Annotated in this window: 127 protein-coding genes, 4 tRNA genes, 3 rRNA genes, 1 other RNA gene, 1 pseudogene and 1 other annotated feature (2 of these 137 only partly in view); of the genes and pseudogenes, 43 read left to right on the top strand and 93 right to left on the bottom strand. The window is 53.6% G+C overall.

Going from position 1 to position 110,117, the window contains the following annotated elements:
- Positions 1–1,490 carry the 3' portion of a membrane-bound lytic murein transglycosylase MltF gene (gene mltF, locus ELK40_RS17035; protein ID WP_127731976.1) on the top strand. It extends 61 nt beyond the left edge of the window, so only the last 1,490 of its 1,551 coding nucleotides appear in the window; the start codon falls outside the window, past its left edge; the stop codon is at positions 1,488–1,490.
- On the opposite strand, the gene tadA is transcribed toward mltF, so the two are convergent.
- The 4 genes from tadA to murQ are packed head-to-tail and all read right to left on the bottom strand — an operon-like array spanning position 1,378 to position 4,846.
- Complete coding sequence (tadA, locus tag ELK40_RS17040) at positions 1,378–1,884, bottom strand: tRNA adenosine(34) deaminase TadA (protein ID WP_206529368.1); 507 nt, start codon at positions 1,882–1,884, stop codon at positions 1,378–1,380. The two genes, mltF and tadA, sit on opposite strands and share 113 nt — an antisense overlap.
- Positions 1,885–1,940: 56 nt before the next feature.
- Positions 1,941–2,576, bottom strand: a complete 636-nt coding sequence (yfhb, locus tag ELK40_RS17045) for a phosphatidylglycerophosphatase C (RefSeq protein ID WP_039263757.1) — start codon at positions 2,574–2,576, stop codon at positions 1,941–1,943.
- A gap of 3 nt (positions 2,577–2,579) precedes the next feature.
- Positions 2,580–3,941, bottom strand: a complete 1,362-nt coding sequence (locus ELK40_RS17050) for a PTS transporter subunit EIIC (protein WP_127731980.1) — start codon at positions 3,939–3,941, stop codon at positions 2,580–2,582.
- An 11-nt stretch (positions 3,942–3,952) separates the two neighbouring features.
- A complete protein-coding gene (murQ, locus tag ELK40_RS17055) occupies positions 3,953–4,846 on the bottom strand; it encodes an N-acetylmuramic acid 6-phosphate etherase (RefSeq protein WP_127731982.1) in 894 nt (297 codons plus the stop codon).
- A 117-nt stretch (positions 4,847–4,963) separates the two neighbouring features.
- Between murQ and ELK40_RS17060 the strand changes: the two genes are divergently transcribed.
- Together ELK40_RS17060 and ELK40_RS17065 are read left to right on the top strand one after the other, a co-directional pair.
- On the top strand, positions 4,964–5,812 hold the full coding sequence (locus tag ELK40_RS17060; RefSeq protein WP_023333056.1) for a MurR/RpiR family transcriptional regulator: 849 nt from the start codon (positions 4,964–4,966) through the stop codon (positions 5,810–5,812).
- A gap of 46 nt (positions 5,813–5,858) precedes the next feature.
- On the top strand, positions 5,859–6,119 hold the full coding sequence (locus ELK40_RS17065; protein ID WP_008502177.1) for a YfhL family 4Fe-4S dicluster ferredoxin: 261 nt from the start codon (positions 5,859–5,861) through the stop codon (positions 6,117–6,119).
- Here the strand turns inward: ELK40_RS17065 and acpS are convergent.
- From acpS to rpoE, 11 genes are all read right to left on the bottom strand, one after another.
- Positions 6,116–6,496 carry a holo-ACP synthase gene (acpS, locus tag ELK40_RS17070; RefSeq protein ID WP_023294331.1) on the bottom strand — a complete coding sequence of 127 codons (381 nt, stop codon included), beginning with the start codon at positions 6,494–6,496 and terminating at the stop codon, positions 6,116–6,118. The two genes, ELK40_RS17065 and acpS, sit on opposite strands and share 4 nt — an antisense overlap.
- Positions 6,496–7,227, bottom strand: a complete 732-nt coding sequence (gene pdxJ, locus ELK40_RS17075) for a pyridoxine 5'-phosphate synthase (RefSeq protein ID WP_115876019.1) — start codon at positions 7,225–7,227, stop codon at positions 6,496–6,498. The genes acpS and pdxJ overlap by 1 nt, the downstream gene beginning before the upstream one ends.
- A gap of 33 nt (positions 7,228–7,260) precedes the next feature.
- Positions 7,261–7,968: a DNA repair protein RecO gene (recO, locus tag ELK40_RS17080; RefSeq protein ID WP_115876088.1), complete on the bottom strand. Its 708-nt coding sequence runs from the start codon at positions 7,966–7,968 to the stop codon at positions 7,261–7,263.
- Positions 7,969–7,986: 18 nt separating this feature from the next.
- On the bottom strand, positions 7,987–8,892 hold the full coding sequence (gene era, locus ELK40_RS17085) for a GTPase Era (RefSeq protein ID WP_087449597.1): 906 nt from the start codon (positions 8,890–8,892) through the stop codon (positions 7,987–7,989).
- Positions 8,889–9,569 carry a ribonuclease III gene (gene rnc, locus ELK40_RS17090; RefSeq protein ID WP_003860711.1) on the bottom strand — a complete coding sequence of 227 codons (681 nt, stop codon included), beginning with the start codon at positions 9,567–9,569 and terminating at the stop codon, positions 8,889–8,891. Before rnc ends, era begins: the two co-directional genes overlap by 4 nt.
- Positions 9,570–9,791: 222 nt before the next feature.
- On the bottom strand, positions 9,792–10,766 hold the full coding sequence (gene lepB, locus ELK40_RS17095; RefSeq protein WP_048978831.1) for a signal peptidase I: 975 nt from the start codon (positions 10,764–10,766) through the stop codon (positions 9,792–9,794).
- A 15-nt stretch (positions 10,767–10,781) separates the two neighbouring features.
- The gene (lepA, locus tag ELK40_RS17100) at positions 10,782–12,581 is read right to left on the bottom strand and encodes a translation elongation factor 4 (RefSeq protein WP_023308849.1); all 1,800 of its coding nucleotides are present in this window, start codon (positions 12,579–12,581) and stop codon (positions 10,782–10,784) included.
- Positions 12,582–12,766: 185 nt separating this feature from the next.
- Complete coding sequence (gene rseC / locus ELK40_RS17105; protein WP_115876022.1) at positions 12,767–13,243, bottom strand: SoxR-reducing system protein RseC; 477 nt, start codon at positions 13,241–13,243, stop codon at positions 12,767–12,769.
- Positions 13,240–14,193 (bottom strand): sigma-E factor regulatory protein RseB, encoded by a 954-nt coding sequence (rseB, locus tag ELK40_RS17110; RefSeq protein WP_023308851.1) that lies wholly within the window; start codon positions 14,191–14,193, stop codon positions 13,240–13,242. The genes rseC and rseB overlap by 4 nt, the downstream gene beginning before the upstream one ends.
- Positions 14,193–14,843, bottom strand: coding sequence for an anti-sigma-E factor RseA (gene rseA, locus ELK40_RS17115; RefSeq protein WP_008502186.1), 651 nt, complete (start codon positions 14,841–14,843; stop codon positions 14,193–14,195). The genes rseB and rseA overlap by 1 nt, the downstream gene beginning before the upstream one ends.
- A gap of 31 nt (positions 14,844–14,874) precedes the next feature.
- A complete protein-coding gene (gene rpoE / locus ELK40_RS17120) occupies positions 14,875–15,450 on the bottom strand; it encodes an RNA polymerase sigma factor RpoE (RefSeq protein WP_006176728.1) in 576 nt (191 codons plus the stop codon).
- Between the two features lie 424 nt (positions 15,451–15,874).
- On the opposite strand from rpoE, the gene nadB reads away from it, so the two are divergent.
- Positions 15,875–17,494 carry an L-aspartate oxidase gene (gene nadB, locus ELK40_RS17130; protein WP_127731984.1) on the top strand — a complete coding sequence of 540 codons (1,620 nt, stop codon included), beginning with the start codon at positions 15,875–15,877 and terminating at the stop codon, positions 17,492–17,494.
- On the opposite strand, the gene ELK40_RS17135 is transcribed toward nadB, so the two are convergent.
- Complete coding sequence (locus ELK40_RS17135; RefSeq protein WP_127731986.1) at positions 17,479–18,216, bottom strand: tRNA1(Val) (adenine(37)-N6)-methyltransferase; 738 nt, start codon at positions 18,214–18,216, stop codon at positions 17,479–17,481. The genes nadB and ELK40_RS17135 overlap by 16 nt on opposite strands.
- A gap of 132 nt (positions 18,217–18,348) precedes the next feature.
- Between ELK40_RS17135 and srmB the strand changes: the two genes are divergently transcribed.
- Positions 18,349–19,677, top strand: a complete 1,329-nt coding sequence (gene srmB / locus ELK40_RS17140) for an ATP-dependent RNA helicase SrmB (protein ID WP_023344704.1) — start codon at positions 18,349–18,351, stop codon at positions 19,675–19,677.
- 50 nt (positions 19,678–19,727) lie between these two features.
- Here the strand turns inward: srmB and grcA are convergent, their stop codons facing one another.
- The gene (gene grcA / locus ELK40_RS17145) at positions 19,728–20,111 is read right to left on the bottom strand and encodes an autonomous glycyl radical cofactor GrcA (protein WP_047652709.1); all 384 of its coding nucleotides are present in this window, start codon (positions 20,109–20,111) and stop codon (positions 19,728–19,730) included.
- 314 nt (positions 20,112–20,425) lie between these two features.
- Between grcA and ung the strand changes: the two genes are divergently transcribed.
- Entirely contained in the window at positions 20,426–21,115 is a 690-nt protein-coding gene (ung, locus tag ELK40_RS17150; protein WP_023333064.1) for a uracil-DNA glycosylase, read from the top strand.
- 40 nt (positions 21,116–21,155) lie between these two features.
- Here the strand turns inward: ung and ELK40_RS17155 are convergent, their stop codons facing one another.
- Positions 21,156–22,289: a tRNA/rRNA methyltransferase gene (locus ELK40_RS17155; RefSeq protein ID WP_127731988.1), complete on the bottom strand. Its 1,134-nt coding sequence runs from the start codon at positions 22,287–22,289 to the stop codon at positions 21,156–21,158.
- Positions 22,290–22,493: 204 nt separating this feature from the next.
- Here ELK40_RS17155 and trxC point away from each other — a divergent pair, with 204 nt between their 5' ends.
- The 5 genes from trxC to ELK40_RS17180 all read left to right on the top strand — a co-directional run bounded on the left by trxC (position 22,494) and on the right by ELK40_RS17180 (position 28,215).
- Positions 22,494–22,913, top strand: coding sequence for a thioredoxin TrxC (gene trxC / locus ELK40_RS17160; protein ID WP_111965120.1), 420 nt, complete (start codon positions 22,494–22,496; stop codon positions 22,911–22,913).
- A gap of 69 nt (positions 22,914–22,982) precedes the next feature.
- A complete protein-coding gene (gene tapT, locus ELK40_RS17165; protein ID WP_127731990.1) occupies positions 22,983–23,681 on the top strand; it encodes a tRNA-uridine aminocarboxypropyltransferase in 699 nt (232 codons plus the stop codon).
- A 35-nt stretch (positions 23,682–23,716) separates the two neighbouring features.
- Positions 23,717–26,380: a protein lysine acetyltransferase gene (gene pat, locus ELK40_RS17170; RefSeq protein WP_127731992.1), complete on the top strand. Its 2,664-nt coding sequence runs from the start codon at positions 23,717–23,719 to the stop codon at positions 26,378–26,380.
- Between the two features lie 110 nt (positions 26,381–26,490).
- A complete protein-coding gene (pssA, locus tag ELK40_RS17175; protein ID WP_127732823.1) occupies positions 26,491–27,846 on the top strand; it encodes a CDP-diacylglycerol--serine O-phosphatidyltransferase in 1,356 nt (451 codons plus the stop codon).
- A gap of 45 nt (positions 27,847–27,891) precedes the next feature.
- A complete protein-coding gene (locus tag ELK40_RS17180; RefSeq protein ID WP_032643716.1) occupies positions 27,892–28,215 on the top strand; it encodes a YfiM family lipoprotein in 324 nt (107 codons plus the stop codon).
- On the opposite strand, the gene ELK40_RS17185 is transcribed toward ELK40_RS17180, so the two are convergent.
- From ELK40_RS17185 to rluD, 8 genes are all read right to left on the bottom strand, one after another.
- A complete protein-coding gene (locus ELK40_RS17185) occupies positions 28,212–29,507 on the bottom strand; it encodes an MFS transporter (protein ID WP_127731993.1) in 1,296 nt (431 codons plus the stop codon). The genes ELK40_RS17180 and ELK40_RS17185 overlap by 4 nt on opposite strands.
- Positions 29,508–29,716: 209 nt before the next feature.
- A 5S ribosomal RNA gene (gene rrf / locus ELK40_RS17190) occupies positions 29,717–29,832 on the bottom strand.
- A gap of 72 nt (positions 29,833–29,904) precedes the next feature.
- Positions 29,905–32,810 (bottom strand): 23S ribosomal RNA (locus ELK40_RS17195).
- A gap of 182 nt (positions 32,811–32,992) precedes the next feature.
- Positions 32,993–33,068: transfer RNA gene (locus tag ELK40_RS17200), tRNA-Glu, on the bottom strand.
- A gap of 84 nt (positions 33,069–33,152) precedes the next feature.
- A 16S ribosomal RNA gene (locus ELK40_RS17205) occupies positions 33,153–34,692 on the bottom strand.
- The 16S, 23S and 5S rRNA genes sit together here with 1 tRNA gene alongside, the layout of an rRNA operon.
- A gap of 428 nt (positions 34,693–35,120) precedes the next feature.
- Entirely contained in the window at positions 35,121–37,694 is a 2,574-nt protein-coding gene (gene clpB / locus ELK40_RS17210; protein WP_045909253.1) for an ATP-dependent chaperone ClpB, read from the bottom strand.
- Between the two features lie 129 nt (positions 37,695–37,823).
- Positions 37,824–38,555: a purine nucleoside phosphorylase YfiH gene (gene yfiH, locus ELK40_RS17215; protein ID WP_127731995.1), complete on the bottom strand. Its 732-nt coding sequence runs from the start codon at positions 38,553–38,555 to the stop codon at positions 37,824–37,826.
- Positions 38,552–39,532: a 23S rRNA pseudouridine(1911/1915/1917) synthase RluD gene (gene rluD, locus ELK40_RS17220; RefSeq protein WP_008502468.1), complete on the bottom strand. Its 981-nt coding sequence runs from the start codon at positions 39,530–39,532 to the stop codon at positions 38,552–38,554. Before rluD ends, yfiH begins: the two co-directional genes overlap by 4 nt.
- A 131-nt stretch (positions 39,533–39,663) precedes the next feature.
- Here rluD and bamD point away from each other — a divergent pair, with 131 nt between their 5' ends.
- The 4 genes from bamD to pheA all read left to right on the top strand — a co-directional run bounded on the left by bamD (position 39,664) and on the right by pheA (position 42,438).
- The gene (gene bamD / locus ELK40_RS17225; protein ID WP_023308867.1) at positions 39,664–40,401 is read left to right on the top strand and encodes an outer membrane protein assembly factor BamD; all 738 of its coding nucleotides are present in this window, start codon (positions 39,664–39,666) and stop codon (positions 40,399–40,401) included.
- 268 nt (positions 40,402–40,669) lie between these two features.
- Positions 40,670–41,011 (top strand): ribosome-associated translation inhibitor RaiA, encoded by a 342-nt coding sequence (gene raiA, locus ELK40_RS17230; protein ID WP_003863162.1) that lies wholly within the window; start codon positions 40,670–40,672, stop codon positions 41,009–41,011.
- Positions 41,012–41,121: 110 nt separating this feature from the next.
- Positions 41,122–41,247: a sequence feature (Phe leader region), on the top strand.
- A complete protein-coding gene (pheL, locus tag ELK40_RS17235) occupies positions 41,123–41,170 on the top strand; it encodes a pheA operon leader peptide PheL (protein ID WP_100249759.1) in 48 nt (15 codons plus the stop codon). (Overlaps the previous feature by 48 nt.)
- A gap of 30 nt (positions 41,248–41,277) precedes the next feature.
- Positions 41,278–42,438, top strand: a complete 1,161-nt coding sequence (gene pheA, locus ELK40_RS17240) for a bifunctional chorismate mutase/prephenate dehydratase (RefSeq protein ID WP_127731997.1) — start codon at positions 41,278–41,280, stop codon at positions 42,436–42,438.
- Here the strand turns inward: pheA and ELK40_RS17245 are convergent.
- From ELK40_RS17245 to aroF, 3 genes are read right to left on the bottom strand one after another with little or no spacing between them, the layout of a single operon-like run.
- Complete coding sequence (locus tag ELK40_RS17245; protein ID WP_127731999.1) at positions 42,435–43,307, bottom strand: SMP-30/gluconolactonase/LRE family protein; 873 nt, start codon at positions 43,305–43,307, stop codon at positions 42,435–42,437. The genes pheA and ELK40_RS17245 overlap by 4 nt on opposite strands.
- A gap of 60 nt (positions 43,308–43,367) precedes the next feature.
- A complete protein-coding gene (tyrA, locus tag ELK40_RS17250) occupies positions 43,368–44,489 on the bottom strand; it encodes a bifunctional chorismate mutase/prephenate dehydrogenase (protein ID WP_115876092.1) in 1,122 nt (373 codons plus the stop codon).
- 10 nt (positions 44,490–44,499) lie between these two features.
- The gene (gene aroF, locus ELK40_RS17255; RefSeq protein ID WP_111964897.1) at positions 44,500–45,570 is read right to left on the bottom strand and encodes a 3-deoxy-7-phosphoheptulonate synthase AroF; all 1,071 of its coding nucleotides are present in this window, start codon (positions 45,568–45,570) and stop codon (positions 44,500–44,502) included.
- A 214-nt stretch (positions 45,571–45,784) separates the two neighbouring features.
- On the opposite strand from aroF, the gene ELK40_RS17260 reads away from it, so the two are divergent.
- The 4 genes from ELK40_RS17260 to ELK40_RS17275 all read left to right on the top strand — a co-directional run bounded on the left by ELK40_RS17260 (position 45,785) and on the right by ELK40_RS17275 (position 48,560).
- Positions 45,785–46,159 (top strand): DUF2799 domain-containing protein, encoded by a 375-nt coding sequence (locus ELK40_RS17260; protein ID WP_127732001.1) that lies wholly within the window; start codon positions 45,785–45,787, stop codon positions 46,157–46,159.
- Positions 46,160–46,297: 138 nt separating this feature from the next.
- Positions 46,298–46,849 (top strand): YfiR family protein, encoded by a 552-nt coding sequence (locus ELK40_RS17265; protein WP_244599391.1) that lies wholly within the window; start codon positions 46,298–46,300, stop codon positions 46,847–46,849.
- On the top strand, positions 46,842–48,062 hold the full coding sequence (gene dgcN / locus ELK40_RS17270; protein WP_127732005.1) for a diguanylate cyclase DgcN: 1,221 nt from the start codon (positions 46,842–46,844) through the stop codon (positions 48,060–48,062). The genes ELK40_RS17265 and dgcN overlap by 8 nt, the downstream gene beginning before the upstream one ends.
- Positions 48,063–48,074: 12 nt before the next feature.
- Positions 48,075–48,560 (top strand): OmpA family protein, encoded by a 486-nt coding sequence (locus ELK40_RS17275; RefSeq protein ID WP_115876096.1) that lies wholly within the window; start codon positions 48,075–48,077, stop codon positions 48,558–48,560.
- Positions 48,561–48,562: 2 nt separating this feature from the next.
- Here the strand turns inward: ELK40_RS17275 and ELK40_RS17280 are convergent, their stop codons facing one another.
- From ELK40_RS17280 to ffh, 7 genes are all read right to left on the bottom strand, one after another.
- Positions 48,563–49,933: a PepSY-associated TM helix domain-containing protein gene (locus tag ELK40_RS17280; protein ID WP_127732007.1), complete on the bottom strand. Its 1,371-nt coding sequence runs from the start codon at positions 49,931–49,933 to the stop codon at positions 48,563–48,565.
- A 39-nt stretch (positions 49,934–49,972) separates the two neighbouring features.
- On the bottom strand, positions 49,973–50,377 hold the full coding sequence (locus tag ELK40_RS17285; protein WP_111964891.1) for a DUF2946 domain-containing protein: 405 nt from the start codon (positions 50,375–50,377) through the stop codon (positions 49,973–49,975).
- 132 nt (positions 50,378–50,509) lie between these two features.
- Positions 50,510–50,857 (bottom strand): 50S ribosomal protein L19, encoded by a 348-nt coding sequence (rplS, locus tag ELK40_RS17290; protein ID WP_002914145.1) that lies wholly within the window; start codon positions 50,855–50,857, stop codon positions 50,510–50,512.
- 43 nt (positions 50,858–50,900) lie between these two features.
- A complete protein-coding gene (trmD, locus tag ELK40_RS17295) occupies positions 50,901–51,668 on the bottom strand; it encodes a tRNA (guanosine(37)-N1)-methyltransferase TrmD (RefSeq protein ID WP_014832949.1) in 768 nt (255 codons plus the stop codon).
- A gap of 31 nt (positions 51,669–51,699) precedes the next feature.
- A complete protein-coding gene (gene rimM / locus ELK40_RS17300; RefSeq protein ID WP_164850638.1) occupies positions 51,700–52,239 on the bottom strand; it encodes a ribosome maturation factor RimM in 540 nt (179 codons plus the stop codon).
- Positions 52,240–52,254: 15 nt separating this feature from the next.
- Positions 52,255–52,503, bottom strand: coding sequence for a 30S ribosomal protein S16 (gene rpsP / locus ELK40_RS17305; RefSeq protein ID WP_003863133.1), 249 nt, complete (start codon positions 52,501–52,503; stop codon positions 52,255–52,257).
- Positions 52,504–52,619: 116 nt separating this feature from the next.
- Complete coding sequence (ffh, locus tag ELK40_RS17310) at positions 52,620–53,981, bottom strand: signal recognition particle protein (RefSeq protein ID WP_014884878.1); 1,362 nt, start codon at positions 53,979–53,981, stop codon at positions 52,620–52,622.
- A gap of 166 nt (positions 53,982–54,147) precedes the next feature.
- On the opposite strand from ffh, the gene ELK40_RS17315 reads away from it, so the two are divergent.
- Both ELK40_RS17315 and ELK40_RS17320 read left to right on the top strand, forming a co-directional pair.
- On the top strand, positions 54,148–54,939 hold the full coding sequence (locus ELK40_RS17315; RefSeq protein ID WP_032623031.1) for an inner membrane protein YpjD: 792 nt from the start codon (positions 54,148–54,150) through the stop codon (positions 54,937–54,939).
- Positions 54,940–54,957: 18 nt separating this feature from the next.
- Complete coding sequence (locus ELK40_RS17320; protein WP_039263458.1) at positions 54,958–56,244, top strand: HlyC/CorC family transporter; 1,287 nt, start codon at positions 54,958–54,960, stop codon at positions 56,242–56,244.
- 52 nt (positions 56,245–56,296) lie between these two features.
- Here ELK40_RS17320 and grpE read toward each other — a convergent pair whose 3' ends face one another.
- Entirely contained in the window at positions 56,297–56,890 is a 594-nt protein-coding gene (gene grpE / locus ELK40_RS17325) for a nucleotide exchange factor GrpE (protein ID WP_136195203.1), read from the bottom strand.
- Positions 56,891–57,012: 122 nt separating this feature from the next.
- On the opposite strand from grpE, the gene nadK reads away from it, so the two are divergent.
- The 3 genes from nadK (at position 57,013) to bamE (ending at position 60,115) form a co-directional block, all read left to right on the top strand.
- Complete coding sequence (gene nadK, locus ELK40_RS17330; protein ID WP_008502500.1) at positions 57,013–57,891, top strand: NAD(+) kinase; 879 nt, start codon at positions 57,013–57,015, stop codon at positions 57,889–57,891.
- Between the two features lie 85 nt (positions 57,892–57,976).
- Positions 57,977–59,638 carry a DNA repair protein RecN gene (gene recN / locus ELK40_RS17335; RefSeq protein ID WP_023616819.1) on the top strand — a complete coding sequence of 554 codons (1,662 nt, stop codon included), beginning with the start codon at positions 57,977–57,979 and terminating at the stop codon, positions 59,636–59,638.
- 138 nt (positions 59,639–59,776) lie between these two features.
- Positions 59,777–60,115 (top strand): outer membrane protein assembly factor BamE, encoded by a 339-nt coding sequence (gene bamE / locus ELK40_RS17345; RefSeq protein ID WP_008502502.1) that lies wholly within the window; start codon positions 59,777–59,779, stop codon positions 60,113–60,115.
- Positions 60,116–60,213: 98 nt separating this feature from the next.
- On the opposite strand, the gene ELK40_RS17350 is transcribed toward bamE, so the two are convergent.
- Positions 60,214–60,501 carry an RnfH family protein gene (locus ELK40_RS17350; RefSeq protein WP_008502503.1) on the bottom strand — a complete coding sequence of 96 codons (288 nt, stop codon included), beginning with the start codon at positions 60,499–60,501 and terminating at the stop codon, positions 60,214–60,216.
- The gene (locus tag ELK40_RS17355; RefSeq protein WP_014832955.1) at positions 60,491–60,928 is read right to left on the bottom strand and encodes a type II toxin-antitoxin system RatA family toxin; all 438 of its coding nucleotides are present in this window, start codon (positions 60,926–60,928) and stop codon (positions 60,491–60,493) included. The genes ELK40_RS17350 and ELK40_RS17355 overlap by 11 nt, the downstream gene beginning before the upstream one ends.
- Positions 60,929–61,084: 156 nt before the next feature.
- On the opposite strand from ELK40_RS17355, the gene smpB reads away from it, so the two are divergent.
- The 4 genes from smpB (at position 61,085) to ELK40_RS17375 (ending at position 63,265) form a co-directional block, all read left to right on the top strand.
- Entirely contained in the window at positions 61,085–61,567 is a 483-nt protein-coding gene (gene smpB / locus ELK40_RS17360) for an SsrA-binding protein SmpB (protein ID WP_008502505.1), read from the top strand.
- 89 nt (positions 61,568–61,656) lie between these two features.
- Positions 61,657–62,020: a transfer-messenger RNA gene (ssrA, locus tag ELK40_RS17365) on the top strand.
- A gap of 271 nt (positions 62,021–62,291) precedes the next feature.
- Positions 62,292–62,558, top strand: a complete 267-nt coding sequence (locus tag ELK40_RS17370) for a DinI family protein (RefSeq protein ID WP_045354872.1) — start codon at positions 62,292–62,294, stop codon at positions 62,556–62,558.
- A gap of 341 nt (positions 62,559–62,899) precedes the next feature.
- The gene (locus tag ELK40_RS17375; RefSeq protein ID WP_127732009.1) at positions 62,900–63,265 is read left to right on the top strand and encodes a hypothetical protein; all 366 of its coding nucleotides are present in this window, start codon (positions 62,900–62,902) and stop codon (positions 63,263–63,265) included.
- Positions 63,266–63,369: 104 nt separating this feature from the next.
- Here ELK40_RS17375 and ELK40_RS17380 read toward each other — a convergent pair whose 3' ends face one another.
- The 46 genes from ELK40_RS17380 to ELK40_RS17605 form a co-directional block, all read right to left on the bottom strand.
- Complete coding sequence (locus ELK40_RS17380) at positions 63,370–63,798, bottom strand: tail fiber assembly protein (protein ID WP_127732011.1); 429 nt, start codon at positions 63,796–63,798, stop codon at positions 63,370–63,372.
- 3 nt (positions 63,799–63,801) lie between these two features.
- The gene (locus ELK40_RS22910) at positions 63,802–64,554 is read right to left on the bottom strand and encodes a phage tail protein (protein WP_244599392.1); all 753 of its coding nucleotides are present in this window, start codon (positions 64,552–64,554) and stop codon (positions 63,802–63,804) included.
- Positions 64,554–65,234 carry a DUF2612 domain-containing protein gene (locus tag ELK40_RS17390; RefSeq protein ID WP_127732013.1) on the bottom strand — a complete coding sequence of 227 codons (681 nt, stop codon included), beginning with the start codon at positions 65,232–65,234 and terminating at the stop codon, positions 64,554–64,556. The genes ELK40_RS22910 and ELK40_RS17390 overlap by 1 nt, the downstream gene beginning before the upstream one ends.
- Positions 65,231–66,430 (bottom strand): baseplate J/gp47 family protein, encoded by a 1,200-nt coding sequence (locus ELK40_RS17395; protein ID WP_127732015.1) that lies wholly within the window; start codon positions 66,428–66,430, stop codon positions 65,231–65,233. The genes ELK40_RS17390 and ELK40_RS17395 overlap by 4 nt, the downstream gene beginning before the upstream one ends.
- The gene (locus tag ELK40_RS17400) at positions 66,431–66,784 is read right to left on the bottom strand and encodes a hypothetical protein (RefSeq protein WP_023325694.1); all 354 of its coding nucleotides are present in this window, start codon (positions 66,782–66,784) and stop codon (positions 66,431–66,433) included. It lies immediately after the preceding gene.
- Complete coding sequence (locus ELK40_RS17405) at positions 66,784–67,536, bottom strand: Gp138 family membrane-puncturing spike protein (RefSeq protein ID WP_127732017.1); 753 nt, start codon at positions 67,534–67,536, stop codon at positions 66,784–66,786. Before ELK40_RS17405 ends, ELK40_RS17400 begins: the two co-directional genes overlap by 1 nt.
- Before the next feature lie 61 nt (positions 67,537–67,597).
- Positions 67,598–67,978 (bottom strand): hypothetical protein, encoded by a 381-nt coding sequence (locus ELK40_RS17410; protein ID WP_127732019.1) that lies wholly within the window; start codon positions 67,976–67,978, stop codon positions 67,598–67,600.
- A complete protein-coding gene (locus tag ELK40_RS17415) occupies positions 67,975–68,754 on the bottom strand; it encodes a hypothetical protein (protein WP_127732021.1) in 780 nt (259 codons plus the stop codon). The genes ELK40_RS17410 and ELK40_RS17415 overlap by 4 nt, the downstream gene beginning before the upstream one ends.
- 96 nt (positions 68,755–68,850) lie before the next feature.
- Entirely contained in the window at positions 68,851–69,204 is a 354-nt protein-coding gene (locus tag ELK40_RS17420) for a hypothetical protein (protein WP_048030026.1), read from the bottom strand.
- Positions 69,204–70,271: a hypothetical protein gene (locus tag ELK40_RS17425; protein WP_127732023.1), complete on the bottom strand. Its 1,068-nt coding sequence runs from the start codon at positions 70,269–70,271 to the stop codon at positions 69,204–69,206. The genes ELK40_RS17420 and ELK40_RS17425 overlap by 1 nt, the downstream gene beginning before the upstream one ends.
- Before the next feature lie 2 nt (positions 70,272–70,273).
- Positions 70,274–70,576 (bottom strand): hypothetical protein, encoded by a 303-nt coding sequence (locus tag ELK40_RS17430; RefSeq protein WP_127732025.1) that lies wholly within the window; start codon positions 70,574–70,576, stop codon positions 70,274–70,276.
- Positions 70,576–71,163, bottom strand: a complete 588-nt coding sequence (locus ELK40_RS17435; protein WP_047748152.1) for a phage baseplate protein — start codon at positions 71,161–71,163, stop codon at positions 70,576–70,578. The genes ELK40_RS17430 and ELK40_RS17435 overlap by 1 nt, the downstream gene beginning before the upstream one ends.
- On the bottom strand, positions 71,163–73,142 hold the full coding sequence (locus ELK40_RS17440) for a lytic transglycosylase (protein ID WP_127732027.1): 1,980 nt from the start codon (positions 73,140–73,142) through the stop codon (positions 71,163–71,165). Before ELK40_RS17440 ends, ELK40_RS17435 begins: the two co-directional genes overlap by 1 nt.
- Positions 73,132–73,308 carry a hypothetical protein gene (locus ELK40_RS22915; protein ID WP_024131618.1) on the bottom strand — a complete coding sequence of 59 codons (177 nt, stop codon included), beginning with the start codon at positions 73,306–73,308 and terminating at the stop codon, positions 73,132–73,134. The genes ELK40_RS17440 and ELK40_RS22915 overlap by 11 nt, the downstream gene beginning before the upstream one ends.
- Before the next feature lie 11 nt (positions 73,309–73,319).
- Positions 73,320–73,772 (bottom strand): phage tail assembly chaperone, encoded by a 453-nt coding sequence (locus ELK40_RS17450; RefSeq protein ID WP_096149941.1) that lies wholly within the window; start codon positions 73,770–73,772, stop codon positions 73,320–73,322.
- A gap of 3 nt (positions 73,773–73,775) precedes the next feature.
- Complete coding sequence (locus ELK40_RS17455) at positions 73,776–74,216, bottom strand: DUF3277 family protein (RefSeq protein WP_000257260.1); 441 nt, start codon at positions 74,214–74,216, stop codon at positions 73,776–73,778.
- 11 nt (positions 74,217–74,227) lie between these two features.
- Positions 74,228–75,373, bottom strand: a complete 1,146-nt coding sequence (locus ELK40_RS17460) for a DUF3383 family protein (protein ID WP_127732029.1) — start codon at positions 75,371–75,373, stop codon at positions 74,228–74,230.
- A 3-nt stretch (positions 75,374–75,376) separates the two neighbouring features.
- Entirely contained in the window at positions 75,377–75,922 is a 546-nt protein-coding gene (locus ELK40_RS17465) for a hypothetical protein (protein ID WP_023150228.1), read from the bottom strand.
- The gene (locus ELK40_RS17470; RefSeq protein WP_127732031.1) at positions 75,915–76,319 is read right to left on the bottom strand and encodes a head-tail adaptor; all 405 of its coding nucleotides are present in this window, start codon (positions 76,317–76,319) and stop codon (positions 75,915–75,917) included. The genes ELK40_RS17465 and ELK40_RS17470 overlap by 8 nt, the downstream gene beginning before the upstream one ends.
- Positions 76,319–76,825, bottom strand: coding sequence for a hypothetical protein (locus ELK40_RS17475; protein WP_023150226.1), 507 nt, complete (start codon positions 76,823–76,825; stop codon positions 76,319–76,321). Before ELK40_RS17475 ends, ELK40_RS17470 begins: the two co-directional genes overlap by 1 nt.
- Positions 76,822–77,232, bottom strand: a complete 411-nt coding sequence (locus ELK40_RS17480) for a DUF4054 domain-containing protein (protein ID WP_023150225.1) — start codon at positions 77,230–77,232, stop codon at positions 76,822–76,824. Before ELK40_RS17480 ends, ELK40_RS17475 begins: the two co-directional genes overlap by 4 nt.
- Positions 77,204–77,614 carry a hypothetical protein gene (locus tag ELK40_RS17485; protein WP_023150224.1) on the bottom strand — a complete coding sequence of 137 codons (411 nt, stop codon included), beginning with the start codon at positions 77,612–77,614 and terminating at the stop codon, positions 77,204–77,206. The genes ELK40_RS17480 and ELK40_RS17485 overlap by 29 nt, the downstream gene beginning before the upstream one ends.
- Before the next feature lie 44 nt (positions 77,615–77,658).
- Positions 77,659–78,606, bottom strand: a complete 948-nt coding sequence (locus ELK40_RS17490) for a DUF2184 domain-containing protein (RefSeq protein WP_127732033.1) — start codon at positions 78,604–78,606, stop codon at positions 77,659–77,661.
- Between the two features lie 11 nt (positions 78,607–78,617).
- Positions 78,618–79,121 carry a hypothetical protein gene (locus tag ELK40_RS17495; RefSeq protein ID WP_127732035.1) on the bottom strand — a complete coding sequence of 168 codons (504 nt, stop codon included), beginning with the start codon at positions 79,119–79,121 and terminating at the stop codon, positions 78,618–78,620.
- A gap of 11 nt (positions 79,122–79,132) precedes the next feature.
- On the bottom strand, positions 79,133–80,404 hold the full coding sequence (locus tag ELK40_RS17500; protein ID WP_127732037.1) for a DUF2213 domain-containing protein: 1,272 nt from the start codon (positions 80,402–80,404) through the stop codon (positions 79,133–79,135).
- 261 nt (positions 80,405–80,665) lie between these two features.
- Positions 80,666–81,199, bottom strand: coding sequence for a phage minor head protein (locus ELK40_RS17505; RefSeq protein ID WP_127732825.1), 534 nt, complete (start codon positions 81,197–81,199; stop codon positions 80,666–80,668).
- Between the two features lie 70 nt (positions 81,200–81,269).
- Complete coding sequence (locus tag ELK40_RS17510; RefSeq protein ID WP_127732039.1) at positions 81,270–82,739, bottom strand: DUF1073 domain-containing protein; 1,470 nt, start codon at positions 82,737–82,739, stop codon at positions 81,270–81,272.
- A 1-nt stretch (position 82,740) separates the two neighbouring features.
- Entirely contained in the window at positions 82,741–84,357 is a 1,617-nt protein-coding gene (locus ELK40_RS17515) for a TerL protein (protein WP_127732041.1), read from the bottom strand.
- Positions 84,358–84,555: 198 nt separating this feature from the next.
- Complete coding sequence (locus tag ELK40_RS17520; RefSeq protein WP_032625746.1) at positions 84,556–85,158, bottom strand: hypothetical protein; 603 nt, start codon at positions 85,156–85,158, stop codon at positions 84,556–84,558.
- Between the two features lie 244 nt (positions 85,159–85,402).
- A complete protein-coding gene (locus ELK40_RS17525; RefSeq protein ID WP_127732043.1) occupies positions 85,403–86,410 on the bottom strand; it encodes a tyrosine-type recombinase/integrase in 1,008 nt (335 codons plus the stop codon).
- Between the two features lie 81 nt (positions 86,411–86,491).
- Positions 86,492–86,722, bottom strand: a complete 231-nt coding sequence (locus ELK40_RS17530; RefSeq protein WP_063927875.1) for a hypothetical protein — start codon at positions 86,720–86,722, stop codon at positions 86,492–86,494.
- 77 nt (positions 86,723–86,799) lie between these two features.
- A complete protein-coding gene (locus tag ELK40_RS17535) occupies positions 86,800–87,345 on the bottom strand; it encodes a hypothetical protein (RefSeq protein WP_127732045.1) in 546 nt (181 codons plus the stop codon).
- Positions 87,342–87,782 carry a lysozyme gene (locus tag ELK40_RS17540; RefSeq protein ID WP_127732047.1) on the bottom strand — a complete coding sequence of 147 codons (441 nt, stop codon included), beginning with the start codon at positions 87,780–87,782 and terminating at the stop codon, positions 87,342–87,344. The genes ELK40_RS17535 and ELK40_RS17540 overlap by 4 nt, the downstream gene beginning before the upstream one ends.
- On the bottom strand, positions 87,782–88,057 hold the full coding sequence (locus ELK40_RS17545; RefSeq protein ID WP_127732049.1) for a phage holin family protein: 276 nt from the start codon (positions 88,055–88,057) through the stop codon (positions 87,782–87,784). The genes ELK40_RS17540 and ELK40_RS17545 overlap by 1 nt, the downstream gene beginning before the upstream one ends.
- Positions 88,054–88,452 carry a putative holin gene (locus tag ELK40_RS17550; protein WP_032666047.1) on the bottom strand — a complete coding sequence of 133 codons (399 nt, stop codon included), beginning with the start codon at positions 88,450–88,452 and terminating at the stop codon, positions 88,054–88,056. The genes ELK40_RS17545 and ELK40_RS17550 overlap by 4 nt, the downstream gene beginning before the upstream one ends.
- 331 nt (positions 88,453–88,783) lie before the next feature.
- Positions 88,784–88,858, bottom strand: a tRNA-Gly gene (locus ELK40_RS17555).
- 3 nt (positions 88,859–88,861) lie between these two features.
- Positions 88,862–88,937 (bottom strand) — tRNA-Thr (locus ELK40_RS17560).
- Positions 88,938–89,014: 77 nt separating this feature from the next.
- Positions 89,015–89,091: transfer RNA gene (locus ELK40_RS17565), tRNA-Ile, on the bottom strand.
- Positions 89,092–89,180: 89 nt separating this feature from the next.
- Positions 89,181–89,675 (bottom strand): hypothetical protein, encoded by a 495-nt coding sequence (locus ELK40_RS17570; RefSeq protein ID WP_127732051.1) that lies wholly within the window; start codon positions 89,673–89,675, stop codon positions 89,181–89,183.
- Positions 89,676–89,761: 86 nt separating this feature from the next.
- Positions 89,762–89,956 (bottom strand): hypothetical protein, encoded by a 195-nt coding sequence (locus ELK40_RS17575; protein WP_102790075.1) that lies wholly within the window; start codon positions 89,954–89,956, stop codon positions 89,762–89,764.
- Positions 89,957–90,129: 173 nt separating this feature from the next.
- A complete protein-coding gene (locus ELK40_RS17580) occupies positions 90,130–90,933 on the bottom strand; it encodes an antitermination protein (RefSeq protein ID WP_127732053.1) in 804 nt (267 codons plus the stop codon).
- Complete coding sequence (locus ELK40_RS17585) at positions 90,930–91,790, bottom strand: helix-turn-helix domain-containing protein (protein ID WP_127732055.1); 861 nt, start codon at positions 91,788–91,790, stop codon at positions 90,930–90,932. Before ELK40_RS17585 ends, ELK40_RS17580 begins: the two co-directional genes overlap by 4 nt.
- Positions 91,790–92,764: a toprim domain-containing protein gene (locus ELK40_RS17590; protein ID WP_127732057.1), complete on the bottom strand. Its 975-nt coding sequence runs from the start codon at positions 92,762–92,764 to the stop codon at positions 91,790–91,792. Before ELK40_RS17590 ends, ELK40_RS17585 begins: the two co-directional genes overlap by 1 nt.
- Positions 92,761–94,377, bottom strand: coding sequence for a DEAD/DEAH box helicase (locus ELK40_RS17595; RefSeq protein ID WP_127732059.1), 1,617 nt, complete (start codon positions 94,375–94,377; stop codon positions 92,761–92,763). Before ELK40_RS17595 ends, ELK40_RS17590 begins: the two co-directional genes overlap by 4 nt.
- 428 nt (positions 94,378–94,805) lie before the next feature.
- On the bottom strand, positions 94,806–95,108 hold the full coding sequence (locus ELK40_RS17600) for a hypothetical protein (protein WP_045354481.1): 303 nt from the start codon (positions 95,106–95,108) through the stop codon (positions 94,806–94,808).
- Entirely contained in the window at positions 95,080–95,304 is a 225-nt protein-coding gene (locus tag ELK40_RS17605; protein ID WP_127732061.1) for a helix-turn-helix transcriptional regulator, read from the bottom strand. The genes ELK40_RS17600 and ELK40_RS17605 overlap by 29 nt, the downstream gene beginning before the upstream one ends.
- A 98-nt stretch (positions 95,305–95,402) precedes the next feature.
- Between ELK40_RS17605 and ELK40_RS17610 the strand changes: the two genes are divergently transcribed.
- The 12 genes from ELK40_RS17610 to ELK40_RS17665 all read left to right on the top strand — a co-directional run bounded on the left by ELK40_RS17610 (position 95,403) and on the right by ELK40_RS17665 (position 100,163).
- Complete coding sequence (locus ELK40_RS17610) at positions 95,403–96,071, top strand: LexA family transcriptional regulator (protein WP_127732063.1); 669 nt, start codon at positions 95,403–95,405, stop codon at positions 96,069–96,071.
- A 171-nt stretch (positions 96,072–96,242) separates the two neighbouring features.
- The gene (locus ELK40_RS17615; RefSeq protein WP_063132040.1) at positions 96,243–96,458 is read left to right on the top strand and encodes a hypothetical protein; all 216 of its coding nucleotides are present in this window, start codon (positions 96,243–96,245) and stop codon (positions 96,456–96,458) included.
- Positions 96,455–96,673 (top strand): hypothetical protein, encoded by a 219-nt coding sequence (locus ELK40_RS17620; protein WP_127732065.1) that lies wholly within the window; start codon positions 96,455–96,457, stop codon positions 96,671–96,673. The genes ELK40_RS17615 and ELK40_RS17620 overlap by 4 nt, the downstream gene beginning before the upstream one ends.
- Before the next feature lie 60 nt (positions 96,674–96,733).
- Entirely contained in the window at positions 96,734–97,120 is a 387-nt protein-coding gene (locus tag ELK40_RS17625) for a S24 family peptidase (protein ID WP_127732067.1), read from the top strand.
- Between the two features lie 106 nt (positions 97,121–97,226).
- Positions 97,227–97,448 (top strand): hypothetical protein, encoded by a 222-nt coding sequence (locus tag ELK40_RS17630; protein WP_103142033.1) that lies wholly within the window; start codon positions 97,227–97,229, stop codon positions 97,446–97,448.
- Complete coding sequence (locus ELK40_RS17635; RefSeq protein WP_127732069.1) at positions 97,441–97,773, top strand: hypothetical protein; 333 nt, start codon at positions 97,441–97,443, stop codon at positions 97,771–97,773. The genes ELK40_RS17630 and ELK40_RS17635 overlap by 8 nt, the downstream gene beginning before the upstream one ends.
- Positions 97,774–97,798: 25 nt before the next feature.
- Positions 97,799–98,011, top strand: coding sequence for a hypothetical protein (locus ELK40_RS17640; protein WP_023150192.1), 213 nt, complete (start codon positions 97,799–97,801; stop codon positions 98,009–98,011).
- Positions 97,983–98,204 carry a hypothetical protein gene (locus ELK40_RS22920; RefSeq protein ID WP_126817214.1) on the top strand — a complete coding sequence of 74 codons (222 nt, stop codon included), beginning with the start codon at positions 97,983–97,985 and terminating at the stop codon, positions 98,202–98,204. The genes ELK40_RS17640 and ELK40_RS22920 overlap by 29 nt, the downstream gene beginning before the upstream one ends.
- A complete protein-coding gene (locus ELK40_RS22925; protein WP_127732071.1) occupies positions 98,201–98,425 on the top strand; it encodes a hypothetical protein in 225 nt (74 codons plus the stop codon). Before ELK40_RS22920 ends, ELK40_RS22925 begins: the two co-directional genes overlap by 4 nt.
- Positions 98,426–98,525: 100 nt before the next feature.
- A complete protein-coding gene (locus tag ELK40_RS17655; protein ID WP_127732072.1) occupies positions 98,526–98,837 on the top strand; it encodes a hypothetical protein in 312 nt (103 codons plus the stop codon).
- Positions 98,827–99,036 (top strand): hypothetical protein, encoded by a 210-nt coding sequence (locus ELK40_RS22930; protein ID WP_000050710.1) that lies wholly within the window; start codon positions 98,827–98,829, stop codon positions 99,034–99,036. The genes ELK40_RS17655 and ELK40_RS22930 overlap by 11 nt, the downstream gene beginning before the upstream one ends.
- Positions 98,991–100,163, top strand: coding sequence for a DUF3596 domain-containing protein (locus ELK40_RS17665; protein ID WP_127732074.1), 1,173 nt, complete (start codon positions 98,991–98,993; stop codon positions 100,161–100,163). The genes ELK40_RS22930 and ELK40_RS17665 overlap by 46 nt, the downstream gene beginning before the upstream one ends.
- 35 nt (positions 100,164–100,198) lie before the next feature.
- Here ELK40_RS17665 and ELK40_RS17670 read toward each other — a convergent pair whose 3' ends face one another.
- The 5 genes and pseudogenes from ELK40_RS17670 to ELK40_RS17690 all read right to left on the bottom strand — a co-directional run.
- Complete coding sequence (locus tag ELK40_RS17670; protein ID WP_033146324.1) at positions 100,199–100,666, bottom strand: hypothetical protein; 468 nt, start codon at positions 100,664–100,666, stop codon at positions 100,199–100,201.
- 1 nt (position 100,667) lies between these two features.
- Positions 100,668–101,207, bottom strand: a complete 540-nt coding sequence (locus ELK40_RS17675; RefSeq protein ID WP_033146325.1) for a Panacea domain-containing protein — start codon at positions 101,205–101,207, stop codon at positions 100,668–100,670.
- 619 nt (positions 101,208–101,826) lie between these two features.
- The gene (locus ELK40_RS17680) at positions 101,827–102,873 is read right to left on the bottom strand and encodes a methylated-DNA--[protein]-cysteine S-methyltransferase (RefSeq protein ID WP_127732827.1); all 1,047 of its coding nucleotides are present in this window, start codon (positions 102,871–102,873) and stop codon (positions 101,827–101,829) included.
- Positions 102,857–103,633: an isocitrate lyase/phosphoenolpyruvate mutase family protein gene (locus ELK40_RS17685; protein WP_127732076.1), complete on the bottom strand. Its 777-nt coding sequence runs from the start codon at positions 103,631–103,633 to the stop codon at positions 102,857–102,859. The genes ELK40_RS17680 and ELK40_RS17685 overlap by 17 nt, the downstream gene beginning before the upstream one ends.
- Positions 103,634–103,791: 158 nt before the next feature.
- Positions 103,792–103,989, bottom strand: a pseudogene (locus ELK40_RS17690) (nucleotidyltransferase domain-containing protein); the annotation flags it as partial.
- A gap of 386 nt (positions 103,990–104,375) precedes the next feature.
- Here ELK40_RS17690 and ELK40_RS17695 point away from each other — a divergent pair.
- Positions 104,376–104,732 carry a hypothetical protein gene (locus ELK40_RS17695; RefSeq protein ID WP_008502540.1) on the top strand — a complete coding sequence of 119 codons (357 nt, stop codon included), beginning with the start codon at positions 104,376–104,378 and terminating at the stop codon, positions 104,730–104,732.
- A 105-nt stretch (positions 104,733–104,837) separates the two neighbouring features.
- On the top strand, positions 104,838–105,398 hold the full coding sequence (locus ELK40_RS17700; protein WP_127732078.1) for a YceI family protein: 561 nt from the start codon (positions 104,838–104,840) through the stop codon (positions 105,396–105,398).
- On the opposite strand, the gene ELK40_RS17705 is transcribed toward ELK40_RS17700, so the two are convergent.
- Genes ELK40_RS17705 through ELK40_RS17715 form a run of 3 tightly spaced genes read right to left on the bottom strand, consistent with a single transcriptional unit; the run spans position 105,390 to position 107,243 of the window.
- Positions 105,390–106,181, bottom strand: coding sequence for a hypothetical protein (locus ELK40_RS17705; RefSeq protein WP_115876104.1), 792 nt, complete (start codon positions 106,179–106,181; stop codon positions 105,390–105,392). The two genes, ELK40_RS17700 and ELK40_RS17705, sit on opposite strands and share 9 nt — an antisense overlap.
- Positions 106,178–106,708, bottom strand: coding sequence for a sigma-70 family RNA polymerase sigma factor (locus ELK40_RS17710; protein ID WP_115876105.1), 531 nt, complete (start codon positions 106,706–106,708; stop codon positions 106,178–106,180). Before ELK40_RS17710 ends, ELK40_RS17705 begins: the two co-directional genes overlap by 4 nt.
- A gap of 7 nt (positions 106,709–106,715) precedes the next feature.
- Positions 106,716–107,243 carry a tetratricopeptide repeat protein gene (locus ELK40_RS17715; protein WP_023294382.1) on the bottom strand — a complete coding sequence of 176 codons (528 nt, stop codon included), beginning with the start codon at positions 107,241–107,243 and terminating at the stop codon, positions 106,716–106,718.
- Positions 107,244–108,003: 760 nt separating this feature from the next.
- On the opposite strand from ELK40_RS17715, the gene ELK40_RS17720 reads away from it, so the two are divergent.
- Positions 108,004–110,117 carry the beginning of a BapA/Bap/LapF family large adhesin gene (locus tag ELK40_RS17720; RefSeq protein WP_127732080.1) on the top strand. Its footprint extends 7,954 nt past the window's final position, so the window shows 2,114 of its 10,068 coding nt (coding positions 1–2,114); the start codon lies at positions 108,004–108,006; the stop codon falls past the right edge of the window.

Raw genomic sequence — 110,117 nt, forward strand, 5'->3', positions numbered from 1 at the left:
CCCTCTGGCCTTCTATCCCCTGGTTCGGCAAAGCCGAAAACCGTATCGCCGCCATTCAGGAGCGGGGGGAATTGCGCGTCAGTACCCTCAACTCCCCGCTCATTTACAGCGACATCAACGGCAAAATCATTGGTCTGGATTATGAGCTGGCACAACAGTTCGCCGATTATCTTGGCGTGAAGCTTAAAATCACCGTCCGCCAGAATATAAATCAGCTTTTTGACGACCTCGATAACGACGATGCCGACATGCTTGCCGCCGGGCTGGTGTATAACAGCGAGCGCAGCAAGAACTACCAGCCGGGCCCGACCTACTATTCCGTTTCGCAGCAGCTAGTTTACCGCGTCGGTAGCCTGCGCCCGCGCTCGCTGGCTTCGATTAACGATCGGCAGCTGACGATTGCGCCCGGCCACGTGGTGATTGACGACCTGCGTGAGCTCAAGGAGAAAAAATATCCCGACCTGAGCTGGACGGTGGATCCGAAACTCGGCACGACGGAGCTGCTTGAGCAGGTAAAAGACCAGAAAGTGCCCTACACCATTGCCGATTCGGTCGCAATCAGCCTGTTCCAGCGCGTGCACCCTGAAATCGCCGTGGCGCTGGACGTTACCGACGAGCAGCCCGTGACCTGGTTTAGCCAGCTTGATGACGATCAGACCTTCTCTGCCGCGATGCTTGATTTTTTCAACACCATCAATGAAGACGGTACCCTGGCGCGTCTGGAGGAGAAGTACCTCGGGCACGGCGATGACTTTGACTACGTTGACACCCGCAGCTTCCTGCGCGCGGTAGACAGCGTCCTGCCGGACCTGCAGCCGCTGTTCGAAAAATACGCCCAGGAAATTGACTGGAAACTGCTGGCGGCTATTTCGTATCAGGAATCCCACTGGGATACCCAAGCCACGTCCCCGACTGGCGTGCGTGGTTTGATGATGTTAACCAAAAATACCGCGCTGAGCCTGGGCGTGAGTGACCGTACCGATGCCGAACAAAGCATCAGCGGCGGCGCGCGTTATCTGCAGGATATGATGGCCAAAGTACCGGAAACGGTGCCGGAAGAGGAGCGGATCTGGTTCGCGCTGGCGGCCTACAATATGGGCTATGCGCATATGCTGGATGCGCGAGCATTGACGGCCAAAACGAAAGGCAACCCGGACAGCTGGTCAGACGTAAAGCAGCGCCTGCCGCTGCTGAGCCAGAAGCCATGGTATAACAAACTGACATACGGCTACGCGCGCGGGCATGAAGCCTACGCCTACGTGGAAAATATCCGTAAATATCAGATTAGCCTGGTCGGGTATCTGCTGGAGAAAGAGAAAGAGACGACGGAGGCCAAACGGCTGGCTCAAAGCTACCCTGTCGTGGCGCCGGACGAACTTAATCGCCCGACGGCTTCAATTCTGCCTTTTGCTGCTTTTTCTGCTGACGGCGCATTCGAAAGAAATCGCTTAATAGTCCCGAACACTCTGGTGCAAGCACCCCGCCGATAGTCTTCACCAGGTGGTTCATCCCCGGGTGACCCAGCACGTCCATCAGTGAGCCGGCCGCGCCGGTTTTTTCATCCCGCGCCCCGAAAACCAGAGTCCCGATCCGGCTGTGCACCATCGCCCCGGAACACATCACGCACGGCTCCAGCGTCACATACAGCGTGGTATCAAGCAGGCGATAGTTTTGCAGCACCAGACCGCCCTGACGAAGCGCCATGATTTCGGCGTGCGCGGTAGGATCGTGGCGGCCAATGGGACGGTTCCACCCTTCACCAATCACCTGGTTATTGTGGACCAGCACGGCGCCTACGGGCACTTCGCCCTCGTCCCAGGCACGCTGAGCGAGCGTTAGCGCGTGGCGCATCCAGTATTCATGATTGTATTCAGGGTTGGACAACGGTTGATACTCCAGTCGAAAAGCGGCGGCATTATACACACCCCTTATGGATAAGACTATTCGAGTTGCTGGAGTTCACCTGACGGCGTGACGCGCCAGCGATGCTGGCAAAAATAGAGCAGCGGGTTGTCCTGTTTACTGTCGCTGTAGCCGCTGTACAGGCGCAGCGGCGTACCGATGCGTTTCTCCAGCTGGACCACTTTTTCATGCCCCAGACAGCGCAGGGTTAGCACCCAGCCGCCGTAACCGCGGGCAATTTGCGTGGCGATAAGATTCACGCGCGGAAGCCAGGGGGTATCAAAGTAGACCTGCTCCACAAGCGTCTGCGGGGAGCCTGTAATCAGCCAGATGTCGGCATCGTTCGCATCGAGGTAGCTGGTCAGGCGCGCCTGTACAACAGGAAAGGCCGCAACGTGACCGCGAAACCAGTGCGCAAAATCCTTTTCGAGCTGTTTGAGCCGCGCTTCGCTGTGCCCAAAGGTACATCCCCACAGCAGCAGACTCATCGGCCATCGCGCCGCACGGCCTTTCACCAGCAGCGCGATACCGATAACCGGTAAGAGCGGTAGCACGAGCAACGCATTCAGAGGCTGACGCCGCAGCAGGTAACGCATAAACGTACCAAACATATCCTGCTGATGCAGCGTTCCATCCAGATCGAAAAAGACAACGCGACGCGCGTGATTTGCCAAACCTTACTCCTCTGGGTCGTTGAATCCTAATAGCCAGGTAAAAAGGAACCCGGCGATCACCGCTACTAAATAGCCTAACAGATAGAGCATCACTTTTCCGGTCACGATGGTTAATGCCAGCGGTAAACCGGAAAGCCCAAAGGTGATCACGGTGGCGACTTTCCAGTAGCTGATCAGCGCCCCGCCTACCGCTCCGCCCAGACAGGCCGCGAGGAAAGGTTTACCCAGCGGCAGCGTAACGCCGAAAATCAGCGGCTCGCCGATGCCGAGCAGTCCGACCGGGAGTGCGCCTTTAATCATTTTTTTCAGACGCGCGTTGCGGGTTTTCATCAGTACCGCAATTGCCGCACCGACCTGCCCCACGCCCGCCATCGACAGGATAGGCAGCAGCGCGTTATAGCCGTGCGCCTGCACCAGCTCGACGTGGATCGGTACCAGCCCCTGGTGCAGGCCGGTCAGCACCAGCGGCAGGAAGGTACCGGAAAGCACAGCGCCAACCAGCAGCCCGCCGCGGTCAATCGCCAGAGACGCACCGTGGGCGATGGCCTCAGAGATCCACCCGCCTAACGGCTGGAGGGCCACAATCGCTACGCTACCGGTAATCAGCGTAGTCAGCAGCGGGTTGAGAATAAGCTCAATCGAGCCGGGCAAAACCGTGCGCAGCCTTTTCTCGATCCAGCACATCAGGATGACCACCAACAGCACCGCAATCACCCCGCCGCGGCCCGGCTGAAGCGCCTCACCAAACAGCGTGATCTGCGCCAGCTGCGGGCTGGACAAGATGCCCGCCATCACGCCGCCCATTGCCAGCGATCCGCCAAACACCTTCGCGGTATTGACCCCGACCAGAATGTTCATAATGGCGAATACCGCGCTGCCGAAGATCCCGAGAATCCCCAGCAGGTTCGGATACTGCGTGGCGAAATCCCCCACAATATCCGGTCGCTTGAGGATATTGATGATCCCGGTGATCAGGCCCGAGGCAATAAACGCCGGGATTAGCGGAATAAAGACGTTTGCCAGCTGTCGCAGCGCATCGCTCATCGGGGCTTTATATTTGGCTTTCGCCTGCGCTTTGGTGCGCTCAGTATAGTCAATCGACACGCTCGCGCTAACGCCCATCAGCGCGCGCATGGCGTCAACAACCTGCGCCGCTTTCCCCGGCCCGACGATCAGCTGATGCTGCTGGCCCTGTTTCACGTAGCCGCTGACCCCGGACAGTTGCTTCAGACGCGACACGTCAAGCTGGTCGTCGTCATGCACCTCGACGCGCACGCGCGTCATGCAGTTTTCGAGACGCTGAATATTTTTTTCCCCACCAATCCCCTGCAGGATATCGCTGGCGAGCGCTGCTGTTTTGTCCATAGACGCCTCTGTTAGTTTTCTAATGCCGCCCGTAAGAAGCCGTTATGCGCATCAAGTTTTGCTCTCGCGGTCGCCGCATCCAGCCCGCTTAAGATCATCAGAATGGCAGGTTTAACATCATGATCGGTTTGTTTGAGTACCGCTTCGGCCTCTTCACGGCCTGCGCCCGTCGCCTCCATCACCATGCGGCAGGCTCTGTCCACCAGCTTGACGTTGGTGGCCCGCATATCCACCATCAGGTTCTGATACACCTTACCGAACTTCACCATCGCGCCGGTGGAGATCATATTGAGCACCAGCTTTTGCGCGGTCCCCGACTTGAGGCGCGTGGAGCCGGTGAGCGCTTCCGGCCCGACCACCGGAGAGATAGCGATAGCGGCCACCTGCGCAATCGGGGAGCCCGGATTACAGGAGATGGCCACCGTCGTGCAGCCGGTCTGGTTTGCGTATTCCAGGCCGCCAATGACGTACGGCGTGCGCCCGGATGCCGCCAGACCGACCACCAGATCCTTCTCCGTCAGATTCAGCGCCTTCAGGTCATCCTCGCCCAGCTGTTTGTTATCTTCCGCCCCTTCAACGGCTTTCAGCAGCGCGCCGGGTCCACCGGCAATTAACCCAACGACCAGACCATGCGGCACCCCAAAGGTGGGCGGACATTCTGACGCATCCAGGACCCCAAGACGCCCGCTGGTCCCCGCCCCCATGTAGATAATGCGTCCGCCGGCCTTGAGGGCTTCCGCCGCCGCATCGACCGCTTTCGCCACCTCGGGTAATGTCCCTTTCACTGCCTGCGCGACCAGCGTATCCTGTTGATTAAAGCGGTTAACCAGCTCCAGGGTGGAGAGCGCATCCAGATCCATGGTTTGCGGGTTACGCGTTTCAGAAACAAGTGAGCCAAGATTCATTTTTGTACCTCAAGAATTTTTAATTCATAATAATCACACTATAATGGAATATAAAATTCATTCAGGCGAGCAAAATTCGTATTTGCGCAGATAATCACATTTTCGCCAGGAGACCGTATGAACTGTTTAATTCGCATTCGCCAGCGCTACGCAGGCTTTGCCCAAAGCGACAAGAAGCTGGCGGATTTTCTGCTTTCTCAACCCGATCGCGCGCGCCACCTCAGCTCGCAGCAGCTGGCGAGTGAAGCCGGCGTGAGCCAGTCCAGCGTGGTGAAATTTGCCCAGAAGATTGGCTTTAAGGGCTTCCCCGCCCTCAAGCTGGCGATCAGTGAAGCGCTGGTCAGTAACCCTAACCCGCAGTCCATGCCGGTGCATAATCAGATCCGCGGCGATGACCCGATGCGGCTGGTTGGAGAAAAGCTGATCAAAGAGAACGTGGCGGCCATGCATGCGACGCTTGATGTGAATACCGAAGAGAAGCTGCTGGAGAGCGTGGCGATGCTGCGCGGCGCGCGGCGAATCATTCTGACCGGCATCGGCGCGTCCGGACTTGTGGCGCGTAACTTTGGCTGGAAGCTGACAAAAATTGGCCTTAACGCCATCGTCGAACAGGATATGCACGCCCTGCTGGCGACCGTACAGGCGATGGATCCTGACGATCTGCTGCTGGCCATCTCCTATTCCGGCGAGCGCCGCGAGATCAACATGGCCACCGATGAAGCGCTGCGCGTCGGCGGTAAAATTCTGGCGATCACCGGTTTTACGCCGAATGCCCTGCAGCAGCGGGCCACGCGCTGTTTATATACCATTGCCGAGGAGCAGGCCACGCGCAGCGCGGCTATCTCGTCCACCAGCGCACAAATGATGCTGACGGACCTGCTGTTTATGGCGCTGGTGCAGCAGGATCTGGAGCGCGCGCCGGAGCGCATTCGACACAGCGAAGAACTGGTAAAGAAACTGGTTTGACGCGTATAATGCCCGCCCAGTTTGTGTTGTTTCTGAGAATTTCCTGATGGCGCTGTTAATTACCAAAAAATGCATTAATTGCGATATGTGCGAGCCCGAATGCCCGAACCAGGCCATTTCGATGGGCGACAGCATTTATGAGATTAACAGCGACCGCTGCACCGAATGCATCGGCCACTATGAAACGCCGACCTGTCAGAAAGTGTGCCCGATCCCGAATACCATTCTGAAGGATCCGGCGCACGTCGAGAGCGAAGAGCAGCTGTGGGATAAGTTTGTCCTGATGCACCACGCGGACAAACTTTAACTTTCGATGATCACCGTAGCGCTGGCATAGTGGCGTTCATCCGCGATCGTCACGTGCATGTGATTCACGCCCAGCTTCTCTGCAAGCTTTTGCGCCTCGCCCCATAAACGCAGGCTTGGCTTACCCAGCTCATCGTTAAACACTTCAAACTGGTTGAACGCCAGACCGTTACGAATGCCGGTCCCGAAGGCTTTGGCCGCCGCCTCTTTTACCGCAAAGCGCTTTGCCAGAAAACGCACCGGCTGCTGATGCGCTTCCCAGATGGCCCATTCGTTATCGCTCAGCACGCGCCTTGCGAGGCGATCGCCGCTGCGGGCGATCACCGCTTCAATGCGGGCTATTTCAACGATATCGGTACCCAAGCCCAGAATGGCCATTACTGACGCGCTTCCTGCATCAGGCGTTTCATTTCTGAAACCGCCTCTTTCAGGCCGCTCATCACCGCGCGGCCAATGATCGCGTGACCGATGTTCAGCTCGTGCATTTCCGGAATGGCGGCAATGGCCTTCACGTTATGGTAGGTCAGGCCGTGACCGGCATTGACCTTCAGGCCCAGGCTCGCCGCGTAGGTGGCCGCTTTAGCAATACGCTCCAGCTCTTTCGCCTGCTCGGCATCGTTTTTGGCATCAGCATAGCAGCCCGTGTGGATTTCGATATACGGCGCGCCCACGTCGGCTGCCGCTTTAATCTGGGCGAAATCAGCGTCAATAAACAGAGAAACCAGGATACCGGCATCCGCCAGGCGCTTGCAGGCATCGCGCATTTTGTCGAGCTGGCCGGCCACATCCAGACCGCCTTCGGTGGTCACTTCCTGGCGTTTTTCCGGCACCAGGCAGCAGAAATGCGGCTGAGTCTCACAGGCAATCGCCAGCATCTCTTCGGTGACCGCCATCTCCAGATTCATACGGGTGTCCAGCGTCTGGCGCAGAATGCGCACGTCGCGGTCGGTGATGTGGCGGCGGTCTTCACGCAGATGAACGGTAATGCCGTCGGCGCCAGCCTGTTCAGCGATAAATGCCGCCTGAACCGGATCGGGATACGCCGTGCCGCGCGCATTACGCAGCGTGGCGATATGATCGATGTTGACGCCTAACAGTAATTCAGCCATGACAATCCTCGGTTTTCTTTTCGATTCTGTGGTCTAACGTTTCGGCACAAACTGCCTGAATAATTCGCGGCTCTTTAAGGGCTTGCCGCCAAGATACGGCTTGAGGGCAATCCGGGTAAAGCGTTTTGCTGCGCGCAGGGTATCCCGATCGGGAAACTCGCGCTCATACAGCGCCCGGAGCTGGCGCCCGGTAAAGGTGCTGTTGTCGATCACGACGCTGGCAATAAAGCCTTTTTCTTCGCGGTAGCGGTAGGTCATGGAGTCTTCCACTTCGTCACCGCTGCCCGCACAGTGCAGAAAATCGACCCCGTACCCAAGATGACCCAGCAGCGCCAGTTCAAAACGCCGCAGCGCAGGCTCGGGCGTGCCGGTTGCGCCAGCCAGCGCCTGGATACAGTGCAGATAATCAAAGAAAAGTTCAGAGAAGCGAGTCTCATGTTCAAGAACGCGAGAGATGAGTTCATTGACATACAGACCGCTGTAGAGCGTGATGCCGGAGAGAGGAAGCGCCAGGGAGACGGCTTCGGCGCTGCGCAGGGTTTTAACTTCCCCTCGCCCACCAAAGCGAACCAGCAGCGGCGTGAAAGGCTGTAGGGCGCCTTTCAGGTTAGAACGTTTGGAACGTGCGCCTTTGGCAACAAGGCGCACGCGGCCCGACTCTTCCGTGAAGACGTCCAGCATCAGGCTGGTTTCGCTCCAGGGACGACTATGCAGAACGAAGGCGCGCTGCCATCCTTCCATCATACTCGTCGTCTTGAGTTACTGGTCTTCGCCGTAACCGAGGCTGCGCAGAGCACGCTCATCATCGGCCCAGCCAGATTTCACTTTCACCCACAGTTCGAGGTGAACCGGCGCTTCGAACATCTCCATCATGTCCTTACGAGCTTCAATGCCGATGGTTTTGATCTTGGCGCCTTTATTGCCGATCACCATCTTCTTCTGCCCTTCGCGCTCAACGAGGATCAGGCCGTTGATGTCGTAGCCGCCACGCTCGTTGCTCTGGAAACGCTCGATCTCCACCGTCACAGAATACGGCAGTTCAGCGCCCAGGAAACGCATCAGCTTTTCACGAATGATTTCAGACGCCATAAAGCGCTGAGATCGATCGGTGATGTACTCTTCCGGGAAGTGATGAATCGCTTCCGGCAGATGCTTACGCACGATGCCCGCGATGGTGTCCACGTTCAGACCCGTCTCTGCAGACAGCGGAACGATGTCGAGGAAGTTCATCTGGCTACCCAGCCACTGCAGATGCGGCAGCAGATCGGCTTTTTCCTGCACGTTGTCCACTTTGTTGACCGCGAGGATGACCGGCGTTTTGCCGTCACGCAGCTTGTTCAGCACCATCTCGTCGTCCGGCGTCCAGCGGGTGCCTTCCACAACGAAGATCACCAGCTCCACGTCGCCAATCGAGCTGCTCGCCGCCTTGTTCATCAGACGGTTGATGGCACGCTTCTCTTCCATGTGCAGGCCCGGGGTATCGACGTAGATCGCCTGATACGCGCCTTCAGTATGGATACCGACGATGCGGTGACGCGTGGTCTGCGCCTTACGCGAGGTGATAGAAATCTTCTGCCCAAGCAGATTATTCAGAAGAGTGGATTTGCCAACGTTCGGACGTCCGACGATGGCAATAAATCCGCAATAGGTCTTTTCTTCGCTCATTCCAGCTCCAGCATTTTTAACGCCTGTTCGGCGGCAGCCTGTTCAGCCTTACGACGGCTTGAACCTGTGCCCACCACCGGTTCACTCAGGCCACTGACCTGGCAATGGATGGTAAATTCCTGATCGTGCGCTTCGCCACGAACCTGCACCACCAGATAAGACGGCAGCGGCAGATGACGTCCCTGCAAATACTCCTGCAGACGCGTTTTCGGATCTTTTTGTTTATCGCCCGGGCTGATTTCGTCCAGACGGGTCTGATACCAGTTAAGGATCAGCTTTTCTACGGTCTGGATATCGCTGTCCAGGAACACACCACCAATTAATGCTTCGACCGTATCGGCAAGAATAGATTCACGACGGAAGCCGCCGCTTTTCAGTTCACCCGGCCCAAGACGCAGACATTCGCCCAGTTCAAATTCGCGCGCGATTTCCGCAAGGGTATTACCCCGAACCAGTGTGGCGCGCATACGGCTCATATCCCCTTCATCCACACGCGGGAAACGATGATAAAGCGCATTCGCAATCACGAAACTTAAAATAGAGTCGCCTAAAAACTCGAGACGCTCATTATGTTTGCTGCTGGCACTGCGGTGGGTTAATGCCTGTTGCAACAACTCCTGATGATGAAAAGTGTAGCCCAGCTTCCGTTGAAGCCGATTAATTACGATGGGGTTCATGCGATACCAATAAATGAATGCGTCAAAAATGCAGCACACGAAACCGACCTGAGAAAACCAACGCGGTTTCGTGTGCCGTGGCACCCTTGCAGGGCCAACCTTAAACTTCGGGGGAATATTCTATACACAACGACAGGGGATGTCGTTAGTTCGAAGAGATTTATCGTGGAAATAATTCACGTAGCCGCTAATTAAAGCGGCTACGCGTTCATTTATTGAGAATTAATGGATTCCGCCGATACGATTCAGGCGTACACCGGTCGGCCATTCGCCTTCCTGCTTCTCAAAACTCATCCAGATGGCGGTAGCTTTACCGACCAGATTCGCTTCCGGCACAAAGCCCCAGTAACGGCTGTCCGCTGAGTTATCGCGGTTGTCACCCATCATGAAGTAATGCCCTGGCGGTACAATCCAGCTCGCGAGCTGCTGGCCCGGCTGACGATAGTACATACCCAGCTGATCCTGCGCGATCGGCACGGTGAGGATTCGGTGCGTCACATCGCCCAGCGTCTCTTTACGCTCAACCAGACGAATGCCGTCCTCTTTGGTTTCACCTTTCGGTACCTGGAAGAATCCGCTGGTCGCTTCGCCGCCGTTACGACGAGCAAAGGTCTGCACAAAATCACTTGGCTCAACGTTTGAGTAGGTGATTGGCAGCGCGTTTTCGCATGCGGTACCGGAGCTGCAGCCCGGCTGAACGGTGACTTCTTTCGCAACCGGATCGTAAGTCACTTTATCACCCGGAAGACCTACCGCGCGCTTGATGTAGTCGAGGCGCGGATCTTCCGGATATTTGAACACCACGATGTCGCCGCGTTTCGGATGACCGGTTTCGATCAGCGTTTTCTGGTAGATCGGATCTTTAATGCCGTAGGCAAACTTCTCTACCAGAATAAAATCACCGATCAGCAGCGTTGGCATCATTGAACCTGATGGGATCTGGAACGGCTCGTAAATAAACGAACGTACGACCAGCACAATCGCCAGCACCGGAAATACCGAGGCGCCCGTTTCCAGCCAGCCCGGTTTCGGGCCGACTTTCTTCAGGGTTTTCGCGTCAATCTCATCGCCAGTGGCTGCCTGTGCGGCAGCCTGACGTTCGCGACGTTTTGGGGCGAAGATAAACTTATCCAGACACCACAGCAGACCTGTCACCAGGGTAGCAATGACCAGGATCAGGGCAAACATGTTCGCCATGCCAACTCCTTAGGGTTATTTGCCGTCTTTACCAACATGAAGGATGGCAAGGAATGCTTCCTGCGGCAGCTCGACGTTACCGACCTGCTTCATACGCTTCTTACCTTCTTTCTGCTTCTGCAGCAGCTTTTTCTTACGGCTGACGTCACCGCCATAGCACTTCGCCAGTACGTTTTTACGCAGCTGTTTCACGGTGGAACGCGCGATAATATGGTTGCCAATGGCCGCCTGAATCGCGATATCGAACTGCTGACGCGGGATCAGATCTTTCATCTTCTCAACCAGCTCGCGGCCACGGTATGGCGCATTGTCGTTGTGGGTGATCAGCGCCAGCGCATCCACACGCTCTCCGTTGATCAGCACGTCCACACGCACCATGTTGGAGGCCTGGAAGCGTTTGAAGTTGTAATCCAGTGACGCATAGCCACGGGAGGTCGACTTCAGACGGTCGAAGAAGTCGAGTACCACTTCCGCCATCGGGATTTCGTAGGTCAGCGCCACCTGGTTACCGTGGTAAACCATGTTGGTCTGCACGCCGCGCTTCTCAATACACAGCGTAATGACGTTGCCCAGGAACTCCTGCGGCAGCAGCATGTGACATTCGGCAATCGGCTCACGCAGCTCGTGAATATTGTTCAACGGCGGCAGCTTGGATGGGCTGTCGACGTAGATCACTTCTTTCGAGGTGGTTTCAACTTCATATACTACCGTCGGCGCGGTGGTGATCAGGTCCAGATCGTATTCACGCTCCAGACGCTCCTGAATGATCTCCATGTGCAGCAGACCAAGGAAGCCGCAGCGGAAGCCGAAGCCCAGCGCCGTTGAGCTTTCTGGCTCATAGAACAGGGAGGCATCGTTCAGGCTCAGCTTGCCAAGGGCATCACGGAAGTTTTCGTAGTCGTCAGAGCTAACCGGGAACAGGCCCGCGTAAACCTGCGGCTTCACCTTTTTAAAGCCTGGCAGCGCTTTATCTGCCGGGTTACGCGCACCCGTCAGGGTATCACCCACCGGCGCGCCGAGGATGTCTTTGATGGCGCAGACCAGCCAGCCTACCTCGCCGCATGTCAGCTCGGTGCGGTCAACCTGTTTTGGCGTGAAGATACCCAGACGGTCGGCGTTATAGACCTGTCCGGTACTCATAACCTTGATTTTGTCGCCTTTGCGCATGGTGCCGTTTTTAATACGCACCAGGGAGACAACGCCCAGATAGTTATCGAACCAGGAGTCGATAATCAGCGCCTGCAGCGGGGCATCCGGATCGCCTTCCGGGGCCGGAATATCACGCACCAGACGTTCCAGCACGTCGGTGACGCCGACACCGGTTTTCGCGGAGCAGCGCACGGCATCGGTCGCGTCAATGCCGACAATATCTTCAATCTCTTCCGCTACGCGCTCAGGATCGGCGGCTGGCAGGTCGATCTTGTTCAGAACCGGCACAACTTCGAGATCCATTTCCATCGCGGTGTAGCAGTTTGCCAGGGTCTGGGCTTCAACGCCCTGCCCGGCATCCACCACCAGCAGCGCGCCTTCACAGGCCGCGAGCGAGCGTGAAACTTCATAGGAGAAGTCAACGTGGCCTGGGGTGTCGATAAAGTTCAGTTGATAGGTTTCACCATCAGCCGCTTTGTAATCAAGCGTAACGCTCTGCGCTTTAATGGTGATACCGCGTTCGCGTTCCAGGTCCATGGAGTCCAGAACCTGGGCTTCCATTTCACGATCAGACAGGCCACCGCAAATCTGGATAATACGGTCAGACAGCGTCGACTTACCGTGGTCAATGTGAGCAATGATCGAAAAGTTACGTATGTTCTTCATATAGTTAAATAATTATGCCTTACGAATTCCTGGAGGCCGCTGTTCTTAGCCTGACGTTTTTCAGTGCGAAAACGCAGCATTCTACACTACATCCTCGCTACCTGGAAATGCACTTAGAGACTGGTATAGCGTGAAGAAAGGACGTTTTCTGTTTTAGGGTGTAAAAAAAGATAAAGCCCGATGGATCACCGGGCCTCAGAAGAGAGCGTTTCAACACGAAGCTGGTCTGGCGCCAGCCCAACGCTGAGAATGACAGGCTGCCACTCCTCGCGCGCGGCAAGCGTTGGGGAGAGACCTTTGGCAAGCCAGAATCCCCCCACGCCACCCAATGCGGCACCGCACATAGCGGCCATATCGGTACCAAACAGCATCTGAAACAGACCACCCATGATAAACAGGCCGACCAGCGGAGAGAGATACACCAGCATAGCGGAGCTGAGCAGGCTGCCTTCCGCGATGCCCAGTTCCACCTTCTGCCCGGCCATCAGCGGCTGTTCGCTTGGCACTGAAATCGTGTGCGATGTTTGTGGCCCGAGCTTGTTCAGCACGCGGCTGCCACAGCCAGCGCGGGATGCGCAGCTATTACATGAGGCTTTAACATCGCAGCTCACCAGCGCAATGCCGTTCTGCCATGAGACTACCGTCGCCCACTCTTTGATCATTGTGCAGCCCTGAATTTAATGCTGTCGGAAATACGCTTCGCCGTTTGCGGAGGGAGTTCTCCCACAATGGTGATCTCTGCATTATCGCGTACCGTTGTACTCACCGTACGGCGCCCGGTACGCAGCATTTGTTCAGCGCTGTTTGCCGTTGCGCGATTGATATTTACCGAGAAGCTAAACAAACCATCTGAATAGAGGCGCGATTCCACCGGCGTTTCAATCGTTGGCAGCTGACGACGGCTGCTGGACACTTCGCTAAACCCTTGTGGGATCCAGGCAGGTACCCAGTTGAAATTAACGGAATCCCCGGCAGGAACAGAAAGTAGCGGCGGCAGGCTGGCCTTAGCCAGATTCTGCATGCTGTTGCCAACCTGATTGTTCACGCTGAACGAAATAACGCGGAACTGTTCCAGCGTTTCACCGTCACGGTCAAGCAGGTCTACACGCATCGGGAGTTTAGTTTCAGCGTCGATCCAGACAATATAGCTGTAGCGCGTTCCATCCCGGGCGACAACGCGGATCACCTCGCAAAGTCTGTCCGCAATACGCGTACGCCCTACCGAAATAAAATCGTAGTAAGGGGCAAGCCGTTTGAAGTCGGTGTAAATGAGTGACGGCAGGGAATCAACGATATAGTCGCCATTCAGCGTGAAAGGCTCCAGGCCGGGCTCGAAATAGCTGATTTCGTTACCACGCTGGACAACTTCCCGACGCGGACCATCCATCTGTAAAAGCTGGGCGAGCGGCTGGTTATCAAGACGGGCATGGCGATAGCGTAACGACTCGACGCCCTGCTTGTTGATGCTGATAAATGCCAACTCGTAATTGAGTGACTGGCTGGCCAGATTCATTTGCTGCAACAACGCCCCGGATGATACATCAGCCGAGGCGTTGGCAGAGAAGAACAGGCTACCCGCCATCAGAGACATGGCGAACCAAAGTTGCTTCATTACTGCGATTGCGTTCCTAAAGTTTGGTTTCCGGGCACCTGCACAGCAGCTTGCTGTGTCTGCGCCTGCTCAAACTGAAGCTGTTCAGAGTGCAGACGACGCTGCAACTCATAATCCTGCAACATCGCATTAATGCGACGGCGCTGCTCCTGAACCTGCTGTTGCTGGCCGCCGCTGGCGGAAGCATCAGCCGGTACGCCCAGGCTTACCGGGCTGGCTTTGCCCATCATCGGCAGTGTGTTAAACACTGGCGCTTCTGGCTGCTGATTAGTTTCAGACTGAGTATTATAGTGCTGGACGCCAACAATAACTGCAAGCGATACGCATGCAGCCACACCCATTTGGGTAAGCTGGCTGGCCCACGGGCGCACCTTTTGCCAGAATGGCATTTTCTGCCACTGGTGAGGTGCGGGTTGAGCTTCAGGAATCAGCGGAGTGGTCTGATGAACAGGCTCATTCTCAATCGCCGCCATGACGCGGGCTGAGATATCGAAATGGAGAACCTCGCCGGTGTCACCGCGAAGGGTGTCACGGATGAGATGGTAACTCTCCCAGGTCTCTTGCATTTCGGGAGAATGAGACAGCTCGTTGAGCAGCTCACTATCTACCGTTTCACCATCCATTAAAGCGGAAAGTTTTTCTTTCTGCATGCCTAATACCTTTTCCAGTATCCCGCTATCGTCAACGCCTGATAAGCGGTTGAACTTTATTATCAATAGCTTCTCGCGCACGGAAAATTCGTGAACGTACCGTGCCGACCGGACAATCCATGATAGCGGCTATCTCTTCATAGCTCAGACCATCAAGCTCCCGTAACGTAATTGCCATGCGTAAATCTTCCGGGAGCGACTCGATCGTGCGAAAAACGATTTGTCTCAGTTCTTCTGACAACATTAAGTTCTCAGGGTTCGAAATTTCTTTCAATGCGCCGCCACTTTCGAAGTTTTCGGCGTCAATTGCGTCCACATCACTTGAAGGTGGACGACGACCCTGAGCGACCAGATAATTCTTTGCCGTATTGACCGCAATACGGTACAGCCAGGTATAAAAAGCACTATCTCCCCGGAAAGAATCCAGCGCGCGATAGGCCTTAATAAAAGACTCTTGCACCACATCAGGCACATCGCCTGACGGTACATAACGGGAAACCAGGCTCGCCACCTTATGCTGGTAGCGCACCACCAGTAGGTTAAAGGCTTTCTGATCTCCCTTCTGGACCCGTTCAACCAGGACCTGGTCCGTTAACTGCTCGCTCATCCGAGGTAATGTCTCCCCAAACCTAAATTCCACGCGTTATCGAAACGCCACTCTAAAAATACCGCACTTTGAGCAAGCACCGAATTAGAGTGTCTGATCTTCAATAAGTTCCGTAACGCCTTTGTTTTTGTTCATCGCGCCGCAGACTGTTCATTTTCTCTCATTATAAGTCTGTTCACGATACGCACCAGTTTCTGACAAGAAACATCTTTTTCCCGCCAGAAGAGTAACGCAACACAGGCTTTATTTCACCACAAAATCTGACGCTAACGATCTGCTTCGCAAAATAATTTCACTCATTTACCCTCCGTTTACCTCAACTTAAGCGTTTAGCCATTGCAACAGTCGCTAAAAAAATACGTGCGATATATCGCATTCGAGTGCTATTCTGACCCAACACTGTTTAGTAAATTAAACAACAATCATGAACACAACACCTGAACTCCATTGTGATGTACTGATCATCGGCAGCGGTGCTGCCGGTCTCTCTCTGGCGCTGCGCATGGCCGAGCATCAAAACGTTATCGTTCTGAGTAAAGGGCCGATAAGCGAGGGTTCCACGTTTTATGCCCAAGGTGGCATTGCCGCGGTGTTTGATGAGACAGACAGCATTGCATCCCACGTTGAAGACACGCTGATTGCCGGGGCCGGGATCGTGGATGCACACGCCGCAGAGTTTGTCGCCAGCAATGCCCGTCATTGCGTGCAGTGGCTCATCGACCAGGGCGTGTTATTCGATACGCAGGTTCAACCCAACGGTGAAGAGAGCTACCACCTGACGCGCGAAGGCGGCCATAGCCACCGCCGCATCCTGCACGCAGCAGATGCCACCGGAAAAGAAGTGGAAACCACGCTGGTTGGTAAAGCGCTGAACCATCCTAATATTCGGGTTCTTGAGCGGAGTAATGCCGTTGACCTGATTATCTCTGACAAGATTGGCCTGCCCGGCACGCGTCGCGTGGTGGGCGCCTGGGTCTGGAACCGTAATAAAGAGAAGGTGGAAACCTGTCAGGCAAAGGCTGTAGTACTGGCTACGGGCGGGGCCTCCAAAGTGTATCAGTACACCACGAACCCGGACATTGCCTCCGGAGACGGTATCGCTATGGCCTGGCGCGCCGGCTGCCGGGTGGCGAATCTTGAGTTCAATCAGTTTCACCCAACCGCCCTGTTCCACCCTCAGGCGCGCAACTTCCTGTTGACGGAAGCCCTGCGCGGCGAAGGCGCCTATCTGAAACGCCCTGACGGCACCCGCTTTATGCCGGACTTTGACGCCCGTGGCGAACTGGCTCCCCGCGATATCGTTGCTCGCGCCATCGATCATGAAATGAAGCGTCTTGGCGTGGACTGCATGTATCTTGATATCAGCCATAAGCCAGCAGCGTTTATTCGCCAGCATTTTCCGATGATTTATGAAAAGCTGCTCAATCTTGGCATTGATTTAACGCGCGATCCGGTGCCGATTGTGCCAGCCGCCCACTATACCTGCGGTGGCGTAATGGTTGACGATCATGGGCGTACCGATGTGGACGGTCTGTATGCTATCGGTGAGGTCAGCTATACCGGGCTTCACGGCGCGAACCGTATGGCTTCTAACTCGCTGCTTGAATGTCTGGTGTACGGCTGGTCGGCCGCAGAAGACATCACGAAGCGCATGCCCTACGCCCGTGAGACAGAGCGCCTGCCTGCCTGGGATGAAAGCCGCGTGGAAAATCCGGACGAGCTGGTCGTGATCCAGCATAACTGGCATGAGCTACGGCTGTTCATGTGGGATTACGTCGGGATTGTGCGCACCACGAAACGTCTTGAGCGCGCGCTGCGCCGCATCACCATGCTGCAGCAGGAAATTGATGAGTATTATGCCAATTTCCGCGTATCGAATAATCTGCTGGAGCTGCGCAATCTGGTGCAGGTTGCCGAGCTGATCGTTCGCTGCGCGATGATGCGTAAAGAGAGCCGCGGGTTGCACTATACGCTGGACTATCCGGATCAGCTTGCGGAGTCCGGCCCGTCGATCCTCGCCCCGCAGGTTTACATAAACAGATAAAACGCCTGGGTCAGGGCAGTGTAATCTTCGGAATAACGCTGGTCTGGCCCACGGATCACCATTCGATCGTTAAAGCATTCCCCCTCTTTCGGCGAGAGCGCCAGCAGCACGCGGTGTGGCAGTCGGCCTTCCGTATCCGAAATATCGGTACGCAGACGTAACGTCCAGCCAATCTCCTGCGCGATACCGATGAACGTGTTGCCGGTACTCTCAGGCAGGACCACGCAGAAAAAACCTTCTTCGGAGATAAGCTCGGCAGCACTGGTGAGCAGGGCCTTGTGATCGAGGGAACGGGTATAACGCGCCTGCTCACGCTCGGGGGTACCGCACTCAACGCCGGGCGCATAGTAAGGAGGGTTGCTGACGATCAGATCGTAACGCGCGGTTTGTTCAGGCGCCCAGGCGAGCACATCTGCGCATTCCACTTTCATGCGGGCAGCCCAGGGGGATTCGGCCATATTTTCATTCGCCTGCTCTGCCGCCTGCGCATCCAGCTCGACGGCATCGATGGTGACATGCTCTTCCGTGCGCTGCGCCAGCATTAACGCCACCAGCCCGCTGCCGGTACCGATATCAAGAATACGCTTAACACCTGCGACAGGCGCCCACGCTCCCAGTAAAATGCCGTCTGTACCGACCTTCATGGCACAGCGATCGTGAGCGACAAAAAATTGTTTGAACGTAAAACCATCGCGGCGCAGCTGCGCTTTGAGTTGAGACATGTCGGGGCAACCTTCTAAGTGAAACTGGAGTAGCATAGGGGAAAGCGAAGTGGCCGAAAAGCGATATCCATACAAACAGATGAAGATTACAGCCGTAACGTCTATAATCAGCGCCCCACACAGAGGTAGAACATGACTGTAACGACTTTTTCCGAACTTGAACTCGATGAAAGCCTGCTCAATGCACTTGAGAGCAAAGGCTTTACACGCCCGACCGCCATTCAGGCAGCGGCCATTCCGCCTGCGCTTGAGGGCCGCGATGTGCTCGGTTCTGCGCCAACCGGCACGGGGAAGACAGCAGCCTATTTGCTGCCTGTGTTGCAGCATCTGCTCGACTTTCCGCGTAAAAAATCTGGCCCGCCGCGTATTTTAATCCTGACGCCGACGCGCGAACTGGCCATGCAGGTGGCCGATCACGCGCGTGAACTTGCGGCAAATACCCATCTGGATATCGCGACCATCACCGGCGGCGTTGCGTATATGAACCACGCCGAAGTGTTCAGCGAAAACCAGGACATCGTCGTTGCGACGACGGGCCGCCTGCTGCAGTACATTAAAGAAGAGAACTTCGACTGCCGTGCGGTTGAAACGCTGATCCTCGACGAAGCCGACCGTATGCTGGACATGGGCTTCGCACAGGATATCGAGCATATTGCGGGTGAAACGCGCTGGCGTAACCAGACGATGCTGTTCTCTGCCACCCTCGAAGGGGAAGCGATTAAAGACTTCGCAGAGCGTCTGCTGGAAGATCCGGTAGAAGTGTCGGCGACGCCGTCCACCCGTGAGCGTAAGAAGATCCACCAGTGGTACTACCGCGCGGACAACCTTGAGCACAAGGTCGAATTGCTCAAACACCTGCTGAAGCAGGAAGATGCGCTGCGCACAATCGTGTTTGTCCGTAAGCGCGAGCGCGTGCACGAGCTGGCAGAAATGCTGCGTAACGCCGGGATCAACAACTGCTATCTTGAAGGCGAGATGGCGCAGATCAAGCGTACCGAAGGCATTAAGCGCCTGACCGATGGCCGCGTTAACGTGCTGGTTGCCACAGACGTGGCCGCTCGCGGGATCGACATCCCTGACGTCAGCCACGTCATTAACTTCGATATGCCGCGCAGCGGCGATACCTATCTGCACCGTATTGGCCGTACCGGCCGCGCGGGCCGCAAAGGGATTGCTATCTCACTGGTTGAAGCGCATGACTACCTGCTGCTGCAGAAAATTGGCCGCTATGTTGACGAGCCGCTGAAAGCGCGCGTTATTGATGGCCTGCGCCCAACCACGCGTGCGCCGAGTGAAAAAATGACGGGTAAACCGTCCAAGAAAGCGCTCGCGAAACGTGCTGAGAGAAAAGAGAAAGAAAAAGAGAAACCGCGCGTGAAGCAGCGCCACCGCGACACCAAGAATATTGGTAAGCGACGTAAGCCAAGCTCTGCCGCACCAGAGACGAAAACTGAAGAGTAAAAAAAAGCCGGGGAAATCCCCGGCTTTTTTATTCCCCCCTGCAGAAGCCGTTACAGGCTTTCAGTAAAGGTACGGGCGATGACGTCGCGCTGCTGTTCTGGGGTCAGAGAGTTGAAGCGTACCGCATAGCCGGACACGCGAATGGTCAGCTGTGGATATTTTTCTGGGTGCTCAACCGCGTCCATCAGCGTTTCGCGACGCAGTACGTTTACGTTCAGGTGCTGACCACCTTCCACGCGCACTTCCGGTTTCACTTCCATTGGAATTTCACGGTACTCGATTTCGCCCAGTTTGTTCACCGGCACGATTTCATCTTCAGCAAAACCCGCTTTCGCAACGACACAGCGCGCTTCGTTTTTCTCGCTGTCCAGCAGCCAGAAAGAGTTGAGCAGATCGTCATTTGCAGCTTTAGTAATCTGGATACCTGTAATCATGTGTTGCCTCCCTTAGGCTACATTAACTGATGTCGGCCTCTCGCGGCCAATTGGTAAAACCATTGTTTCTTGTGTGTATATATATCATTCACACCCCGGTGATTTATTGATTTAAATCAACAAAAACACCAACCACATAAAGAGTGTGGTTTGAATTTATTGCTTTAGATCAATTTCATGACCTTACCAATTCAATTTTACCTGCACATTTTCAACATAAATTTAGCTACTTAGCGCACATTTCGGCGTGGAATTTTGCTCACTGGGCTTTAACAGGTAAGCTAGTCAGAGATTGAAATTCGCAGGAGAGCGAGATGACGACACCTTTAACCTGGCATGACGTGCTGGCAGAAGAAAAGCAGCAGCCCTATTTTATCAATACGCTCAGCACCGTTGCGGCTGAGCGCCAGTCCGGACAGACGATTTACCCGCCGCAGAAAGATGTGTTCAACGCCTTTCGCTACACCGAACTGAGCGATGTGAAAGTGGTCATTCTGGGCCAGGATCCCTATCACGGCCCGGGCCAGGCGCATGGGCTGGCGTTTTCCGTACGTCCCGGCGTGGCGATCCCCCCTTCTCTGCTCAACATGTATAAAGAGCTTGAGGGAACCGTGCCCGGATTTACCCGACCAAACCATGGCTACCTGGAAAGCTGGGCGCGTCAGGGCGTGCTGTTATTGAACACGGTACTCACCGTTCGGGCCGGCCAGGCGCACTCGCACGCCAGCCTGGGCTGGGAGACATTCACCGATAAAGTCATCAGCCTGATCAACGAACACCGTGAAGGGGTCGTGTTTTTACTCTGGGGATCGCATGCGCAGAAGAAAGGGGCGATTATTGACCGTCAGCGCCATCACGTGTTGAAAGCGCCACACCCGTCACCGCTGTCTGCACATCGCGGTTTCTTTGGCAGTAATCATTTTGTTCTGGCGAACGAATGGCTGGAAAAACGTGGCGAAACGCCCATTGACTGGATGCCTGTGCTACCGGCTGAGAGCGAGTAGTAATTGAATGTGCCGGGTATGCCCCGGCACATGAAGAGGCTTATGCCTTATTCTGACGCCACCACTCGGCCAGCAGTACGCCGGTCGCAACGGATACGTTCAGACTTTCCACATTGCCTGTCCCATCGATTGAGACGCTCAGATCCGCACTGGAGAGCGCCGCGTCAGACAGACCATCACGTTCCTGACCTAATACCAGCACCATTTTACGCGGCAGCGTCGCTTTAAACAGCGGCGTACCGGCATGGCTCGAGGTGGTCACGATGGAATAGCCCGCTTTACGGAACTGCTCAAGAGCATCCAGCACGCTGTCGCCGGTGATCGGCTGCACGTGCTCGGCTCCGCCTTCCGCAGTACGGATCGCGGCACCGGATTCCAGCAGTGCAGCATCCTGCAACAGCACGCCTTTCACGCCAAAGTGCGCGCAACTGCGCATCATTGCGCCCAGGTTATGCGGGTTGCCCACATCTTCCAGCGCCAGCACGCAGTCATCGGCATCCGCCTGGCTGACCCACTGCTGCACGGTCGTGCCGTTACGTTTTTTGATCAGGAAGCAAACGCCGCCGTGGTGTTCAGTACCGGAGGCTTTGGTCAGCTCAGCATCATCAACCACGTGGTAAGCTTTACGGTTCGCGGCCATCCAGCGCAGGGCTTCTTTGAAGCGCGGGGTTACGCTCTGGATAAACCAGGCGCGGACGATACACTCAGGACGGCTCTGGAATAGCGCCTGGCAGGCGTTCTCACCATACACGCGGGTCTCTTCCGCACGCTGGCGGCGCAGCACTTCCGGGTCGATAAAGCTTTTACCGCTGATACCGCCGTGATCGGCTTTTTCCGGCGTCTCATCGCCAGGGGCGCGAGAAACGGTACGCCACGGGGAGGCATTATCACGTGAGAAGTCTTCCCGCGGCCGGTCATCGCGTGGACGGTCACTACGCGGGCGGTCGGAACGCGGACGGTCATCGCGTTTGCGATCGTCACGTTTGCGGTCATCACCGCGGTTATTTCTGTCATCGCGGGCGGGGCGACGGCCACCGTCAGCACGAGAAGAAGACGCCGGACGCCCGCCACCTTTTCCGGTACGCGGATTTTGGGTGCGTTTATCAGAGTCATCATCACTGCGGACATACATCACTTTGACCTTGCCGCTTTTGTTTTTCATTTCGTCGTTCATGCTTTTCTCCACCAGCGCTGCGCGAAGCGCGCAGATTACCCGATGTGCCAGCGCATAGCCATAATTTCGTACAAAAGCCTGTGACTATTGTTCTCATTGAATAAAACGCATTGTTGTTTCAAACAGGCTCATTGATAATATGTAACATATTAGAAACATTATCGGCGTTCCGCCGCTGTCCCACGGCTCTATCAGAGGTTAGTTATGAATACCGTATGTGCCAACTGTCAGGCTCTTAACCGCATTCCGGACGATCGGATGGAAGATGGTGCGAAATGCGGACGTTGCGGCCATGAATTGTTTGATGGCGACGTCATTAACGCAACGGGTGCTACGCTGGACAAACTCCTCAAGGACGATCTTCCTGTCGTGGTCGATTTCTGGGCGCCATGGTGCGGCCCTTGCCGTAGCTTCGCGCCAATCTTCGAAGATGTGGCCGAAGAGCGAAACGGAAAAATGCGGTTCGTTAAGGTCAACACTGAAGCTGAGCCCGAACTAAGCGCCCGTTTTCGCATCCGCAGCATCCCGACCATTATGATTTTTAAAAATGGTGAGGTGATCGATATGCTCAACGGTGCCGTTCCAAAAGCACCTTTTGAAAGCTGGTTAAACGAGTCGCTGTAACATTCACGGGGCACATCTTGTGCCCCGCTCCTGCCTCTGCGAAAATAGGGTTTTTCCTGCATTTCGCCCATGACTGATAACGCTGTTCTTCAACTACGCGCCGAACGCCTTGCGCGCGCCACTCGACCGTTTCTCGCCCGAGGCAACCGTATTCGCCGCTGCCAGCGCTGCCTGCTGCCGCTGAAGGTTTGCCTGTGCGAGACGCTGGCCCCGAGTTCGGCACAGAGCCGTTTTTGTCTGGTCATGTTCGATACCGAGCCGATGAAACCCAGCAATACGGGACGCCTTATCGCCGATATTCTCCCGGATACCGCGGCGTTTCAGTGGTCCCGCACGGAGCCCCCTCAGGCCCTGCTCGACTTAGTGGCTAGCCCGGACTATCAGCCGATGGTCGTTTTCCCTGCGTCATATGCAGGTATCGATCGCCAGGTGCTTTCGACGCCGCCATCCGGTAAACCGCCGCTATTTATTATGCTGGACGGCACCTGGACCGAAGCGCGAAAAATGTTTCGCAAAAGCCCGTATCTCGACGCACTTCCGGTGATTTCTGTCGATCTTTCCCGCGTCTCCGCCTACCGCCTTCGAGAGGCGCATGCTGACGGGCAATACTGCACCGCCGAAGTGGCGATTGCGCTTCTGGATCTGGCGGGTGATACCGCTGCGGCTGGCGCCCTGGGCAACCATTTCTCCTGTTTCCGGGAACGCTATCTGGCGGGAAAAACCGTTCATAAGGGCAGCGTCACAGCAGCCGAGACGGAAAGCGTTTAAAATCATCAGGTCGCTTGCATTCACAGGAGGCCTGCATGAGCCAGCGAGGGTTAGAAGCGCTACTTCGTCCTAAATCCATTGCCGTCATCGGCGCATCAATGAAACCGGATCGTGCTGGCTATCTGATGATGCGCAACCTGCTGGCCGGGGGATTTAATGGTCCCGTCATGCCCGTCACGCCGGCGTATAAGGCGGTTCAGGGAGTGCTTGCATGGCCTGATGTACAGAGCCTGCCTTTCGTACCGGATCTGGCCGTACTGTGTACAAACGCGAAACGGAATCCGGAGCTGCTGGAATCGCTCGGCAAGAAAGGCTGTAAAACCTGCATTATTCTCTCGTCTCCGCCTGAACAGAAAGCCGAGCTTCTGGCCTGTGCCAGCCGCTATCAAATGCGCATTCTTGGGCCAAACAGTCTCGGCCTGCTCGCCCCCTGGCAGGGCTTAAATGCCAGCTTCTCTCCGGTTCCGATCCGCAAAGGCAAGCTCGCGTTTATCTCGCAGTCGGCTGCAGTATCGAACACTATCCTCGACTGGGCGCAGCAGCGTGAAATGGGATTCTCCTACTTCATTGCCCTGGGCGACAGCCTGGATATCGACGTTGATGAGCTACTGGATTTTCTGGCGCGTGACGGCAAAACCAGTGCGATCCTGCTTTATCTTGAGCACCTCAGCGACGCGCGTCGTTTTGTCTCGGCTTCGCGAAGCGCTTCGCGCAATAAGCCGATCCTGGTGATCAAAAGCGGACGCAGCCCTGCGGCACAGCGTCTGCTACATTCTCATTCCGGCATGGATCCCGCCTGGGACGCCGCCATTCAGCGCGCGGGGTTGCTGCGGGTGCAGGATACACACGAACTTTTTTCCGCCGTTGAGACGTTAAGCCATATGCGCCCGTTGCGCGGCGAGAAGCTAATGATCGTCAGTAACGGTGCCGCCCCTGCCGCGCTCGCTCTGGATGAGCTATGGCGGCGCTTCGGCAAGCTGGCAACGCTAAGTGAAGAGACGCTGCAGCGCCTGAAAGAAGCACTTCCGACCAGCGTGACGCCCGGCAATCCGCTTGATTTGCGCGATGACGCCAGCAGCGATCGCTACATCAAGGCGATCTCCATTTTGCTGGATAGCCAGGATTTCGATGCGCTGATGATTATCCACTCACCCAGCGCGGTCGCGCCGGGCAGTGAAAGCGCGCGCGCGCTCATTGAGGCCGTACGCAACCATCCGCGAGGCAAATATGTCACCCTGCTCACAAACTGGTGCGGTGAGTTTTCTTCTCAGGAGGCGCGGCGCTTGTTCAGCGAGGCCGGGCTACCAACCTACCGCACGCCGGAAGGCACCATCACCGCGTTTATGCATATGGTGGAATATCGCCGTAACCAGAAACAGCTGCGCGAGACGCCGGCGTTGCCCGGGAATTTGACGGCCAATACCGTTGACGTTCACAGGCTGTTGCAGCAGGCCATTGAAGAAGGCGCGACCTCGCTGGATACACATGAGGTCCAGCCGATTCTGGGCAGCTACGGGATGCAAACCCTGCCGACCTGGATCGCCAGCGACAGCGCTGAGGCCGTGCATATTGCCGAGCAGATTGGCTATCCGGTTGCCCTGAAGCTGCGCTCCCCGGATATCCCGCATAAGTCGGATGTGCAGGGGGTCATGTTGTACCTGCGCACGGCAACGGAGGTGCAGCAGGCAGCTGATGCCATCTTCGATCGTGTGAAAATGGCCTGGCCGCAGGCGAGGATCCATGGATTGCTGGTGCAAAGTATGGCCAACCGCGCTGGTGCTCAGGAATTACGGGTGGTGGTTGAACACGATCCCGTCTTCGGTCCGCTCATCATGCTGGGAGAAGGCGGCGTTGAGTGGCGTCCGGAAGAGCAGGCCGTGGTGGCGTTGCCGCCTCTTAACATGAATCTGGCGCGTTATCTGATTATTCAGGCGATTAAAAGTAAAAAGATCCGCGGCCGGAGCGCGCTGCGTCCGCTCGATATTGCCGGGCTAAGTCAGTTCCTGGTGCAGGTCTCTAACCTGATTGTAGATTGTGCCGAGATCCAGCGGCTGGACATTCATCCGCTGCTCGCCTCCGGCAATGAGTTTACGGCGCTGGACGTGACTCTGGATATCGCACCATTCGAAGGAGACAGAGAGAGTCGCCTGGCAATCCGCCCGTATCCCCTGCAGCTGGAGGAGTGGGTTGAGATGAAAAATGGTGAACGCGCCTTGTTCCGCCCTATTCTGCCGGAAGATGAGCCCCAGCTGCGAGCCTTTATCTCTCAGGTCACGAAAGAGGATCTTTATTATCGCTATTTTAGCGAAATCAACGAATTTACCCACGATGATTTAGCCAATATGACCCAGATCGACTACGATCGAGAAATGGCGTTTGTTGCCGTTCGTCGCGCCGATAAGGGTGATGAGATCCTCGGCGTTACGCGTGCGATTTCTGACCCGGATAACGTCGATGCGGAGTTTGCGGTGCTGGTGCGCTCCGATCTTAAAGGCCTGGGTCTGGGAAGACGGTTGCTGGAAAAACTCATCAGTTATACGCGAGATCACGGATTGTTACGCCTTAATGGCATTACTATGCCTAACAATCGCGGTATGGTGACCCTGGCGCGAAAACTTGGGTTTGACGTTGATATTCAGCTTGACGAAGGTATTGTTGCCTTGTCCCTTAGTCTGACATCAGCCAGCAAACGCGAGTAAGCTACTGGAAATGTTACCCACTTTGGACGGGACTGGTGGTATCATTGTCCGCTTATGTTGTTTGCATGGTACAGACAACCCTTCAATGAACAGAGAAGATACGCACTGTGATGTTGTCAAAATTTAAGCGTAATAAACATCAACAACACCTTGCTCAACTACCGAAGATTTCTCAGTCAGTTGATGATGTAGAGTTCTTTTACGCTCCCGCTCATTTTCGGGAGACGCTTCTGGAAAAGATTGCCAGCGCCACACGACGCATTTGCATTGTGGCACTGTATCTTGAACAGGATGAAGGCGGGCGCGCGATCCTGAACGCGCTCTATGACGCCAAACGTCAGCGCCCGGAACTTGATGTTCGCGTGCTGGTAGACTGGCATCGAGCTCAGCGTGGCCGTATTGGCGCTGCCGCGTCAAACACCAATGCTGACTGGTATTGCCGTACGGCGCAGGAAAATCCTGGCGTCGATGTGCCTGTTTATGGCGTCCCGGTTAATACCCGTGAAGCGCTCGGCGTCCTTCATTTCAAGGGATTCATCATTGATGACAGCGTGCTGTACAGCGGCGCCAGCCTCAATGATGTCTACCTTCATCAGCTCGATAAATATCGCTACGACCGCTACCATCTGATCCGTAATCCGCAGATGGCCGATATCATGTTTAACTGGGTTGATAAAAATCTGGTCCACGGCCGTGGCGTTAACCGCCTTGACGATCCCGAGCGTCCTAAAAGCCCGGAAATCAAAAACGATGTTCGCGCCTTCCGCCAGGAGCTGCGTGATGCGGTCTATCATTTCCAGGGCAATGCGAACAACGAAGAGTTATCCGTTACACCGCTGGTAGGACTCGGCAAATCAAGCCAGCTGAACAAAACGATCTTCCATCTGATGCCGTGTGCGGAGCAGAAACTCACCATCTGTACGCCGTACTTTAACCTTCCTGCCGTGCTGGTGCGTAATATCATTCAGCTGCTGCGCGACGGTAAAAAAGTGGAAATTATCGTTGGTGATAAAACGGCAAACGACTTCTTCATTCCTGAAGATCAGCCGTTCAAAATCATCGGTGCGCTGCCTTATCTCTATGAGATTAACCTGCGTCGTTTCCTGAGCCGCTTACAGTATTACGTCAACACTGACCAGCTGGTTGTGCGTCTCTGGAAAGATGAAGACAATAGTTACCATCTGAAAGGCATGTGGGTCGACGATGAGTGGATGTTGCTGACCGGTAACAACCTGAACCCGCGCGCATGGCGACTGGATCTGGAAAACGCTATCCTGATTCATGACCCGCAGCATGAGTTAGCCGCCCAACGTGAACGCGAGCTGGAGCTGATTCGCACCCATACGACCGTGGTGAATCACTACCGCGAACTGCAGAGCATTGCCGATTATCCGGTAAAAGTTCGCAAGCTTATTCGCCGCTTACGTCGTATCCGTATCGACCGACTTATCAGCCGTATTCTGTAATATCCAGGCCCTGTCACCCGCAGGGCTTTTTTATGGAGCCCGTTGATGCGTATTCCTCTGTTACTGAGCGTCCTTTTCCTGAGTGGCTGTAGCCATATGGCCAACGATAGCTGGTCCGGACAGGATAAAGCACAGCATTTCCTCGCTTCCGCGATGTTGTCCGCAGCCGGTAATGAATATGCCCAGCATCAGGGATACAGCCGGGACCGTAGCGCGGCGATCGGGCTGATGTTCTCAGTAGGTCTTGGGGCATCAAAAGAACTGTGGGATAGCCGCCCCGCAGGGAGCGGCTGGAGCTGGAAAGATTTCGCCTGGGATGTTGCCGGCGCAACGACCGGCTACGCCGTGTGGCAAATGGCGCGCTATTAAAGTCGGATACCTTTCCCTTTGCGATGCAGCATCAGGGAAACAATAAAAGCCAGAGCCCCCATACCCGTTACGTACCAGAAGAATGTCGTTTCGCTTCCCCATGACTTAAGCGACAACGCAACGTACTCCGCCGATCCGCCAAACACCGCGTTGGCTACCGCATAAGAAAGCCCTACTCCTAACGCACGAACCTGCGCCGGGAACATCTCGGCTTTCAGTATCCCGCTGATTGAGGTATAGAAACTGACAATCACCATCGCCACCATCACCAGCGCAAACGCGGCATATGGCGAAGTCACATGCTGAAGGGCAGACAGAATAGGTACGGTACATAACGCCGACAGCCCGCCAAAAATCAGCATCGACGTTCGTCGACCGATTTTATCCGAGAGCGCACCGATAATAGGTTGTATGAGCATAAAGACAAACAGCGCCACGGTCATGACTACGCTGGCAACGTTTGCGTGCATGCCGGTGGTGTTCACAAGGTACTTCTGCATATAGGTGGTGAACGTGTAGAAACTAAGAGAGCCGCCCGCAGTAAAGCCCAGCACCATGAGGAAAGCTTTGCGGTTACGCCATAACCCTTTGAATGTTCCCGCCTCCTTCAGCATCCTGACCTCTTTCTGAGAGGTTTCATCTAGCTGACGGCGTAGCCAAAGTGCAACAACCGCCAGTACAGCGCCCATTGCGAAAGGGATCCGCCATCCCCAGGCGTGAAGCTGTTCGTCCGTCAGAATTTGCTGCAGGATCACCACCACAAGAATGGCCAGCAGCTGACCGCCAATCAGCGTGACGTACTGGAATGACGCGTAAAAACCTTTACGACCTTCCAGTGCAATTTCACTCATGTAGGTTGCACTGGTACCGTATTCACCGCCCACCGATAATCCCTGGAATAAGCGGGCCAGCAAAAGTAGCGCCGGTGCCCAGGTACCAATCGATGCATATCCCGGTAAGCAGGCGATCACCAGCGAGCCAAAGCACATCATGCACACCGAGATCAGCATAGAGGCCTTACGCCCGCGACGATCCGCAATGCGGCCAAACAGCCAGCCCCCGATGGGTCGCATCAAGAATCCTGCGGCAAATACCCCTGCCGTTTGAAGCAGCTGCGTTGTGGTGTTGCCGGAGGGGAAGAAGATATGTGCGAAGTAGAGTGAACAGAATGAGTAGACGTAAAAGTCGAACCATTCAACCAGATTCCCTGAAGAGGCGCTGACGATTGCCCATACCCTTCTTCGGGTATCACTGTGACCCAGCGTCCCGTTTGATGTCATGCTTTCTGTCATTGTGATTATGCTCCTGCCATAAACTGCGGCGTATTGAGCCAGGAGACTCAATAACCTCGTAAATGAAATGTTATAATTTTGTTATAAATCACATTGAGACAGAGATCACACATTCCATTAGCAGGATAAGGGATTAAGAGAAAGGCCAGAGTGGGAAAACAAAAGCAAAAAACCCCGCACCTTTCGGTACGGGGTTCTTCTATTTTGATGCCTGGCAGTTCCCTACTCTCACATGGGGAGACCCCACACTACCATCGGCGCTACGGCGTTTCACTTCTGAGTTCGGCATGGGGTCAGGTGGGACCACCGCGCTAAAGCCGCCAGGCAAATTCTGTTAAATCTGTATCAGGCTGAAATTGATTGTTCTGTCTCTTCGCCAAAACATCTTCGGCGTTGTAAGGTTAAGCCTCACGGTTCATTAGTATCGGTTAGCTCAACGCATCGCTGCGCTTACACACCCGACCTATCAACGTCATAGTCTTTAACGTTCCTTCAGGAGACTTAAAGTCTCAGGGAGAACTCATCTCGGGGCAAGTTTCGTGCTTAGATGCTTTCAGCACTTATCTTTTCCGCATTTAGCTACCGGGCAGTGCCATTGGCATGACAACCCGAACACCAGTGATGCGTCCACTCCGGTCCTCTCGTACTAGGAGCAGCCCCCCTCAATTCTCCAGCGCCCACGGCAGATAGGGACCGAACTGTCTCACGACGTTCTAAACCCAGCTCGCGTACCACTTTAAATGGCGAACAGCCATACCCTTGGGACCTACTTCAGCCCCAGGATGTGATGAGCCGACATCGAGGTGCCAAACACCGCCGTCGATATGAACTCTTGGGCGGTATCAGCCTGTTATCCCCGGAGTACCTTTTATCCGTTGAGCGATGGCCCTTCCATTCAGAACCACCGGATCACTATGACCTGCTTTCGCACCTGCTCGAGCCGTCACTCTCGCAGTCAAGCTAGCTTATGCCATTGCACTAACCTCCTGATGTCCGACCAGGATTAGCTAACCTTCGTGCTCCTCCGTTACTCTTTGGGAGGAGACCGCCCCAGTCAAACTACCCACCAGACACTGTCCGCAACCCGGATCACGGGTCTACGTTAGAACACCAGCCATTAAAGGGTGGTATTTCAAGGACGGCTCCACGCAGACTGGCGTCCACGCTTCAAAGCCTCCCACCTATCCTACACATCAAGGACCAGTGTTCAGTGTCAAGCTATAGTAAAGGTTCACGGGGTCTTTCCGTCTTGCCGCGGGTACACTGCATCTTCACAGCGAGTTCAATTTCACTGAGTCTCGGGTGGAGACAGCCTGGCCATCATTACGCCATTCGTGCAGGTCGGAACTTACCCGACAAGGAATTTCGCTACCTTAGGACCGTTATAGTTACGGCCGCCGTTTACCGGGGCTTCGATCAAGAGCTTCGCGTTACCGCTAACCCCATCAATTAACCTTCCGGCACCGGGCAGGCGTCACACCGTATACGTCCACTTTCGTGTTTGCACAGTGCTGTGTTTTTAATAAACAGTTGCAGCCAGCTGGTATCTTCGACTGATTTCAGCTCCACCCGCAGGGGCTTCACCTACATATCAGCGTGCCTTCTCCCGAAGTTACGGCACCATTTTGCCTAGTTCCTTCACCCGAGTTCTCTCAAGCGCCTTGGTATTCTCTACCTGACCACCTGTGTCGGTTTGGGGTACGATTTCGTGTTACCTGATGCTTAGAGGCTTTTCCTGGAAGCAGGGCATTTGTTACTTCAGCACCGTAGTGCCTCGTCATCACACCTCAGCGTTAAAAAACGACCGGATTTACCTGGTCGTTCCGCCTACATGCTTAAACCGGGACAACCGTCGCCCGGCTAACATAGCCTTCTCCGTCCCCCCTTCGCAGTAACACCAAGTACAGGAATATTAACCTGTTTCCCATCGACTACGCCTTTCGGCCTCGCCTTAGGGGTCGACTCACCCTGCCCCGATTAACGTTGGACAGGAACCCTTGGTCTTCCGGCGAGCGGGCTTTTCACCCGCTTTATCGTTACTTATGTCAGCATTCGCACTTCTGATACCTCCAGCATGCCTCACAGCACACCTTCAACGGCTTACAGAACGCTCCCCTACCCAACAACGCATAAGCGTCGCTGCCGCAGCTTCGGTGCATGGTTTAGCCCCGTTACATCTTCCGCGCAGGCCGACTCGACCAGTGAGCTATTACGCTTTCTTTAAATGATGGCTGCTTCTAAGCCAACATCCTGGCTGTCTGTGCCTTCCCACATCGTTTCCCACTTAACCATGACTTTGGGACCTTAGCTGGCGGTCTGGGTTGTTTCCCTCTTCACGACGGACGTTAGCACCCGCCGTGTGTCTCCCGTGATAACATTCTTCGGTATTCGTAGTTTGCATCGGGTTGGTAAGCCGGGATGGCCCCCTAGCCGAAACAGTGCTCTACCCCCGAAGATGAGTTCACGAGGCGCTACCTAAATAGCTTTCGGGGAGAACCAGCTATCTCCCGGTTTGATTGGCCTTTCACCCCCAGCCACAAGTCATCCGCTAATTTTTCAACATTAGTCGGTTCGGTCCTCCAGTTAGTGTTACCCAACCTTCAACCTGCCCATGGCTAGATCACCGGGTTTCGGGTCTATACCCTGCAACTTAACGCCCAGTTAAGACTCGGTTTCCCTTCGGCTCCCCTATACGGTTAACCTTGCTACAGAATATAAGTCGCTGACCCATTATACAAAAGGTACGCAGTCACACCACGAAGGTGCTCCCACTGCTTGTACGTACACGGTTTCAGGTTCTTTTTCACTCCCCTCGCCGGGGTTCTTTTCGCCTTTCCCTCACGGTACTGGTTCACTATCGGTCAGTCAGGAGTATTTAGCCTTGGAGGATGGTCCCCCCATATTCAGACAGGATACCACGTGTCCCGCCCTACTCTTCGAGTTCACAGCCTGTGTGCTTTCGTGTACGGGACTGTCACCCTGTACCGTGCGACTTTCCAGACGCTTCCACTAACACACAAGCTGATTCAGACTCTGGGCTGCTCCCCGTTCGCTCGCCGCTACTGGGGGAATCTCGGTTGATTTCTTTTCCTCGGGGTACTTAGATGTTTCAGTTCCCCCGGTTCGCCTCGTTAACCTATGTATTCAGTTAACGATAGTGTGACGAATCACACTGGGTTTCCCCATTCGGACATCGCCGGGTCAAAGGTTCATATCACCTCGCCGGCGCTTTTCGCAGATTAGCACGTCCTTCATCGCCTCTGACTGCCAGGGCATCCACCGTGTACGCTTAGTCGCTTAACCTCACAACCCGAAGATGTTTCACTTCTGATTGCGAAAATTTGAGAGACTCGAACACACCATTAAGATGTGTCGTTTCAATTTTCAGCTTGATCCAGATTTTTAAAGAGCAAATATCTCAAACGTGACTCGCAAGTCAGTTTTGAGATATGACGGCAGGTGACTTTCACTCACGAACCAGCAAGTGGCGTCCCCTAGGGGATTCGAACCCCTGTTACCGCCGTGAAAGGGCGGTGTCCTGGGCCTCTAGACGAAGGGGACGTGTAGTCTCAATCGCAAGACGCCTTGCTATTTACTTTTCATCAGACAATCTGTGTGAGCACTACAAAGGCAGGTTCTTTAAGGTAAGGAGGTGATCCAACCGCAGGTTCCCCTACGGTTACCTTGTTACGACTTCACCCCAGTCATGAATCACAAAGTGGTAAGCGCCCTCCCGAAGGTTAAGCTACCTACTTCTTTTGCAACCCACTCCCATGGTGTGACGGGCGGTGTGTACAAGGCCCGGGAACGTATTCACCGTAGCATTCTGATCTACGATTACTAGCGATTCCGACTTCATGGAGTCGAGTTGCAGACTCCAATCCGGACTACGACGCACTTTATGAGGTCCGCTTGCTCTCGCGAGGTCGCTTCTCTTTGTATGCGCCATTGTAGCACGTGTGTAGCCCTACTCGTAAGGGCCATGATGACTTGACGTCATCCCCACCTTCCTCCAGTTTATCACTGGCAGTCTCCTTTGAGTTCCCGGCCTAACCGCTGGCAACAAAGGATAAGGGTTGCGCTCGTTGCGGGACTTAACCCAACATTTCACAACACGAGCTGACGACAGCCATGCAGCACCTGTCTCAGAGTTCCCGAAGGCACCAAAGCATCTCTGCTAAGTTCTCTGGATGTCAAGAGTAGGTAAGGTTCTTCGCGTTGCATCGAATTAAACCACATGCTCCACCGCTTGTGCGGGCCCCCGTCAATTCATTTGAGTTTTAACCTTGCGGCCGTACTCCCCAGGCGGTCGACTTAACGCGTTAGCTCCGGAAGCCACGCCTCAAGGGCACAACCTCCAAGTCGACATCGTTTACGGCGTGGACTACCAGGGTATCTAATCCTGTTTGCTCCCCACGCTTTCGCACCTGAGCGTCAGTCTTTGTCCAGGGGGCCGCCTTCGCCACCGGTATTCCTCCAGATCTCTACGCATTTCACCGCTACACCTGGAATTCTACCCCCCTCTACAAGACTCTAGCCTGCCAGTTTCGAATGCAGTTCCCAGGTTGAGCCCGGGGATTTCACATCCGACTTGACAGACCGCCTGCGTGCGCTTTACGCCCAGTAATTCCGATTAACGCTTGCACCCTCCGTATTACCGCGGCTGCTGGCACGGAGTTAGCCGGTGCTTCTTCTGCGGGTAACGTCAATCGACAAGGTTATTAACCTTATCGCCTTCCTCCCCGCTGAAAGTACTTTACAACCCGAAGGCCTTCTTCATACACGCGGCATGGCTGCATCAGGCTTGCGCCCATTGTGCAATATTCCCCACTGCTGCCTCCCGTAGGAGTCTGGACCGTGTCTCAGTTCCAGTGTGGCTGGTCATCCTCTCAGACCAGCTAGGGATCGTCGCCTAGGTGAGCCGTTACCCCACCTACTAGCTAATCCCATCTGGGCACATCTGATGGCAAGAGGCCCGAAGGTCCCCCTCTTTGGTCTTGCGACGTTATGCGGTATTAGCTACCGTTTCCAGTAGTTATCCCCCTCCATCAGGCAGTTTCCCAGACATTACTCACCCGTCCGCCGCTCGTCACCCAGGAGCAAGCTCCCTGTGTTACCGCTCGACTTGCATGTGTTAGGCCTGCCGCCAGCGTTCAATCTGAGCCATGATCAAACTCTTCAATTTAAGTTTGATGCTCGTGAATTAAACTTCGTAATGAATTACGTATGTTCACTCAGAGACTTGGTATTCATTTTTCGTCTTGCGACGTTAAGAATCCATGTCACTTTGAGTGCCCACACAGATTGTCTGATAAATTGTTAAAGAGCAGTGCCGCTTCGCTTTTCACAGCGGCGCGGGGTGTGCATATTACGCTTTCCCGCTTCAGAGTCAAGCGTTTATTTACGCTGTTCGCTGCTGACCCGGCGGCGTGTGTGCCGTTGTTCCGTGTCAGTGGAGGCGCATTATAGGGAGTAATTCTGAACCTGCAAGGATAAAGTGAAATTTATTTACTGACTGCTCACTTTCCAGGCAAAACCAACTCCAGACCTCAATTTTCGCCTGGTTTTTAAACAAAAACGAGCCGCAAGCGGCTCGTTTTTGCGTTTTGTGACTTACTGCACTGCCACAATGCGATCGTCGTTGGCTTCCAGACGGATAACTTTGCCAGGAACCAGCTCCCCGGAGAGGATCTGTTGCGCCAGCGGGTTTTCGATCTGCTGCTGGATAGCGCGTTTCAATGGACGCGCACCGTACACCGGATCGTAACCGTTCTTACTCAGCAGCTTCAACGCATCGTCGGAGATGTGAATTTCATATCCACGTTCTTCCAGACGTTTGTACAGACGCTGCAGCTGGATCTGCGCAATCGACGCAATGTGTTTCTCACCCAGAGGATGGAATACCACCACTTCATCAATACGGTTGATGAACTCCGGACGGAAGTTATGGCTTACCACCCCCAGCACCAGATCCTTCATGTGGCTGTAGTCCAGTTCACCGAAACGTTCCTGAATCAAATCGGAACCCAGGTTCGAGGTCATGATGACAACCGTATTACGGAAGTCGACCGTTCTCCCCTGCCCGTCGGTCAGACGCCCATCATCCAGCACCTGAAGCAGGATGTTGAACACATCCGGATGCGCTTTTTCCACCTCATCCAGCAGGATGACGGAATAAGGACGACGGCGCACCGCTTCCGTCAGGTACCCACCTTCTTCATAACCCACATATCCCGGAGGCGCCCCGACCAGACGCGAGACGGAGTGTTTCTCCATAAACTCGGACATGTCGATACGCACCATCGCATCGTCGCTGTCGAACATAAAGTTAGCCAGCGCTTTGCACAGCTCGGTTTTACCGACACCCGTCGGCCCCAGGAACAGGAACGAACCAATCGGGCGGTTTGGATCGGACAGCCCTGCACGGCTACGACGAATAGCGTTCGATACCGCCTCAACCGCTTCGTTTTGACCAATCACACGATTGTGGAGATCGTTCTCCATGCGCAGCAGTTTTTCACGCTCGCCTTCTAGCATGCGCGCCACGGGAATACCGGTCCAGCGCGCCAGGACTTCCGCGATCTCGGCATCCGTCACTTTATTACGCAACAGACGCATCGTTTTACCTTCTGACTGCGTCGCTATCTCAAGCTGTTTTTCCAGCTCAGGAATTTTGCCGTACTGCAGTTCTGACATTCGCGCCAGGTCGCCCACGCGTCGCGCCTGCTCAATGGCAATTTTTGCCTGTTCGAGTTCAGCTTTAATGGTCTGCGTACCGGAAAGGGAGGCTTTCTCGGCTTTCCACTCTTCTTCCAGCTCAGAATACTGGCGCTCTTTATCGTCCAGCTCTTCATTGAGCATATCGAGGCGTTTCTTACTGGCTTCATCAGACTCTTTCTTCAGCGCCTGCTGTTCCAGCTTGAGCTGAATGATGCGTCGGTCGAGTCGGTCCAGCTCTTCCGGCTTCGAGTCAATCTGCATACGAATGCTCGACGCCGCTTCATCAATCAGGTCGATCGCTTTATCCGGCAGCTGACGGTCAGCAATATAACGATGCGAAAGCGTCGCCGCCGCAACGATGGCCGGGTCAGTGATCTGTACATGGTGGTGCAGTTCATAGCGCTCTTTCAGACCACGCAGGATCGCGATGGTATCTTCAACGCTTGGCTCGGCAACAAACACTTTCTGGAAACGACGTTCCAGCGCAGCATCTTTCTCAATGTACTGACGGTACTCATCCAGCGTAGTGGCACCGACGCAGTGAAGTTCACCGCGCGCCAGCGCAGGTTTCAGCATGTTCCCGGCATCCATCGCGCCGTCCGCTTTACCCGCGCCGACCATGGTGTGCAGTTCATCGATAAACAGAATGACGTTGCCTTCCTGCTTCGCCAGGTCGTTAAGCACGCCTTTAAGGCGCTCTTCGAACTCGCCGCGGTATTTCGCACCGGCCACCAGCGCGCCCATATCCAGCGCCAGTACGCGACGGCCTTTCAGCCCTTCTGGCACTTCACCGTTCACAATACGCTGCGCCAGCCCTTCAACAATGGCGGTTTTACCGACACCCGGTTCACCAATCAGCACCGGGTTGTTCTTGGTACGACGCTGCAGTACCTGAATGGTACGACGAATTTCTTCGTCACGGCCGATCACCGGGTCAAGTTTGCCCTGTTCAGCACGCTCGGTCAGATCGACCGTAAATTTCTTCAAAGCCTGACGCTGGTCTTCGGCTCCCTGATCGTTCACGCTTTCACCTCCGCGCATGTTCTCAATCGCCTGAGTCACGTTGGCGGTGGTCGCACCGGCGGATTTCAGCAGGTCGGTCAAGGTACCGCGTGATTCAAGCGCCGCCAGAACAAACAGCTCTGACGAAATAAAGTTGTCCCCACGTTTTTGCGCCAGCTTGTCGCAAAGGTTCAGGACGCGCACCAGATCCTGCGACGGCTGAACGTCGCCGCCGGTCCCTTCGACCTGCGGTAAACGGCTCAGCGCCTGATCGATAGCGGTGCGTAACTGGCCAGCATTAATGCCAGCGGACGTTAATAAAGGACGTACCGATCCCCCTTCCTGATTCAGCAAGGCGCTCATTAAATGAAGAGGTTCGATAAATTGGTTGTCGTGCCCCAGTGCGAGGGACTGGGCATCGGCGAGAGCAAGCTGGAATTTATTAGTAAGACGATCCAGACGCATAACTCCTCCCATAACAGGTCAAATTTGCTACTGGAGATTAAATGAGGTCATCCCTCAATTATTCAAGGTTAATGACCTGAATTATGTGAAAAGAAAACGGCACGTGCCGGATCGTCTTGATTCTTTAGGTTATATCAGCCAAATGAAACTTGCCATACGGCCCGTCGTCTTGTCGCGGCGATAAGAGAAAAAATCACCCTTTTCGGTGAATGTACAGCGATCGCCGCCGAAGATCTGCGTTATGCCGACGCTGTTCAGCCGCTGACGAGCAAGCTGGTAAATATCGGCCAGATATTTATCTCCGGAAGGCAGGAAGGCGTCCGCCGCTTGCGGATCTTTAACCATAAAGGCTTCGCGAACCTCCGGCCCCACTTCAAAAGCGCGAGGACCAATGGCCGGGCCAAGCCAGGCCATAATATTGGCGGGCTCATCCTTAAAGCAGGCGACGGTTTCTTCGAGCACGCCTTCACACAGTCCACGCCAGCCCGCGTGTGCTGCTGCCACCTCGGTGCCTGCGCGGTTGCAGAACAGCACCGGCAGACAATCGGCGGTCATTACGGCACAAACGGTTCCCGGAGTATTGCTGTAAGAGGCATCAGCACGTTTAGAAGCATAGGGTTCCCCCGTCAACTTCAGCACCGCCTTGCCATGAACCTGTTCCAGCCAGACCGGTTTTGAAGGCAGGTTCCCCGCAGCAAACAGACGCCTGCGGTTCTCTTCCACGTGTTCCAGGTTATCGCCACAGTGCGCGCCGAGGTTCAACGACTCCCACGCGCCCTGGCTAACACCTCCAGTGCGGGTTGAACTGCAGGCAGCCACGCCGGCAGGCAATGGCCACTCCGGGACAATCAGTTTGGTCATAACCAGTCCACTTGATCCTTATGTTCTTCGAAATCAGCACGCATTGCGTCAATAAGGTCCACCATATCCTGCGGGATAGGCGCATGCCACTCCATCTGAATACCGGTGATCGGATGGTAAAGGCGCAGCATGGTCGCGTGCAGCGCCTGACGATCGAATTTACGCAATACGCTGATGAACTCATCCGACGCGCCCTTAGGCGGACGTGGACGACCACCGTAGACCTGATCCCCCACCAGCGGATGGGTAATGTGGGCCATATGCACGCGGATCTGGTGAGTACGCCCGGTCTCCAGACGCAGACGCAGACGCGTATGAATGCGGAAATGTTCCATAATGCGATAGTGCGTCACGGCGGGTTTACCCATCGGATGCACCGACATATGGGTACGCTTGGTGGGGTGACGGCTGATGGGCTCTTCTACCGTACCGCCTGAGGTCATATGCCCAATGGCTACCGCCTCATACTCACGGGTGATTTCGCGCAGCTGCAGCGACTCCACCAGACGTGTCTGAGCAGGAACGGTCTTCGCCACCACCATCAGACCGGTAGTGTCTTTATCCAGACGGTGCACGATGCCCGCACGCGGAACATCCGCGATCGGCGGATAGTAATGGAGAAGCGCGTTAAGTACCGTACCGTCAGGATTCCCCGCGCCCGGATGAACAACCAGGTCGCGCGGCTTGTTGATTACCAGAATGTCATCATCTTCATAGACGATGTCCAGTGGGATATCCTGCGGCTCGAAGCGGATTTCCTCTTCGATTTCAGCATTGATGGCGACAGCTTCCCCACCTAACACTTTCTCTTTTGGTTTGTCCCAGATCTTGCCGTTTACCATCACGCGCTGGTCAAGGATCCATTCTTTTATGCGTGAACGCGAATAATCAGGGAACAATTCGGCCAAAGCCTGATCTAAGCGTTGACCGAGCTGATTTTCGGAGACTGTTGCGGTGAGTTCTACTCGTTGTGCCATAAACTGCTTCTTCGTTTAACGTTGGGTTTTACGGCTTTGCCGTTTAATATAGTGTGCTATTGTAGCTGGTCTTAATCGGGAGCAGGAACAGAGTTTCTCCCGGACAAACATTTGAGGAAAGTCAAAACGTCATGACGCGCATGAAATATCTGGTGGCAGCGGCCACGTTGAGCCTGGCTTTGGTGGGCTGCTCCGGTTCAAATGAACAGGTCCCTGACAATCCGCCGAATGAAATCTATGCGACTGCACAACAAAAGTTGCAGGACGGTAACTGGAAACAGGCGATAACGCAACTGGAAGCGTTGGATAATCGCTATCCATTTGGTCCGTATTCGCAGCAGGTACAGTTAGATCTCATCTACGCATACTATAAAAATGCCGATCTGCCGCTGGCTCAGGCAACCATCGATCGTTTCATGCGTCTGAACCCGACTCATCCTAACATCGACTACGTGATGTACATGCGCGGCCTCACCAACATGGCGCTGGACGACAGTGCGCTGCAGGGCTTCTTCGGCGTGGATCGTTCCGACCGTGACCCGCAGCATGCGCGTGATGCCTTCAATGACTTCTCCAAGCTGGTGCGCGGCTATCCAAACAGCCAGTACGTGACCGACGCCACCAAACGTCTGGTGTTCCTGAAAGATCGTCTGGCGAAATATGAATACTCCGTGGCGGAATATTATACCCGCCGTGGCGCATGGGTTGCCGTGGTTAACCGCGTAGAAGGTATGCTGCGTGATTACCCGGATACTCAGGCAACGCGCGACGGCCTGAAGCTGATGGAAAATGCTTACCGTCAGATGCAGATGACCGCTCAGGCTGAAAAAGTGGCGAAAATCATCGCCGCGAACAGCAGCAACACCTGATTTTGCCTCAATGCAAAACGGCAGCCCGCTGGCTGCCGTTTTTTTATTCGTTTCTGAGCATCGCTGAAGCGCCTTAGCCTCAACACATCCTGTCAACTATGCCCCCAATTTATGCCTTCTACAAGGTAAATCTCACCTCTTCCTGCCCTGCCTCACAAAAAAGATTCCCTGACAAAAACCGATAAAATAACGTGATCTAAATCACACATTTTGACATTGGGTCGGGTATGCTGGAATCACCAAGACGGAAAGACAAGAGGTAAAATTTATGACAATGAACATTACCAGTAAACAAATGGAAATTACTCCGGCAATTCGCCAGCACGTCGCAGACCGTCTCGCCAAACTGGATAAATGGCAAACTCATTTGATTAATCCACATATCATCCTGTCCAAGGAGCCGCAGGGTTTCATCGCTGACGCAACTATCAATACTCCAAACGGCCATCTGGTCGCCAGCGCAAAACACGAAGATATGTACACCGCTATTAACGATTTGATCAACAAGCTGGAACGGCAGCTCAATAAAGTGCAACACAAAGGTGAAGCCCGTCGCGCCGCAACGTCGGTGAAAGACGCCAGCTTCGCGGAAGAAGTTGAAGAAGAGTAATCCTTTAAATTGAGTGTACCGCCAACGCGCCTTCGGGCGCGTTTTTTGTTTTTTATTGACAGGGTGAAAACAGTACAGGTACTTTAACGGTATCAATCACAGGATGACTTTATGAAACTTACGCCGTTCTTCTTCGCATTCTTTTTTACCTTCCCCTGAACGGGAGGCGTTTCGTCGTGTGATAAAGAATGCGAAGACGAACAACAAGGCCTCCCACACCGGGGGGCCTTTTTTATTGATAACGATAAAATGAGACAGGCAACACTATGACACCGGAAAACCCGTTACTGGATCTGCGCGTAAAAATCAGCGCGCTGGATGAGAAACTGCTGGCGCTGCTGGCCGAACGCCGCGCCCTTGCCGTTGAAGTAGGCAAAGCCAAGCTGGACTCCCATCGTCCGGTCCGTGATATCGACCGCGAGCGGGATCTTCTGGAACGTCTCATTCAGCTCGGCAAAGCGCATCACCTCGATGCCCACTACATAACCCGGTTGTTCCAGCTCATCATTGAAGACTCCGTTCTGACCCAGCAAGCGTTACTCCAGCAGCACCTCAATAAAACCAATCCACACTCTGCGCGTATCGCCTTCCTGGGACCGAAGGGCTCTTATTCTCACCTGGCCGCACGTCAGTACGCTGCACGCCATTTCGAAGAATTTATTGAGAGCGGCTGCGCGAAGTTTGCCGACATTTTTAACCAGGTCGAGACCGGCCAGGCGGATTACGCCGTGGTGCCGATTGAAAACACCAGCTCCGGCGCCATCAACGACGTCTACGATTTGCTGCAGCACACCAGCCTGTCGCTGGTCGGCGAGCTGACGATCCCTATCGATCACTGCGTGCTGGTCTCCGGCTCAACGGACCTGAACACGATCGAAACGGTTTACAGTCATCCGCAGCCGTTCCAGCAGTGCAGCCAGTTCCTGAACCGCTATCCGAACTGGAAAATTGAGTACACCGAAAGCACCTCGGCGGCGATGGAAAAAGTGGCGCAGGCTAATTCCCCCACCGTCGCGGCGCTCGGCAGCGAAGCGGGCGGCGCGCTGTATGGCCTGCAGGTGCTGGAACGCAACCTGGCAAACCAGATGCAAAACATTACCCGCTTCGTGGTGCTGGCCCGCAAGGCAATCAATGTGTCTGACCAGGTGCCAGCAAAAACCACGCTGCTGATGGCCACCGGCCAACAGGCCGGTGCGCTGGTTGAAGCCCTGCTGGTGCTGCGTAATCACAACCTGATCATGACCAGGCTGGAATCACGCCCAATCCACGGTAACCCGTGGGAAGAGATGTTCTATCTCGACATCCAGGCCAACCTGGAGTCCGCTTCCATGCAGAAAGCTCTCCGCGAGCTGGGCGAGATCACGCGTTCCATGAAGGTGCTGGGCTGCTACCCGAGCGAAAACGTCGTGCCGGTCGATCCAATCTAACGTTCGATAAAGCGGCTTTTCTTCATCCCTGCCACGCCCACCGGCAGGGTGAAGATGGCCCCGGATAGCGGATATTTCGCCACCTCCTCCGCATCCATATTCTCCTGCGTGGTGGTAATAAACAGCGTTTTCATATCATCGCCGCCAAAGCAGACCATCGTCGGGCAACGCACCGGCATGCGATATTCTTCCAGCTGCTCCCCTTGCGGTGAAAAACGCGCGATGCGCCAGCCGTCAAACAGCGCGCTCCAGTAACAGCCTTCCACATCCATCGCCGCGCCGTCCGGTATCCCCTCGCCCTCTTTAAACTGACGAAACACCTCGCGCCTGCCGGGTTCGCCCTGCTCATCAAGCGGCGTACGATAGATCACACCGTTTGGCGTATCTGAGGTAAACATCCACTGCTTATCCGGGCTAAACGCTAAGCCGTTATGCCCGTGGATATCGCACTGGATCACCTTCGGCGTCAGGTCGTTGTCGATGCGCATCAGCAGGGCGCCGTTGTAATCTCCCGGCCCCCAGAACGTGCCCGCATAGAAGCGGCCCTGGTGATCGGTACCTCCATCGTTAAAACGCGCCAGCTGCGGGTTAGAGGGGTTATCACACACCTTGCGGCGCAGCAGGCCGTGTTTATCGGTCAGCCAGATACCCGTTCTCATCGCAACGATAAAACCACCCTGCTCGCGCAACGCGAAACAGCCCACCTCCTCGTGGAAAGAGAGTACGGTGTGTTCCGCCGTCGGCAGATGGTAGCGGTGGATCTCTCCTTCCAGAATATCGGCCCAGTAGAGCGCGTGCTCTTCTGCACTCCACGTCGGGCATTCAGGCAAATGCCCGGTGTAATTCAACAGCAGCTGCGGTTCGGCCATGACAGTTCCCCAAAATGAAAAAAGCCAGCGATGCTGGCTTTCAGTATATACATCATCGCATTACTGGCGACTGTCATTTGCCTGGCGCAATAAAGTCCGACTCTCATTCTGGAAACGCTGCGCGTAGTCGCCAAACCAGTGCTCGACCTTGCGGAAGCTATCGATAAACGCCTGCTTGTCTCCGTGCTCCAGCAGCGTAATGGCTTCACCAAAGCGCTGATAGTAGCGCTTGATCAGCGCCAGGTTGTTCTCGGAGGACATAATAATGTCTGCGTAAAGCTGCGGATCCTGCGCAAACAGACGCCCGACCATCGCCAGCTCCAGACGATAGATAGGTGAAGAGAGCGCCAGCAGCTGTTCAAGCTGCACGTTCTCTTCCGCCAGATGCAGGCCGTAGGCAAACGTGGCAAAGTGGCGCAGCGCCTGAATGAACGCCATGTTCTGGTCGTGCTCAACCGCGCTGATGCGGTGCAGTCGTGCCCCCCATACCTGAATCTGTTCCAGGAACCACTGATAGGCTTCCGGCTGACGACCGTCGCAGTAAACCACCACCTGCTTAGCCAGGCTGCCGCTGTCCGGGCCAAACATCGGGTGCAGACCCAGCACAGGGCCCGTATGCGCAGCCAGCATTGCCTGCAGCGGACCATTTTTGACGGAGGCCAGATCCACCAGGATGCAATCTTTCGGTAAAGGAGGCAGCTTCCCGATGATTTGCTCCGTCACGTGGATCGGCACGCTGACGATAACCATCCCGGCATCTCTCATAAGTTCCGGAGCATGCGCCCAGTCCTCTTTTTCCAGAATGCGCACCTGATAGCCAGAAAGCGTAAGCATCTTTTCAAACAGGCGCCCCATCTGCCCAGCACCGCCGACAATCACGACCGGACGCAGGGAAGGACAGAGAGTTTTGAAGCCCTTGTCGTTTTCACTGGAATAGGACTCCCGCATCACGCGACGCAGAACATCTTCAATCAAATCCGGCGAAACGCCCAGCGCCTGCGCCTCTTTACGGCGGGAGGCGAGCATAGAGGCTTCGCGCTCCGGGACGTAAATCGGCAGGCCGTATTTGCTTTTCACCTCACCGACTTCGGCAACCAGCGACATGCGTCGCGCCAGCAGATCCAGCAGCGCCTTATCCACTTCATCAATTTGATCGCGCAGTGCGGTCAATTCAGCAACCATAACTACCCTCTTAAGCCAGACGCGTCGCCAGCTGGCCGTTTAAATCTTTATGGATCTCACGCAGCAGTGCATCGGTAGTCTCCCAGCTGATGCAGGCATCCGTCACGGAGACGCCGTGCTTCATGGCACTGCGCGGTTGTTCAGATGACTGATTGCCTTCATGAATATTGCTCTCAATCATCAGACCGATAATCGAACGATTGCCATCTTTGATCTGTGCGACCACGGATTCCGCAACCGCAGGCTGGCGACGGTAATCTTTATTCGAGTTACCATGACTGCAATCTACCATCAGTGCCGGGCGCAGTCCCGCCTGCTCCATCTCTTTTTCACACTGGGCCACGTCCGCCGGGCTGTAGTTAGGGGCTTTACCGCCGCGCAGGATCACGTGGCCGTCCGGGTTACCCTGCGTTTGCAGGAGGCATACCTGGCCTGCCTGGTTGATACCGACGAAACGGTGCGGCATGGCGGCAGCGCGCATGGCATTAATCGCCGTCGCCAGGCTGCCATCGGTACCGTTTTTAAAGCCAACCGGCATCGACAGGCCAGACGCCATCTCGCGGTGGGTTTGCGATTCCGTGGTACGCGCGCCAATCGCGGACCAGCTGAACAGATCGCCCAGGTACTGCGGGCTGTTCGGATCCAGCGCTTCGGTTGCCAGCGGCAGCCCCATGCTGACCAGCTCCACCAGCAGGCGACGCGCAATCTTCAGGCCTGCTTCCACATCAAACGAGCCATCCATGTGTGGATCGTTAATCAACCCTTTCCAGCCGACGGTAGTACGTGGCTTCTCAAAATAGACGCGCATCACCAGATAGAGGCTATCGCTGACCTCCTCCGCTAATGCTTTAAATCGACGAGCGTACTCAATGGCGGTTTCAGGATCGTGAATGGAGCAAGGACCACACACCACCAGCAGGCGCGGATCGCGGCCGGCGATGATATTTGAGATGGTCTGACGCGAGTGCTCAATCTGAGCCTCCTGCGCGACGCTCAGCGGAAATTCTGCTTTCAGTTGATCCGGGGTAATTAAAACCTGTTCGTCAGTGATATGTACGTTGTTCAGCGCGTCTTTTTGCATGATGGCGATCCTGTAAAGCTTGTTTGCGATAGTTGTTTTCCTCAATGAGGTGAAACCACGATACCATAAAAAGTAAACATTTCAATCCAAAATACGTACACATTACTTTACACAAGCCAATTTATTGCAAAAATCAGCCGTCAAAAACGTAAAGTTTAAATTACAGACATATATTCTTAAGCCAGGCTATGCTGAAGAAAAAAGGAGAATGGCTATGCGTTCAATTGCTCTCATGCTGTTGTCGCTGTTTTTAACGGGCTGCCAGATCAATCCTTATACCTTCCAGCCCGACTGGACCAGTCCCTCCTGGTTTGATGCAGGTAAAGAAGACGCCATGAATGGCCTGCCGGTTAAAGATAACCAGACCCTGGCCGATAGTTTTAACGACACCCACGTTGATCGTGGTGAATATCTTCGCGGCTACGCTGACGGCCAAAAGAAAGTCTGCGAAGAAGGGTTTATTCATGCCTGGGGATTAGCGGGCAAATCTTTCCCTGCCAGTTGCGATACTGCCGAAAACGCGGCAAAACTGCGTGCGTCATGGCAGGAAGGGATGGATGAAAGTATGCGTTCCAGCAGACTTAATTAAGTCTATTTTTATCCACCGAAAAATAAACAACTGTAGGATTTAGCTTAGGTTGGCCTGATGCTATTTCTGACATAATGACGGCTCTGATAAACAATGGTATTCTGCCCGCAACTCTCAAGGACATCTATTTCCGGAGCGATGTGGCGGATTCTGGTGAGAAATTTATTCTTGATCTCTTTTTTCCGACTCACTCTGGTGTTAATGCTGTTCCTTATGGTGGGCCCTGCGGCGGCAGGCACGCTTACGGAAACGGATAAATCGGTACGCTCGATTGTCTCAGGCATTGTGAGCTATACGCGATGGCCGTCACTTTCCGGGCAGCCTAAACTTTGCGTCTATGCCACTTCACACTATACGCACGCGCTCAGCGGCGACGAAGGGCAAAACGAGTTACCCTATACTCCCGTTATTGTACGTAACGATCAGGAAGCCCTGGCCGCGACGTGTGATGCGATTTATTTCGGGTCTGAATCACCGGCAAAACAACTTGAATTAATAAGTCAATATCAGGGCAGAGCGTTGCTATTAATCTCAGAGCAAAATCCGGAATGTGTAATTGGCAGTGCCTTTTGCCTGATGATCGATCGCGGCCAGGTACGGTTTTCCGTCAACCTGGATGCGTTGACGCGCAGTGGCGTAAGAGTCAATCCGGATGTATTAATGCTGGCACGGAATAAGCAGCATGGATAAAGATTTCACTTCAACGCCACGTCCGACGTTTAAAAGAACGTTGAGGCGAAACAGCATGATAAGCGTCATTATCACAATGACGTTAATATGGCTGTTGCTCTGTTTTGCTTCCGTCGTGACGTTAAAACAATATGCGCAAAAGAACCTCGAATTAACCGGCGCCACAATGAGCCACAGCCTGGAAGCTTCGCTGGTTTTCAACGACTCGCTGGCGGCCAACGAAACGCTTGCAGCCCTGGGCAAACAGGGGCAGTTTGCCGCGGCGGAGGTGATTAACGCGCATAAAAAGCGGTTTGCCTACTGGTCCTGGAACCCGGAAGATAACAACGACACGCTGGGCGCACTGGTCAGCCGCTGGCTTTTCCCCGTACCGGTTGCGCAGCCCATCATGCATAACGGCTTAAGGATCGGCGAAATCCGCCTTACCGCGCGTGACAGTTTGATCAGCCACTTCATCTGGACGTCGTTTGCCGTACTTACCGGCTGCATTCTCTTTGCCGCCGTCGTCGCGCTTATCATTACCCAGTCTTTGCATCGTGGGATGGTTATGGCCCTGCAGAACATTACCGACGTCGTGCATGATGTACGCACAAACCGCAACTTCTCCCGCCGGGTGAAAGACGGGCGTATCGAAGAGTTTCACCAGTTTGGCGAAGACTTCAACAGTCTTCTGGATGAAATGGAAGAGTGGCAGCTGAAACTCCAGGCGAAAAACGCCCAGCTGTTGCGGACCGCCATGCACGACCCGCTCACCGGTCTTGCCAACCGCGCAGCGTTTCGTAACAGCATTGCGGCCTTAATGAACGACCCTTCAGCCAGAACAAACTCGGCCCTGCTCTTCCTCGACGGAGATAACTTTAAGTTTATTAACGACACCTGGGGCCACGCGGCAGGAGACTGCGTGCTGATCGAAGTCGCCAGCAGGATGATGGAGTTTGGCGACAAACGTCATCAGTCTTACCGTCTTGGCGGTGACGAATTTGCCATGGTGCTGTACGGCGTTCACTCTGAGCTTGAGGTTCAACACATTTGTGCTGCGCTTTCGCAGCAGTTTATTCGTCCGTTTGTTCTTCATAACGGGCAAAAAGCATCGATGTCACTCAGCATTGGCTTTGCTCTGGCGTGGGAAAATGCTTCCGTGGAAGCATTACTGGAGAGGGCTGACCGCAATATGTACCAGGTTAAAAACCAGCGTACGAAAACAATAAGTTAGAAAGGATACACTATGTTAAAACGTTACTTCGCGCCGTTAGTACTGGCCTCACTGGTTCTGGCAGGCTGTCAGTCGCCGCCGGAAGGCAAATTCACTCCTGAGCAAATTGCGGCGATGAAGTCTTACGGTTTTAACGAACTGAACGGTGACTGGTCGCTTGGCATGTCGGACACCATCCTGTTTGATAAAAATGACGCCAGACTGCGTTCTGAGAGTGAAACGCAGATCCAGTCCATGGCCTCTCGCCTGGCGGAAACCGGCCTGACCCATGCGCGAATGGACGGTCACACGGATAACTACGGGGAAGAAAGCTACAACGAAGCGCTGTCGTTAAAACGCGCCAACGCCGTGGCCGATGCCTGGGCGAAGGGTGCAAATATCCCGCGCAGCAATCTCACCACGCGAGGATTAGGTCAAAAATACCCGGTGGCGAGCAACAGTACCCCGCAAGGGCGCGCTGAAAACCGCCGCGTCGCAGTGGTGATCAGCACGCCATAGGGTTATTTAGCGGATGATTCGGCGAGCGTCACCCTGGTTGCCGCTCGCCAGCGCAGCCAGTCCACCAGAATAAACAGCGCCAGACTCACGCCCATCACCGGCAGGGCCAGCCCCAGCAGTACGCTGATTATCAGCGTAACCCCTCTTCCCCATCCTGACAGCGCCAGCCAGCTCTGACAAAGCGTCTGTACCGGACTCACTGCCGATTGCGCAGGACGACGCATCCACCACATCCGGTATCCCCAGATAATGAGCACGCACAGGGCGAGGCCGAACGCCACGAGCAGCAGCTGATTCACTAGGCCGAATAAGATCCCCATATGGAAATCCACGCCCCAGCGGGTCAGTTTTGCCATTAACGGGAAATCCTCGAATCGGGTTCTGTCCAGGACCTGCATCGTATGGGGATCTACCGCAACGGCGTCCACCTGAGTCGGCCAGCTGCGATCGATTTCCGTTACGGTCCAGGCACGATCCATTGTTTTCGCCGGGCGGATCTCCAGCTTGCTGGCATCAATCCCCGCGTTACGCGCCGCGCTTAATACCCCGTCAAACTGCGTCAAATCCATCGCCATTTCCGGCATCATCATCCCACCGTGATGACCGCGATGTTCGGCATGTTCATCCATAACCTCATGTTGGCCGGATAGCGTCGTGTTCACCTGCGGGGTGAGCCAGTTCATCTCTGCACGCAGCTTATCCACGTTCCCGCCAGCCCACTGGGACCAGGTCAGGCCGGTTGCGGAGAACAGCAGCATTCCACCCAGCAGAACCCAGCCCAGCGTCACGTGCACCCGACGCCGGTTCTGGAAGCGATTGTTGATCCGCCGTTTGGGTCGGGTATAAAACCACAGGGCAATACCGCCCAGCGCGGCAACCCACATCCAGGAGGCTGCAAGCTCGCTGTAGAGCCTCCCCACGTCGCCCAACATCAGAGAGGTGTGGAGGTAATCAATGGTCTGACGCAGCGGTAAAATCCCGCTGGTGCCGTATACCGTCATATCTCCCAGTACCGTCAGGCTTACCGGATCCACGAAGATAGCGCGGTTCTCCGATGACCCAAGTTTCGGGTCAGCGAACATCACGCGGGTGGTTTCGCCTTCAGCCAGCCCCGGACGAACGGCGTGCAAACGTAAATCTGAACCAACGGTTTTTTCCGCCACGGCGATTTGTTCGGCCAGAGGCTGCGGCTCGCCCACGGAATCCGCGTGGAGCGCGTGTCGGTAGAGCGCATTCTCCAGCTGCGGGGTCGCCACATACAGCGTCCCGGTCAGCGCGGCGAAGAAGATAAACGGGCCGACAAACAGCCCAACGTAGAAATGAAGGCGACGCAGCAGGTTTCCCCATGCCGCGCGCGAGGTGCAGGTAGTCATACTTTTCCTTTTTAAGGCAAAAAGTTATCGATTTTGTTTTTAAAGGGAAAAAGCAGACTGCCGCGGCGGCGCGCGGGTATCCGGGTAAAGCCAGGGGAAGAAGTGCCAGTGGTTGACCGCCTGACGCGGCGGCTTAACGCGAAGCCTCTGCAGCACCACACTGAGCAAGACGATCAGCGCCAGCATCACGCCAGGGACATGCGCTAACAGCACGCAGTAGCCACAGGCTTCCGCATGGTCGACAGGCATCGAGTGCGGCATATCGCCGTGATGCTCGTCCATCGACATCATGCTCATGTCATGATGCATGCCCGGCATGGCGCTCATGGGATCTTTCTGCAACGAGACGGAGATCAGCGGCGCCACCACGATCAGCAGGATCGCAAACAGCGCGATCAATGCCGCTGCGCGTTTCCGGTCAGGCTGATGCAGTACGTTATCCACTTCCCCTCCACTCAAGAGGCAAGCATTGTAAATGATTTATGACGAAAGGGTTAACTCGAGAGGTGCGATGGGATAAAAAAAGGGCCAGCCTTTCGGCCAGCCCTTTCTAACAGGATGTCGCTTAAGCGAATCTTAGTTCAGACGCTCTTTAATACGAGCAGACTTACCAGTACGCTCACGCAGGTAGTACAGTTTAGCTTTACGTACAGCACCACGACGTTTAACAGCAATGCTGTCAACTACCGGAGAGTGAGTCTGGAAGACACGCTCAACGCCTTCGCCGTTGGAAATTTTACGAACAGTGAATGCAGAGTGCAGACCGCGGTTACGAATAGCGATAACCACGCCCTCGAATGCCTGCAGACGTTTTTTGGAACCTTCAACAACCCATACTTTCACTTCCACGGTGTCACCTGGACGGAAGGAAGGTACGTCCTGCTTCATCTGCTCTTGTTCAAGTTGCTTAATAATGTTGCTCATAATTTAATCTCTTATCCTGGGTAAACTGATATTCGGGAGCGTATTACGCATTCCCATCATGTTCATGCTGCTGGTGCGCGTGTTCAGTTTTGAACTCGGCCAGCAACTTTGCTTGCTCTTCAGTCAGAGCCAGGTTTTCCAGAAGTTCAGGTCTTCTAAGCCAGGTTCGGCCCAGCGACTGTTTCAAACGCCAGCGACGTATCTCGGCATGGTTTCCAGACAGTAACACTGCCGGAACTTCCATCCCTTCTAACACTTCAGGACGAGTATAGTGTGGACAGTCCAGCAACCCGTCGGCAAAGGAATCTTCCGTTGCCGAAGCTTCATGGCCCAGAACACCCGGAATAAACCGGGCGACGGAGTCAATCAGCGTCATTGCCGGTAACTCACCACCGCTGAGAACGTAATCGCCGATAGACCATTCTTCGTCAATCTCGGTTTGAATTACGCGCTCATCTATCCCTTCGTAGCGCCCACAGACCAGAATCAGCTTTTGATTCGTCGCCAGTTCGCTCACGCCCGCTTGATCAAGCTTGCGTCCCTGAGGTGACAGATAAATCACCTTTGCGCCTTCACCTGCCGCGGCTTTTGCTGTGTGAATGGCGTCCCGTAAGGGTTGCACCATCATTAGCATCCCCGGTCCGCCGCCGTAAGGACGATCGTCCACGGTACGGTGCCGGTCATGAGTAAAGTCACGAGGACTCCAGCTCTGGATGCTCAGCAGGCCATTCTTTACTGCCCGGCCAGTTACCCCGTAATCGGTAATCGCGCGGAACATTTCAGGAAACAGGCTAATTATGCCAATCCACATAGCGCCGTCTTTTACCGTTTATCCGGAGAATTTAAAAACCAGGATCCCAATCTACTTCAATGGTTTGAGTAGTGAGATCGACTTTCTTGATAACCTGTCCATCGAGGAACGGGACCAACCGCTCCTTGATGCCAAATGCATCTTTCAGGTTTGCCTTAATGACGAGAACGTCATTTGACCCGGTTTCCATCATATCGATGACTTTCCCCAGGCTGTAGCCTTCAGTAGTGACCACCTGGCAACCCATAAGGTCTTTCCAGTAGTAGTCGCCCTCTTCCAGCTTTGGCAACTGCGACGAATCCACGACAATTTCACAATTAGTCAGCGCATTCGCGGCATCACGATCGTCAACGCCTTTCAGCTTGATGATGATGTCCTGATTGTGGTGACGCCAGCTTTCCAGCTCGACCTCTTCCCACTTACCGCCTTTCTGGATGAACCAGGGCTGGTAATCAAAAATGCTATCAGCGTCTTCAGTGGAGGAAAACACTCTGAGCCAACCACGGATACCGTAGCAAGAACCCATTTTTCCCAATACGATCGGTTCAACAGGTGCTTTACTGCTCATCATGACCACCGTGACAGATTAAGCTGCTTTGTTTGCTGCTTTGATCAGCGTAGCAACGCGATCGGAAACAGTAGCGCCCTGGCCAACCCAGTGAGCGATACGATCCAGATCCAGACGAGTTTCTTCTTCTGCGCCAGCGGCCAGTGGGTTGAAGAAACCAACGCGCTCGATGAAGCGACCGTTGCGTGCATTACGGCTGTCAGTCACAACAACCTGGTAGAACGGACGCTTTTTAGCGCCGTGACGTGCTAAACGAATAGTTACCATAACATCCTCTTGTGTGAATAAAACAACCGGGCCCCATCGAGGAACGGAGCCCGGGTGTCATATTAAAAGCCCGAAAATTTTACTCATTTTCGGGCAAAAAGCAATCTCAAAAGCGATTAACGCCCTGGAAAACCGGGAGGCATCATCCCTTTCATCCCGCGCATCATCTTCGCCATGCCGCCTTTCTTCATTTTCTTCATCATGCGCTGCATGTCGTCGAACTGTTTCAGAAGGCGGTTAACGTCCTGCACCTGCATGCCGCAACCGGCTGCGATACGGCGTTTACGGGAACCTTTGATGATGTCCGGGTTAGCGCGCTCTTTCAGCGTCATCGAATTGATGATCGCCTCCATACGCACCAGCACCTTGTCATCCATCTGCGCTTTCACGTTGTCAGGGATCTGGCCCATGCCCGGCAGTTTGCCCATCAGGCTGGCCATGCCGCCCATGTTTTTCATCTGACGCAGCTGCTCAAGGAAGTCGGTGAGATCGAAACCGTCGCCTTTTTTCAGCTTGCTGGCGAGTTTCTCAGCCTGCGCGCGGTCAACCTTGCTCTCAATATCTTCGATCAGCGACAGCACGTCGCCCATGCCGAGGATACGGGAGGCAATACGGTCCGGGTGGAACGGCTCGAGCGCTTCAGTTTTCTCGCCCACGCCGAGGAATTTGATCGGCTTGCCGGTGATGTGGCGAATCGAGAGGGCCGCACCGCCGCGGGCGTCACCGTCCACTTTGGTCAGCACGACGCCGGTTAACGGCAGCGCTTCATTAAACGCTTTCGCGGTATTCGCCGCATCCTGACCGGTCATGGCGTCGACAACAAACAGGGTCTCTACCGGGTTGATAGAGGCGTGCACCTGCTTGATCTCGTCCATCATCGCTTCGTCAACGTGCAGACGACCGGCGGTATCCACCAGCAGCACGTCGTAGAATTTCAGCTTCGCCTCTTTCAGCGCGGCGTTAACGATGTCGACAGGCTTCTGCGCCACGTCGGACGGGAAGAAATCCACGCCAACCTGCTCGGCCAGAGTTTCCAGCTGCTTGATCGCCGCCGGGCGATAGACGTCCGCAGAGACCACCAGCACTTTCTTCTTGTGCTTTTCGCGCAGGAATTTACCCAGCTTACCGACGCTGGTGGTTTTACCCGCACCCTGCAGGCCCGCCATCAGCACCACGGCCGGAGGCTGAGCGGCCAGGTTAAGCACCTGGTTCTCTTCACCCATCGCCGAAACCAGTTCATTACGAACGATTTTGACGAACTCCTGACCCGGGGTCAGGCTCTTGTTAACTTCATGACCAACCGCCTTCTCTTTTACGCGGTTGATAAAATCACGAACAACCGGCAACGCGACGTCTGCTTCCAGCAGCGCCATGCGCACTTCGCGCAGCGTTTCCTTGATGTTCTCTTCAGTAAGGCGTCCGCGGCCGCTGATGTTGCGCAGCGTGCGCGACAAACGATCGGTTAAATTATCAAACATTGTCTCTCGCCTGAGTAGAAACGTTGGGTCGCATTGAGCGACACATACACAGAATTTTGCCGGAGTATAACATGAAGGCGCCTTTGTTGTTATGCAACGGTTGGAGCAGGCGTCACGTAACGTTATACTGCTTCTCTTTCTTATTAAGACAACTGTCGATGCCTATATGCCTGTTTTCGCACTGATCGCCCTTGTTGCCTACTCTGTCAGCCTCGCGCTGATTATTCCCGGACTGCTGCAAAAAAACAGCGGCTGGCGGCGCATGGCTATTCTTTCGGCGGTGATCGCACTGATTAGCCACGCCTTTGCGCTGGAATCACGCATCATCCCCGGTGACGGCAGCGTGCAAAACCTGAGCGTCCTCAACGTCGGCTCGCTGGTCAGCCTGATGATCTGTACGGTAATGACCATCGTCGCGTCTAAAAATCGCGGCTGGCTGCTGCTGCCAATTGTCTACACCTTCGCGCTGATCAATCTGGCCCTCGCCACCTTTATGCCTAATGAGTTCATTACGCATCTGGAGGCGACGCCGGGGATGCTGGTGCATATCGGCCTGTCGCTCTTTGCCTACGCGACGCTGATTATCGCCGCGCTTTACGCCATGCAGCTCGCCTGGATTGACTACCAGCTGAAAAACAAAAAGCTGGCCTTTAACCATGAAATGCCGCCGCTGATGGTCATTGAGCGTAAGATGTTCCACATCACCCAGGTGGGGGTGGTGCTGCTGACGCTCACGCTCTGCACGGGGCTGTTTTACATGAAGAACCTGTTCAGCGTGGAGAATATCGATAAAGCGGTGCTCTCCATCATCGCGTGGTTTGTCTATATTGTCCTGTTATGGGGCCATTATCATGAAGGCTGGCGCGGTCGTCGCGTGGTCTGGTTCAACGTCGCGGGTGCGGGCATTCTCACCCTTGCCTATTTTGGCAGCCGCTTCATACAGCAATTTGCTGGCTAAGATACAAAGGAGTTCCCCCTGGAACACATCTCTACCACCACGCTGATCGTTATCCTGATCGTCATGGTGGTCATCTCCGCCTATTTCTCCGGCTCGGAAACCGGCATGATGACCTTAAACCGCTACCGGTTACGTCATCGTGCTAAACAGGGTAACCGTGCCGCACGTCGCGTTGAAAAGCTGCTCCGCAAGCCGGATCGCCTGATAAGCCTGGTGCTCATCGGCAACAACCTCGTCAACATTCTGGCCTCTGCCCTCGGCACCATCGTCGGGATGCGCCTCTACGGCAACGCCGGGGTAGCGATTGCCACCGGCGTGCTGACGTTCGTGGTGCTGGTGTTTGCCGAAGTGCTGCCGAAAACCATCGCCGCGCTTTACCCTGAGAAAGTTGCCTACCCGAGCAGCTTCCTGCTGGCGCCGCTGCTGATCCTGATGATGCCGCTGGTCTGGCTGCTGAACATGGTGACGCGCGTCCTGATGCGGATGGTGGGAATCAAAGCCGACGTCACCATCAGCAGCGCACTCAGCAAAGAGGAGCTGCGCACCATTGTGAATGAATCCCGCTCGCAGATCTCCCGGCGCAATCAGGACATGCTCCTGTCGGTGCTGGATCTGGAAAAGGTGAGCGTGAACGACATCATGGTGCCGCGTAACGAAATCGTCGGTATCGACATCAATGACGACTGGAAAGCCATCGTTCGCCAGCTGACGCACTCCCCGCACGGGCGCATTGTGCTCTATCGTGATTCACTGGATGACGCTATCAGCATGCTCCGCGTGCGCGAAGCGTACCGTCTGATGACCGAGAAAAAAGAGTTCACCAAAGAGGTGATGCTGCGCGCCGCCGACGAAATTTACTACGTGCCGGAAGGAACGCCGCTCAGCACGCAGCTGGTAAAATTCCAGCGAAACAAGAAGAAGGTCGGCCTGGTGGTCAACGAGTACGGCGATATCCAGGGGCTGGTGACGGTCGAAGATATTCTGGAAGAGATTGTCGGGGACTTTACTACCTCAATGTCGCCCTCCCTCGCGGAAGAGGTCACCCCGCAAAACGATGGCTCGGTGCTGATTGACGGCAGCGCAAACATTCGTGAACTCAACAAAGCCTTTAACTGGCATTTACCGGAAGATGAGGCTCGCACCATTAACGGGATGATTCTGGAAGCGCTGGAAGAGATACCGGCAGCGGGCACGCGGGTGCGCATTGAACAGTACGATATTGATATCCTGGACGTGCAGGACAATATGATCAAGCAGGTGAAAGTCCTGCCCGTAAAACCCCTGCGCGAAAGTATCGCGGAGTAAGGTTGTAGGCCGGGTAAGGCGAACGCCGCTACCCGGCACTACGGATTGCGAATTACGCTTTCGCTTTCGCCACGGTCACCATCGCCGCGCGAATGGTACGGCCGTTCAGGGTGTAACCTTTCTGCATTACGCCCAGTACCTTACCGGCTTCAATCTCTTCAGATTCAACCATCGCAATCGCCTGGTGAACGTTTGGATCCAGCGGAACGTCGGTATCGGCAATCACTTCCACGCCAAACTTACGCACCACGTCGAGCATGGATTTCAGCGTCAGTTCGATGCCTTCGATCATTGCCGCGTTGTCCGGATTCGCTTTGTCAGCCACTTCCAGCGCGCGATCGAGGCTATCGATCACCGGCAGCAGTTCGTTGACGAATTTCTCCAGCGCGAACTTGTGCGCCTTCTCAACGTCCTGCTCGGTACGACGACGCAGGTTTTCCATTTCCGCCTTGATGCGCAGAACACTCTCGCGTTCGCGATTCTGTGCTTCTACCAGTTGGGCTTCCAGATTCGCAATTTTTTCATCGCGCGGGTCCACCTGCTCAGCAGATGCGTCTGGCTCTACAGCCTCAACTTCATCGTGCTGTTCCGTGATAATTTCTTCAGGGGCTTGCCCCTCAGGCGTTTTCTGTTCTTTACTACTCATGAATTTCTCCGCGTTTTTCTGCATTCATCTCGCTAACTTCGCTTATTATGGGGATCAGTTTCCTGGATTCAAGGGAACAAGACAGATTGTCATCATTCATCAGGCACAAGGACCTCCAGAAAATGAATAATCATTTCAGGTGTATTGGGATCGTCGGGCATCCGCGTCACCCTACCGCACTAACGACACATGAAATGTTGTATCGCTGGTTGTGTAGCAAAGGCTATGAAGTGATGGTCGAGCAGCAGATTGCCCAGGAGCTGCAGCTGAAGAGCGTCAAAACCGGCACGCTGGCGGAAATTGGCCAACAGGCCGATCTCGCCGTGGTGGTGGGCGGCGACGGCAACATGCTAGGCGCGGCGCGCACGCTGGCGCGTTATGACATCAAGGTCATCGGCATCAACCGTGGCAATCTCGGTTTTTTAACCGATCTCGACCCGGACAATGCCCAGCAGCAGCTGGCCGACGTGCTGGAAGGTCACTATATCAGTGAAAAACGCTTTTTACTGGAGGCACAGGTGTGCCAGCAGGACTGTCAGAAGCGCATCAGCACCGCGATTAACGAGGTGGTTCTTCACCCCGGAAAAGTGGCGCACATGATCGAGTTTGAAGTCTATATCGACGAAATCTTTGCCTTCTCCCAGCGTTCCGACGGGCTGATTATCTCGACACCGACCGGCTCAACCGCCTACTCGCTGTCTGCCGGCGGCCCGATTCTGACCCCCTCTCTGGACGCCATTACCCTGGTGCCGATGTTCCCGCACACGCTCTCCGCCCGCCCGCTGGTCATCAACGGCGACAGCACGATTCGTCTGCGCTTCTCGCACCGCCGTAACGACCTGGAGATCAGCTGCGACAGCCAGATAGCGCTGCCAATTCAGGAAGGTGAAGATGTGCTTATTCGCAGGTGTGATTACCACCTGAACTTGATTCATCCGAAAGATTACAGCTATTTCAACACATTAAGCTCAAAGCTAGGCTGGTCAAAAAAATTGTTCTGATTTTGCATCCAGGACTTTACTGTATATAAAACCAGTTTATACTGTATGAAAACACAGTTATGGTTTTTCATACAGGAAAACAATTATGCTGGCACAACTGACCATCAGCAACTTTGCCATTGTTCGTGAGCTTGAGATCGATTTCCACAGCGGCATGACGGCGATCACCGGGGAAACCGGTGCAGGTAAATCCATTGCCATTGATGCCCTCGGCTTGTGCCTTGGCGGCCGCGCCGAGGGGGACATGGTGCGCATGGGCGCAAACCGTGCCGACCTGTGCGCCCGCTTCTCCCTGAAAGACACCCCTGCCGCCCAGCGCTGGCTGGAACAGAACCAGCTTGAAGATGGACGTGAGTGTTTACTTCGCCGCGTGATCAGCAGCGACGGTCGCTCCCGCGGCTTTATCAACGGCACGGCGGTCCCGCTCTCCCAGCTTCGTGAACTCGGCCAGCTGCTTATTCAGATCCACGGTCAGCACGCGCATCAGCAACTCGTCAAACCCGAACAGCAGAAAGCGCTGCTGGATGGCTATGCGGGTGAGTACGCGCTTACTCAGCTTATGGCCGAGCACTATCGCCAGTGGCATCAGAGCTGCCGCGAGCTCGCTCAGCACCAGCAGCAAAGCCAGGAGCGTGCCGCCCGCGCGGAGCTGCTGGAATACCAGCTCAAAGAGCTGAATGAATTTAACCCGCAGGCGGGTGAGTTTGAGCAAATCGACGAAGAGTACAAACGCCTGGCGAACAGCGGGCATCTGCTCTCAACCAGTCAGAATGCGCTCAACCTTCTGGCCGATGGCGAAGACGTGAACCTGCAGAGCCAGCTGTATAACGTCCGCCAGCTGCTTACCGAACTGGTCGGCATGGACAGCAAACTTTCTGGCGTCCTGGATATGCTGGAAGAGGCAGCCATTCAGATCTCTGAAGCCGGTGATGAACTGCGCCACTACTGTGAGCGTCTGGATCTCGACCCGAACCGTCTGTTTGAGCTGGAACAGCGTATCTCCCGTCAGATCTCGCTGGCGCGCAAGCACCACGTTACGCCGGAAGAACTCCCGGGTTACTATCAGTCTCTGCTGGAAGAACAGCAGCAGCTTGACGATCAGGCTGACTCGCTGGAAACCCTCTCCCTGGCGGTGAGCCTGCACCATGAACAGGCGCTGGCCACAGCGCAAAAGCTGCATGAAATCCGTCAGCACTATGCTCAGGAGTTAAGCCAGCACATTACCGACAGCATGCACACGCTGGCGATGCCGCACGGCGTCTTCACCATTGACGTTCGCTTTGAAGAGAATCACCTGACGGCGGAAGGTGCGGATCGCATCGAATTCCGCGTCACCACCAACCCGGGGCAGCCGTTGCAGGCGATTTCCAAAGTGGCCTCCGGCGGTGAACTGTCGCGTATTGCGCTGGCGATTCAGGTGATCACCGCGCGTAAAATGGACACCCCGGCGCTGATTTTCGATGAAGTGGATGTCGGCATCAGCGGCCCGACGGCGGCGGTGGTGGGTAAACTGCTGCGCCAGCTCGGCGAATCAACGCAGGTGATGTGTGTCACCCACCTGCCGCAGGTTGCGGGCTGCGGTCATCATCACTTTATCGTCAGCAAAGAAACCGACGGTGAAATGACCGAAACGCACATGAAGCCGCTGGATAAACGTGCTCGCCTGCAGGAGCTGGCACGCCTGCTCGGCGGCAGCGAAGTCACGCGCAATACGCTTGCGAACGCGAAAGAACTGCTGGCGGCATAAACTTTTTCGGGATCTCAGGGTCATACAGAACAACAAAAACGCCGCCAGACCGGTTTCAAAGTGGGGCAAGGTCTATTATCATCGGCATATTACATATGAGCCGCGTTCTGCTCGGGCCCGAAAAGGAATCAAATCACTATGCGTTGTAAAATGCTGACCGCTGCCGCAGCGGTTCTTCTGATGTTGACCGCAGGCTGTTCCACTCTGGAGAAAGTGGTTTACCGTCCTGACATCAACCAGGGGAACTACCTTACCCCTAACGATGTGTCCAAAATCCGCGTGGGGATGACACAACAGCAGGTCGCTTATGCACTGGGAACCCCGATGATGTCCGATCCGTTTGGCACTAACACCTGGTTCTATGTATTCCGCCAGAAGCCGGGCCATGAAGATGCGACCCAGCAGACCCTGACGCTGACCTTCAGCAGCGCCGGTGTGTTGACCAACATCGACAACAAGCCTGCCCTGACCAAATAATCCGGTGTCAGAAATGCAAAAAGGTGCTCATTGAGCACCTTTTTTGTTTTGTGTTGATCCCCTCGCCGCTTTGGGGAGAGGGTAAGGGGAAGAAAGCGCTACTTGCTGGCCTTCTCCGCACGCTGACGACGCAACTCTTTCGGGTCGGCAATCAGCGGACGATAAATCTCCACCCGGTCGCCCTCTTTCAGCACATCGCCCAGCTTCACCGGACGGCTGTAAATCCCGACCTTATTCTTCGCCAAGTCGATATCGCTGCGAAGCTCTAGGATGCCGGAAGCACGGATGGCCGCCTCAACGGTCGCCCCCTCTTCCAGCGTCACGCGCTGCAGATACTGCTTCTCCGGCAGCGCGTAAACCACTTCCACAGCAATCTTATGCGACACTGTAAACCTCTTTGGCGCGGGTGGTGAACGCCTGAACCATATTCGATGCCAGCTCTTTAAAGATGCGGCCAAACGCCAGCTCAATCAGCTTATTGGTGAACTCGAAGTCCAGATGGAACTCAATGCGGCAGGCGTCAGCGCTCAGCGGCGTAAACTTCCAGCCCCCCATCAGGGTCTTAAACGGACCATCCACCAGATGCATCAAAATACTCTGATTGCTCGTCAGCGTATTACGGGTGGTGAACGTCTTGCTGATCCCCGCTTTGGAGACATCCACCGCCGCGGTCATCTGCGTCGGGCCAGACTCCAGAACGCGGCTCCCGGTGCATCCCGGAATAAACTCTGGATAAGACTGAACGTCGTTCACTAACTGATACATTTGTTCCGCGCTGTAAGGCACAAGCGCAGTACGGCTAATCTGAGGCATAGCATTTCCCATGGTCACACAACGGACAAATAATAACATTTATCACCTGTTAAAAAAACGCTAAGCCTCATCTCGTGCTAAGATAGCGCGTTAGACCTCACAGGACGCAATGAGGTGACTTTTTGAAATCAGATTACCGACGGCTTTACGACACTTATGACGAAGAAAAAAGCACATAAACCAGGCTCGGCGACCATTGCGCTCAACAAGCGTGCTCGCCACGAGTATTTCATTGAAGAAGAATTCGAAGCTGGCCTTGCGTTGCAGGGCTGGGAAGTAAAATCGCTGCGCGCTGGGAAAGCCAACATCGGCGATAGCTACGTGATCCTGAAAGATGGCGAAGCCTTCCTGTTCGGCGCAAACTTTACGCCGCTGACCGTCGCCTCTTCACACTACGTGTGTGACCCAACGCGCACGCGTAAACTGCTGCTAAACAAGCGTGAACTGGAATCCCTCTACGGACGCATCAACCGTGAAGGTTTCACCGTGGTCGCCCTGTCGCTGTACTGGAAAAACGCCTGGTGCAAAGTGAAAGTTGGCGTCGCGAAGGGTAAAAAACAGCACGACAAACGCACTGACCTGAAAGAGCGCGAATGGCAGTTGGACAAAGCGCGCATTATGAAAAACGCAGGACGTTGATTCTGCACACTTATTGTACTATTCAATAAGTTAGCGTTCCGGGCTGGTATCCAGGAAGTGAAATCTGGTATACTCAGTTCAACACTATTGGGGCTGATTCTGGATTCGACGGGATTTGCGAAACCCAAGGTGCATGCCGAGGGGCGGTTTGCCTCGTTAAAAGCCGCAAAAAAATAGTCGCAAACGACGAAAACTACGCTTTAGCAGCTTAATAACCTGCTCTGAGCCCTCTCTCCCTAGCTTCCGCTCTTAAGACGGGGATCAAAGAGAGGTCAAACCCAAAAGAGATCGCGTGGAAGCCCTGCCTGGGGTTGAAGCGTTAAAACTAATCAGGCTAGTTCGTTAGTGGCGTGTCTGTCCGCAGCTGGCGTGCGAATGTAAAGACAAACTAAGCATGTAGTACCGAGGATGTAGAAATTTCGGACGCGGGTTCAACTCCCGCCAGCTCCACCACTTTTGATAGGACTGTAACCGGACGGCGGCAATTAAAACAGCCACTTACGGACTCTGACCAGACAGAGCGCAGACCGAGAAAAGACAAAAAAGTGCACGTGAAATGCACGTGCACTTTAAAAGAACCCCAGATTTCACGGTCTGGGGTTTTTCTATTTGTAACTAAGGGTAACAAAAACCCCTCCCCTTTTCGCGTCCTGCTCGCCTTGACACTGTTTATTTTTACAGCAAAAATACTGTATGCAAACACAGTGGTTTTCCGGAGGCTTTTATGTTCGTTGAACTGGTTTATGACAAGCGAAATGTAGAGGGACTTGAAGGGGCCAGAGAGATAATTCTGGCAGAACTGACGAAGCGAGTGCATCAGATCTTCCCTGATGCCGAAGTGAGGGTGAAGCCGATGCAGGCGAACGGCTTGAATAGCGATGCCAGCAAAAGCGATCGGGAAAAGCTCAACCGCATGCTGGAGGATATGTTTGAAGAATCCGATATGTGGCTGGTTTCCGAGTTTCCGACAGTTCGCCAAGTTGGGCTTTGAATTTTACTCATGTATTATTCCCGGCGTTTGTTCGGGCATGAACACTGAGCAACCAGCCGCCACCCGTTTTTACATACGACGGGCGGCGGCTTCTTCAGCTCACGGATTGAGTATTTCAGCTCTCATCAATGCCTAATTCTCCCACTCCCTATCAGCTACTAGCTGAAAGTTTCATTGACCGCTTACAGAAGCGCCTACAGATTTTGCTTCCCATCTTGATTTTGTTGTCTAAAAACGTGCAAAAGTTTAAGATTAGTCGCATATACATCAGCAGCATATGCTTCTTTAGCGAAAACCATTACAGGGTTTCTGCCTATGGATCATTAAAGGGAATGAGTTAGATGAGAGTGAAAAAAATAACAGTGATAGTCGTTGCAATACTAGCTATCGCTATTGCTGGCTCATTGATTTGTTATGAGCGTAGCAGCAGACCTGATTATGTGCAGGATGCAGTTTCCCGACTCGGCTCATATCTCGGCAACTCTTATGGCCCTACCGAATGTTCAAGCAAGATCATTCAAGATAAGCAATGGCAAGTAATCTGTATTGTTTCAGGTAAAGGAAAGTCCTTTGCATTTACTGTTTTGCCTGCGGCACAGGCCCCCTACTCAGTGGCACGTTCATTTTATTTAAAAGCAAATGACGTAAGCTCTGCAGAAACGGCACAATTGGGACTCATGCAATATTTACAAATTGACACGAAATAGCTGACATTTTTATAAAGTTAAGTAAGCCACTTTACAGAGTTAGGCATGGAGACAGAGTAACCAGCCGCCGACCATGTTTGCATACGACGGGCGGCGGCATTTTATTAGGTGGGGATTTCGGGCCAAGTGATATCCGGCGCATTAAGAGTATTTACCGCCTCCAGCGCGTCGAGATAATCAAGCCAGGCGTTGTACTGTACCTTTTCTGCGTCTTTCAACCGTCCCATTGCTGCTTTGCCAGGCCACTGTTTGCTGTTCATGTAGTCGTTCGCAGCATCAATCCTGTTATGCTTTTCAAAACTCGCTTCAGTAACGATTTCTTCGTGAGTCGGTGGGGGGATATCGCCCCATGCAGGCATACCATCAGCACCAGCAATTAAAATTTTTCCTTTAGGCGGATCTGCTGAATACTTTTCATGAATATCATCGGTTACTTCAATGGCATCAGTTGGCCATGTACCAGCAGCATCGTATTCATTTTTCCATCCGAAATAATAAAAAGCATTCTTTGACGGACTGTAAGCATAATTCATTTTTTATTTCCCGATAGCCAGAAACATTGCGCGAGTGCTTGTAATACCACCCGCAATAGTTGTAATGAGCGTTACCACCGCATCAAAGCCAGTCAGGGACTGGTTCTCGCAGCTTACAGCCGCCTGAACATAGTTTTTCTTGGTGGCAAACACTGCAATCAATCTCGAAGGGAAGGCCTGAGGGAACGTAATGGGGGTTGTGACGCCCGTACCGACTGTAGTTGAGTTGTTCACTAATCGGTTAAAAGCCATGAGTTTATATCCACCAGGCAGCGTGTAAACAACAGTTTCTGTATCCGGTTCACTAATTGAATATTGCAAACCGAGGTATGTGAGAAGGTTGGCGATACTGCTTTGACCGATTATGTCACGCCCGACTGAAGTAAGATCCGTCTGCGCTGCAGTATCTGCCCCGGTGAAATACGGAAGCTTATTTGCTCCTGTAGCGAGGCCGGCAAGTGCCGTCAGTGTGGCATCAAGCCCCTGAAAGTCCTTACCGAGCGCGGTGGTCATTTTGGTAATGAACACGCTCACATCACCATCATCCAGCACATCCAGCCCGCTTTTGTTGGCGGTATACTGCGCCAGCGCTGCCGCGATAAAAGCTGCCTGCCGAATAGCTTTGTTGACCTGCGCGCTGGCTGCTTTGCCTGCTGTAAATCCAGAAAGTAGAGCAGGCAGAGCTTCCCAGTCAGCCTGGGACATTACATTTGCGCCAGCGCCTATAGCAAACGGTTTAAAGTCATTTTTAGCCATTACAGTAATTTCCCCCATGCGCCATCATCAAATCCGGCGATGTATTCGTTGTCCATGTCAAAACCGAAGAATCGATTACCTTCTGACGGTGTTTCTACCGAAGGCGTTTCAACGTCACCAGCCCATACGCCAGCGGCTTTAACGGTGAGATAGCCCTGCTTGATAGCGGCGATCAGTTCGAGAGACACATTAGAAATATCAGTCTCGGGAAAAACCCAGACCGAGATCGTCATGTCCTGGTTGTCGACGATTTGCATCCTCAGGCCTGAGCCTGCGGTCGCAGCGTCAAGGATGGGTGGCAGCGAATCATTGCGACCGTCCCAGTTGTTGATAGCGATTTTCGCCTTAAGTACGATGCGGTATGTTGCATCGCTCAGCGTTGTGTAGCCTGAATCGGGGTCATACGGGCCTTGCCATACGCCCTGGTCATATCCGAGCCCGTCAGTGTCCCAGCTGAAATAAACGCCGCTTATCGGCTGGCTGACGATGCGACTGCGACCAATCCAGAGGCCGAGCGTATCGAGCTGGACTCCGACAGCGGTATCAATATCGAAAGCGCTTACCAGCCCCCGGGTGGCGCCGGTGATATCTATCAGTGGCCGCGTGCTCAGGTCGACGTGATCAAAAAATTTCGGCTTCGTGGCGTGATAGTTGGTGATTAAGTCCGTGTACTTGCTCATGACGTCACCGTTAGAACAATGTTTTCGGGTTTACACGACGCGGATTCGTTATAGGCGATGATGATGTTTGCCGCCGCTGCGCTACCGGCTGATTTGCCAATCAGCAGCTCCTGTATGTCGTAGTAGCGCGCATTGCCGCCACTCACTACGCCGAGGTTTGCCGGAGAATAAATTCTGCTCAGCAGCACATCGTCGCCGATCGTCAGCCCGTTGATGTAATCCGCGACGGCCTGCTGAATCTGTGCCCCTATTTGCGACGTGTAGCCGGTGAATGCTTTCAGGGTGATATGCCCGTAAATCGGGACATCAGTAGATCGCGAGAAGCTGATCACGTGAGGGTTGCCGTAGGTGTCAGGTACCGTGACAGATGTCGTCCCGTAGGTGGCTGTTCCCTGCCCTTTGTTCCCCCGGATTGTCTGGGCTATCTCGGTAACATCACCCCCATCGACGATGGCGGAAATGGAATGAGGTGGCAGCCCGTTGCTGTCGGTTGCACCAGTATCATTCTCGTAGAGCTTGTGACGTGTCACGCCTGCAACGTTGGCGATCGCACCGTCGACACCTTCAAACGGTGTGAGGGATGGTAGCGCTACGCTTTGTCCCTGCCTGATGCGCAGCTCTGCATCGGTTTCCGCCGGTGAGCCTACGGTGGCCGCCGCCGGGTTGATTACCGATGCCCAGCCACGGGTAGGCGTGTTGATAGTGGTAATCGTCCCGGCCAGCGCCGCAACCGCTCCGCTGTTTGAACAGGTTGCAGTTACCGTCACGGTACCGCCGACACCGATTGTCACCGAGGCAGGAAGACGCCAGATCACGTTATTCGAGTCTTTCACGGTACCGTTTGTGATGGATGTCCCGGCAGTACCGGTCAGAACCAGATCCACGGTAGAGTTCGTCGCCCCCCGGCGCGCGATACCGTTAATTTTTACGTTACTCGTCAGCGCTGCACCGTAACCCGTAGCAGGTGAGAAGCAGTTATAAACGGAGATGGCCGTGTTGTTGGCATCGTGAATAGCCAGCGCCACCAGCGCCACCATCTGGCCGTCTTTGCTGTCTGGATCCAGATAAGCGTCACTGCCATAAATCTGCTGGAAATAGCTCGTCAGGGTATCGAGTATCGTCTGGTAATCAGGCGCACTGATCCCCTCAGCGGTTACCGTTGCCGATAAGCCGAGTGTGTCCAAATTGAGGGCCATTTATGCCTCGCTGGTTACTGTCGTTGTTCCGTAGATGGTGTCGATTTCAGCGAAGAACTGGACGCGGCGCGTCGTCGTGTTCACTGTCGTATTGAAAGAGAGGATGGATTTAACGCCCCGCGTTTCGAGGATGCGCTTACGGATCGCCAGGTTATAGGTCTCCGGCTTCTGCTTACCGAGTACGGACTGAATCCACGGTGTCCCCTCGGTGGTGTCGAGAAACCATTGCCCATACCACAATTCGAATCGCGTTTTTACGGCCTGCGCCACGGCCTCAGGTGAGTTAATCAGCCAGGTATCATCGCCGCTGCCAAAGGTGTAATCACCGTCGGCATCTTCACGTCTGTATCGCATCAGTTCACCCCGTCTGTGTTGCTGGTGCCGTGCTGCACGCCGCCGTGAGTGTGCGTATCATCGATTGTCTTGCCGTTAGCTTTAACGGTACCGATAAACTCTACAGCGCCGGTGATTTTGGATGCAACGCCAGAAGCAACAGAACCCACCATTCCACCCAGCCAGGACAGGAGCCCGTGAATGGTAACTTTCGCCGAGAAGTCGGCCTGCGGGGTAACTACATCCAGGCCGCCAGGCGCTACGATTTTAATTTTCTGCGTAGTGGGGTTGAGCTCAAAGAACGTGCTTCCGTCGTCGCTGCGCAACTGAGCGGCCCCCGTGCTGATTCCGCTGATTTTCTGCGCCTGAGACTGCGGCCCGACGATACAGAACGCATCCGATAAATCATGCACCCGGTCGTCAACAGGCTCCTGCACCCCGCCGTTCTGCCACCAGAAATCGATGCAGCGATCGGCGAAAATCACTAGGCATTCATCACCGGCTTTAACCGGGAACGTTAGCGTGCATCCCCCGCCGCGCGGAAATACCACCGGTACATCCACCAGCAGCGGGTAATTTTTGGTAATGCGGTTCCCGTCGTTATCCGTTTCAACCGAGCGGATAGCAGGCTGCACAACCGCCGTCACCGCGCCGGGATCGAACGACTGGACGATGCCAGGCAAAGCGACGCGGATCTGGTTCTTTGTTGTGTCCCGCTCAGATTTGAATGTTTCAGCAAGGTCGCCGCTGCGGGTCTGGTCAGATACTGCCATTTGGGTAGCTCCAGAAAACAAAAAACCCGCCGGGTGGCGGGTTTTTCTTATTGATATTTGTTTAGGCAGCTTTGGGCTTCAAGGCATCAATTTTTTTAATCATTCGCTTTACTGTACTAATGCTTTGTTCGGCGTCTACTTTCCTAACAGTTTCAGCTAAGTCGTAATCAGCTAATTTTCTTTTTGCCTTCTGTTGCTTTAACAGGGTACCAAGCTGTGTAAGATCTATTATCTCAAACGGCTCAAGTTTCCGTCGATGATCTTCTAAAAGATACCGTATGACTCCCTCGTGCGTGGTCGGAGGACAACACGTAAGCAGATTGCATACTTCATGGTAGAATCCATAATAAGCTCTTGATATCGCACTTCTATTGGCAGACTCAATAGAGTCATCTAAACATTTTTCTGCGGCATCAATAAAATCGCGTCCTGAAATACTCATTGCAATGCCTCTGAAGTATGGCCATCAGCTACCCTGTACCAGGCAGTTACGTTTTTAAGCGAAAATATATCTGACATTGCAATTACGGTTGCAATTTCAATATCCATTTCCGCTAAAGTATCAGGGTCATCACACATTACATCGCAGATGACAGCTGCATCGGTTGAGTCAACCGAGCTATAGAAGTCATGAGCCACTGCGGTCACATTAAATTTATTAGTAACATTAACTACTAACAACGTAAATTTTTCAATTTCACTTTGCAGTAACCCGCTAATTTTTTGGAATTTTTCTAATCTTTCTTTGTGCATTTCAAATTCCTCAAGCAGTGCTTTCCTTTCGCTATCCTCCCGAACCATTGCTATAGCTTTTTTTGCAAAAAAGGAAGACAACTCAATATCACCGCTAGCATATGCTGCATTACGTGCACGGATAAAAAGACGATAGTCAGAAATTTCCCTTGCGATGCGAATCGCCTCTAGTCGATAAAGCTCGTAATGCCTAGCTCTTGAGAGATAAGCAAGGTAGTTTCTCGCTATAGACGCATTTCGGAAAGCAGCCCCTTTCTTGAAGCTATCAATTGCATCTTCGCTTCTTCCCGCTGCACCGTATACAAAACCCAAGAACTCAAAACGCTCAGAGATGACGTGCATTTCCTTAGCCATTCTTTCGTATTTACGAACAGAAAACAGATCAATGTAGTCCCTGTGATCGATGGCTAACTTCAGGATTTGCTTGACTTCACTAATTTTTTTACTTGGATCCGGTAAGGACATGAGTAACTGACTCTCATAAAGATTAGTAGATAATTCTATGAAGCTAAGTGGTCTTTCGTCAATCTGAAAAGATTATCGGTAGATCTTAGACAAACTTTAGCCTGCTACTTTTTTACACGGGAAAGATCCGATGATTTTCGGCGCGTCCATGCTGTTCTGCAGCAGCTGGACGTTCAGGAAACGCGTTTCGGTACCAGGTCGACGAATAAACTCAAAACCGTAATTGTTACCGTCTTTGGCTGGCATGAGGCCCATGTCTGCCTTCATTCCGTTTCCGTTGCCCAGCGTTTTAATTTTCTGGGAGGTAACTGTCTCACCATTAATCCTGAACAGTGAATCAGGGATCAACTCTAGTTTATAACCACCACACTGAAGCGTGATACCGCCAGGATTTGCGGCAAACGCTAACCCCGGAAGGAAACAGAGTCCGATAACAATCCACTTTTTCACTATCCTACCTCCCGCTGTAAAGACGACGCCGAACGGAGATCCGCCGCGCCACGCGCTTCGCACATCATATCCATGTACCACGCCTGGCCCCTTGTGTCGCCAGTGTACATAATCCCGCGCACAATATAAACGCCATCCGTTGCGATGCTGGCAGGCTGCGCCGTGGTGCCGCTGAGCGTGATATTTCCGTTCGTGTTCTGGTCTGTGATCTGCCCTCCGGCCATAGCGATATCGTTGTTCGACAGCGCGGTGCGATACACGGAAGCCTGATCCAGTTGAATGAGCCCGTTAACCCGGATGTTCGGGTTAATCAGCGCACGGACGTTTACGCCGTTGCCGATGGTCTGCTGCGGCATGCCGATAAGCCCGGTGGCGCTGTTGAGCACAATCGCGTCGTGAACATACTCGTTATTCGCCACCATCTGGCGCTGCCCGTCCACGAACTGCCATGTTGCGCCACATTGTCCGGCCACGTTATCCATAAGATGCCGTGTCATGCCAAACAGCACCCGACCCCGTGGAAACACAGTAGCAGGCATTTCAGGCGTCAGGCCTTCGGTCGCGCCTTTGGCCTCGAAGTCTTTCATCAGCGCGCGGTTCACGTCTGCGACCGTGTAACCGGCCGCCAGCGTCTGCGAGGTTATGCTGGTGGCAAAAGCCAGATCCGTATCGGCTGCCTGAATCAGGACGTAGGAATCAATAGGGCTGTCTTTACCGGTGACCGAGTAGCGAATTTCACCGCTGAAAATCAGACCGTAGTTCCGGCCATCACTCTGGCCCACGTCCGCCGCGTCGACTTCGCGCACGGTCCCGACGTCGCTTGCCGATACCTCCGACGCGATACCGTCGTAACCGGCAATCAGCCGCACTTTCGAAAACTCCTGCCCGGTGATGCGGTTTACCGTATCAGCTGACAGGTTATAGATTTTGAACGTACCCACCCGCGACGCGCTGCTGATGTTGAACCAGTCGATCGTAAAGGTCACTTTAAAATCGCTGAGCTCAATACCCTGCCCGTTCTCGTCCACGAGCTGCAGCTCGAAATGTCTCATCCAGTTCTGTGACATGTTTACTCCGTTGATACCAGTAAATGACTGCGGCCGCCCAGGTCGGTTTTCGTAGGATAATCCTGTGTGTTGTCGTCACAGACCACCACCAGCTTAAAGCCGAGGCCCATATAGGCGTACTGAGCCAGCAGATCAGCGCCGGTGACGAGAGGAATACCGGAGATTACCGGCTCCCCTCTGTCGTTCTGCAGGTCCATAATCCAGTACAGATCGCGCCATATGATGCTAATCCGCCAAGTGGTCCCCGCCAGGATGATGCTGAATTGCTGGTTATCCGCTGTCAGCGGGATTTCCTGAATTGCCATTAGCCGAGCCCCAGTAATGATGCCCCGTTACCCGTGATGCTTTTCAGCAGCGAGGTATTTGGCGGCTTTGTGGTTTTGTTGCCGGTGTTCAGTACCGCCGACGTGCTGGCCCCGTCCTTCATGTTGGTTTTATCCGCAACGGTGATCTGCTGCGTCTGCGAGATAAGAACCTCTCTCAGGGTGAGGACGGCAGACAGGACGTTTTCGGTTGTCTTGTCTGTCGTCACTTCCAGCGCGCGGATCAGCATGTTGCTGTACAGCCGTTTGCCGGTCACCACATCGAAAGGAATACGGCTCGCCTGCAGGTCGAGTATCTCCTGATACGTCTGCTGGGGACTCAGCCCGAGCAGGCTGGTAGCCGTCAGGTTACTGGCAAAATCCAGCAACGATCCGCCACCAGCGAAACCGACCTCCATCACCACTTCAGACGGTTTTTTGTAGGCATGGTCAGCGATAGCGGCCCCGACCTCGACAGGGTGCTCCGTTATCTCCAGCGTGTCGGTATGCTTCTCAGAAACAACCACGCTGGGGACAATCATCCCTATTTTCCGGCTCTGCTGCTGAAAGAGCGTAGAGAGAATATCCATTAGCCCACCTTCGTTTGATTACCGCGCATGACCTGGGCGTTTGCCGACTGCTGCCGACGCTCGACCTCGGTACCGACAGAACGCGGATCACCCCCACCGTAAATGTGGTAGGTGTTTTGCTGGTTCACGTTCGCCCCGCCAATTCCCGCGACGGCAGCCTTCCCGATTAACTCCTTCGAATAGATGTTTCGCCCATTCTCATGGTGAATAATGCTACTCATTAATGCTGACATCGTTTGTGGGTCGTTAATATTTAAAGCGGCCTGCGGATTTACTCCCAGACGTTGGGAAACCGCCTGTATATAGGCTGCTGTGTTGTTATTGTCGGAAGCGGGTGCCCAGGTGGAGATAATTTTCTCCACGCTGTTTATCCCTCTCCCGGCATACAGCACGAGCTGGCGCGAAAGAGCGCGCAAACCATCATAGGCGGTTTCGAATCGGGCAAACCTGCCGCCGGGGCGCTCAAGCTCAGCACCCGCCTGACCAGCAAAATTAAGGTTTCCGGGGTTATTGTTCCGTTCACCTCGCTTTGCAGCCTGCGCATGCTGCTCTGGTTCATCCTCTCCAATGCTCCTTATGGTCTGTCCTACACTGCGCGGATCCCAACCGGTTTTATCCTTTATCCATTCCGCCACACTGTTAGCGCTGTCTGTTACCATCGGCATCGCTGACGGATTTTCGCTGCCCTGATTAAGCATCTGTTTGCCGATGCTGGCGGCATCAGCCCAGCGGCCATCTTTAATGGCGTTGAGCAGGTCGGCGATCATGTTCAGCATTTTGCTGAACTCGCCCATCTGGTCGATGAAGTTGCTGAAATCCCACTTCAGGGACCATGATTTGGGGTCAATATTGAGCAGCTTCGCCAGCGCTTTCGCCAGGTCGTTAACGGTCGTTTTAAGGTCACGAACCATTTTCAGCGCGGCGTCGACTTCCGGCTTCCACTTGCCCCAGTCAATCAGGCTGTCCCCGCCTTCCTTCCAGGTCTGATAGTCCTCCCACAGAAGGGCAATCCCCGCCGCCAGCGCGGTAATGAGGCCAATCGGCGACATCCAGAACGTACTGTTCAGAATGCGCAGCGCAATCGTCAGCGCGCCGAACAACGAGATCAGCTCCCGCGTTTGCTTATCCAGCGATTGCCACCAGGTGATAAGGCTGGATGTTCCCTCAATTAGCCTGAAGAACAGCCGCCCGATGATGTCTCCGAGCGCCAGAATGCCTTTTATGGCTTTCGTCAGTGTCTGCTCGATGCGCGGGAAGTTATCCAGGATGTGGCGGCGCAGCGTGTCCAGCGAACCCGCCAGACCACCAGCAAGATTAGAGCCGATTTTGTCACGGGCCATGCCTGCCATCGCGCCGAACTCGCGCAGGGAGGTCATGAATTTGTTGGAGCTTCTGGCCGCCTCGTCAGCATTGAAGCCGATAGCTTTCGCCATTGCGCTGTACTGCCCGGAGAAACCGCCCACACCCCGGCGCATTGCCATCAGGGTATTTTCGTCAATGCCCAGCATCTGCGCATACTGGTTAGCCCGGTAATACGGCATGCTGCTGAGCTTCTGGCCGACACCCGTAAAGATAGCGGCCATGTCGCGCATATTGCCGCTGGCGTCACGGGTCTGTACGCCCAGGCGATTCAGGAAGCCTTCCGCGCCGGGATTGTTACGAACAAACCGGGAGAGGCTTTCCAGAGAGGTTCGCGCCGCGTCAACGCTGCCGCCCACCTGCGAAACCGCATAGCCAATAGACTGAATCCCCTGAACCGTCGCGCCGGTGCGCTGTGACGCCCAGTAGAGATTATCCAGCCCCGAGGCGATCTTAGCCGTGAAGGCCACCACGGTAAGCGCGGCACCTTCGACGGCCAGCCCCATTTTGATGGCGTTTGCGGTCGTACCGGCGAGAACAGAGTCGAACTTTGACGCGCCTGCTTCATCGATATCAAAACCGAGCGAGACGAGGAAATCTTTAATAGTCTCAGCGTTCATTATCCTCTCTCCATTTCTCAATACGGCGCTGGTTGTCTGCCTTAACGGCCAGGTGGTCATTCATCAGCGCGATATCGCACAGATCGACTGATCCATCCTTCAGCGCGTAATAAGGGATTAACCCGGCGTCAACCGGGTCAAGGAGATAAGACAGCCCGTCAGGCAGGCTGTTGAGGGTTAACCCTGAGGCTGGCCCGGCGTCGCGCTGGTAGGGCTCACGGGCAAAAAATTTCCCAGTGAATCGGCGACCACCCGCGCCACCAGCTGCAGCATGGTCAGCAGGTCGATATCATCGAACATCAGCTGACCGCTGTTGAATACCGGCGTCCATCTGTCCATGTGCTTGCGTGATACAACGGCCAGGCACGGATGAATAATCGCGTTGGTGTCTTCTTCGGTCAGGGAAGACAGTTTTTCAGCGATACACGGCAGCAGGGTTTCAAACACCGGTTGTAGTTTATCGAATTTCACGTTGTCGATTTTGCCATCAGCAGGCAGAAGGGAGCGAATGCTCCCGAAATCTGACATCATGCCCGCCAGCACCGGCAGCAGTTTGCGGGTCACTTTCAGCTGGTCAAAAACGCTGAGTTTTGCCACGCGGTAATCGTGGCCTTTGATTGAGCATTCCATCTGTTAAAACTCTCCGAGAACCTGATCGATTTTTCCGCAGTCAAACACCCAGGGCATCGTATTACCGGCTTTAGCGTTGGCGTTATCCGGCTGTTTCTGGAACGCCACGCTGCGCGCCGTGATGATGTCTCCGCTCACCTTGTTTCGGATCACAATGACGTTGTTTCCCCAGGTACCTGAGGACTGACTCTGCGCGTTGTACGCCAGCGACAACTTTTTGTTTGTCGGCGAGGTCTTCAACAGGTTGACGGTTACCGTGCCGCTTTTGTCCGCGTGCAGGCTGTGCATCACTTCGCCATCAGCGCCGATGGTCATGGTATTTTTGGGGCCGCCCATTGCAACGGTGATCCCCTCCTCTGAACTGGCGGAACCGTAGCCCAGATCAATCTCGCCGGTCGGGCCGGAGAGGGACGCCGTGACGTCCATAAAAGAATAAGTAGCCATTCATGTTCTCCTTAGCGAACGACGTTGATCTGCACATCAGCGAAATGAACCGCACCCGCCAGCTTACAGGCCACCTGAATAACTGGTGCCTTACGTGCTTCACGGTCTGCCTGCGCCTGCTCGGAAATCGGCTGCGCGTAGACGTAATAGCCTTTTGTCAGCGTGTCGCCGGAATCCAGCTGCCCAATCGGGCCACCGTTCCATACGCCAGCAGCCACCAGCCCGTTCTTGACAGACTGATCCATTGATTTCTCAACGTTAGAAAGGAGGCGCGTAACACCCGCATCAGTCTGTGGGACTTTGGTTGTGCTGGTGTAGAGCAGGTTATACAGGTTGGTCTGAACGTAATTCTGCAGCCAGTCGAGCCCGTGGCGCTCATCGAAGAAATCGCCGCTGGACATGACGCCCTGCTGCAGAATGGCCGTATCGTTTTCGTAATACACGTAGACGTTACAGTTTTTGGTATCCAGCGCCTTAGCCTGGCTGAGATCCAGTGTCTCGTAGGTGATACCCGGCTCCTGCTTGAATTTCAGGGTAATGGTCGTGTTACTGCCGTTGAAATTCACCGTAAACGCCCGGCCAAACGCAGAAAGCGCGGCGTACTTGCTGCTGGTGGAATACTGCACAAACGTGCGACCGTATTTTGCCGCCTTCAGCTTATAAGCGAGATCGGTTGTTGATGTCGTGTTAATCGCTTCCGGGTCTTGAGTGGTAATTGCCAGAATACGACTGAGGCTGGAAGCTTCGATCGCGGCGGCCACGCTCAGCCAGTCGGCATCGTCGATCTCTTCATCATCGGCTACGCCCAAACCGTACCAGCTCGTGTAATTCAGTACAGCGTTCACGGCCTGCAGCAGCGTTTCCGTCGAACCGCTTTCAGCCGATAACAGCGTTTTAGCCCAGCGACCGACATACACCTGCTGAGGTTTCGGTGATTGCGAGAAATATACCGTAGCGGCTTCATATTCCGGGCTATCCACGCCGAAATCTGTGCCGATATCTTCCGGGGATGAGTATAGGCGAATGCGCTCAGAAACCGGGATAACCGTTGAGCTCCCGAGAATGAGCAGCGAACCAAAGTTTCGACCAGTAGCCGCACGCGGCCCAATGATCACGTCGACATTAACGACGTTAGATACAGGTAATCCCTGCGGCATAATTTAGTCTCCGAAAAATGAGACGGGCGCATCTTGCAGCGTCCGGACGTTGTAGGTACGAATGTTTTTGCGGGACAACGTGATGGTGAGGTCATAGCGCCTCACCCACTGGTTATTAATGAGCTCTGGCAGGTTGTAGATAGTCCCGGCCTCCACCAGCGAAAGCCCCGAGCGATTCAGTTCGGCGTTGTTTTGCTCGACGAATATCCCCGCGCGGAAAGTTGATGCAGTGTTGGCCCCCAGAGGGCCATAGAAGCAGCAAATCACCGTTACCTGTTCCCATGTCCATTGCTCGGACTGTTCTTCCGAAACCTGAACATCGGACTGGCTCAACGGCTGAGGAACGGTAGTGATACCGAAGGCGCACCACGTTACCCCGTTGTTGGGGATCTGCGGCTGCGGGTCAGTCCATCGAGGGAAAACAAGAGCGGCCGGCAAGCCAGAAACGCCACGAATCCACCGGCTGATTTCACGCTCCAGCGCCTCGTCATACTGGGGGCTATCCCCGACAGGCGTCAGATAACCGCGCGCGGTGCTGTCGTTACTCAACTGGCGTCCCTCCGTTAAAGTCCACCAGTTCACAATGCGCCTGGACGAATCCGGCGCCATAACTGGTGTACGGATCGACAAATGTCACCCGGTAAGCACGCCCGTTATAGCTCACGATATCGGCATCGAGTCGCGGGGCGCTGTCTGTACCGGGCTGGCCCTGGGTTAATCTGAACTGCGTCACGATGAGGATCGCGCCGCTAATGTTCTGGCCTGCCGCCATTCGCCTGGCTTCCAGAGAACGGTCAACCGTCACCACGCCAGAGAACGGGATATCCTGAGCTGTGTTTTTCGTGAAATTGTCCTCATCCATCGTCTGAACCTGCCGGTGACACACCAGGCTGGTGTCCATGAAGTCGGGATCGAGAAGAACATCGCTCACATCGAGAAGAGGCATTATTTTTTCCTCACGACGTAGTTAATTGAGCGCAGCAGGTATCCGTGGGCATACAGCGGCTTGTCACCGGGAATGCCTTCGGCCCTTCTGCGTTCTAGGGTTTTCTCAGAAAGCGGGTGCAACCGGTCGCCAGCACCGATAACGGCTTTTGCAGCGTCACGGGCAATCTGTCCGGCGCTCTCCAGCTCACGCACTGCTGCTTCAGTCTGCCCCTCCAGCGCGGCGGTTGCCGCTGCCTTCAGGTGCGCAGTGGTTCGGGGTTTTGAATCCTCGATCCCCATATCCAGAAAAGGACGCGGGGGAAGCGTGACCGTTGTACCGTCGATTTCCACCGTTGCCCCCGTCGAGTGGAGATAGCCCAGTTCCGCGTTATTAATCGGAGAGCCATCCTCACGCCCTGCCTTGTCCTCAGGTATTCCCACCAGCACATCCATTCCGGATAGCTGGCGGAGGGATTCCAGAACAGCCACGGCGTTATCAGCACGAACCGTTAACCCGCTTTTCATAGCAGCTGCCTGCCACCAGCGCCGAACATCGACCACCACCAGTAGAACTCGCGCCCGTAGGCGGTGCTGTTCCAGAAACCGGCATCCGGATTGATTACCCCGGACACGTCATAGCTCACTGAAACCTTATCCACGGACTTAGAGGACACGACACCTGCTGCGCCGTTGCTGTTCACACCGCCAGCGGCAGCGGCGGCCAGCGTGCGGCCGCGCAGCTCCGTATAGTGAGCCGTGAATAGTTCAGCAAGGTAGACGAACTGATCGCCCTGTACGTCCTGATTCAGGAGTGAATCGGCCTGCCCCAGATAGAAATTCACTGAGGGGTCAGGGTAGCGGGTTTTATCGGCGAACTCGGGAAAGTCGGTGCGGAACTGCTCGTTAGTCGGAAGCCTGCTGTTTTTTGGCATTTTTCGCGTCCCCGCCGGTGTTATCGGTTTTGTCCGTGCTGTCGGCAGGTTTACCGCCTGCTGGTGCCTGAGCGGCTGCCAGCTGCGCTTTCAGGTCTGTGTTTTCATTCCCCAGCGCGGTGATGGTTTTTTCATGCTCAGCCAGCTGCGCTTTCAGGGTGTTATTTTCTTCTGCCAGCAGAACAAGGCTCGCGGAAAGGTCTTCATTGCTCTGCTCGTTCGCCAGGTCGGCTTCGTCAATCGGGCGCGCATAGGCTTTAAAGGCCCAGTGGTCCTTAACTTCTTTCGGGAAAGAGGAACTGTCGTGGATGCCCTGAGACAGCTCAAATTTAGAACCGTCGGCAAAGCTGAGAGTTGCGCCACCGGAAACAACGTATTTCATGTTTTTGCTCCATAAAAAAGGCGGGTTTCCCCGCCTGTTTCAGGTTAAGACGCCGGAACGTCCAGGTAAGAGATCGTATTGGAATACGGGGTTTCCACCTGGCCCAGCTTGCCGTAGTAAGTGGTCAACTGCTGCAGTCCGCGATACTCCAGCGGCGTGTTCAGCAGAGGAACCATTGGGAAGCGAACGTATTTTTCGTCCTGGGTATACGCAACGATACGATGCGCGCCACCAGCGCCACGCTTGGAGGCCCACTTCATGGAGACGATCTCCAGTGGTGTGCCGTTTTCCTGGAACGCGATGGTGTTAATCTTCACGTATTCCAGCACAGAGATATTCCCTGCAGAGGAAACCTTTTTGCTCGCCAGCAGGCCGAACAGCTCCGGCGCCAGACCGATTTTCGCCGGGCAGACCGCATAACCAGAACGAACCCAGCCATCAGACAGCACCAGGTTGATATCCTGAACAATCACATCCGGATCGGTGGTTGCGGTCCACGCTGCAGCTGCAGCAACAGGAGTAACATCCGGCAGGTTCAGCAGACCAGCAACGCCGAGCTCGTTATCACCGATATAAACCTGTTCGTCGGTGTCCATGTTCCACTTCAGTTTCATGCCTTCGTATTTCTGGACATCAACCGGACGGCCCAGTTTCTGGGCAGAAGCCAGTTCCGGCACCGTCCAGCTGATTTCCTGCCCCCACAAGGTGAGGTTGTTACGGGTAGGCTGAATATCGAGTTCGATACTAGGAATGGCAGTAGCTTTTTTGCCGATCCAGTTTTTACCGTTAGGGTTTGGACCACCAACGCCCACGAAATCGGTATTAGTGAAGGATGACACTTCATCAGCGATAGAAATGTCGCTGCGTAGCGGCATGTCGCGTGACCATTTGTAGGACACTAAAGGCATGTTCAGCGTCTGATCCATGCGCTCCAGTTCGCCGACGAGAAACGCGCCGGTGGAGTCGATGGTCGCTCTGTCAATTGTAAACATTAATTATTCCCTCAGATGTTATAAGCGATTTCAATACGGCCGTCGGCTTCACCTGGCCCCATGACCTCTGCATTTGGCAGCTGAGGTGTATTTGATGCGGTAGAGTCCGGAGACAGCACAAAGGAGCCAACCGGGCTTTGAGTGGTGCCACCAGCCACGCGAACGTAAACCGGATCGCCTTTTTTCGCGGTCGCCGCATTGCCTGCTGTAACAGTTACGCAGATGTAACCGCGTTTCAGATTGTCACCAACCTGATTAGCCGTCACACCGATGTAAGCAAGGTCCACAGCAGAGGTGATCGGGAACGGTCGAACCAGAATCCCTTTCACTTTGCTGATGGTGTCACCAGATTCCAGCGGAACGAATTTATCGTTCACGTATTTACCTGGCAGCCCGTAGGACGCGAACTGCTTCGTGTGATCCAGGCTAACCGGCTCGATGGTGAGATCACGAGGACGGGTAACGCCCCCGGCAATGCCCAGGGGCATGCGCGTTAAATATGCAGTACCTGCCATGATGATTTACCTTATTTGTTTTTTGCCCAGAATTCGGCGTTGACCTTGTTCAGTTCTGCCGGGGAAAGGTGTTTAGTGCTGATTCCGCTGTCCGTGGTGCGGGTGATATTATTCAGCGGGGTCAGCTGATTTTTCGCCTTATGCAGCGCCACAGCGGCAGTAAACACCGCGTCGACCGTAGCCTTAGGCGCTTTGTAGAAATCATCCACCCCGAACGATTTCAGGCTGTCACCGGTGCGCATTGCATGACTCAGCACCTGACGCTTCAGACTCTTATCACCAGCAGGCTGGAAGCCAGGGCAGATAATTTCCGCATCGGCGATCAGGTTGCGCTTAAAGGCTGCATCACCCGTCACTTTGCGGTTTTCTTCTTCGTCTTCATCAGTGGTCATATTGCCCGGGTCCGGATCGACATCGGTGGTTTTACCCTCCAGCTTTTCCAGACGAGCCAGCAACGCTTTCGCCCACTCCGGAATCTCTTCATCGCCGGTGCCGGTTTTGCCTTTGTTCGGATCGCCTTCGTCCGTAGTGGTGCGATTGCCTTCAGGTAAGGCTGTGGCCTGTGAAGGAATGTTGATGGTGATCGAGGAACCGGGGATTGAAGGCATGCCATCAGACGGCATATCCGGCGCTTCGTCGATGAGTTTTGCCAGTGCATCCTCATCTTTCGTCTTAATGGCCTGAGCCAGTTTTTTAAGCCATGACATTACAGGCTTCTCCTTTGTTGTTGATGGGATGGAATCCCCGATTGCACAGCGGCCACCAGCACGCCCCCGGTCGATGCCGACAGCGAGGTGGTTACCTGTGATTTGGTATTGCTTGCCTTTGCCGGGTGCCAGCTGCTTGTACTGCGCGTCATAGCCACAGCTGACATCGGTCAGGCCAGAATTCACCGCGTCGATTGCTTCCTGGCGTTTAATCAGCACGTCAGCAATGAGCAGATCCGATTTATCGCCGGTGCCGCGCCGGACGTTCTGAATGTGTCCGTGTGCCAGCTCTGCGAAGTTAGAAGGGTTCACGAAAACGATGTTGCCCAGGCTGTCCTCTGGATGCCCCAGCGTGACGGCTACGCCCTCAAAGCTCGCCATCGTCTCAGGGGAAAACACCTCGTCTTCTGTTCGCCAGACTGTCACCGTGCCGGTGCCGTCCGGTTCGAGGTCGATTTCCTCAGGTAAATAGACCTGCGTCCCTGTGCGTGCGATCGGCACGTCTTTACACAGCAGCGAGCCGTCCGCCTGCAGATAGCGCGTTTCGCCCAGGCGTGTAGTGAAGAAATATTTCATGGGTTACCTGCTCGATTACGGGCAACAAAAAGGCCGCCCGGAGGCGACCTTGTGAGATGGGAAAAATGTTCGAAATAACGGGCTATTTAACATAAGGGTTCTTACCCGCACCGACGAAAATGGCCTCGATTAAAATGTCCCCTTAAAGCCGTAAAAGTAGCGATTAACTGGGCTGAAAATCGGCCTTTTCGAATACAACATTTTCATAACATTTCGCGGGTATTGCAGTTCGCATGAAATGAATGCTCAAAGCCGTATTTTTCATTTTCTCGGTGCAGGAATCTGTACTTCAGGCCAGCATTTGCAGTTCGGCAAACATCCGGCGTGCCCGGTCATATCGTCCAGCGTCGGCGGGTTATCCCAGCGCACAAATTTATCTTTCATCTTGCGGTGAGAATCGCGCGTTCCGGCGCCCTCGATACGCCACCAGTAGCCCTCTGATCCAACCGAAAGGGCTCTGGCCTGTGTCAGCGCGCCGGTAGCTCGTCCAATCTCTGTACGGGCAATCAGCTGCGCCCTGCTGGCGGCCACGTCACCAGAAGCCATGATCATCTCGTAGAGCTCATCCGGACGTTCACCAGTGATAACCGCCTGCATTGCGCGCTGTTGTATGTCCATCACGCGATCGGCTGCTTCCAGCGGCAGGGACTTCATCAGCTGAATCTGGCGGTACACGATATCCTGCGCCACCTGCCCGACGGGGGTATTACCCACCACATCGCGCAGGCCAGCACCGATTTCCTCTGATACCGATTTCCACTGATTCCATTCCTCCTGCTCGACCTGGGCAAACATCCTTCGCCCGACCTGCTCTGCCCAGTCGCTGATTACCTCGGAATAGTCCACCAGCGTTTTCGAAATGCTGTCAGCGCTGGCCTGTGAACCATCGTAGGTACCATCGACGATCTGCCCTATCTGGTTTGCTATCGCCAACAGGCTTTTTCGATACTGGATCTCCGAACGGCGGCGGAGGGATGGTTTCAGGTTCATCCTCCTCCCACTGGGCCTTCGCATCTTCTATGTCCTCGTCAGTGATAGAACCACCGATGCCAATCACATCAGAAATGTTCCTGAGGTCGTTAAGCGCTGCTGCAGGTGGCATCCCAAGGTCACGAACGGCGGTACCGAGTGCGGTAACCACATTATTCGCCATAGTTGCGCGGTCCACGTCTGACATCTCCCAGAGCTTGTTAAACTCGAAAGTAAAATCGTCAGGCAGTGGTTCACCGAACAGAGAACGCCAGGAGATATCGAGCAGCCAGCGGATATGTCGGCGTAAGCGTCTCTCCTGCAGCGAGTTAACCCGGCTGTAGTAGTTTTCCAGATCGCCGTCGCCGGTGTTGAAACCTGCAGGGGATTGCCCGAACAGACGGACGAGAGGAATTCCCGTCGCGCCGGAAACCTGCTCAGCAAAGCGCAGAAGGACATCAGCGATACCCGCAAACGTATAGCTGTGGGTTTCGAACTTATCCTTACCATCCATGATGGTCATGCCTTCGATGGTCTGGAACTGACGTATCATGTCCAGGTGCTTCATCAGCGCCTTTTCAAGGTCGCCTCCGGTAGCAAGAATCTTGCGCAGGTCTTCAATGCTGTAGGTTCGCAGGTGCGCTTTGTGGATCAGCTGTGTGGTGCCGACCGTCGCAGTATCAAACGCCTCGATACGCTCGAAAATACGCTCCACAACAGACATCCCCCAGCCGTTTTCCGTCTGGGCCTGCTGGAAAGGAAGCGTATCGCCCTCCATGCGGATAACACGGCTATGGTGAATCTTCCAGGGGGGAATCCCCTGCTGGTTCGTGATTACCTTGTAATATTTCGGTTTCCCGAAATCGGGACCGTAATCGGTAACGAGATCGTAATAACTCGGGTTAACCATCCAACGGTCAAGGCTCATTACGCCCTTAAACTGCCCCTCTTTGATGCGTTCCAGTTTCAGCGGGGAGGACATATCCTGTCCTTCAAGCAGGACCACCAGCACCGCGCCACCGTACAATCGTGACCATTTGAGGTTATCGTTAAGCCCATCCCATATAGCGAGCTCATCCCAGAAGGTTTCGAGCTTACCCTTTTGTCTAGGTTTTAGCTTTGAGCTGATGTTAATCCCCTTGCGGGTCATATCATCGGCCATCGCATCCACACCGGCACCCACGAGGAACGATGAACGATACGCAAACTCCAGCATCACCCTGTTACGGCTGATGTACCCGGGCATGTACATTCCGCCCGTCTGTATGTTTCTGGTGTCGCTGCCAAGTTTGGCCGTGAAATTGTTGTACCCGTCAGCTGTCGCAACGGGCTTTTGTGCGCCGTTCTGGCGTTTCTTACGGGACATGTCACGCTCCGGCCAGTTTGGCCCAATTATCAAGAGAGGAATCCATCGGCGCGTAGTTAATCATCACGGCGTCGGCGAGGTTCGGCGATTTTGTACCTTCCGGCTGTTTATCCACGAGGATTTTACCCACGGCGTTTTTCGACCACGTAGGCTGTGAAAGCTCCATCAGCAGGCGGTCAATATTTTCTATCTCGCCGCTTATCGAAATGATTTCGTCGGGGTTGTAGTCCATCCCGTTCAGCGCGCGGAAGGTGTTACGAAACAGCTTGCGGAGATGCCACCAGCTCTGTGCTTTCGCGTTCGCGAAGAAGTCTTTATTCAGGCGTGCCGCTTTACCGTTATCACCAGGAACAGCTTCATCTTCCGGATCGAATACGCTACCGCTACCACGGAAAGGCGTAGCTGTGATTGTTCCCCGGCCTTCAGCCTGCCTGAGCTCGTTTATCACGCGAGCATCGCCACGCGCACCGGCACCCAGACCGTCCTCATCGAAACGGAACTCATCCAGACCGTAATCGTCACAGTACCCAAACGATTTAACGACAGAGGCGTAGATGTCGCTGCCAATGCCAGACCATTCGTGAACGTTCTGCAGAAGGAAGCCATAGCGGCAAGAAAAGCCGTTTTTGTCTTTCCCTTCGTCTGCGATATCCATTGCGCCGAGGCGCTGGCCGCTGGGCTGAATACCCAGTTTGATATGCGCGTCGACGGCAGCCTGTACCCATTCAGAAGGAATGAGAATCCCCTCTGTGGATGCGCTGTAGTTCAGGTCCAGTTCCTGAGCAACGATAATCGGATCATCAATTTTCAGACATTCGTTGCGGTACCACTCATCATCCTTGCGCGGGTCGCTGCGCCAGTGGAACGTAAACACCGGGATATTTCCGCTGTGGCGCTTTTTAGCAAACGGGTTATTCATGCCGTTGACCGAAGAGAGGTCTATACGGCAGCGGGTGGTCTGTGATAGCGCAGCATCGATGAGAAATGGCCGTTTGAGGAATGCCGACTCATCCACAAAATAAAGCGTGGTACGGTCACCACGGCCAATGTTATCGCCAGCCTCTCCCTTAATTACCGCGCCCGTTTCCGGGAACTCCACGCGCATGTAAGGGGCATGTTTTTTGTCACTCCATGAACCGCGAAACTCAACCGGCAGCAGCTCGACAAACTTACGCGCTTTCCAGAACAGTGCTTTCGGGTCGCCGGTACTGTCGACATATTCCTCTTTACGGGAACCGAACCCGATCACCATTTCTTTGTTGAACAGGCAAAGCGAACAGGCCAGACCGATAGAGGTCCAGCTCAGCCCCATTTCTCGGCTTTTTTCTGTCAGTCCATGCTCAAGACTGGCGCGCCTGTCCATGATCCAGTGAATCCATTCCTCCTGGCGGGGGAACAGCAAAAACGGGATGGTGGCAGGCAGGCCATAATCGAGGTTACGCGGGTCCGTCGTCATACCCCAGTCGATGATGAACTGAGCCGGGTTAGTGCGGTAAAACTCACGGAGTGCCGGAAGCATTTCAGGCGCTTTCCTGATCCGCTCCAGCCTCTCCATTCTCCACTCAAACACGGAGGTATAGTCCGGTTTGCGGAAGTCAAAGGGGAACGGGATCGGCACAGAAAAATTCCTCAAAAACGCCCCGATTTAACATAATGGTCGTTACCCGCACTGGCGCAACAGCACCAATCACGCAAACGGCGTGAAGCCTCTGTTTTGAACAGAAAAGTGGTCAAATCGGGATGAATAAAACGTGCATAAAACGGGTCAAAAAGTGCATAGCGTTTTTACAGTTCGAAACGCCTGTTTTTGCAATTTTCAGCCCAGGTATTTTTTGTAGATATCGGCTGCTTCCTGCGGGGTCAGGTTCGCCGCGTCGGCTTTGGCTGCCTCGTCCATATTATTGAACGGTTCGAAAATTTTCGGTGCTCCCAGCTCCATAAGCAGGGTTGCCGGAACTTTTACTCCCTCAGCCTCAAGCAGCTGCGCCGCCTCCAGCGCGGAGTATTTCCCGGCTACCTTGTGTTTCATCACCTCGCGAAGCACATCACGCTGACGTTCTTCCTCGCTATAGACGCTGGTACCAAGACCGAGCACCTTTGAGAAAACAGCAATATCGTTGTGCGTGGGCAGCACATCTTCAATCGTGGTTTTCACACCATCCGGCGATGTGGTGACAACCTTCCGTTTACGAACGTCCAGGCTCTTACCGGCGACGCGGTTTATTTTCTCTCTGAGAGCTTCGCGAGCCTCAGTGAAAGCGCGCTCAAACTCGATATTCTCTTTACGCCAGCGACGGATCGTCGTCTCGTCCACACCTAAGCGCTGAGCAACCATCCGATTGCTGATTTTGCTACGGGCTAATGCCATGTCCATAACGATACCGACGTAGGCTTTTCTGAAGCTTTTTTTAGGAGCCATACTTCCGCCTAAGTCAATGTGATTATTTTTTGTTCAAAATCCAATTTCTCCGATCCGGGTGCGGCGTATCACGCGGTAAATTCTGGCGTGCAGGCCGCGTCCTCTCTGGTGCCAAGTGCGGCATATCAGAGGGGGTAAAAATGCGGCATATCCTTTTTTTCGGGAAAACTGCGATTTGATGCCCGGAGGCCGCGCAGAATGGGGAGATAGTGGATCGCCCTAATATTTCCACTATGTGGATAACTCAGTCGTCCAAATCCATCTCCACCACTTCACCAAAAAGGTGACCGTAAACGTCCATTGTGGTTTTGATGTTCGAATGCCCAATAAGTCGGGAAACCTTCAGAATATCAACGCCTTTGTTTGCCAGGCGAGATACAGCAAAGTGGCGAAGATGATGGAATCGCTTAACGCCATAGTCGTTCAGGGTTCTGACGAGAACGCCCTGAGTGCCGTAACTGGTAGCAAGGCACGCGCCGGTAAACTGATTGCTGATAAGAGGCTCAGAGGAACCAAGCTTATTTTTATCCAGCAACGCGAAAAGCTCACGCGGCATCCGTACCCGGCGCTCAACACCTCTTTTCAGCCCCTCATGTATAACGCCGTCAACAACATGCCCCCGGATGTCAATCCAGTCGGCTGACACGTCGTTATAAGTAACCGCCAGAGCCTCACCGATGCGCAAGCCACAAATCCCGAGCCAGCACGCGATACGCTCACGAACTGGCGCGTTGTTCAGTAGCTCTCTGACCGATGATGATGGCGGTATGGTGATGGGTCGACGCTTCCGGCGCGCGGGACGGTCAACAGGGTTAAAAGTGATGAGCCGCTTTTCCACCAGCAGGAAGAAAGCCGAACGAATCCAGCGATGGCAGCCGGTGCGAACCGAATCAACGATATCGCGATGGCTGATATGGAGAATATTTTTTTCCAGTATCGGCCCGTCTACGGCGAGAATATCGTGACGGCATTTCGTATAAGACGACAGCCGTATAATATTTTTTTCCAGCTTTCCCGCCTGATAGCCAAGATAAAACAGAATTAACTTTCGGAAAGTCCATGAGTGGTCTATTCCGGTCCAGCTGGCGGTTCGACAATCCAGCTCGATATTCTGTTTTTTCCAGAAAAGATGTGCAGCATCATCAATATTCTTAAAGATGCGGCGGCGTCCATGACCGGATTTTTCATCCTTCCAGTGGACGTAATATTTTGATTGTCCATGGGCATCAGTGGATTCTTTTATCGAAGCCATACAGAACACCTCTGGAGAGTTCTACAAATTGTAATTGCAATAAAAAACCGCCCGATATGGACGGTTTGGTCTAAAGTCTAATTACTCATCATCGGATTCAAGCGCATCCTGAATTGCATCTGCCAATTTGGCAATATGCTCTGCAGCCTGGTTTAAATCCCCATACATTGTGCCACCCGAAGAATCTCCTGAGGCTGAACCAGCAGATGCTTTGGCAATTTCTAAAGCAGCTTGTACCGCCAGCAAACGCTTACGCTTTTCAATAAAGACATCACCACTATCTTCATCGAGTTTGAAGTATCCGTCTAACATCGCAACTCCTCTTATTAACCACATCATTTATGGCTTTTTTGAATTTGGGGCAAATTAGACATTTTCAAGAGCTGGAATCATTCCCGGCTCATCTCAATTTCACGTATTCCAGCCAGCTGGTTATTTGCTTTTTCGATGGCGGCCAGGAGCGGCTTGACCCAGAGAACAATCTGGCAATAAGTCAGCGCGCTGGTGGTAGTGGTGCTATCACCGGCTGCGTCAGCGTTCCCGGAATCGGTGTGCATTGCGCTGGCACGTAAACTGTTCGTGTAGCTGAGCAGCCCACCAGCGACATCAGCAGGAACAGGCAGATCACAGGTTTTTTCACGGCGGAGGATCTCCCGATATTCGATAACAGTTTTATCGGAGTTGGCATCAATCAGTGAATTTAGTCGGCTGGCGTTTTCGGCCACCTGGTTAAACCGGTTGAAGTTGAAAGCCTGAGCAGCGATAACCGTCCCCTGCAGAGTGTTGTCACTGCGCAGAACGTCATTATCACTCTTCAGCGTAGCAACGTCAGAGCGGCTGTTTGCCAGCAGGACACACAGCTCGGCGACTACCGCAATGAGGGCCACCAGCAGTATCAGACGCCATGATGCTTTAATATCAGCAAGGGTAATCACGACAGGAACAGAGCACGCTCCGCCTCACGCCGACGGGTCAGCCCATTCAGGACTTTGCCACCGGCTTTATTCCAGCGCAAGAACTCGTCGGCAGCGCCAGCGTAATCACCGGCGTTGAGTTTGTGCAGGAGGGTCGATGTCGACAGGGAGCGAGCACCAAGATTATACGTGAACGACACCAGCGCATCGAACTGCCCCTGATTCAGCTCAACCTTGACCAGGCGCGAGACGTCATTTTCGTAGCTGACCAGCCCAGTTTTCAGAAGGCGCTCTGCTGTCTCCTGTTTAATCGTCATCCCGGCACGAATTGGCTTTCCATCGACAGGATGAGTCCACCCGTAACCAATCGTCCAGACGCCTACGCTGTCCTGGTAAGCGGCAAGCTTGCATCCTTCAAACTCTTTAATCAGGGAAATCCCTTTATCACTGGTTTGCATTACGTTGCCCTCACAAATTTTGCCAGGTTCCCACCGGCAACCCATACCCCAACGCAAACCGTCGCATTCAGCATGAATTCACCAGGGTCAACCTGCATGTAATCGCCGTGGATGATCCGGAATGCGGTATACCCGGCTGACAGAATTATCAGATACGCAAACAATGAGACGCCACGCCGGTATGATTTTCCCGTCTTGTTGAAGAACATCAGACGGAACATTATCAGCAGGCAAACCACCGCGTTTGCGTGAAGAATCAGCGAATCCCATATCATTCATCACCCCCATCCAGTCCGGGAAGGCTCCCGTTTTTGGATTTGGACAAAATGCGAAGAAGGATAGCGACCGAAATGGATGCAGCCACCAGCGCGCCGATATTTGGTGATACTTCGATGGTCACTGGTGGTGTCAGCAAACTCAGTGCTGAATTAATAACGCCAGCCATAATTGTCGCCATAGGCACCGCGAACGAGACGCCGCCAAGAAACGAAATAATCGCGAATACCGCCTGTTTCCATATCTGGTGCGGCTCAGACGTCAACACATAGAGCGCAGCACCTCCGAGGGAGAAAAGCATTACGCCGGGAGTGGCTTCGGGAAACAGGGTAGCAAGCGTAACCCCCACAGTCCCGGCAGCAAACCCACCAGCTACAGTTAATGGATCAGACATAAGATTTCCGTGTGTAGGGTTCAGGCCCTCGGGACGATTGAATAATTAGGCATGTCGATGATGGTTCCCAGAGCCTGAAACAAGAAAAGGCCACCAAATGGCAGCCTTAGAAAAAAACCTCGCCGAAGCGAGGCTATTTGAATTTGAGGCACCTCATCCAACAAACCACCCGAGGTTAATTGGATTTCGACGAGATGCTTTTGGATGAGCGCTGAACCCAAAGGGTCAGTATTTTCATACAGCAACTTTGCAAAAAGCAGCGCCCATTCAAAACTGGGTCGCTTTTCAGTCACTCCGGGTAACCCATCATCGCAGACTGAAAAGCTTAAACTGGAGCGGGCAGCGGGAATCGAACCCGCATCATCAGCTTGGAAGGCTGAGGTAATAGCCATTATACGATGCCCGCATATGGTGCCGACTACCGGAATCGAACTGGTGACCTACTGATTACAAGTCAGTTGCTCTACCTACTGAGCTAAGTCGGCATTGGTCCGCCACCGGGGCCTCGAACCTCGTACTACAACATTAAGTTGCCGCTCTTCCCGATGAGCTAGTGGCGGTCTGGTGACCCTTGCTGGACTTGAACCAGCGACCGGGCAATTATGAGTCGCACGCTCTAACCAACTGAGCTAAAGGGCCGGGAGCAAGATGATACATAAGTCAAACTAACCACGCAATATCAATGGTTTTTATGCTTGCCATACATCCAGCCAAACATCATAAAATAGCTACTCAGCGGGAGAATGGTTAGAACCAGGGTAATCTTTAAGGATATTATCTAGAAAGACAGACTTGATATAATCAATTACGTCTACATATTTATCCTTGCCGCTCACGCTTGAAAATGTTTTTTCATCAAAAAAGCCCATACCTGTCACAACAAAATTTATTAGGCCATTGACGAGACGAATATTGATTGTAAATGACTCAATCCTAATATCATTTTTAGATGAATCATCAAGGACTGTATTTACACTTACAGTAATACCATCATGAGGATGAACATTTAAAGAATCAGCATCGCTGAGTATACCTTTTGACAAAATGCTCACATACTTACGTTGATTCCCTTTGCCATCAACAAAACTCTCGCCAGGAAAATCAAAAGAAGCAATATATTGACTCATAAATTCGCGGAACACACTTCGGAGTTGCTCATCATGTTTTTCAATAGCAAGCTTAACTTGTGCCCGTTTTTCTTTGAAATCATTAAACGATGTCATATGAAAGCCTTTTTAACATGCGAAAGGTAACAGTATGACATTTGGATGATAATGAGAAAACCCCACCAATAGGCAGGGTTAAATTTTTATACAGGTAGTCTTTGAGGTTTTCCCATATGATATGCAACCCGACTGCTTTTGCTACCGTCTTCCCAGATCGTGGTGTTTTCGGTAATCATTAGGATTACCCAGCCTTTAGAAAGACCCAAATTGACTTGCTCAACATCCTCAACAATCCGTACTTCTTGAATCTTGCTTAACAGGCTTTCATCTGTGCTCATCAACTGACCCTCAGTAGAAAAAACACAACATATCAAATGAGAAGAGTAAATACCTTGCTGCAGATAAAAAAACCCGCTCGGAGGCGGGTTTGATTTCGTGTAGGCGCAATAACCTACGATTTGAATCATACACGACAAGTTCGGACAAAATCAAGCTTTAAGTCGCGAATACGCTAAATTTTGTTCGCATCATCACGAAAGCTCGTTGCGTCCTGAAACGCCGAGTCTGCTTTTTGTTCTTCCCTGTGACAGACGTCGACAAGCCCCTCCAAAAACGGTTTCCAGTTACGGGTCCACGTTCTGACGTGCAGAGTTGGAACTCGCCTCAGTATCGCTTTATAGGCTGCAGTAGACGGCACCCCAGAAAATCCATTTCCGCTGCAGCGCTCGCAGGTTTTAAATACCGGCGCGCCGCGCTCGCTTGTGGCTTTGCGATCGAGCACCTCACCTTTTCCGCCGCAGCGGCACCGGGCCAGCAGCTCACCTTTACCATTACATGCCGCGCATTTACGCTTGACCAGTTCGTGCTTGATTTTCGGCGGTACGATTTCCATTCCGTCAGAGTTGAAGACTCCAGGATGCTTGATCACATCCTCATACTGAGAGGTTAATCCGCTGCCGCTGCAGCTGTGACACGTCACGCTGGTTTCCGCTGAACGGGAGTATTCGGTAAAGGCGAATTGTGCGAGCACCAGCATGCACCAGCCAAACTCGCCTGCTGCTGCTTTACGTACATTCCTGGGCGCTGATTCCATTGCATGACGAGCCAGAGCCTGTACTGCCAGCTGCTCATCGCTTTTGCTGATCCCGGTCTTACCAAAGAAGGCAGCCAGACCAAACCGCGCTCGGCTGCTGGTGGTACCAATGGCCGCCATAACATCGGTGCCAGTGATACGATCCGGAGAGGTTCCTTTCACGTTGTCGCTGATGTGCATACCCTGAGGGCTAAAGTGTTTTAGTGATGCCTCCAGTTTCATTCTTCACACTCCCCTACCAGGTTAAGAATCACCGCCGCGCCGTGGTTTTCCATAAATTCCTCCTTTCCACTGTCAAGAAACCAGCGACATACCTCCACGGCTTCGACGCGCGTTACGGGTTTGATGGTTGCCAGCAATTTTTCAAGGTAGCGCTCGCGGTCATATACGGATTCGTGATGCTCTGAGTAACCAAATTCATCGCCCAGCTCCTGGCTTGAAGTGTGGCGAACGCTATAGAGCCAGTCCCAGTAAATAAATTCACGAACAACATCGGACAGCGTAAAAGGCTCAGGCAACACATCGCGATATCCATCAACAAATGCCCGACGCTGATCATCAATTTCATACATACGGCTGCCGTTAATGCTGCCAGCTTTCTTCTCGGCCGGAGTCCATCCCCAACGGTGATCGTCGATAAATTTCGGGGAAGACTTGATTACTCGCTCGGCCTCCACATCTTCGAGAGCTGCCTCATAGCTGCCGAACGTGGCCCTGACTGATGCTGCTTTTTTGATGTTCTCCCGGGCGTTCCTGATTGCCTGTGCCGGGTTACCCATACCGATTGTACCGAAGGCAACCTGGAAAGGATCGCCACCATTCGCCAGCAAATAACGCGCGTAACGTTCCTCGGCCTCTTTTGGGGAGATTTCAATTTTCTCCAGCGCGGCTTCGGCTGCGCCCAAATGTGCGGGTTCGTTCAGGCGGATAACCTCCAGCACCCAAAGATAAGCGTCAGTCTGCTTATGCCCGGTGATTCTCCGTTGCTCGGGCAGAGGCTTGATGTTTGCGAGGGCGGAGCTGTGCGCTGCCGTCGGGATGGTGAATAGTGCTTTATGTTCGTTGTTATCAATACGCATTACGCAGCCGCCTTTTTCTTGTGGAAAACCAGCTCACGAACCTGATCGCCGTTCATGAGCATGTCGTTAAAATCCCCGTTATCCGGGTAGTAGATGCTGATTTTTTCCAGGTCATTTTTTGCCAGTAAGTTGGCATGGGCGCATTCCGTGGCCGCAGCCAATCCGGTGGCGCTGTTTACGTCTCGATCTGCGAAAATAATCAAATTTTTCACACCTGCAGGAACACGGAATTTCTTCATGAATCCGCTGGTCATGGTGGCCCAGGTGTTAACGTTGTACAGCTGCTTGCAGGAAAGAGCCGTTTCGATACCCTCGGCAATTCCGAGGGTCGTCGCTACCGGGAACATGCGAATAGCGACTGAACGGGCATGATCCAGATAGCTTTCGTCCTGAAGAGATTTCTGGCGCTTCGCTCCGGCAGAATCCCTTAGTTGGGCTTTCTGATTGCCGTCCAGTAAGGTTCTGTGCAGATAGCAAAGCTCGCCTTTGTCGTCAGTTGCGAGTGAATACAGACACTGGTAAACCTTACCGCCGTAGCGTTGTTTATCATTGAACTTCACCGCCTCTTGTGGGAGCTGATAAATTCCCCTGGCCTGCAGATAATCCGCCCCGGTAGTTCCTTTCAGGTTGACCAGTCTCGAAAATTTGGACAGAACCCGATCACGGGCACTTACTGCATCTGAAGTGCGCGGGAACGCTTCGCGGGTAAAGTTATTCCCAATCAGCTGGTCTATTTCCCTGCAAATTTCATTGAATGGCTTCCCTTGTGTCAGAGTGACAAGCTTCATTCCGTCACCGCTGCCGCAGGTACAGATCCATGTTCCCCGGCCGTCCCGGTCATCAATACGCAGCTTTCCCCGCGCACCACATACCGGACATTCGCCTTTAAAGTGATTTCTGGCATTAATGGGAGGTAACCCGAAGTGCTCAAAAATCATTGCCCATTGACCTTTTGCCGCTTCTGCCGTCTTCATGCTCGTTTTCCTAACTGCTGTTTGATATCGCTAATCGCTTTCTGTGCTTGCTGTACTGAGGATGGAGCTGCCGTTCCTGATGCCTCCTGCAGGCGCTTTGCCTTCTCCTGCCCTTTCGCATACGCAATCAATTTGTGCCGGATGAAATTAGAGACGGTCGGCGTGATCTCCATCGGGAAATCGTTCAACCCGTTAGGCCACTCGTCAAACCGTTCGCGAAAGGTGTTTGCGCACCAGCCATTGCTGACGGGCTTTTTCCCCTGCGATACGCGCTGGCGCTGATAGAATTTGATCTGACTCCACCAGGCCTGTTTCTCTGCCTTCGTGGGCTGATGCTGGTTTTTACCCAGCTTTTTGAGTTTGCGGCCGGTGTCGGTATCGACGTCCTCACCGCCCAGCGGCTTATGCCCACATTTCGGGCATACATAGACGCCAGCTGGCTTCATGTAATGGCATTGAGAGCATTCGTGTGGCAGCTTTTCGGCCCGTTCCTCAGCTGCGCGGCGCGCGCTTTCCTCCATCCCGTCAGACTTACCGGGAAGATCGTCGTACTCGATTGAATCCGGATAACCCAGACGGTGCACGGTGCCGCTGTGATCGAAGATGAGGCAGGATTCTTTACCCGGTGCGGTGCGCAGGCCACGCCCGAGCGCCTGCAGCCAGCGAATTTCGCTTTTTGTTGGCCTGGCGTAGATGATGCAACGAACGTCACTATCGAAGCCGGCCACCAGAACACCCACACTAACGATGATTTTCGTTGCACCGGTTTCAAAGCGGTGAATGATGGTCTGCCGCTCATCCACTGGAGTGTCGGCGGTCATTACCTCAGCGTTAACACCCGCCAGGTTAAACTGGATTGTCAGGTAATTGGCGTGGGCTACGTTGACACAGAAAGCGATGGTAGGCAGATCCCGGCCATTCTCCAGCCAGTTCTGTACGATATCGCCCACCAGCGTAGAGCCGCACATGATTTCAGCCAGCTGCGTTTCGTTGTAATCGCTGCCGTATTCAAGCGATGCTTTGGTTTTAACACCTTTCAGATCCGGCTTAGTTGGCGCGTAAAATTCGTATTTACTCAGATCGCCACGCTGGATTAACTCGCCGATGGTGGTCGGCTTAATCAGTCGGTCATAGTATTTGCCCAGGAATGGGGAAAACGGAGTACCCGACAGGCCAATCACCTTTACGCCTTTGCCGCGCAGACGTTCGATATCCTTCAGGATGCGTTTTTTACGCAGGTGTGCTTCGTCGATAATCAGCAGATCGATATTTTCAGGAAAAACACGACGAATAAGCGTGTCGGCGCTGGCAATCTGAATTTTCCGGTCCGGATCGTAGTTCGGGTGATCCGCCCAGATATAACCGATTTCATCCCCCGGTAACCCGTACTCCACGAACCGATTAGCCGTCTGACCGATCAGGATGGTGTACGGTGCACAGAACAGGACACGCATACCACGGCTGACAAACCCGGCAACGATGAAGGCGGCCAAACCCGTTTTACCGCTACCGGTTGGCGAGTACACCATGAAGGTGTCGTTTGCCTTCCATTCACGGCGCAACATGTTTAGCGCTCTTTCCTGTGCAAAATTCGGCGTGATCGTCAGCTCCATTGTGCTGCCCCCGTGCTGATGAGATAATCATTTTGTGATGTGGTTTTCATGGATTCCCCCTCACATGGCTGGTGGCCTCCTCAAAGGCTGCCAGCCTCCCTTCTGATTCAGCTCCTCTGAAAAATCACTCTTCCAGGAAGAACACTTTTCGTTTCTCAGCGCCTGAGCGCTCTGTACTGCCTTGCTGATACATGCGTTTTTTTAAATTGCGCCCTTAAGACAGTGATCTACTTAACCAATGGATCTCTCCTGTTGGAAAAGACCCTATTCCTGCCCCTACACCCAATCCCCCCTTACCCCCCTTTCCCTCTTCCCCATAAAAACGTACTACTTCCCTAGTACATATGAGGAGTTGGGTCAGTTGGTTGCCAACCTGAACAGGCACCTTTAAGCCTGCTTCTGTTCGGGTACCTTTAAACCCGAAACAATCAGGATCGCGATTGCGTTCCAGCCAGGGGAGGTTCGGCGGTATACCCCTGTAAAGCTCTGCCCTGATTTCTCACAAACAGGCGAAGCCTTGTGTTTGCTTCATGCCTTGCCCGGTTCTCCTTGCGGTATGAAACGGGTTCGGCCTCGAACGTCTCCTGATACACAGCTGCATAACGCTGGATAGCTTTTTGTCGTGCAGTTGGTGTCAGGCTAAGTAACTGCTGCTTAATCCACTCGGCATCAGCTTTTGAGTGGGTATCCGGCAGCAGTGCGTTATCGAAGTTGCTCTCCGGTATGTTCATCGGAAAAAACCTCATCCAGACTGGTTTCATATCCGAGCTGCCTAAAGGCGCTCACAATGCGTTTCCCAACTTCAATATCTGGGATTCGACGACCAGTTTCGTAGTGGCTAACGGCCCCCTGAGAGCTAGCGATCAACGCTGCCAGCTCCCCCTGGGTCACTTTTGCTTTCAGCCTTAGGCTCTTAATACCGCTCATTCGGATAGTTCCTATCTAAATAATACATAACGTACTATACACACATAAAATAATAATACAAAATGGAAGTTGCTCAAAAAATACGGATTGTAATAATCATGTCTATGAAACAGAGATGGCAGGACCTGGCCAAATCCAGGATGAAAGAAGTCGGAATGACTCAAGAACAGCTAGCTGAAGCACTCGGTATGACACAGGGTGGGCTAGGCCATTGGCTGAACGGAAGACGTGAACCTAACCTGGAGGTCATAGCAAAAATTTTTAAAATTCTACAAATGCCAGGTTTTGTGGTTGACGCTGACGGCGCAGTGAGCGACGCAAGAGCTGATCACAATGTGTCATTTCACGCCATGAATGAATCGAAAGGAAGCTACCCCGTAATCAGTTGGGTCAGCGCAGGGGATTGGATGGAAGCAGTGGAACCATATGATAGGCGCGCGATCGACCGCTGGTATGATACAACCGTGGAATGTTCAGAAGATTCATTCTGGTTAGATGTCAGAGGGGATTCGATGACATCGCCAGCTGGGCTTAGCATTCCTGAAGGCATGGTTATACTGGTCGATCCTCAGGTTGAACCCATCAACGGAAAGTTAGTTGTCGCTAAGCTCGATGGGGATAACGAGGCCACTTTCAAAAAGCTGGTTATCGATGCTGGTCAACGATTTCTCAAGCCGTTAAACCCTCAATATCCCATCATTCCCATAAACGGTAATTGCCGTATTATCGGCGTCGTGGTTGACGCAAAGATAACCAATCTGCCATAGTGCACAAGCCGCGAAAGCGGCTTTTTTTATCCCCTCCGTCACGAAATTAAACAAAAAACCCTTAACAAACATCTAGATAAAAATTAATACATCAGATTAATCCGTTTTGTATTGACGGTGGTTAATACGTTATGTATTGTTTAATCATCAACAAGCAAACGGAGCAGGAAGATGAGCACTCAACAATTGGTATCTGAAAATGGTCCCATCCATAAGCTAGCTATGGATATTGATCGCGTGGTAAACGTGCTTGAATATGCCGAATCTGATCCAGATACTGGCTATAAGCCAGCAGCTCTCATTCAAATTTGTATTAACCAATTAAAGAAAAATCTTTCAGTTTTAAATCGCGAAATCGGGCATGACTGGCCGGAGAACAAACAATGATAACTGATACTGTAGTTCTCAATAAAGATGAAACAAGCGCTATGGTCATGAGTTGGGCGCACGATATAACTTGTTGTTCATCTTCATTATGGTTACTCCTTGAAAAAATGACATCCGAAGAAGAAATAAGAGAACACGCATTAATTACTTTAGTTGTAAAAACGTTAGAAGAAGTAAACGAACAAATAAATAACTTCGAAATTAAATCACTATAAGTAAAAAAATTAATAAAACACCTTAAATGGTGTGACCAAACTCACCCTGAGGAAATGAAAATGCAAAATTCACTTTCTTTCAACGAGCCAATTAAATCTCCACAAATGCTGTTCGGCTCTGACAATATTAATGATTTTGGAAACAGAGTTAAGAGCTGCCGGATGGAAGGTGATTCAATGCAGCCGACTATCGAACCCTGTGAGGTTATTGCTTTCGTTGATTGTGGAGGCCGCGTTCTTACACCCGGCATCTATGTTTTTACCGGCGATGTTTTTGGCCGTAACTGCCTGTTCATCAAGCGAATAGAACCCTTGCCGGACGGGTCGCTAAAGATTATTTCTGACAATCTCCATTACCAAACTTTCACGCTTAATGTCGGTGAGCAAAAAGACATACGTATTCACGGAAGAGTAGTCGCATCTTTAGCTGTGAGGCGCTTCGTATGACTTTCATCAAAGATAAAACGGCATATAGATCAGCATGCCTTTATGCGGCCTGCGGTTATGAGGTAATCGCCCGACTTTACCTTAAAAAAGCATATGGACGGTAATTATGAGCATTTTAAAAAGGCAGGATATTCAGGGCGTAAATATCAAAGCAGAACAGTTATCAGGTTTGTCGCAAACATTATATGAATATCACGACAAGCTCGACAGATTTCAACTTAAAACTATATGTGCTCTGGTATATGACCTAGCCGCTGAGATTCACGGATGGACGGAAAAGGAGGAAGAAATAGTTATGAGCTTGGAGGAAGAACAGCGCAATGGATAAATTAATAGAAACATATCGGCGCCGAATACTTAAAGCCGCGTTATTACGCCACCAGCGTAAAACCGGAAGCACCTGCATCATTATTAATATGCCTAAGGGGGGAATAAACACCGTCGAATTAACAGAAATACTACTTGATGGTCTGTTGAGACGATTCGAAAAGCTGGCTCTCAGTGAATACGGGAATATCGACGGCGTAAAAGCCATCAGAGGAATTTACAGCAACGCCGTAGATGTGAATGGCAGCGGTGAGTTCCTGACAGAAAGCGGAAAGGCATTAATCGACGATCTCATTGCTGAGCTGGTCGAGTTTGCCAAGAAATAAAAATCAGTCACAGCGGAGACAAGCCATGAGTGATCAGACACCAATTATCACGCACGAACCAGTAAATATCGTGCTGACAATCGAGAACGGGAAAGTTATCCACGCGCGCCCGGTTCAGAACGGCGAGGTTACAGCATCGCTGGAGACTTTTTTATGGATGGCTGAACGCGCCGGTTACACGATCACCCCACCTGCAGGAGAGAAGGACAATGGCCCTGACAGCGATACGAATTCCTGAGTGGGTACACCTGCAGGCGGTCCATGTACTCCGCCAGTTCAGGGCCAGGCGGATTCATCCCTGCCGTATGCACGGCTCCGGAAACCTGAGCCTGAGGGTTAATCGCCGCTGGCGGCTGCTGTCCCGAGACGGCGGCCAGAACTGGGAAGTAATGAGCCATGAACGATACAGCAAACTGAAGGACAGAAGATGAAAATTCAACATCAGGACTATGGCGCCGTGGCGAACATCGTTATCACAAGCACACTGTTTGAGTTCCGTAAACATAACAGAGTGGTTGATGTCACGCTGCTACACACCCCCGGAATCGTAGCAACCCGTAGCGGGATGTTCTTCATGAGAACAGTTTTATCCGGCAAGTCTCGGGACATGCTGCGTGCGTACAGATCTGTTTTTCGGGAGGCATCACGATGAAGTATTTCCTCCTCTCTATGCTGTTTGGCCTGTTGCTGGTGGCCGTCGTTTTCGGCGCGCTGATTGAGTATAAATTTTTGATAGGTTTCTAAGGTATGCCATGAAAAAAGGTACCACTGAAATTATTGAACGCTGGACCCGTTTAGCAGCGGAGGCCAAAGAGCTGGGGCTCGCCACCATTCCCATCGACCCTGAAAACATGTTGATGATGCTGGGGGAGCTGCCGGCCAGTTCGGACGAAAAGTCGGCCGATTGCCAGAATGACTATCAGGCTGCGATCGACATCTTGCGCGACAGAGCTGCTCGCGAACTAGATGGTGGTTTTCGCGCTCATCACAATGCCCTGATTTATGCCGCTAATGAACTGGAAAATGCCCAGGCTTTCGGGCAGGAGGTCAGCCATGAGTCTTGACTGTGTACCCCTTTCTACGTACTGCAGGGACGCGGGGGAAACGGTAGAAGCCGTTAACAAACGGATACAAAGGGGGTTATGGAAGGAGGGAGTACATGTATTAAAAGTCGATGGCGTTAAAGAACGCTGGATTGACTTAACGGAGGTTTCAAAGTGGGCAAGAAAGAACAAGGATCATTATCTCTCCCAAGAGGAGTAACCATCCGCCAGCATAAAACTGGCGACACTCTGGTTATCACTTTCACATATAAAGGGGTTCTGTGCCGGGAGCCCCTCTCCAAAATGGAAGCAAACGCGCGCGGTGTTAAGTACGCCGAGCGCCTGCTCGGGGAGATACAAAACCAGATCGTCAGTGGCACCTTTGAATATGCGAAATATTTCCCCAACTCCAAAAAGCTGGAGCTGTTCGGGGTGGTGAAGAAAACCAAAAACATAAAGTCTTACCTGGACGAGTACCTGAAAATCTGCCAGAACCGCAACCTGTCCCCGTCGACTATCAACGGCTATGAAAAATGCCTGTCGGCGCTGTCAGCACTGCATAAACTCCACGTGTCAGAACTGACGCCAGCGGTCCTTAAAAACTGGATAGCCAGCCGGAAAACAAAGCTGAAAACGACCAGGAATAACCTTTCGTTTCTGCGCAGCGCCATCGATGAGGCTGTTACGGATGGCCTGCTGACCATAAACCCGGTAACCCTCGTCAGCGCCAGCCGATACCACGTGATCGACAGCACCCCGAGCGCCGATGATTACGAGGTTGACCCTTTCACGCCAGCGGAGACCCTCGCCATTTACCAGAGCTGCAGGTACTCGGAATGGGAAAACCTGTTCCGCTTTGCTTTCAATACCGGTCTGCGGAGCTCCGAACTGTGCGCGCTGCGCTGGCCTGATCTCGACACCATCGCGAACACAGCCCACGTTCAGGCGGCCAGTGTCGTAGGGGTACTTAAAGGCACCAAGACAAAAGCCGGTACCCGTAAGGTTGAGCTAAACAGTGAGGCGCTGGCAGCCCTGAAGGCGCAGAAACAATACACCTTTATGAAAAGTGAGTTTATATTCAGCGATCCGAAAACGGGAGAGCCCTGGGCGAACGCCGACGCGATCCGTAAAAAAGCATGGGTACCGACCCTAAAAAAAGCTGGCGTGCGCTATCGTAACCCGTACCAGACACGGCACACATTCGCCACCAAGCATATTAGCCAGGGTGTTAACCTCTTCTGGCTAGCCGGACAGATGGGCCACAAAGGGCCGGAAATGATATTCCGCAATTACGGTAAATATCTGGCTGAATATGACGGTAAAACCGCAAAAGAGGCAGTTAGGTAAAATGTGAAGGACAAAAAACCCGGTGTTGACCGGGTTTAAACATATTGCTGCATCGACTCAAGAATCAATCGTTTGTGTCTACGGAGCATCGTTTCCGATAGCTCAACAGCTTCATAAATTGAGCGCAGACAATAGCCAGCAACACGTCCTTTATATGTCTGCGTATAGTTCGAAGTTATCTGCTCCTTGACTACTTCCAGATCAAACGCTTGATGGGCTTCTATACAATTTACGAACGAATCCCATTCAAGGAAGGGATGATCTGCTTCAAGCAAATCAACCTGGCACTGAAGCAAATGGGGGCGAGCAAGGATGTACTCGCTAATATCTGAATTTATAAGCAAAACGAGAAGGGGTTCGCAGCAGCAAACCACCATGTATTTATGCTTCTCTGGAGTTGTAAAATCGCAGAAGAGATAAATCACATCACCAACAGAAAGTTGATGATGTGACGCAAAAGTTTGGGCAAAATTTGAAGGGAAAATGTCCCCTAAATTAGGCATTCTATCTTCCGCTGAAAAGATGGGAAATCAGTAAGTCAGCATCTTTACAGCTTCCGGCGATAACTTCCAGAGGGATTTCACCATTTTCGTTTGCCGAAGACCAAACTTCATCGTGACTCATTTCACGAATCTGACCAAATGATAGCTTGCCAATCATCTCGATTGCCTCGTCAATACATTTAAGATCAGAATCACTGAAAACATCATCATCAACAGGGCGCAAAGGCTCTACACGGTAGTTATGCGATTTCTCATAAACCCGAAGCGCTGACTTTATGTCTTCAACTTCGATTCCATTTGGAATGAAGCGTCCCTTACCTTGGGCAATTTTGATGATGTCATAGGTGTTTTCTGCGACTGGGCCATCTTTCATAGCCTTGTACTCATCGCCGGTAATGAGACGACCATAACGCTCCAGGTGAGCGCGGTCAGCGTAGTAAAGGATTTTCCCGACATGGTAAATGTCAGGTACGGGTGCTTTAGAGGCTACATACAGAATGGCCTCTAAAGCCTTTTCTGAATCGAACCGAATCTTAAGCATCTCGACACCTTTCATACAAATGGCTTTATGAAGTAACAACTCATTAGGACTTTTTGTCCTATCTAGGCACAGTTTATAGCCAGCTATAATGAATAATCAACCATTGGTTGATCATTTTAGAGGCATGTTTAGAGTCATTTCATGCCAACATTTTACACGATACCTGCGCGTTCGATACATTTACCCCAAAGGTAATGGCACATTGCTAGACAATCCTTACATTGTAAAGAGTTGCGAGCTCGCGAGAGTTTTCGTTGACAAAGCAAACAATAGCACTTTTTGCATAGGTTTTATGACGGAGATTACTAGGGCTTAATAATGCAGGAAATATTTCAAGATGTTGGACAGAATCAGGACGTTAGACAGACCTCAATATGCACGTAAAATGCACTTGATGCCTGTCACAGTGACATAATTGTTTATTTTCAATTAGTTAAATACCTTTCGGACGCAAGTTCAACTCCCGCCAGCTCCACCAAAATTCTCCATCGGTGATTACCAGAGTCATCCGATGAAGTCCTAAGAGCCCGCACGGCGCAAGCCCTGCGGGCTTTTTTGTACCCTCAACATGTCCCGCGAAGTCCGTAAAATTTCCCGGCGACACAGAAACATCACGCCATTAAACATTATTTCTCTCATGCTCAATGAGCCATTCTTTGCGTGAAATCCCCCCTCCGTAACCTGTCATCGCGCCATCTTTTCCAATTATCCTGTGACAGGGGATCACAATCGCAATCCGGTTGGCACCGTTAGCGGCAGCGACGGCGCGCACAGCATTGGGCTTATTAAGCCGTAGTGAAATGGCCTGATAGTGTGAGGTCTGTCCATAGGGAACAGCACGCAACGCATGCCAGACGGATTGTTGAAAATCACTGCCCGGAGCATCTAAAGCCAGATCAAACTGTCGGCGGGTTCCGGCAAAATACTCGCCGATCTCTTTTATTGTCTGCCGGGTATGGCTGTTTTCGCCGGTGACGATTCTGGCGTTAAATAAACGCTGGATATCGCGAAATTCTGTTTCTAACATCCGGCGATCGGTAAACTCCAGCAGACAGACTCCCCGCTCTGTCGCGCAGACAAACATCGGCCCAAGCGTCGTGGTAAACCGGTGAATGACTATCACCTGGGTTGCCTGAGTCGGCGCTGCGCCAGTAAGCCGCTTGTAGGTATAACCAAAGCCGCTAAGCGATTCATAGCCATTGTCCAGCGCAACGTCAGTCGCCGCTCGTCCACTTTTTAGCTCCTGCAGGGCAACGTTCACCCGCTGCATTCGCTGGAAAGCCTGAAAAGTGATGCCGTGATGTTGCAGGAACCAGCGCCTTACCCGCTCCGGGCTGATGCCATGCTGACGAAGCTCCGCGTCTGCTACACGGGATTTGATATCGCGCCTGACAAGCGCAAGCGCCTGCTCAACGAATAATGGCGCGCTGTGCGCATTTTCCGCAGGTCTGCAGACCTTACAGGGACGAAAGCCGTCCGCCAGGGCAGATTTGGCATCTTTATAAAATTCGACATTTTCGCGCTTGGGCTTTCGCGCCCGGCATACCGAAATGCAGAATACACCAGTGGTTTTGACGCCAACAAAAAACACGCCAGTGTAGTCTGAAGCACGTTCAAGTAATGCCTGATACCAGATATCGCACAGATTTTTATCGGTTATTTTCATCACCAAAAAGTCCTTCAAACGTCTGACGAAATCGGATCACATGCATGACATCAATCAGCGTTGACTGCATCGCTGAATGAACAAAACTGCCCATTGAAATGCGGCTTACCCCTGCCCGTTTCAGCCTGTCGAATGCCGGAAGATCGGGCATACACATGACATTCAAAGGCAATCCCGTTGCCTCTGCAATGAGGCTGATGTCTTTCTCTGAAGTCAGGCAGGGAACAAAAAGGCCGTCAGCACCTGCAGCTTTGTAGCGTTGACCCCGTAATATCGTCTCCTGCAACGCGTCTTCATGCCCGAGCAGGAAAGTGTCAGTCCGGATGTTCAGAAACAGGCTGTAATTTTCGCTTCTCAGCGTATCGCATACTGTTCTCAGGTTACGGGAAAAATCAGAGGCATCGTCAAGCTGACGAACCCCGTTTATGACTCGGCTGTCTTCGAGGTTAACGCCTGAGACGCCTGTCTGAGCAAGGCGCCGCAGATTGTCTGCTATCTCTTCGGCTGAATCACCATACCCTGCTTCCATGTCAACGCTCAATGGCAGGCTGCTGGCAGCCCGGATCCGGGTGACCATATAAAATAACTCATCAAACGGCACTCGCTGCCCGTCGTCATATCCCAGTGTGGACGCTATAGCTGCACTGGACGTTCCCAGAACCTGGTAGCCTGCTTTTTGCGCTGCGACAGCACTGGCGGCATCCCAGACGTTGGCGATAAGAAGAGGCTCATGCTGATAGTGGCGTTCTGCAAAGTTCATATTCATATCCTCTCGATAGATTGAAAATGAATCTAAGCACTCAGGAAGAACCTCACAACCGAAATTCAGACGACCATTTTTTAGCAAACGTCGTCTGAACATGGGGGGCGGAACAGACCAAAACCTTTCAGGCCCGGGCTCCGGCTTTCAGCATGGCTAAGCAGACGAGGCTCTCCCACATGTTCCCCGGTGAAAGCATGGAGCAGGTGACCCAGTGTTCCGGCGAGCACAATACGCTGAGCCATGATTTCGTCATAGTAGAGAGGGTCTACCACAACGACAAAATCGAGATCGGAGTATTTATCAAACCCGCCATGAACAAGCGAGCCGCCAGCGAGAAGGGAGTGAATCTGCGATCATTCCACCACAATCACTACGTCCAGCCCTGACAGAGCTCATTCATCTTCTCGCTTGAGAAGCTACCCTCTCCCTTTGACCAACATCAACGACACCGCCCCTCCCCCTATAGAGAATTAAAAAACACCCCCACCCAGCGCTACGGAATAGCCGCTCACCCCGGAAGGAGCCCCACCATGTACAGACCCATAACCGTCATAATATTCATTCTCCTGACCCTCGCCGCCCTCGCGGAAATAGGCGTTTTATCCTTTGGATAATCCTCAGGCGAAATACCCCTCATCGGGGCATGTTGATCTCATTACAGTTTTTTCCTAAAGCCATCCCGTTTCGCCTGTGCCATGCTGAATCACGCTCATAACCGATAACGTTAAATGAGGATATTATGAAAAAAACAATTATCGCATTATCTGCCGTTCTGCTGGCTTCCCCAGTATTTGCTGCGACCACACATGCAACTGACGATACCGTCGCGGCGGCGAACGCAAACGCCAACGAGGCGAAGCAAAAACTGCACGAAGAGCAGAACAAAGGTGAAGAGCTGAAGCTGAAACAGAAGCATGCTGCGGAAGGTAAAAGCGAAAGCTTTGGCAGCAAGGTCAGCGAAGATTCCCAGAAAGCCTGGCATAAAACCAAAGAAGGCACCGAGAAAGGGTGGGATGCCACCAAAGAAGGCGCTGAGAAAGGCTGGAACAAAACCAAAGAAGGTGCCAGCGAGCTGGAAAAGAAAGTCACTGAGTAAATATTTATGCTCGCAAAAAGGTCGCGCTTGCGGCCTTTTTTATTTCTTCGAATATAATTAGCACCTCGGGCGTTTACGCAGTGCGCATTTATCGGAGAAACCACTATGTATCGCCTTTTGGCCTTTCTGGCCGTTCTGCTGTTATGCCCTTCCCTGCATGCTGCTCCGAAGAGCTACCTAATCGACACCGATAACACCGCCATTCGGCTGTCGTGGCACGCCTTCGGCGGTATCCTCTCCTGGGCGACGTTCAGCGGCGTGACGGGAGCCGTAACGCTCAACCCGGAAAACGACGTCGACGATCATATTCACGTCACCATTCCCGTAGCGACTCTCGTAGCCTCAAACAAGCTGCTCACCTGGCAGCTCAAAAGCGACATGTTTTTTGAATCCGAGCGTTACCCGACTATCGAGTTCATCAGCTCTCGCGTGGTCGCCCAGGGCGACGGTCGGTTCAGGGTGTTCGGCACGCTGACCGTGCGAAACATTGCCCGTCCGGTGATCCTTGAGGCCATCGTGAAAAACCCGCATGCGCAGGCCCTCACGCTGGATGCCACCACGGCGATCTCGCGCGCGTCCTACGGAATGGATAAGTTCGCGCTGGTCGTGGACGATCGAATTGCCATTGCCATTGCGATTCAGACGAGTAAAGTGCCGTCACCCTGAGATCAGGCGCTGTAGCTGCTCCGCGTTTCCCCGCAGATGTGACGGCGGGTTGCGGCCAATCAGGACAAACTGGTAGCCCGCATCCTGCCACCACGCCAGGTTCATGCTGTGCCGCTTCTCCTGGCGGAGCGAGGCCGTCGCCTTTTCATCAACAGGAGAGATACAAAGCGCCATCGGGCCGTAGTCGGCGTTGATCCAGGCAATCTGCGCGATCGAGGTGGTTTCATAGCGCAGCATTCGCACCATTTTCAGCTCTGCCCCCTGAAGGACAAGCTGCGACATGTTCAGCTTCAGGCCGATGTCCTGCGCGGCCCGTTCCAGCCCGCGCTGCAGGACCGGCGTCGCGCTGTCCATATCCAGCAGCGTCTCGACGCTGTACAGGGACATATATTGCGCTTCGAGGTCGCGGATATGGGCATTCTCATCCGCAGACGCAGCTGCGGGACGCAGCAGGTAGCCCAGACCGGAGCCAACCATCAAAAAGCTGACCGACGCGGCAATCAGCGCCCGCCTGCTGACGCCGACCGGCGAGGAGGATTGTGGATCGGGAAGAGCTGCCAGACGCGCCTGCATTGTCTCAAGAGGCGCGTCATCCAGCAGGGAGGCAAACGCCCCGGCGTAATCCTGGCTGCTTTTCATCAGTTCGTCGGTTCGCCCGGCGAGGCGTTCGTCATTTTTCAGTTGTTCTTCAAACAGCTGCGCGTCGGCGCGGCACATCTCGCCATCTATCCAGGCCACAATAGCGTCGTCGTTATAGGGCGGTACAAAACGGTGCGCGTTCAAGAGTGTTTCTCCTTTACCGGAGGCAGTGCGTCAGCGGATCTGGCAAGCCGAGCCCGTGCCGTTGCCAGCCGGCTCATCACGGTTCCGATCGGCACCGCCAGAGTGTCTGCCGCCTCCTGGTAGGTAAAGCCTTCGACATAAACCAAAAATACCGCGTTGCGCTGGGCTTCAGGCAGCGCGTTGACGCGCTGCATCACCTTAAGGTAATGCAGGCGCGTCTCATCCTGTTCACGGGTGTCCGGTGCCATAAGCTCGTCGCTGGCCACAAATCCCTGCCCCTGACGCACGTGTCGTGCCCGAAGTTCAGAGATCCAGATGGAGTGCAGGATCGCGAACAGCCACCTGTCTATGCGTGTGCCCGGCGTATACTGGCTGCTTCTTTCAAGCGCACGCACGCAGGTGGACTGAACCAGCTCTTCGGCGATATCCCTGTTTCGCGACAGCACCAGCCCATACCGCCAGAGACGCGGCAGGTGTGCGGCTAACTGTTGACGAACCTCACGGGTAGCGATGTGTTTTCCCTCCACGAGAAAATCAGGATTCCGGATGTCCGTTGATAGCGGCCTGCAGGTCGCGATACTCCTCACAGGACTGGCCACAAATACCGGCAATCACCTTCAGCTGTTCTTTCGCGAGGTCCGGGCGTCCTTTTACCATCCACGCTTCACCGAGATATTCCCGGGCTTTGGCATAATCCGGGGCGATAGCCAGCGCGCGCTGGTAGTAACCAATCCCTTCGTCCGTGCGGCCAAGCTTGCGCGTGGCGAACCCGCGGTAGTTCCACGCTTCAGCCGTATTGCCATTTTTCAGCGAATCAAGCAGGTTCAGCGCCGCCTGGTATTCTCCTTTCTTCGCAAGATGGTACGCATAGTTGGTTTTGTCCTGATCGCTGAGGCTGCTGCTCTTGTCCGGCACGCATTTCTGTGTGGCGCTGTCATACACCTGTCCGGAAGGACAATCGGGCGTTTTGCTCTCGGTACTATTATTGCCCATGGCCAGCGCCAGTGGGGACAGCAGGGAAAAAATCAGCACCGGGATCAAACGAAACGAGGTCGTGTTCATACAAAGCTCCAGGGTAAGAAGGAAGTGACGTCAGTTAACGCCCGACTGACGATTTTTATTCATTCTCCCCGTATTTTTTTGTTGTCGCAAAATCATGCCGACATCGTAGCCGCAATGGAAATAAATCAGGTTATTTTACCCTTTCTTTAACGCTATTCATTTCGCGTGATAGCAGAACTTTAACCCCTCATAAGAATATATTTCATTGTGCGAGTGATATAATATATTTTATATCAAAAATGTTACCCTAACTTAAATGCATATTAAGCACACTTAAACAACAACGTTAATCATTATATTGAAAATGCCCCCTACCAATTATCATACTGCGTTAATCATATTTAGAAGCAGCATCACAATAAAAAAACAAAAGCATACAAAACAATAGCTTATGCAATTTAAATTATTAACACCCCCCATGTATTAATGCCCTCTTCATTGTTTTGGCACTTATTTACGAAAGCTTAAGTTGCACACCTATCGTTTTCTGTCTATATCATTTTTATATTCCGAAAAATAATTCCTCTATTAAATACAGGGTTTTATAAGACGCAAAACACCCATAAAAACTGTTCTCTTTTATAAGTCATTAGATTCGCTCTGATGTTGCCACTCTGAATTCTGGCGGGCATCGTGCGCGCAAAAAACGACGGTGAGTGCTGCGTTATAACAGCGACTGCGCCGGGGGCGCCCTTTACCTTCTGCAGAGATGGCTCGTCTTGCTCGCCGTTCATGACACATCTGCTGGAGTAATACCTAAATGAGCCAAATCTCTGTTATTTCAAAACTTACTGGCGTGGAAACGACCACGGAAGGCACACAGGTTACGCTGAGCCATTCCTCTGTCGTTGAGCTTCATGTCGAGCGAGCGAGCGTCTCTCACTTCGCGCGAAATGGTAACGATCTGCTGGTTACGCTCCACTCCGGCGAGGTGATCACCCTTAAAAATTTCTATGTCGCGGACGCGCAGGGCGTGAGCCAGCTGGTGCTGCAGGACAGCCAGGGCGCTTTATGGTGGATTGAAGATCCAACCGGAGCCGCCACGTACGAATCCATCGCGTCCACGGACGTGCTGCTTGCGGCATCAGGAAGTGATGCCGGTGGCGCCGCCATCTGGCCGTGGGCCCTGGGCGGGATTGCCGCTGCGGGCGGCATCGCGGCGGCGGCAAGCACCGGCGGCGGTGGTGGTGATAATGGCAGCAGTAACAATTCGGCCGATCCGGATACGACAGCGCCGAACGCGCCTTCGGGCCTTAAGTTTTCTTCAGATGGCAAAACGGTCACCGGTACCGCAGAACCCGGCAGTACCATCACGCTGAAAGACGCGAACGGTAACGTCATTGGCACAGGAAAAACGGGCAGCGATGGCAATTTTACCGTCTCTCTCGACACGCCGTTGACCAACGGCGAGCAGGTGACCGCCACCGCGACGGATAACGCCGGGAATACCAGCCCGGGTACGAATCTTACCGCCCCGGACACCACTGCGCCCGATGCGCCAGCCATCACCAGCGTAACTGACGATACGGCTCCACAGACGGGGGCAGTCAGCAACGGTGGCAGCACCAACGATCAGCGTCCGCAGCTTACCGGCACCGGTGAAGCGGGCTCGACCGTGACGATTTATGACGGCGGGATCGCCATTGGTACGGCGGTCGTCGCCAGCAACGGCACCTGGACCTTTACCCCTTCAGTTGATCTAAGCGAAAGCACTCACCAGATTACCGTGCGGGCAACCGACGCTGCCGGCAACACCGGGCCTGCCTCGCCGGTGTTTACCCTGACGGTGGATCTTACTCCGCCGGACGCCCCGACCGCGATTGTGCTGACCGACGATACGGGCGTTATCAAGGGAACCATCACGTCGGGCGCGCCTACCGATGCTTCACTGCCGATCCTGGCGGGAACGGGCGAGCCCGGCGGAACCATCACTATTTACGATAACGGCGTGGTGGTTGGCACAACGACGGTACTGCCCAACGGCACCTGGAGCGTAACGCCGAACGGTCCGCTTCCGGACGGGACGCACTCCATAACCGTCACTGAAACCGATGCCGCCGGAAACCTGAGCGCGACCTCAGAGCCTGTCATCTTCACCGTGGACACCACGCCGCCGTTAGCCCCTGGAAACCTCGTGGTTTCAAATGATGGCGGCACCATCAGCGGTACCGCAGAGCCGGGCAGCACGGTGACCATCCGTGAAGGCGGCGCACTCGTTGGCACTCCAGTTGTTGCCGATAGTCAGGGTAACTTCAGCCTGACGCTGACCCCACCGAAGCTCAACGGCGAAATCCTGACCGCTGACGCCACCGACACGGCTGGCAACACGAGTCCTACCACCTCCGCGGCGGCACCGGATATTACTCCACCGCAGACGCCAGTTATCGTGTCGGTTGTTGATGACGTACAGACCTCCACCGGCCCCGTGGGCCCGAACGGGATCACCAACGACCGGGCGCCGACCGTGAACGGGACGGGCGAAGCGGGCTCGACCATCACGATTTATAACGGCAGCGATGTCCTCGGTACGGTGGTTGTTCCCTCTTCCGGCCTGTGGAGCTTTACGCCGCCCGCACCGCTAACCGATGGCACGTACGTGCTGACGGCGAAGGCGACGGACCCCGCCGGTAACCCGAGCGGGTTATCAGACTCCTGGACAATTGACGTCGACGGGACGGCACCTGGCGCCCCGGTGATTTCACAAGTCGTGGACGATGTCCCCGGGCGCACAGGCACGATCGACCTGAATGGGACCACCAACGACACCACCCCGACGCTCAGCGGTACCGCCGAAGCAAACGCGACTGTCACCGTGCGCGTGGACGGTGTTGCTATTGGTACGACCGTCGCCAATGGCCTTGGCGTATGGATCTT

Source organism: Enterobacter sp. N18-03635 (assembly GCF_004006055.1).
Taxonomy (GTDB): Bacteria; Pseudomonadota; Gammaproteobacteria; order Enterobacterales; family Enterobacteriaceae; genus Enterobacter; species Enterobacter vonholyi.

What these genes read in the sequence shown, in the direction of transcription:
- ELK40_RS17050 (WP_127731980.1), bottom strand. Translation starts at nt 3,941, where the DNA reads ATGGACAAAACAGCAGCGCTCGCCAGCGATATCCTGCAGGGGATTGGT.
- murQ (WP_127731982.1), bottom strand. Translation starts at nt 4,846, where the DNA reads ATGAATCTTGGCTCACTTGTTTCTGAAACGCGTAACCCGCAAACCATG.
- ELK40_RS17060 (WP_023333056.1), top strand. Translation starts at nt 4,964, where the DNA reads ATGAACTGTTTAATTCGCATTCGCCAGCGCTACGCAGGCTTTGCCCAA.
- ELK40_RS17065 (WP_008502177.1), top strand. Translation starts at nt 5,859, where the DNA reads ATGGCGCTGTTAATTACCAAAAAATGCATTAATTGCGATATGTGCGAG.
- acpS (WP_023294331.1), bottom strand. Translation starts at nt 6,496, where the DNA reads ATGGCCATTCTGGGCTTGGGTACCGATATCGTTGAAATAGCCCGCATT.
- pdxJ (WP_115876019.1), bottom strand. Translation starts at nt 7,227, where the DNA reads ATGGCTGAATTACTGTTAGGCGTCAACATCGATCATATCGCCACGCTG.
- recO (WP_115876088.1), bottom strand. Translation starts at nt 7,968, where the DNA reads ATGGAAGGATGGCAGCGCGCCTTCGTTCTGCATAGTCGTCCCTGGAGC.
- era (WP_087449597.1), bottom strand. Translation starts at nt 8,892, where the DNA reads ATGAGCGAAGAAAAGACCTATTGCGGATTTATTGCCATCGTCGGACGT.
- rnc (WP_003860711.1), bottom strand. Translation starts at nt 9,569, where the DNA reads ATGAACCCCATCGTAATTAATCGGCTTCAACGGAAGCTGGGCTACACT.
- lepB (WP_048978831.1), bottom strand. Translation starts at nt 10,766, where the DNA reads ATGGCGAACATGTTTGCCCTGATCCTGGTCATTGCTACCCTGGTGACA.
- lepA (WP_023308849.1), bottom strand. Translation starts at nt 12,581, where the DNA reads ATGAAGAACATACGTAACTTTTCGATCATTGCTCACATTGACCACGGT.
- rseC (WP_115876022.1), bottom strand. Translation starts at nt 13,243, where the DNA reads ATGATCAAAGAGTGGGCGACGGTAGTCTCATGGCAGAACGGCATTGCG.
- rseB (WP_023308851.1), bottom strand. Translation starts at nt 14,193, where the DNA reads ATGAAGCAACTTTGGTTCGCCATGTCTCTGATGGCGGGTAGCCTGTTC.
- rseA (WP_008502186.1), bottom strand. Translation starts at nt 14,843, where the DNA reads ATGCAGAAAGAAAAACTTTCCGCTTTAATGGATGGTGAAACGGTAGAT.
- rpoE (WP_006176728.1), bottom strand. Translation starts at nt 15,450, where the DNA reads ATGAGCGAGCAGTTAACGGACCAGGTCCTGGTTGAACGGGTCCAGAAG.
- nadB (WP_127731984.1), top strand. Translation starts at nt 15,875, where the DNA reads ATGAACACAACACCTGAACTCCATTGTGATGTACTGATCATCGGCAGC.
- ELK40_RS17135 (WP_127731986.1), bottom strand. Translation starts at nt 18,216, where the DNA reads ATGTCTCAACTCAAAGCGCAGCTGCGCCGCGATGGTTTTACGTTCAAA.
- srmB (WP_023344704.1), top strand. Translation starts at nt 18,349, where the DNA reads ATGACTGTAACGACTTTTTCCGAACTTGAACTCGATGAAAGCCTGCTC.
- grcA (WP_047652709.1), bottom strand. Translation starts at nt 20,111, where the DNA reads ATGATTACAGGTATCCAGATTACTAAAGCTGCAAATGACGATCTGCTC.
- ung (WP_023333064.1), top strand. Translation starts at nt 20,426, where the DNA reads ATGACGACACCTTTAACCTGGCATGACGTGCTGGCAGAAGAAAAGCAG.
- ELK40_RS17155 (WP_127731988.1), bottom strand. Translation starts at nt 22,289, where the DNA reads ATGAACGACGAAATGAAAAACAAAAGCGGCAAGGTCAAAGTGATGTAT.
- trxC (WP_111965120.1), top strand. Translation starts at nt 22,494, where the DNA reads ATGAATACCGTATGTGCCAACTGTCAGGCTCTTAACCGCATTCCGGAC.
- tapT (WP_127731990.1), top strand. Translation starts at nt 22,983, where the DNA reads ATGACTGATAACGCTGTTCTTCAACTACGCGCCGAACGCCTTGCGCGC.
- pat (WP_127731992.1), top strand. Translation starts at nt 23,717, where the DNA reads ATGAGCCAGCGAGGGTTAGAAGCGCTACTTCGTCCTAAATCCATTGCC.
- pssA (WP_127732823.1), top strand. Translation starts at nt 26,491, where the DNA reads ATGTTGTCAAAATTTAAGCGTAATAAACATCAACAACACCTTGCTCAA.
- ELK40_RS17180 (WP_032643716.1), top strand. Translation starts at nt 27,892, where the DNA reads ATGCGTATTCCTCTGTTACTGAGCGTCCTTTTCCTGAGTGGCTGTAGC.
- ELK40_RS17185 (WP_127731993.1), bottom strand. Translation starts at nt 29,507, where the DNA reads ATGACAGAAAGCATGACATCAAACGGGACGCTGGGTCACAGTGATACC.
- clpB (WP_045909253.1), bottom strand. Translation starts at nt 37,694, where the DNA reads ATGCGTCTGGATCGTCTTACTAATAAATTCCAGCTTGCTCTCGCCGAT.
- yfiH (WP_127731995.1), bottom strand. Translation starts at nt 38,555, where the DNA reads ATGACCAAACTGATTGTCCCGGAGTGGCCATTGCCTGCCGGCGTGGCT.
- rluD (WP_008502468.1), bottom strand. Translation starts at nt 39,532, where the DNA reads ATGGCACAACGAGTAGAACTCACCGCAACAGTCTCCGAAAATCAGCTC.
- bamD (WP_023308867.1), top strand. Translation starts at nt 39,664, where the DNA reads ATGACGCGCATGAAATATCTGGTGGCAGCGGCCACGTTGAGCCTGGCT.
- raiA (WP_003863162.1), top strand. Translation starts at nt 40,670, where the DNA reads ATGACAATGAACATTACCAGTAAACAAATGGAAATTACTCCGGCAATT.
- pheA (WP_127731997.1), top strand. Translation starts at nt 41,278, where the DNA reads ATGACACCGGAAAACCCGTTACTGGATCTGCGCGTAAAAATCAGCGCG.
- ELK40_RS17245 (WP_127731999.1), bottom strand. Translation starts at nt 43,307, where the DNA reads ATGGCCGAACCGCAGCTGCTGTTGAATTACACCGGGCATTTGCCTGAA.
- tyrA (WP_115876092.1), bottom strand. Translation starts at nt 44,489, where the DNA reads ATGGTTGCTGAATTGACCGCACTGCGCGATCAAATTGATGAAGTGGAT.
- aroF (WP_111964897.1), bottom strand. Translation starts at nt 45,570, where the DNA reads ATGCAAAAAGACGCGCTGAACAACGTACATATCACTGACGAACAGGTT.
- ELK40_RS17260 (WP_127732001.1), top strand. Translation starts at nt 45,785, where the DNA reads ATGCGTTCAATTGCTCTCATGCTGTTGTCGCTGTTTTTAACGGGCTGC.
- ELK40_RS17265 (WP_244599391.1), top strand. Translation starts at nt 46,298, where the DNA reads ATGTGGCGGATTCTGGTGAGAAATTTATTCTTGATCTCTTTTTTCCGA.
- dgcN (WP_127732005.1), top strand. Translation starts at nt 46,842, where the DNA reads ATGGATAAAGATTTCACTTCAACGCCACGTCCGACGTTTAAAAGAACG.
- ELK40_RS17275 (WP_115876096.1), top strand. Translation starts at nt 48,075, where the DNA reads ATGTTAAAACGTTACTTCGCGCCGTTAGTACTGGCCTCACTGGTTCTG.
- ELK40_RS17280 (WP_127732007.1), bottom strand. Translation starts at nt 49,933, where the DNA reads ATGACTACCTGCACCTCGCGCGCGGCATGGGGAAACCTGCTGCGTCGC.
- rplS (WP_002914145.1), bottom strand. Translation starts at nt 50,857, where the DNA reads ATGAGCAACATTATTAAGCAACTTGAACAAGAGCAGATGAAGCAGGAC.
- trmD (WP_014832949.1), bottom strand. Translation starts at nt 51,668, where the DNA reads ATGTGGATTGGCATAATTAGCCTGTTTCCTGAAATGTTCCGCGCGATT.
- rimM (WP_164850638.1), bottom strand. Translation starts at nt 52,239, where the DNA reads ATGATGAGCAGTAAAGCACCTGTTGAACCGATCGTATTGGGAAAAATG.
- rpsP (WP_003863133.1), bottom strand. Translation starts at nt 52,503, where the DNA reads ATGGTAACTATTCGTTTAGCACGTCACGGCGCTAAAAAGCGTCCGTTC.
- ffh (WP_014884878.1), bottom strand. Translation starts at nt 53,981, where the DNA reads ATGTTTGATAATTTAACCGATCGTTTGTCGCGCACGCTGCGCAACATC.
- ELK40_RS17315 (WP_032623031.1), top strand. Translation starts at nt 54,148, where the DNA reads ATGCCTGTTTTCGCACTGATCGCCCTTGTTGCCTACTCTGTCAGCCTC.
- grpE (WP_136195203.1), bottom strand. Translation starts at nt 56,890, where the DNA reads ATGAGTAGTAAAGAACAGAAAACGCCTGAGGGGCAAGCCCCTGAAGAA.
- nadK (WP_008502500.1), top strand. Translation starts at nt 57,013, where the DNA reads ATGAATAATCATTTCAGGTGTATTGGGATCGTCGGGCATCCGCGTCAC.
- recN (WP_023616819.1), top strand. Translation starts at nt 57,977, where the DNA reads ATGCTGGCACAACTGACCATCAGCAACTTTGCCATTGTTCGTGAGCTT.
- bamE (WP_008502502.1), top strand. Translation starts at nt 59,777, where the DNA reads ATGCGTTGTAAAATGCTGACCGCTGCCGCAGCGGTTCTTCTGATGTTG.
- ELK40_RS17355 (WP_014832955.1), bottom strand. Translation starts at nt 60,928, where the DNA reads ATGCCTCAGATTAGCCGTACTGCGCTTGTGCCTTACAGCGCGGAACAA.
- smpB (WP_008502505.1), top strand. Translation starts at nt 61,085, where the DNA reads ATGACGAAGAAAAAAGCACATAAACCAGGCTCGGCGACCATTGCGCTC.
- ELK40_RS17370 (WP_045354872.1), top strand. Translation starts at nt 62,292, where the DNA reads ATGTTCGTTGAACTGGTTTATGACAAGCGAAATGTAGAGGGACTTGAA.
- ELK40_RS17375 (WP_127732009.1), top strand. Translation starts at nt 62,900, where the DNA reads ATGAGAGTGAAAAAAATAACAGTGATAGTCGTTGCAATACTAGCTATC.
- ELK40_RS17380 (WP_127732011.1), bottom strand. Translation starts at nt 63,798, where the DNA reads ATGAATTATGCTTACAGTCCGTCAAAGAATGCTTTTTATTATTTCGGA.
- ELK40_RS22910 (WP_244599392.1), bottom strand. Translation starts at nt 64,554, where the DNA reads ATGGCTAAAAATGACTTTAAACCGTTTGCTATAGGCGCTGGCGCAAAT.
- ELK40_RS17390 (WP_127732013.1), bottom strand. Translation starts at nt 65,234, where the DNA reads ATGAGCAAGTACACGGACTTAATCACCAACTATCACGCCACGAAGCCG.
- ELK40_RS17395 (WP_127732015.1), bottom strand. Translation starts at nt 66,430, where the DNA reads ATGGCCCTCAATTTGGACACACTCGGCTTATCGGCAACGGTAACCGCT.
- ELK40_RS17400 (WP_023325694.1), bottom strand. Translation starts at nt 66,784, where the DNA reads ATGCGATACAGACGTGAAGATGCCGACGGTGATTACACCTTTGGCAGC.
- ELK40_RS17405 (WP_127732017.1), bottom strand. Translation starts at nt 67,536, where the DNA reads ATGGCAGTATCTGACCAGACCCGCAGCGGCGACCTTGCTGAAACATTC.
- ELK40_RS17410 (WP_127732019.1), bottom strand. Translation starts at nt 67,978, where the DNA reads ATGAGTATTTCAGGACGCGATTTTATTGATGCCGCAGAAAAATGTTTA.
- ELK40_RS17415 (WP_127732021.1), bottom strand. Translation starts at nt 68,754, where the DNA reads ATGTCCTTACCGGATCCAAGTAAAAAAATTAGTGAAGTCAAGCAAATC.
- ELK40_RS17425 (WP_127732023.1), bottom strand. Translation starts at nt 70,271, where the DNA reads ATGTCACAGAACTGGATGAGACATTTCGAGCTGCAGCTCGTGGACGAG.
- ELK40_RS17430 (WP_127732025.1), bottom strand. Translation starts at nt 70,576, where the DNA reads ATGGCAATTCAGGAAATCCCGCTGACAGCGGATAACCAGCAATTCAGC.
- ELK40_RS17435 (WP_047748152.1), bottom strand. Translation starts at nt 71,163, where the DNA reads ATGGATATTCTCTCTACGCTCTTTCAGCAGCAGAGCCGGAAAATAGGG.
- ELK40_RS17440 (WP_127732027.1), bottom strand. Translation starts at nt 73,142, where the DNA reads ATGAACGCTGAGACTATTAAAGATTTCCTCGTCTCGCTCGGTTTTGAT.
- ELK40_RS17450 (WP_096149941.1), bottom strand. Translation starts at nt 73,772, where the DNA reads ATGGAATGCTCAATCAAAGGCCACGATTACCGCGTGGCAAAACTCAGC.
- ELK40_RS17455 (WP_000257260.1), bottom strand. Translation starts at nt 74,216, where the DNA reads ATGGCTACTTATTCTTTTATGGACGTCACGGCGTCCCTCTCCGGCCCG.
- ELK40_RS17460 (WP_127732029.1), bottom strand. Translation starts at nt 75,373, where the DNA reads ATGCCGCAGGGATTACCTGTATCTAACGTCGTTAATGTCGACGTGATC.
- ELK40_RS17470 (WP_127732031.1), bottom strand. Translation starts at nt 76,319, where the DNA reads ATGCCTCTTCTCGATGTGAGCGATGTTCTTCTCGATCCCGACTTCATG.
- ELK40_RS17475 (WP_023150226.1), bottom strand. Translation starts at nt 76,825, where the DNA reads ATGAAAAGCGGGTTAACGGTTCGTGCTGATAACGCCGTGGCTGTTCTG.
- ELK40_RS17480 (WP_023150225.1), bottom strand. Translation starts at nt 77,232, where the DNA reads ATGCCAAAAAACAGCAGGCTTCCGACTAACGAGCAGTTCCGCACCGAC.
- ELK40_RS17485 (WP_023150224.1), bottom strand. Translation starts at nt 77,614, where the DNA reads ATGAAATACGTTGTTTCCGGTGGCGCAACTCTCAGCTTTGCCGACGGT.
- ELK40_RS17490 (WP_127732033.1), bottom strand. Translation starts at nt 78,606, where the DNA reads ATGTTTACAATTGACAGAGCGACCATCGACTCCACCGGCGCGTTTCTC.
- ELK40_RS17495 (WP_127732035.1), bottom strand. Translation starts at nt 79,121, where the DNA reads ATGGCAGGTACTGCATATTTAACGCGCATGCCCCTGGGCATTGCCGGG.
- ELK40_RS17500 (WP_127732037.1), bottom strand. Translation starts at nt 80,404, where the DNA reads ATGAAATATTTCTTCACTACACGCCTGGGCGAAACGCGCTATCTGCAG.
- ELK40_RS17505 (WP_127732825.1), bottom strand. Translation starts at nt 81,199, where the DNA reads ATGTTTGCCCAGGTCGAGCAGGAGGAATGGAATCAGTGGAAATCGGTA.
- ELK40_RS17510 (WP_127732039.1), bottom strand. Translation starts at nt 82,739, where the DNA reads ATGTCCCGTAAGAAACGCCAGAACGGCGCACAAAAGCCCGTTGCGACA.
- ELK40_RS17520 (WP_032625746.1), bottom strand. Translation starts at nt 85,158, where the DNA reads ATGGCTCCTAAAAAAAGCTTCAGAAAAGCCTACGTCGGTATCGTTATG.
- ELK40_RS17525 (WP_127732043.1), bottom strand. Translation starts at nt 86,410, where the DNA reads ATGGCTTCGATAAAAGAATCCACTGATGCCCATGGACAATCAAAATAT.
- ELK40_RS17530 (WP_063927875.1), bottom strand. Translation starts at nt 86,722, where the DNA reads ATGTTAGACGGATACTTCAAACTCGATGAAGATAGTGGTGATGTCTTT.
- ELK40_RS17540 (WP_127732047.1), bottom strand. Translation starts at nt 87,782, where the DNA reads ATGCAAACCAGTGATAAAGGGATTTCCCTGATTAAAGAGTTTGAAGGA.
- ELK40_RS17545 (WP_127732049.1), bottom strand. Translation starts at nt 88,057, where the DNA reads ATGATATGGGATTCGCTGATTCTTCACGCAAACGCGGTGGTTTGCCTG.
- ELK40_RS17550 (WP_032666047.1), bottom strand. Translation starts at nt 88,452, where the DNA reads ATGTCTGATCCATTAACTGTAGCTGGTGGGTTTGCTGCCGGGACTGTG.
- ELK40_RS17570 (WP_127732051.1), bottom strand. Translation starts at nt 89,675, where the DNA reads ATGACATCGTTTAATGATTTCAAAGAAAAACGGGCACAAGTTAAGCTT.
- ELK40_RS17575 (WP_102790075.1), bottom strand. Translation starts at nt 89,956, where the DNA reads ATGAGCACAGATGAAAGCCTGTTAAGCAAGATTCAAGAAGTACGGATT.
- ELK40_RS17580 (WP_127732053.1), bottom strand. Translation starts at nt 90,933, where the DNA reads ATGAAACTGGAGGCATCACTAAAACACTTTAGCCCTCAGGGTATGCAC.
- ELK40_RS17585 (WP_127732055.1), bottom strand. Translation starts at nt 91,790, where the DNA reads ATGCGTATTGATAACAACGAACATAAAGCACTATTCACCATCCCGACG.
- ELK40_RS17590 (WP_127732057.1), bottom strand. Translation starts at nt 92,764, where the DNA reads ATGAAGACGGCAGAAGCGGCAAAAGGTCAATGGGCAATGATTTTTGAG.
- ELK40_RS17595 (WP_127732059.1), bottom strand. Translation starts at nt 94,377, where the DNA reads ATGGAGCTGACGATCACGCCGAATTTTGCACAGGAAAGAGCGCTAAAC.
- ELK40_RS17600 (WP_045354481.1), bottom strand. Translation starts at nt 95,108, where the DNA reads ATGAACATACCGGAGAGCAACTTCGATAACGCACTGCTGCCGGATACC.
- ELK40_RS17605 (WP_127732061.1), bottom strand. Translation starts at nt 95,304, where the DNA reads ATGAGCGGTATTAAGAGCCTAAGGCTGAAAGCAAAAGTGACCCAGGGG.
- ELK40_RS17610 (WP_127732063.1), top strand. Translation starts at nt 95,403, where the DNA reads ATGTCTATGAAACAGAGATGGCAGGACCTGGCCAAATCCAGGATGAAA.
- ELK40_RS17615 (WP_063132040.1), top strand. Translation starts at nt 96,243, where the DNA reads ATGAGCACTCAACAATTGGTATCTGAAAATGGTCCCATCCATAAGCTA.
- ELK40_RS17620 (WP_127732065.1), top strand. Translation starts at nt 96,455, where the DNA reads ATGATAACTGATACTGTAGTTCTCAATAAAGATGAAACAAGCGCTATG.
- ELK40_RS17625 (WP_127732067.1), top strand. Translation starts at nt 96,734, where the DNA reads ATGCAAAATTCACTTTCTTTCAACGAGCCAATTAAATCTCCACAAATG.
- ELK40_RS17630 (WP_103142033.1), top strand. Translation starts at nt 97,227, where the DNA reads ATGAGCATTTTAAAAAGGCAGGATATTCAGGGCGTAAATATCAAAGCA.
- ELK40_RS17635 (WP_127732069.1), top strand. Translation starts at nt 97,441, where the DNA reads ATGGATAAATTAATAGAAACATATCGGCGCCGAATACTTAAAGCCGCG.
- ELK40_RS17640 (WP_023150192.1), top strand. Translation starts at nt 97,799, where the DNA reads ATGAGTGATCAGACACCAATTATCACGCACGAACCAGTAAATATCGTG.
- ELK40_RS22920 (WP_126817214.1), top strand. Translation starts at nt 97,983, where the DNA reads ATGGCCCTGACAGCGATACGAATTCCTGAGTGGGTACACCTGCAGGCG.
- ELK40_RS22925 (WP_127732071.1), top strand. Translation starts at nt 98,201, where the DNA reads ATGAAAATTCAACATCAGGACTATGGCGCCGTGGCGAACATCGTTATC.
- ELK40_RS17655 (WP_127732072.1), top strand. Translation starts at nt 98,526, where the DNA reads ATGAAAAAAGGTACCACTGAAATTATTGAACGCTGGACCCGTTTAGCA.
- ELK40_RS22930 (WP_000050710.1), top strand. Translation starts at nt 98,827, where the DNA reads ATGAGTCTTGACTGTGTACCCCTTTCTACGTACTGCAGGGACGCGGGG.
- ELK40_RS17670 (WP_033146324.1), bottom strand. Translation starts at nt 100,666, where the DNA reads ATGCCTAATTTAGGGGACATTTTCCCTTCAAATTTTGCCCAAACTTTT.
- ELK40_RS17675 (WP_033146325.1), bottom strand. Translation starts at nt 101,207, where the DNA reads ATGCTTAAGATTCGGTTCGATTCAGAAAAGGCTTTAGAGGCCATTCTG.
- ELK40_RS17680 (WP_127732827.1), bottom strand. Translation starts at nt 102,873, where the DNA reads ATGAAAATAACCGATAAAAATCTGTGCGATATCTGGTATCAGGCATTA.
- ELK40_RS17685 (WP_127732076.1), bottom strand. Translation starts at nt 103,633, where the DNA reads ATGAACTTTGCAGAACGCCACTATCAGCATGAGCCTCTTCTTATCGCC.
- ELK40_RS17695 (WP_008502540.1), top strand. Translation starts at nt 104,376, where the DNA reads ATGAAAAAAACAATTATCGCATTATCTGCCGTTCTGCTGGCTTCCCCA.
- ELK40_RS17700 (WP_127732078.1), top strand. Translation starts at nt 104,838, where the DNA reads ATGTATCGCCTTTTGGCCTTTCTGGCCGTTCTGCTGTTATGCCCTTCC.
- ELK40_RS17715 (WP_023294382.1), bottom strand. Translation starts at nt 107,243, where the DNA reads ATGAACACGACCTCGTTTCGTTTGATCCCGGTGCTGATTTTTTCCCTG.